A 115,343-nucleotide genomic window follows, 5' to 3' on the forward strand; every position below is an offset into this window, starting at 1 on the left:
TTTGATTGGTCTCGGTATTGTCAATTATCAGGTACTCACAAATATCTTCGGAAAAACCGCTTTTGATAAAAGTATCAAGCATTTCCATATATTCCTGTTTACGTGTTATCAGTGTGCAAACGGAATACCTGTATTGATAAAAAGGTTTTTCAACTTGCTTTATAAACCCTGGGAGCATGATTATTTCGTTTGTGCGTTTAAAATTTGATCGAGTGCGGTCTTTATTTGTTTTTTAATTATTGTATACGGGATATAACGTTGCCTTTGGACAGCATGTTGTTTAAAAGCGAGCTTATAAACTTTCATGGCATTTAACCTTTGCAAATAAAGGCGGTATGCCTGTAAATAATAAGCTTTGCCAGCAAGCCATTTCAGCGGTAATGATAATATGGTTATTATTTGCCAAATATAAAGGCGCATATCATCCAAATGAAAATAATGAAGCAGCAGTTTATTGCGGGTACTGATAGTTTTGATGTTTTTTTTTGAATTATGTGATTTTATAGTTGCCGAAACGGCATGGAAACAAACAGCTTTGGGCTCATAATAACATTTCCAGCCATTTTCCCAGGCTCTTAATGACAGGTCGATATCTTCATGATAAAATGGTGAAAAAATCTCGTTAAAACCGTTAAGCTCGTTAAGCTTATCGCGGCTTACCAGTGCATTGGCCCCGCTTAGATAGTATGAGTAAGCCTCAGCGGCGAAATCAATGGATATATTTTTAAAATGGTTGACCTTAAAAAAGGAGAATAAAGGATATTTACATGATTCGGCAACATTGCCTGAGCCTTCATCAATGATCTTACCCATTACGCCAAAAGTATCGGGATGGTCAAAGTATTTTATTTGTTGTTCAAAATAATTTTCGCCAGGTTTTATATCGCTATTAAGCAACAATACCAATTCGAGCTTTGCCGCGGCTATACCTCTGTTAATGTTAACAGAAAAACCGGCGTTTGTATGGTTGCAGATCAGGACAATATCGGGATAGTTTGCCCTGATGAATTCAACACTGTTGTCTGTTGATGCATCGTCGCTAACAATAATCTCATGATTAAGCCCGCTGCTTTTCAGTGCTGCATATACCGAAGGCAGATTTTCTGCTAATAATCTGGCCCCGTTATAATTGGGTATTACTACGGATATACCTTTCTTAATATGGGTATTATACATTGCTGAATTTATTATCATACCATGTAGCAATTTTTTCGGCAACGATATCTGGTGTTATGACATCCAGGTTATCGGTATGGCTTTCCAAATAACCGGCTTTTTTTCCGAGCGGTCCCCATCTGCCCGGATGGATAGGCCGTAAAGAAGGGAACAGCCCCAGCGTATTAATACCTGCCGCCGCGGCCAGATGCAGCGGTCCTGTACCCGAAGCAAGTAATCCGTCTGCATTAAATATGAAACCAATGAGCTCACTCAGCGACATTTTGCCGGTCATATCCAATACATGGACGGGCAGGGTTTTTATCCAGTTTTTAAGGACATCCATTTCTTTGTCTGAGCCTGTTATAATAATGTTAAATTGCCCGCCGGATAAACGGTTTATCAGTTCCGCAAAATTATCCAGCCCCCACTCCATACCGCTGCCATGTGATTTTGGATGAATGATCAGGTTAAATTTATCGTTTGCAAGTACAGCTTCCAAAGCTGGCGTAAGCTCAACATTATTTTGGAAATTATTATGTGCTATAATTTCAGGTAAAGAAGGTACATGCTCAAGGCCTAATGGTTTTAAGAGGACCAGGTTGAGCTGCGCCTCATGCAGATCTGATTTTTTACGGCTTAATTTTACCAGCTTGTTACAGGTGTGCCAATGAAATATCCTGTTGGTTGTTCCGATCCGGAGTTTAATACCTGCCTGTTTTGCTATTCTGGCAATATGTTTATTGGGCAATACATGAATAATTGCATCTATATTTTTGCTTTTTAAAAAAGCCATCTGCTCATCGGCCGATAGTTTTTTAAGCTCATCGTAATTGATAAATTCATCAACAGCCTGGCATGTTTTAATCACCGGCTGGGTATAGGTACGACCTAAAAAGGATATTGTTGCGCCTGGTAGCAATATTTTTAGATAAGCGGCCATGGGGAGTGTAAGCACAACATCTCCAATGGCATCAACTCTGCTAATTAATATATGAGGTGTTTTGATATGATTGATATCAGCCATTGTTTTAATTAATTACGTGCGGATTGATAAAATCTTACACATTAATTTGCAATGATAAGATTAAATCTGTTACAGGGTTAATGTAATTTTATATCATGGCATACTTAATGTGCATCTTATTATTTATGATGTTTTATAGATATCTTATTTATTTGATCAATAATTTATATTTTTCAATTATTAATCTTCTGCCTAAGTATTAGTTTCTTACATTAATATAATAAGAATATGATGTCTGTGAGTTCAGGCAAACGAATCAAATTTCATCCGGTGTAGTTTAAATATTGCTTATAGTTGTTTGTGATATAATAGGTAGATTTGAGCGTTATCCTCATTTGCTTTGAACTTGCATCAAAATATCGTTGGTCAATTAAATTTTCGTGTAATTGCGCGCGCGTTAACTATCGTTGAGAATGATCTTAATGGCAGCGGTGCATTGCTTAAAAGCCTTAAGCTTGATAAAAACTGCCCGGTTATTGGCATCACGGGTCCACCGGGTGCAGGTAAAAGCACCCTGGTAAACGGTATTATTGATATACTTTTAAGAGCTGAAAAAAAAGTAGCTGTACTGGCCATTGACCCCACATCGCCGTTTAATTTTGGCTCATTGCTTGGTGACAGGATCAGGATGGCATCCCATTTTAATCATCCCGATGTTTTTATCCGATCATTAGCCACACGGGGCTCTTTAGGCGGCTTGTCAGCAAAAACTATTGAGATGGCCGATGTGCTAAGGGCCTCCGGGTTCGATTATGTGCTGATTGAAACAGTAGGCGTAGGTCAGTCTGAAATTGAAATTACCGGCCTTGCCGATATTACGCTGGTTGTATTGGTGCCTGAGGCAGGCGACGAGATCCAGCATATTAAATCGGGCTTGATGGAAATTGCTGATGCTTTTATTATCAATAAAGCTGATCGGGAAGGGGCCGATGTTTTTTCCAATAACTTAAAAAAGATCATTGGACACAGCGTTGATGGGCCGCCGCCCATTTTTAAAACTATAGCGTCTCAAAACCAGGGGCTCGGGGATATAGCCGCCTTTATACAACACACCAATTTAAAGCAAAACAACAGGCGTAAATTGCTGCTGACCGAAAAAGTATACAAACTTATTCAACAAAAAATGATGACTGGAATCGATAAAAAAAAGCTTCAGCTTGATATAGCTAAAGCTTTGGAGGCCGGAAATTTTAACCTGTATAGTTTTGTGGATACTTATGTATAGTTATTTGATAGCTTAATGTAAAAAAAAATACAGATGGAGCTTTTTTGTTTATATAAATTTAAGGTGAGTTTTAACTGTTCATAATTTCTTCAATGTGTTCTGCTTCAACCGGGATGCTGCCCATTAAATCTATATTACCGGTGCTGGTAATGAGGATATTGTTTTCGAGGCGGATACCCAACCCCTCTGCTGCAATGTAAATTCCTGGCTCGCAGGTTAGTATATTCCCTGCCTCAAAAGGTTTATATCGGCTTGCATAGTCATGAACATCCAGGCCCAGGTGATGCGAGGTGCCATGCATGAAGTATTTTTTATACAGTGGTGCGTTCTTATCCTGTTTTTCAACATCATGCCTGTCAAGCAAGCCCAGGCTGATAAGTTCTCCCGTCATGATTTTACCAACTTCCTCCTGGTAGTCATTCCATATGGTGCCTGCCACAATGAGTTTTGTAGCTTCCCGCATCACCTTTAAAACGGCATTATAAACCTGGCGCTGACGCTCAGTGAAACGGCCGCTAACTGGTATTGACCGGGTCATATCAGCATTATAGTTGCCATATTCGGCACCAAAATCAAGCAGTATTACATCACCCTTGTTACATACCTGGTTATTATCATTATAATGTAGCACAATAGCGTTGGCGCCCGAAGCAATAATGGGATTGTAAGCATGGCCCGTAGCACGCTGCCTGATGAATTCATGAATAATCTCAGCTTCAATTTCATACTCGGTTACACCGGGTTTGATATATTTTAAAATACGTACAAAAGCATCACGTGTAATATCACAGGCTTTTTGTGTGAGCTCTATTTCGATATCTGACTTTATTACCCTGAGATCGCGTAAAATTGGCGCCGAACGGGTGTAATTATGAAGCGGGTACTTTAATTTAAGAGCTTCATACATGCGGTAATCGCGATATGGAACAGTATGGGCGTACCTGTCATTTTCATTAGTGTTGATGTAAATATTTTCGCTATAGTTAATAATGCTATGGAGTATGGTATCATATTCATTCAGCCAAAAAATACTTTCAATGCCCGATGCTTCGCGTGCTTCCTCTTTAGTGTATTTGTGGCCCTCCCAAATGGCTATATGTTCGTTGGTTTGTCTTAAAAAAAGTACTTCTCTGTATGCTTTATTAGGACAATCGGGGTACAAAACCAGGATGCTTTGTTCCTGATCAATGCCCGTTAGGTAAAAAAAATCCGGGTTTTGTTTAAACATAAATGCCTGATCACCACTGCGCGGGAACTCGTCATTGGCATGAAAAATAGCGATTGAATTGGGTTTTGTTCTTGAAACGAAATTTTTTCTATTATTTGTAAATAAGCTATTTTTTATCGGCAGATATTTCATATTTATCGGTTGAATATTTTATTAAATCATTTTTTTTTAGTTATTTGTGTAACTATTACAATTTTTGGAACAATGTTTGGTCATGGATTCAAACATAATTACTAAATTTGAAAAAAATCACAATTAAAATCGTTTAATCTTAAAAACTATGAATTATTCTACATTAAAGAAAACAGTCGCATTGTCATTTGCTTCTTTGATGGTTGCAGGTTTGGCGAACGCGCAAACCGATTCAACCAAAACAACGGCAACTACAACGTCATCTGAAACCTCAACCGCTAAGGTATTTGGTGGTTTAGGCCAGTACAGGAAATTTAGCATTGGTGTAAATGGTGGTGTTACCTCACAATCATTAGCAACCGGTGGTTCAAGCGATTTCCAAAAGAAAAAACTTAGCCTTGGTTATGGTATTTCATTGAAAGAGCAATTAGCACATTCTTTTGCTTTACAATTAGACCTGAACGGCGGTAAAATTAAAGGCGAAAATGATGGTACCGGCGGTACTTATCGTGATAGTTATGTTAGCTATGATACCAAATTTTGGCAGGGAAGCTTAAGTGCGGTTGTTAACGTTGCTACTATCGATTTCATTCGTCGTAAAAATGCTGTTAACTTCTACTTTAAAGGTGGTTTTGGTTTAGCGATGTACGATCCAACTATTACAAGGATTAACAATGGAACCCAAGTAACCGGTCATTTCAAAAACAACGGTACTGATGGTACCCATTACGTAAAGGAATTGGTTATCCCTGTAGGTGCAGGTGTGAAATTCCGTTTAAGCGATGCCGTTGCTTTAGATTTAGGTTATACTCAAAATTATGTTGACGGTGATAACCTTGATGGTTTCAATAGGAAGTATCCTACTAAAGACCACTACTCATACGGTTACGCTGGTTTAGAATTCACTTTAGGTTCAAAATCAAAGCCAGTATTGGAGTGGGTTAACCCGGTTGCTATGATGTATGACGAACTGTATGATGCAGCTTTGCGTCAGGAAGTTGAAGCTTTAAAAGGCCGTGTTGCTAACGTTGAAACTGCTGTTAACGACCTGAAAAAAGACTCTGACGGTGACGGTGTTGCTGATCAGTTTGACAAATGCCCAGGTACTGCTGCAGGTAGCGTAGTTGATGGTTCTGGTTGCGTTATCGTATTCCCTAAAGCTGATTCAACTGCTGCTCCGGCTGCTACTGCTTACTCAAACATCCAGTTTGAATTTGACAGCTCAGTATTACGTACTTCATCTTACCCAGTGTTAGATGCAACTTCAGCTGATTTGCGTTCATCTGGTTCAGCTGTTGAAGTTGACGGTTTCGCTTCATCTGAAGGTACTGCTGCTCACAACTTATCTTTATCAAAAGACCGTGCTAACTCAGTAAAAACTTACTTAGTTAACTCTGGTGTTGATGCTAAGAAAGTGAAAGTAAAAGGTTACGGTGAAACTAACCCAATTGCTGACAACTCAACTGAAGAAGGCCGCGTACTTAACCGTCGTGTTCAATTCAAAAAGAAATAATATTTGATTAAATATTGTTTGCGAAGGCTCCGGATAACCCGGAGCCTTCTTTATTTTATAAGGTTTTGTATTTGATAGCCATACCTTATATAATAGCTATAGGTTTACAGAGGCAAAATTTTATGTAAGTTTGTGTAATGTATTTCTTCAGAAAAAAAGACCCTAACAGACCTGATAATTTTAATTTGAGGGTAATGCATTTTATCAATGCATTGGCTATAATTATGTTCCTGGCCGGGATTATCTGGAAACTGGTACAGGTATTTATACTTAAAAAATGAAAACAATCATCAATACCAACAATGCACCTGCCCCTATAGGGCCATATAGCCAGGCTACTTTAGCCGGCGGTTTTTTATTTGTTTCGGGCCAGATTCCTATCGATCCGCTAAGCGGCGAACTTATCGGCAGTGACATCAAAGCTGAGGCTGCGCAGGTAATGGAAAATATCAAAGCTATTTTAACCGAAGCCGGTTTAGGTTTCGATAACATAGTAAAAACCAGTATCTTCTTAACCGATCTGCAAAATTTCGTACAGGTTAACGAAGTTTACGGAACCTATTTTACTGCCGATTTTCCGGCCCGAGAAACTATCCAGGTTTCAGCTTTGCCTAAGGGAGTAAATGTTGAGATCTCGGTTATCGCGGTTAAATAATATTTTGATTTCGGAATTCGGATTTTCGATTTCAGGATTTATTGGATTCTTTTAGCATCCTGTAAATTCCTAAATTCTGATTCGGACTAAACGCGTTAGGGATAGAAGCGGGTACAAGCCTGCGGCCTAAGGCCTGCAAGCGTATGAGCGGATAGCCCGGCCGCAGGCAACGCCCCGGTGTTGATTTCGGAATTGGTACTTTCGATTTCGGATTTTGAATAATCGGGGTCTGGATCAAATTGATTGAAGGGTTCATTGGTTTCTCTTTGCATTCTGTAAATTCTTCAATTTAGCTTTGTCAAGTATTATCATTTTTAAAAACAGCACAATCTATAATTCTCCAACTACCACAGACAGAGACTTAAATTGCTATAATCAATGAACCCTTTTCAAACCCCACTTGTATATTTAAAAGGTGTAGGCCAGTCGAGGGCCGAGGTTTTGAAAAAGGAACTTGAACTGCACACCTTTGAAGATCTGTTGCGCCATTTCCCGTTCAGGTATATTGACCGTACCCGCTTTTACAAGGTACGGGAGATTCGCGAAGAACTGCCTTATGTACAGGTGCTTGCCCGGATTATCAACAAAGAAATTGTTGGCGAAAAGCAAAGCCGCCGCCTGGTGGTAAAAGCCAAAGATGATACTGGTATTATTGAGCTGGTATGGTTTAAGGGCATTAACTGGATAGAGAAAACCATTATCCCCGGTAAAGTTTATACCCTGTTTGGTAAGCCAGGCTTTTTTAACATGATGCCACAGATGGCGCATCCCGAAATGGAGTTATATATGCCGGGTGCCCAAAAACAGGGCAACCTATCCTTACAACCTGTTTACAACTCAACAGAAAAGCTCAAACAGTTTTCGCTGGATAGCAAAGGGATTCAAAAACTTACCGCTGTATTGCTTGATCTGCATGCTAAGGACATCCGCGAAAACCTGCCTTTATACATTATAAACCAGTTTAAACTCCTGAACCGGGCCGATGCTTACCGCAACATTCATTTCCCGGCTGATGCTACACTTCTTAATGAAGCATTACACCGTTTGAAGTTTGAAGAGTTGTTTCTGCTTCAGCTTAAATTACTTAAAAATAAACTGCTTCATACGCAAAAGTTTAAAGGGAATGTATTTGATAAAGTTGGTGATTATTTTAATGAGTTTTATCATCACAAGCTGCCTTTTACCTTAACCGATCCGCAGAAGCGGGTGCTGAAGGAGATAAGACAGGATACCCAACGGGGCATACAAATGAATCGTCTGCTTCAAGGTGATGTGGGCAGCGGTAAAACCGTAGTAGCGCTGATGAGCATGTTAATAGCTATTGATAATGGTTTCCAAACCTGTATTATGGCTCCTACCGAGATCCTGGCCAACCAGCATTATCAAACCATTAAAAGCCTCGTGGGCGATGATTTCATTGAAGTAGCCTTATTAACCGGTTCAACCAGGCAAAAGGACCGTAAGGTATTGCATCAGAAGCTTGAAGAAGGTATACTTAAAATACTGGTTGGCACACACGCCCTTATTGAAGACAAAGTACAGTTTAAAAATCTTGGCTTTGTGGTAATTGATGAACAACACCGCTTTGGTGTGGAGCAGCGGGCCAAACTTTGGCGAAAAAACGCTGTTCCGCCGCATATATTGGTGATGACGGCTACACCTATCCCCCGTACACTGGCCATGACACTATATGGCGACCTTGATGTGTCAGTTATTGACCAGTTGCCGGCCGGGCGTAAGCCTATCCAAACGGTTCATTTTTATGAAAATCAGCGCTTGCGGATGTTTGGTTTTATGAAACGGGAGATAGCATTGGACAGGCAGATCTATGTAGTATATCCGCTGATCCAGGAAAGTGAAAAGCTCGACCTTAAAAACCTGCAGGACGGTATCGAGGCCATGTCGCGCGAGTTTCCGCTGCCTGACTACCGGCTTAGTATTGTACACGGCAAAATGAAGCCTGCCGAGAAAGATTTTGAAATGCAGCGTTTTATTAAAGGCGAAACGCAGATCATGGTGGCCACTACCGTAATAGAAGTAGGGGTAAACGTACCAAATGCTTCGGTGATGATCATTGAAAATGCCGAGCGTTTTGGGCTATCGCAATTGCACCAGCTAAGAGGCCGGGTTGGGCGCGGGGCGGAACAATCCTATTGTATTTTGATGAGCAGTCACAAATTGAGCAACGACGGCAAGATCAGGCTGGACACCATGGTAAAAACCAACAATGGTTTTGAAATTTCGGAGATAGATCTGCAGTTGCGGGGGCCCGGCAATATTGAAGGCACCCAGCAAAGTGGCGTAGTTGATCTGAAACTGGCCAACCTGGCTACCGATCAGGAGTTACTTTTCAAGGTACGCAAATGTGTTGAAACCATTTTTGAAAAAGACCCGCAACTGGCGCATCCTGAAAACCAGATTTTGCATCATGCCTTTGAAGTAAAGAACGCAGGGTTGAGTTGGGATAAGATATCTTAAGGGATTAATCGTCATCATTTTGCTTTTTTGTTTGTATGACGAGTAAAAACAGATGTCATGGGTTGGCTCTCGAAGCATGGTGGGGGCCTCTGCGCGCGACCCTTCGGCAGGCTCAGGAGGGCCAGGCCAGCCCACCCCGTAGTTATTGGTTTTTTAGCGTTTTGTGGTTTGAATGCCTTCTTTTAATTATAGTTCCCGCCGCTCTTCGCTCTTTACTGCTCAAATAGTACATTTGTTAAAACTGATCTTACTATTTATATATGAAGAAATTTACTTTATTATTTTCTGTTGCTGCATTGCTGTGCACACAAGTTAAGGCACAGGACTCATTAGCTATCCGCAAAATGTATGACGAAGCATTGGTTAACGGCCGGTGTTATGAAAATCTCCATTATTTGTGCAAAAACATAGGTCAGCGCCTCAGCGGCTCTGCCAATGCTCAAAAGGCTGTCGACTGGAGTAAAGAGCTGATGGATGGTTATGGTTTCGATAAAGTTTACCTGCAGGAAGTAATGGTGCCGCATTGGGTACGCGGAGCGAAAGAGGAGGCCGCTATTATTGATGGCAAAACCCGCATCCCGGTACCAATTGTTGCCCTGGGTATGTCAATAGCAACGCCTAAAGCAGGTATTACAGCTAATGTTATCGAGGTTAACAGCATAAAAGAACTTGAGGGTCTTGGCGAGAGTGTGGTGAAAGGAAAGATCGTTTTCTTTAACCGCGCGTTCGATCCGCGTTTTATTGAAACAGGTATGGCCTACGGCACAGCAGGCGATCAGCGTTTTATGGGACCGGCCGTAGCCGCCAAACTTGGTGCAGCCGGTGTAATAGTACGTTCGCTTACTGAAATCATCGATGATTATCCGCATACCGGCGCTACCCTTGCTGCACCGGGCAGCAAAATGATTCCGGCCGCGGCCATCTCTACAAAAGCAGCCAATAAGTTGAGCGCTATGCTTAAGTTGAGGAAATTCCCGGCGGCAAAATTATACTTTAAGCAAAATTGCGAGTTACTGCCTGATGTGAAATCATATAACGTTATTGGCGAAATAACCGGCTCTGAAAATCCTAACAAATTTATTACCGTTGGCGGCCACCTTGATTCATGGGATTTGGCCGAAGGTGCACATGACGACGGTACCGGAGTCATGCAGTCGGTTGAAGTATTGCGCATTTTTAAGGCAGTAGGTTATAAACCTAAAAACTCGGTACGCGCCGTGCTTTTCATGAACGAGGAGAATGGTCATAAAGGCGGCACTAAATACGCCGAACTGGCTGCCCAAAACAAGGAGCAACACATTGCGGCAATCGAAACAGACGAAGGCGGCTTTACGCCTCGTGGATTCAGCTTTGCCAATGTATCAAAAGATTTTATCAAAAAGGTAAACGATAACTTCAAATCAATACTGGAACCTTACGATGTTGACAAGTTGACCATAGGTGGTGCAGGAACTGATATCGAGCCGATGAAAGAAACTTTACCAGGCGTAGTACTGATCGGCTTTCGCCCGGATTCACAACGATATTTCGACTTGCACCATACCGCTAAAGACGTTTTTGAAAACGTGAACAAACGTGAGCTTGAACTGGGTGCGGCTGGCATGGCAGCGTTAATTTATTTGATAGATCAGCACGGATTGTAAGGAACCCTGATTTTTAGGATTAGAAGATGGGCGTGAACCCTGGCCATTTGTATAAAATTCATGATAATCCTCTAATCCTAAAAATCAAGGTTCAAAAATAGCTACCTTTGCGGCACATCTAAAAAATAATAAATAGTGACCGAAGAAGGCGATAGTAAACCCCGGAAAGTAGACTCCTTTGCAGCATTGCGTTATAAAGATTTCAGATCTTACATAGGCATGCGTTTTTGTTTCACCTTTGCATATTCCATGCAAGCCGTAGTCCTCGGCTTTTATATTTACAGTATCACCCATAGTAAAATAGCCCTCGGCCTTATTGGCTTGTGCGAGGCTATTCCGGCTATTGGTATTGCTTTGTACGGCGGCTATATCGCCGATAAATCTGAAAAGCGAAAAATGCTTTTGCTGATCTTTAGTGGAGTGTTACTGACATCCCTGGTGATGTTTACCGTAACACTCAAAAGCATGAGCGGTATTATTCATACTGGTTGGATTGTACCTATTATGTACGCTATGATATTTTGTAATGGTGTGGCGCGTGCCTTTTATGGCCCGGCAACATTCACCATTTACGCTAACAGTATCCCAAAAGAATTGTATCCAAATGGCAGTACCTGGAGCAGTAGCAGCTGGCAGGTGGCATCTATTTTGGGCCCGGCAGCAGGTGGTTTAATATACGGTTATGCGGATAAAGTAATACCGGGCTTAAGTGGTATTACCGCTACGTTTAGCTGTATCCTATTTTTATTATTAGTATCACTGGTATTGGTATACATGCTGCGTCAATATCCGGCGCAATATGTTCCTAAAGAAAGTATCTGGAAAAGCCTTTCGGAAGGGATTCATTTTGTGTTTGGAAACAAAATGATGATCGGCGCTATGAGCCTCGATCTGTTTTCGGTATTTTTTGGTGGTGCGGTGGCTTTGCTGCCTGTTTTTGCCAATGAAATATTAAAAGTAGGTGCTGAGGGACTGGGTATCATGAGGGCGATGTCATCATTAGGGGCGGTGTTAACTATGTTGGTGATGACACGTTTTTCGCCGATGGGCAAGCCGTGGCGTAACCTGCTTATTGCGGTGACCGGTTTTGGTTTGTCAATCATATGTTTTGGTTTATCAACTAATTTTTACCTCTCGCTATTATTTATATTTACTGAAGGAGCTTTTGATAGCATCAGTGTGATCATTCGTGGTACACTGATGCAACTTTTAACGCCTGATCATATGCGCGGCAGGGTATCGGCCGTGAACCAAATGTTTATCGGTTCCTCAAACGAGATTGGTGCTTTTGAATCGGGTACTGCTGCGCAACTGCTGGGTACAGTTCCCTCGGTGTTATTTGGTGGGAGCATGACGATGATTATAGTTGGCATTACTTATCTGAAAACTAAGAAATTGATCCCGTTATCATTACAGCAGATCCATGCGCCGGGTGAAGAGGGGATAAAGGAGGCGTAAAGTCGTTCCTCAACACGGCAAAAGCAGATGTCATGCTGAGCTTGTCGAAGCATGGTGGGCAGGCCTCTGCGCGCGAGTCTTCGACAGGCTCAGACTGACAGGTCAACTTTAAGCCAATTATCATGAATTTTTCATGTAGCCAGCATTATTTTTAAGCTATCCCCTTGTTTTGCTGCATTATAAATTCACATCTTTACGTTGCCAAAAAACGGCATCATCAAATCAATAAACAATAAAACAACTCACCCTTACAAACAATGAAAAAGGTAATATTAGTAACAGGAGCATCTTCTGGTATTGGCTTAGCTTGTGCCAGTGCATTGCAGGCGGCAGGCCATACGGTTTACGGCTCATCACGTAACCTCGACCGCATGAAATCTGTATCGTTTAAACCTGTTCAACTTGATGTTACCGACGATGCTTCGGTAAAGGCAGCAATCGACACCATTATTAAGGCCGAAGGAAAAATTGACGTATTGGTGAACAATGCCGGCAACGGTGTAACTGGTCCGGCTTATGCTATGCCGGTTGAGAGCGCCAAGCAGCAATTTGAGGTTAATTTTTTTGGTGTGATCCGTGTTAGTTCGGCAGTATTGCCGGGTATGATCGAAAAAGGCCAGGGCCTTATTGTAAACATCAGCTCATTGGCCGGTTTATTCGGTTTGCCATACCAGGGTATGTATAGCGCTTCTAAATACGCTATCGAAGGTTATTCGCAAAGCTTGAGGATGGAACTGCGTAATACTGGAGTTAAAGTAACGCTGCTTAACCCAGGGGATTTTAAATCTGACTTTAGCCAAAACCGCGCTAAAATTAAATTCCCTATCAAAAACGATAAACTGGAAACTGAATACAACGCAGCTGTTGCCGCTATGGAGAAAGACGAAAGCATCGCCCCAAGTCCGGAATCGTTAGCTAAAAAACTGGTTTCGATAGTAGCTTCATCAAGCCCTAAACACCGTTACCTTGTTGGGCAGGTTGGCCAAACTATTGTGCCTACGTTAAAAGCGATTTTACCGGGCGGTTTGTTTGAGAAATTGATGAATGATCATTACGGGATAAAATAGTGACCTGATTATACGCTTGTATAATATATAAAGGGACATTCTACAATGCAGAATGTCCCTTTGCTTTTTTCACTGCTACGCTAAACCCGCGGCAGATTGTTGTTTATGGTTTACTCAAACCAATTTCTGCCATTATCCAATCGAATAAGCATATCTAAAAAAGATGTGCCGATTTCAATAAAGTATTTTTCTTCTTCATTAAGAAAATCTGAAAGAATGATACGATGAGTTCCATCTTTTCTAAATTGGATGCCAATGAATTCGCCTCCGCCGTTGGTGCCAATACCTAATATACCAGGCCTGTATTCAGGAAATTCATAACCATCATTTGCTTCTGCAAGTTCTTCGCCTGGCCATAGGCGCACAAAGTTTTCGCCAATAAACTCTCCAAACGGTCCGTAATTTTCGAGGTAATATTTATAGTCTTCAGGTAGTTGAAAAGGAAGGGCGTTTAAAATATTCTGTTCCAAAGGTTTTGACCTCCGTTCAAACCCGTATTTATTTAATAGGTATTGAAGTTTTTCTATTATATATAGCATCTTATACAACCGCAATTAAGAAATAAAAGCAAAGGCCGCATCAATTGTGTTAGATGCGACCTTTAGATGAAGTTTTTACGCTGTCAACTTCTTATACTTGATCCTTTTCGGAGCAACATCGCCCAAACGTTTCTTCCTGTTTTCTTCATAATCAGAATAGTTGCCTTCAAAGAAGTAAACCTGTGAGTTACCTTCAAAGGCCAGGATATGCGTACAGATACGGTCAAGGAACCAGCGGTCGTGGCTGATCACTACGGCACAGCCGCCAAAGTTTTCCAGTGCCTCTTCCAATGCACGTAGGGTGTTTACGTCGATATCGTTGGTTGGCTCATCCAGCAGCAATACGTTTGATCCTTTTTTGAGTGTGATGGAAAGATGTACACGGTTACGCTCTCCGCCTGATAGTACACCTACCTTTTTCTGCTGATCGGCACCGTTAAAGTTAAACTTGGATACATATGCCCTTGAGTTAAGCGGGCGGTTACCCACCATAATAGTTTCCAAACCACCGGTTACGTTTTCCCAAACAGATTTGTTAGGGTCAAGATCATCATGCATCTGGTCAACATAGCCTAAAGCAACCGTTTCACCTACACGGAAAGTACCGGCATCGGGCTGATCCTGCCCGGTGATTAAACGGAACAGGGTGGTTTTACCGGCGCCGTTAGGGCCTATGATACCAACTATACCTGCTGGTGGCAAAGAGAAGCTCAGGTTATCGAACAATAATTTATCGCCATAAGATTTACTTACGTTATTGGCCTCGATCACTACGTTACCCAAACGCGGACCTGGCGGAATGAACAGCTCCAGTTTTTCTTCACGTTCTTTAGTCTCCTCGGATGCCAGTTTTTCGTAATTACCTAAACGTGCTTTTGATTTAGCGTGGCGGCCTTTAGGGCCCATGCGTACCCACTCCAGCTCGCGTTCCAGGGTTTTCTGACGTTTGCTTTCGCTCTTTTCTTCCTGGGCCAAACGTTTGGCTTTTTGATCAAGCCATGAGGAATAATTTCCTTTCCATGGGATACCTTCTCCACGGTCAAGCTCCAGGATCCAGCCGGCTACGTTGTCGAGGAAATACCTGTCGTGCGTTACCGCGATAACTGTTCCCTTATATTGTTGTAAATGTTGTTCCAGCCAATCAATAGATTCAGCATCAAGGTGGTTGGTAGGTTCATCCAGCAACAAAACATCCGGTTCTTTTAATAACAGGCGACATAATGCCACACGACGGCGCTCGCCTCCTGATAGTACTGAAATTTTGGTATCAGGCTCCGGGCAGCGGAGGGCATCCATTGCGCGTTCCAGTTTGCTGTCCAATTCCCAGGCGTTTACAGCATCAATTTTATCCTGCAATTCACCCTGGCGGTTCATGAGTTTCTCCATGGCATCGGCATCTTCGTAATATTCAGGAAGACCGAATTTTTCGTTGATCTCCTCGTACTCCTTTAATAAGGCAGTAGTTTCAGAAACACCTTCCTCAACTATTTCGCGCACGGTTTTTTCAGGGTCAAGTTCCGGTTCCTGGCTCAGGTAGCCAACGGTATAACCCGGTGAAAACACCACTTCGCCTATATTAGTTTTATCAATACCTGCAATAATTTTGAGCAATGACGATTTACCGGAACCATTTAAACCGATAACGCCAATTTTTGCGCCGTAAAAAAACGACAGGTATATGTTTTTTAATACTGTTTTTTGCGGGGGATAAACTTTGCTAACCCCGGCCATTGAAAAAATTATCTTTTCGTCTGCCATTATAATTGGATCAATAAATAGAAATTCAAATATGGCTAAAATAGATGAAACGGAAGCTGTAGATTAATGATTTGGGGGATAGTAATTTTAAGTTGTTTTTTGAGTTATAATGTTAATTTAAATTTAATTGAATCTTAAGCGAAGGGCACAACCATCACTACGGGTTTCCCGTATATAAGTTATATGACGATACCTGATGGCTAATGCCTAATTGTCATGTTTATGACGAAATGCCTTAAAAGGTGGAAATGTTATTAAATATTTGAAATTTGTTTAAACTTTTTTAGGATATTTATATCAAACAGGTAAGTTTCGTTCGTATATTGTAAAAAAAATGCTTGTTAGCGGGCTTTTCAGATAAAAACTGTTGATTGATGCCAAACTTTGATACATTGCGTATCATTACAATGTCTGTTTCTGCAAAGCATTAAATGTTGGCAATATTGTTGATGAAAGTAAACAGGCGTCGTAATTTGTAAAAACATAATTTATACATTAGGGCGTTCAATAATTAGAAAGGTATATATGGAAGCTAAATTTTCGCCGAGGGTAAAGGATGTTATTCAATATAGCAGGGAAGAGGCATTACGCCTTGGGCATGACTATATTGGTACTGAACATCTTTTGCTTGGGCTTATCCGCGATGGGGATGGTGTAGCAATTAAATTGCTGAAGGGATTGAACGTTGATACCGCAAAACTTCGCCGCGCCGTTGAGGATGCAGTAAAGGGAACTATTGGAACAAACGTACATATCGGTAGCATCCCGTTAACAAAACAGGCCGAGAAGGTATTGAAGATAACTTATCTGGAAGCCAAAATATTTAAAAGCGATGTGATTGGTACAGAGCACCTGCTGCTGTCTATCCTTCGCGATGAAGACAACATTGCCTCACAGATCCTGGTACAGTTTAACGTAAACTACGAGGTATTTAAAGGGGAAGTTGAATCACATAAAAATGATGTTACTGACGAAATGCCGGGATCACCTACAGGCGGCGACGATGATTTTAAAGAAGAAGAGTCATTTAGCCAGCCTAAAAAAGTATCTGACATTAAATCAAAAACACCGGTGCTTGATAACTTTGGCCGCGATTTAACCCGCGCCGCCGAAGATGGCAAGCTTGACCCTATTGTTGGTCGTGAAAAAGAGATCGAAAGGGTATCACAGATTCTATCGCGCCGTAAAAAGAACAATCCTATACTAATAGGTGAACCGGGCGTAGGTAAATCGGCCATTGCCGAAGGCCTTGCATTACGCATTGTTCAGCGCAAAGTATCACGTGTATTGTTCAATAAGCGTGTAGTTACACTTGATTTAGCCTCATTGGTTGCCGGTACCAAATACCGCGGCCAGTTTGAAGAGCGTATGAAAGCGGTAATGAACGAATTGGAAAAATCACCTGATGTAATTTTATTTATTGACGAGATCCATACTATTGTAGGTGCTGGTGGTGCTTCAGGTTCGCTTGATGCATCAAATATGTTTAAACCAGCTTTGGCGAGGGGAGAGATACAATGCATTGGCGCAACCACTTTAGATGAATACCGCCAGTACATTGAAAAAGATGGTGCTTTGGACCGTCGTTTCCAGAAAGTAATGGTTGAGCCGGCTACACCGACTGAAACTATCGAGATACTGAACCGCATTAAGGATAAATATGAAGAACACCACGGTGTTACTTATACTCCTGAAGCTATCAATGCTTGCGTTAACTTAACCACCCGTTACATCACCGACAGGTTTTTACCGGACAAGGCTATCGACGCGCTTGATGAAGCCGGTTCACGTGTTCATTTAACCAATATCCACGTGCCTCAAAACATTTTAGATATTGAGCAAAAGATAGAGCAGATCAAGATTGAGAAAAACAAAGTTGTTCGCAGCCAGAAATATGAGGAAGCTGCTCAGCTACGTGATACCGAAAAGAATTTGTTAGTTGAACTTGACCAGGCAAAAGCTGTTTGGGAAGCCGAAACAAAATCAAAACGTTACACTGTAACCGAAGATAATGTTGCCGAAGTAGTATCCATGATGACTGGCATCCCTGTACAACGTGTAGGCCAGGCCGACAGTCAGAAACTGTTGCACATGAGCGATACTGTTGCCAGCAAGATCATTGGTCAGGATGAAGCTATCAAAAAGCTTACCCGTGCTATACAACGTACCCGTGCAGGTTTGAAAGATCCTAAAAAACCTATTGGTTCATTCATATTCTTAGGTCCTACCGGTGTTGGTAAAACCGAGCTTGCCAAAGAGCTTGCCCGCTTTATGTTTGACACTGAGGATGCTTTGATCCAGATTGATATGAGCGAGTACATGGAGAAATTCGCGGTATCCCGTTTAGTGGGCGCGCCTCCGGGCTACGTTGGTTACGAAGAAGGTGGTCAGTTAACTGAAAAAGTTCGTCGTAAACCTTATGCTGTAGTATTGTTGGATGAGATTGAAAAAGCTCACCCTGACGTATTCAATATCCTGTTGCAGGTGTTGGATGAAGGTCAGTTGACTGATTCATTAGGCCGCAAGGTTGATTTCAGGAATACCATCATCATCATGACATCAAACATCGGTGCCCGTCAGTTGAAAGACTTTGGTCAGGGTGTAGGTTTCAGCACCAATGCTAAAACTTTACAGGCCGAAAGCCACTCACGCGGTGTTATCGAAAACGCTTTGAAACGTGCTTTTGCACCTGAGTTCCTGAACCGTATTGATGATGTTATCGTATTTAACTCATTAGGTAAAGAAGAGATCTTCAAGATCATCGATATCGAGCTTGCTTACCTGTTTAGCCGTGTAAATGGCTTAGGTTTCAAAATTGAGCTTACCGAAGCTGCCAAAGAGTTTATTGCCGATAAAGGTTACGATTCGCAATTTGGGGCAAGACCGCTTAAACGCGCCATCCAGAAATACCTGGAAGACCCTATTGCCGAAGAGATCCTTAAAGGTGAATTAGCCGAAGGCGACGTAATGGTAGTTGATTTTGATACCGAAACCAAAGAGATCAAAATTACCGACAGGAAAGGCGAAAGCAAAAAACCCGAACAGGAAGAGCAAAAGTAATTTTGCAGTATTGTAAGTAATATTAAAACCCCGTTTCTTTTGGAACGGGGTTTTTTGTTTGTCTGAACTGGGATTTTATTGGATTTTTCGGATTAATCGGGATTTTTGTCTGAACTCGAAATTTTTGAATTTATTTAATTGCCTTTTCATTCTGATAATTCACTTAATTTGTTTAATTCGAGTTCAGACAATATTCTGTAAATCTTTTAATTCTGAAAATTCTGATTCAGACTCATTTCTTATCCACCACCGGCTCATAATCAACCGGCAACATTTCGGCAACGCGGCTGATGCCCCAATCTCCTTCATATACGATAGCATGTGGAGTGGCAATAATTCCGTTATTGTCAAAAAAAGCATGCGGCTCATCGAAGGAGACAATGGTTGTAGCATTATTAGGCATATTGAATGCCTGGAATGAATTGTTGGACGGATCTTGCGCCTTTTTCGTATACATAACATACAGGCAATCCGTATAGCCTATGGCAAATAAACCTTCCTGATCGGTAAGTTTAAAAAAGTCGGTCCTTTCTAAAGGTTTATTGACAAGGCTTTGCAGGTATTTATTATTTGGTCCGCCGTGATAATTGGGATTAGGTTTACGGATTAGGCGCATCACAACAAAGTTTTCTTCTGTAAGACTATCTTTGATTGCTGCCCGGTAAAAATGCATGCTCGAACCAAGATAGGCCAACTGCCGTTGCTTACGCCATTTGTTTTTTTGGTTTTCAGTTCCCTTCAGATCTTCGAAAGTAGAGATTCCTTCATAATATAATATAGCAATTGAGGGATTGTAATTAAAGTTGGTTAGCTTGTAACGGATACGGTAACCCAAAGCTTTGTTTTCAATTTCTAAAAAATCGTGTGAAGATGCTTTTAAGACATGGGTAACATTATCGTAATCAAAATCAAGTACATCTGAATTCAGGATTTTACATTTGGCGGCATTTTCCGAATTGCCTAAGAACTGCTGTCTGAAAATAGCATAATATTTTTCACGGTTAGGATCCGGCCTTATCTTTACTTCATTTAGCTGAAAAGTTTTTGGGATAATGCTGATGGTACCCAGGTTGATATTGGTACTGCCCGCCTGCAAACTATAGGTGTAGGTTTCATAACCTACTATAGATATAATGAAATCATACTTGCCGGGCTTTACATTGTTGAGAGTGAAAGTGCCGTCATCGGCTGTTTTATTGCCTACCTGGGCGTTATTTAAAAATACGCTGGCATTAGGCACAGGTTTGGTATCGGTCATGTTAATCACTTTGCCGGTAATTTTTACCTGGGCCATACAGTACGCAGGTATCAGTAACAATAAAAGCAACAAGGACTTACGCATGGTTAAAATTAAACTAAAATTTTAGTTTATTAATGCGACAGCGTGAAAAATTATCAGAAATTAAGATCGAAATAAAATAATTTAAAAAACGTTTAAACCTTCGAACAAATTTTTGTTCATACAGTTATAATAACTAACGCAATACTTTATGAAAAAAATCTTGACTTTAATTTGCTGCACTATTGTACTTGCTGCAACATCGTGTAAAAAAGAGTATGTAACTACCAGCCCAAGCGCCACTACTATTTTTGATACCACTCCAAATTTTGTGCTCGACAATAGTATTAACGGCTATACCACAACTTTAAATGTACCCGAAATTACTGACTACTATAACAATCACGGTGCTGTTTTGGTGTATTTGGAGGATAATGGTACCTATGAACAACTACCGGATGTATATGGGGGGATAAGTTACAGGTTTGTATATGAAACAGGCAAGCTATACATTGATGCTCAAAACTCCGATGGAAGCGTACCTACAGGGGCAGGTATCCCCGGGCCATTAAAACTAAAAATAGTTTTGGTACCGTAATTTAATTCAACTTAAAAAAGGGAGGTTTGTATTATGCAAAGCTCCCTTTTTATTTATCAGTAATATTGTAATTATTTGGCCATCTGGTCAATAACCGCCTGGGTTACACCTGTGAATGAGAACCCCCCATCGTGATAGAGGTTTTGCATGGTAACCATTTTAGTCAGATCGCTGAACAGGGTTACGCAGTAATCAGCGCACTGATCAGCATCAGCATTACCCAGCGGGCTCATCTTTTCAGCAAATTCAATGAAACCGTCAAAGCCTTTTACGCCCGAACCTGCAGTAGTGCGGGTTGGCGACTGAGAAATAGTGTTAACACGCACTTTTTTAGCCATGCCGTACTCGTAACCAAAGTTACGTGCAATACTTTCCAATACCGCTTTATTATCGGCCATATCATTATAACCAGGGAAGTAACGCTGAGCTGCGATGTAGCTTAATGCCACTACAGAACCCCATTCGTTAATGGCATCATGTTTCATCGCAGCTCGTAAAATGCGATGAAGGCTTAATGCAGATATATCGAAACCTTTGTGGGTAAATTCATAGTTGTTTTCGTAATACGGGATGTTTTTGCGTACGTTAACGCTCATACCTATTGAGTGCAGGACGAAGTCAACCTTACCGCCAAAATGCTCAAGTGTTTTGGTGAACAAATTGTTTAGATCGTCGCCAACAGTAACATCGGCACCAATAACCGGCGCATTGCATTCTTCGGCCAGTTTATTGAGTTCGCCCATGCGTAAAGCAATAGGGGCATTTGATAATACAATTTCAGCACCTTCCTGTACAGCGCGTTGCGCTACTTTCCAGGCTATTGATTGCTCATTTAGTGCACCGAATATGATGCCTTTTTTGCCTTTTAATAAATTATAAGCCATTTGTTAAGTTTTTATAATTGAAGCAAAGTTATAATTATTTATCAGTTAGTTTAAATTCAACCGAAACAGTTTGAGGCACCGCCACCGGTCTCCCATTTTCAATCGCCGGTCGCCAGTGGGGGAGGGATTTGATAATGTTGATCAGCACTTCCTCGCAGCCGTAACCTATACCTTTCAATACTTTAAAATTAACAGGGAAGCCGTCTCTTTCAACCTGGAAAGCTACGGTTACAGTACCCTCAATATTATTGTCGATAGCTTTGGGTGGGTAATGTAGCTGCTGTTTTATCAGTTCAGTAAAGTGCCCGTTTCCGCCTTCAAATTTTGGGGGTGCTTGAAAGCTAAATTTATCAATATTAGCAGTACTGTAAGTTACGTTAAATATCGGTGTCACTTTTTTGTGTTTACGAACAGCGGTAATAGCTATAGGGTTTTGAGCAGTTATATCTATCGGAGGTAACGAAGCCAGGTAAATGATCATATACCTGCTACCTTTATTATAAACCGGGACGGCATTATATAACACACTTTCTTCAAAAGTTAGCGTATCATTAAACTTTGCCCCTTTTAATTCAAAATAACCGGTAGTATCGGTCATAGCGCCCACGTGCCATGAAGGTGCTTCCATCCAGGTGTTTGTTGATTGTATACCGATGTGCCTGATGGGTTTACGCATGTTGTCGTAAATATACCCACGCAGGTTAATAGTGTCACGCTTAATAACCGTATCGGGTTTGCTTTTTTGAGCCGATAAATTGATCGAAACCAGCAGTAGTATCGCGCATAAAAATGTTCTCATCACGGTTTAGGTTATATGTAATCACTTGACTAAACGCTCAACAGTTCCCTTGCATTTTGCAAAGCACTCTCACCCGGCTTATCCCCGCTTAGCATTTTGGCAATTTCCAATATCCGTTCGTCATTACTTAATTGTTTAATACGCGTAAATGTAGCAGCCTCGCTATCATCTTTGTAAACAAAATAATGGCTTTGGCCTTTGCTGGCAATTTGCGGCAAATGGGTAATGGTAATTACCTGCAGGTTTTGCGATAATCGTTCCATGATCTGCCCAACCTTATTGGCAACCTCGCCTGATACACCGGTGTCGATCTCATCAAAAATAATGGTAGGCAAGGCCGAGTATTGTGCCACGATAGATTTAATACTCAGCATCAACCTCGAAAGTTCGCCGCCAGAGGCCACCTTGCTCATCTCGGCCAAAGCATGCCCCTTATTAGCCGAAAATAAAAATTTAATGTTGTCGATCCCGGTAGCCGTAAGCATGGCTTTAGGACTATCAGCACCCCCTTTAGGGGGCGGGGGGGGCGAGAGTTGCTCAATCTTCAAACTCGAGTTACCCATACCCATCTCCGCCAGTGTAGCCAGCACCTGTTTCTCAATATCAGGAATTGCCTTTTGTCTGTTTGCCGATAATTGTGCCGCCAGTTTTTCCAGTTCGACTTTATCGGCAGCTATTTGTTTTTGAAGTTTTTCGATGGCATCGTCGCTGAATAAAGCTTGCTGAATTTTTTCAGACAGATCTTCCTGGATTTCCAATAACTCGGCATTGGTATTTACCCTATGTTTTTTTTGTAAGTTGTAGATCATGCTCAGGCGGGTGCTCACCTCTTCGGCACGGGCTTCATCGATAAAAGTATGCTGTTCGAGCGCGTCAATTTCAGCAGCGATATCTTTCAGTTCAATAACGACGCTGTTGATTCGCTGGTGCAGTTCAGCCACAGCGGGGTTGTATTTTTCTATCGAAACCAAGGCCTGCCCTGCTTCTTTTAGCTGGGCTAATGCTGCGGCTTCACCATCCTGTAACAGATAGTTAGCGCCTAAAAGGTTACGTTTAATTTCTTCGGCATTGTTAAGCGTGTTTAGTTCCAGTTCCAAATGTTCCTGTTCATCAGCAACCAATGCACCTTTTTCCAACTCGTCAAACTGAAACTGGAAATAATCCAGGTCGGCTTTTGCTTTATCGCTTTCGGCAATTAACTGGTTAAGCTTGCTTAATGATTTTTTGTAGGCACGAAATTTAGTTTGATAATCAAACAGCAGATCCGAATGACGGGCGACCGAGTCAATCACTAACAGTTGAAAATCCGGATCATTGATCTCCAGTGTAGCATGTTGGGAATGGATATCGATCAGCTTTTCGCCAAGTTGTTTCAGCGCTGTTAGGTTAACCGGGGTATCGTTCACAAAAGCACGAGATTTACCATCGGCCGAGATCTCCCTGCGCAGCACGGTCTCCGTTTCGTAATCGAGATCGTTCTCTTCAAAGAAATCGGCCAAATGAAAGCCGCTGATTTTGAAAGTGCCCTCAATAACGCATTTTTTCTGCTGGTTGAAAAAGTATTTACTTTCGGCCCGCTGTCCTAAAATAAGTGAAAGGGCACCCAATATGATCGATTTACCTGCACCGGTTTCGCCGGTTAATATGTTCAGGCCGCTATCAAAACCTATCTCCAGGTTATCGATAAGCGCGTAATTATTAATGGTTAGCTTTTGAAGCATAAAAAAAGTGTCCTCATTTTATTGAGGACACTAAATTACAAATTAAGGTTCTTTAAAAAAGATTTTTAATGCTAATTGCTAATTTATTTAGTCTCCAGTTGGGGTGAGTCAAATGTCTCAAGTCCGAAGTTCAAAATCGAAGCTGGACTTGAGACTCTCGGCTTAAGACTTCTGACTTAGTATCAATTTGTAGCGCTATCGGCTTTGATTTCCTCTTTATCGTCGGTGTCAAACTTGTAATCAAAGTCTTTATCCATTTTATCGCGGTACAGTTTCATTTTTTGTTTAAACGCCGGGCTTTTCATATAGTCCCGCAGTTTTTTGCTGGCTTCTTTAAGCCGTTGTTGTGCCGCTCTAATTTCAGGGCTATCCTGGAAGCCGCGCATTTGCCGGCCAATGTCCCTCATATCCTCCTGTAGTTTTTTCATGTCGGGATTGTTGTAGGCCATCCTGATGCTATCGCCCATAGCCTGCATGCGGTTTCTTTTAGCGATGAATTCTGGCGAATCATAGCGGCTGCGGATTTTTTGGCCCAGGTTTTTCAACTGCTCTGTTTGCGCCTTCACATCAGCTGGGATCTTGCTTTGCAGCTCGTCCTGGTACTTTTTGTAATTAGGATCTCTGTCGTCATTATAGCTATTATAGCCGCGGTTATGCGGAATGCCATACTTTTTCTCCAGCTCTTCGTTCATTTTTTTAAACTCAGGACTGCTGTAATAAGCACCGATCTTGCGGCCTATCTCACCCATCTGTTCGCTGGTTTTTTTAGATTCGGAAGTTTCGCCATACTCCTTTTGAAAATCTTCGCCCATTTTTTGCATTTCCAGCTTCATTTTTTCCATGCCTTCAGTATTATAATAGGCCTGCAGGGCTTTGCTTTTAGCTTCAAGCATTTCCTGTTGCTTTTTGAAATCATTGCTGTTGTAGTATTTACCAATCAGCTCGCCTTGTTTGTTTACTTCGGCGCTTAGTTTTTCAAGATCAGGGTCGTTAAAGCCGCTATAGTCAAAATTATCATGGCGTTGTTTAGCTCTAACTATTTCGGCCTGGGTTTTCTTTTTATAGGTTACGGGCTTTTTAGTTTTAGGAGCCGCCTTACGTATGGTATCTTCCACAAATATGGCGTGTAAGGCGGCAGGGGCAGTAACCTTTTTAACGGTTAGCTTGCCATCTTTTATAGTGGGGTTTAGCCAGGCAATGCTGCTAACGCAGGCAGTCATTATAGCAATGGCCACAAGCAGGTGGCGGATATTGCCTATAGGTTTCTTTGTTTTCATGATGCGTTCAATTCTGTTTAATAAATGATATTTTTTGCCGTTAGCAGCCAGGGCCAGCTGTAAATGCTGCTGCCTGGTTTGCTCCAGTTTAAGAAGCGCATGTGCATAGATCAAAGGTTGTTGTGTTGTTGCCACAACCAGATCATCGCAGCTGTTTTCGCGCTCCTGGTTAATGATTCGATTAATTAATTGGGCAAAGGGATTGAAGAATAACAGTATGGAAACAAATTGCTGCACCAGGTTCAGCAGGTAATCGTTACGTTTAATATGGGATAGCTCATGTAGTAAAATGGCTTCAACTTCGGTAGCCGATAAGTACGTAGTAAGGGTTATCGGCAACAAAATAATAGGGCTTAAAAAGCCTATCATACAAGGGGCATCAACCATACGGCTAAAGTTCACCCACACATTTTTAGCAATACCCAGCTTTTGGCAAAGCTCATCAGCAAAGTCCTGCAGCCTGTCGGCAGGTACCATGGTACGTTTTATCAGGCTGATCCTTTGCCAGCTTAAGCTCACTTTAAGCAGGTTAAATACCAAACCAGCAAAGTAAAGGGCCGATATATAAGGCAGATAGCCTTTTATAACGTATTCGTAATAACTATTTTGCGGTCTGGCTGCTACTTCATGCAGCGGCAGGTAGAAACGTGGTAATAAAGATGGTGCATTGGCGGATGTATAATTGATCCACTCATGCAGCCTGAACTGATGGATAAACGTGTATATAAACCAGGCGCTTATGGCAAGCATGGCGCCCATGGCCCAATTGTGCTTTTTAATGGCCGATAACTGCGGCCTGCAAATAAACACTAACCTTAAGGCAAACCATACTAACAAACCCTGCCATAACGATTGCAGAATGGTTACGCCCAACACCTGGCTTATATTATAGAATAAATTTTCCATCACGTTTATTTTTTGTCCTGATCAAATTGATTCAAAAAATTTTTAATAGCGTCAATCTCGTCTTTTGATGCACGGTGCTGGCCAAGCGCCTGGATCACCAGATCGGAAGTGGAGCCTTTAAATACAGTAGACAAGATTTTGTCCAGAGCGTTGCTTTGGGCCTGCTCCATTGTGAATAAAGCCTTGTAAACATGGGTTTTTGAAGTGGTGTCGCGCTCAACCATTCCTTTATCATGCATGATCTGCATCAATTTTAAAGTAGTGGTGTAGCCGGCATCCTTGTTTTTAGCAAGCTCTTCATGAACTTCACGTACGGTGCACCGGCCCTTTTTCCAGATCACCTGTAAAATTTCAAGTTCGCTTTCTGTTGGTTTAATTTCCATCTGTCTCTCTTATTACGAATTCCTTCGTACAAATATCTACGATAGATTTCGTATTTGCAAGTGGTTTTGAAAATATTTAACAAATTTTAACGGTTGAGGGGAAGAGGTGAGTGGTTGATTGGGTTGATTAGGTGGGTGGTTGGTTATTTTTTTCTGAACTCGAATTAAACAAATTTTGAGAATTTCTCGAATTTGCCGGGCATTCTGTTTATTCTTTAATTCTACAAATTCGAGTTCCAGACAAATTCCCCCAAATCCCGGTTCAGACAAAATCACTATCTTTTGGTTACTTTTGCACTCAATAGATTCGGAAAATAAAAAACTCCGAAATCGAACATCCGAAATCCGACATCAAAACAACCATGCTCCAAATACAGGAAAACGTATCCCTCAAAAATTTTAACACGTTTGGTATTGATACCCGTGCCCGCTACTTTGTAGAAATTACTCATGAAGATGAACTTGCCGAATTGTTTGCCGACCCACAATGGCTGCAAACTGAGCGGTTGGTACTTGGCGGCGGCAGCAATATGCTTATGGTTGATGATTTTGAGGGACTGGTTGTGCGCATAAATATCCGCGGTATTGAGCACCGCATCAGTCACGATGATGTTTATGTAGAAGCAGGTGGTGGTGAGGTATGGAATGACCTGGTTAATTATTGCGTTGCCCATGAATATGCAGGTATCGAAAACCTGAGCCTGATCCCGGGTTCGGTAGGGGCATCGCCTATACAAAATATAGGCGCCTATGGCGTTGAGCTTAAAGATGTATTTTACAGTTGCCGCGCTTTTGAAATAGCGACAGGGACATTCAGAACTTTCAGCAAAGAGGATTGTAAATTTGGTTACCGCGAAAGCATTTTTAAAGCCGAGCTGAAGGGACAGTATATTATAGTGTCTGTAAAGTTCCACTTATCGCTGGTGGCAAGCATTAACACCAGGTATGGGGCTATTGAGCAAGAATTACAAAACAGGGGTATCTCAAATCCTACTATTAAAGATGTATCGCAGGTGGTGGCGCATATCCGGGTATCCAAATTACCCGATCCGTCAACTATAGGAAACGCGGGCAGCTTCTTTAAAAATCCGGTGATCAGTGCCGAAGAATTTGCTGTGGTGCAAGCTAAATTTCCTGATGTGGTAAACTATCCTGCTGCTGATGGCGGCGTAAAACTGGCTGCCGGATGGCTCATTGAACAATGTGGATGGAAAGGAAAAACCGTGGGGCACACAGGAACATGGAAAAACCAGGCCCTGGTTTTAGTGAACCACGGAGGCGCTACGGGACAGGAAGTGTATAACTTTTCGTCGCAAATCATAGACAGTGTGTACACTAAATTTGGCGTTACACTACAACGTGAGGTTAATATTATTAGTTAAATAAGTTTATTTAAAGTGAATTTTCATTTTTAATAAAATTTCTTCTAAATAACATTCCTGTTACAAATGTTCCCTGAGTAAGTTTGATTCTCGAATGTTAAAATTCATAACGTCCTGTTTTTCAGTATGGTATTTGTTATCAATGTGTGAATGTTACACAATGGGTAAGTTTCAATACCGATGTTTAAATGTGGACTTTTTACTACACACTTTGGCTTAATGGCATCATGCTTGTCTAATTGTTAACACAAAACTTTAACAAAATGACAAAGATTGAGTTTAACACCCTTGTACTACGTCAGGCGACTTCTTTAAGATCATACGCTTTACATTTCACGCACGACGCAGACGATGCTAACGACCTTGTCCAGGATACAATGTTGAAGGCCATAACTTACTACAACAAGTTTAAGGAAGGCACCAATTTAAAAGGATGGTTATATACCATCATGAAAAACACATTCATCAACAACTATCGCCGTTTTGTTAAAATGAGCACTTTTGTTACCAAGAGTGATGAAATTTCATCACCAAACCTGGTATTCAGTTCAACCAAAAACCAGGGCGAAGCCAAATTTGTTATGGATGATATTAAAAAAGCTTTAGACAGGCTGCCTGAAGATTATTATGTACCCTTCACTATGTACTTTGAAGGTCATAAATACCATGAAATTGCCGATCACCTGGATATCCCGATCGGTACGGTAAAAACCCGCATACACGTAGCACGCAAACTGCTCAAGAAAAACCTTAAGGCATATGATAACGGCATCGCCAAACCCGTTTACGCAGAGAATTAATGTTCAATTAAACTCCATCATATATATAGGAAACCCGCCCATGAGGCGGGTTTCTTGTTTTAGCTCAGGCTATTAATGGGGTTATGTTATCTTAAAAAAGGTACAGCTGGCTGATAAAATATTTGCCGGGTGTTATATATCAATACGCTGTTGAAAACAATATAAATAAAGTTTATAGCATAAAACAACGGCATACTCAATAATATAAGTTCGCCCGCGCCAAGGTTCAATATAGATGAGGGAATATGAAAAAATTCGTGGTTAAAAAGAACAATAGCTGTTAAAACGATAGCTAAACACCATGATATTTGAAAATTGATAAGCCGTTTACAAGGTTTATCTATATCCTTTATTTTTTTCCTGTTGGATAACCACAAGGCCAGTGGCAATGCTATTCCTAACATCGGGAATATAATGAAGCTTAGGGCTGATAAATTGAATTGTAATAAGAAGTTTCTGCTATCATAATTCAAAATTCCTGCCGGCTCGAAAGGTAATTCTGTTAAATCTTCAGGGGTAATATTTAGCGCGGTTGCCAGTCTTTTAAGTGTATCGCCCCTTGCATCTGTTTCATCGTTTTCTATTCGTTGTACGGTTCTTAAACTTAGTTGGGCTTGTTCAGCCAATTCTTCCTGGCTTAATCCTTTACGGTTGCGCAATTCCTTAATCTTTTTTCCGGGGTTATAGGTTTTCATATTGATATATTTTGCTGAACAAAAGTATAACAGACTAAAGATATTAATTGCCGACTTGTTTACGTCATGTTTACGACATCGCTGTTATTGCTACTACACCAGCTTCTTCATAGCTTCCTTCGCTACTACCTGTCCCGAAATAATAGCAGGCGGCACACCCGGCCCAGGTACGGTAAGCTGCCCGGTATACAGCAGATTTTTGACATGTTTTGCCCGCATGGCGGGTTTAAAAAAAGCAGTTTGGGCAAGTGTATTTGCCAACCCGTAAGCATTGCCTTTAAATGAATGATAATCTACCTTGAAATCATTAAGCGCATAGCTTCGTTTCACCACAATCGAATCCCTTATGTCATGTCCGGTAATCTGAGCAAACCTGTCCATCATCAGGGTGAAATATTTTTCGCGGATGGTTTCGTCATCATTTAATCCCGGGGCTATGGGCATCAGGAAGAACAGGTTCTCCCCGTTTTCGGACGCAACCGTGCTGTCCGTTTTTGAACTACAGCAAACATAAAACAGCGGGCTGGTAGGCCATTGTGGTGCAGTATAGATCTCTTTGGCATGCAACTCAAAATCTTCGTCAAAAAATAGATTATGATGCTGTATGCCTGGCACTTTTTTGTTAGTGCCGATGTAGAACAATAAACTCGATGGCGACATCGTCCGGTTATCCCAGTATTTAGCAGTATAATTACGATGCGGTTTCTCGATTAAATGCTGGTCAATATGTTCATAATCTGCCCCTGCAATTACCATATCGGCAGTGAATACGCCGTTATTGGTTTGGATTTTATCAACCTGTTTATCCTCTATGTTGATTTTTGTAACCTCTGTATTGAGCCTGATCTCAACTCCCAGTTCGGTAGCCAGGCTTACCATAGCTTTTACTATTTCGTTCATACCACCCATGGGATACCAGGTGCCCAGGGCAAGGTCGGCATAGTTCATCATGCTATACATGGCCGGGGTATTTTGCGGGGTGGCTCCTAAAAATAACACTGGGAACTCCAGTAATTTAATTAGTTTGGGGTTTTTAAAATATTTGCTTACATGGCTGCTCATACTGGTAAGCAGCTGCATGCTGAAGCTTTTTTTGATCAGGTTAAAGTCGATAAATTCGGTGATGGAATGGGAGGGGCGGAAAACGTACTCACCCATGCCTACTTTATATTTATATGCCGCCTGGTTTAAGAAATCCTGTAATGCTTTACTACTGCCAGGTTCGTCTTGTTCAAACAGGGCTTCAAGCTCAATCATGTCCGCGGGGACATCAAATATTTCATTTTTACTGTAATAAATACGGTAGCCGGGATCCAATCTTTTTAACTGGTAATAATCGGAAGTTTTTTTGCCGAACAGTGCAAAAAAGTTTTCAAATACGTCGGGCATCCAGTACCAGCTTGGCCCCATGTCAAACCTGAAACCATCCTGCTCCCAGGCCCTGGCACGGCCACCAGGCTGGTCATTTTTTTCCAGTATGGTAACTTTATATCCTTCTTTAGCCAAAACACAGGCTGCCGATAAACCAGCAAAGCCCGAACCAATAACAATAATATCCTTGCTGCTCATGTTTAATGTGAAGCCCAAGATAAACAAATTGTTTTAGGCCTATAAAAAACAATACCGCTTTGAATTTGTACTTTTGAAAAAATGACCACGCGAGTGCCAATGATGAACCTGTACGATGAAACTTGTTTTGAATGCAGTAAACTGATAACTAAAAAATATAGCACCTCCTTTAGCCTCGGCATTAAAACTTTCGATAAAAGTTTTCGTTATCCCATTTATGCCATCTATGGCTTTGTACGCTACGCCGATGAGATTGTGGACACCTTTCATGGGTACGACCAGCAGGAATTGATCAGCAGGTTTGAGGAAGAGACTTTCAAGGCTATCAGAGAAAGGATCAGCACTAATCCTGTGATTCATTCTTTTCAACAGGTAGTTAACAGGTTTGAGATTGACCATGAATTGATCAGGGCCTTTCTGCGATCAATGGAAATGGACCTGGATAATAAAGCCTATGATAGGGATAGCTACCAAGCTTATATCTATGGTTCGGCAGAGGTTATTGGCATGATGTGCCTGCGTGTTTTTACCAATGATGCCACCCAATACCAGGCTCTTGTACCCAAGGCGCGAAGCCTGGGGGCCGCTTTCCAAAAGATTAATTTTTTGCGGGATGTTAAGGCAGATTATACAGAACGCGGGCGCTCATACTTTCCGGGGGTCGATTTCAATAATTTTACCGAGCGGGATAAGCTTGCCATTGAGGCGGAAATTAAACACGATTTTGATGAAGCCTTCGAGGGGATAAAATGCCTGCCTGCCGGTACCAGGCTTGGGGTTTATATTGCCTATATTTACTACCTGCAGTTGTTTAAAAAAATAAGTTATACACCTGCTAACGTAATACTACAAAAACGCATCAGGGTTTCTGATGCGCGTAAAATGAGTTTGTACATCAAAGCTGTTCTGCAGCAAAAGTTAAATGTTATTTAATGTTCAGGAAGATCTTTTTAATAGCCAGTATATTGGCATTGGTATTCGGGTTGCAAATGGCTAAAGCCGAAGAACCCAATCTGAAAGTACTGCGTAAGCAAATGCTTATTGCTATTGACAAAAGCAAAACCACCGATTCGTTGTATAATAATCTTAATGGTATCAAAGAAAAGAGTGGTATAGTGAATGGTTTCATAGGCGGCCTGCTTGCTTTAAAAGCCAAACATGCCTGGAACCCATATTTAAAATTGAAATATCTTAACAGATCGGAAAAGGTATTTAAGCAGGCATTAATTGACGATCCGCATAATATCGAGATCAGGTTCATGCGCTTTTCTGTAGAACATAACGTGCCTTCCATTTTGGGTTTTAATAAAGACCTCGCCGCGGATACTGACGATATCATAGCCCAGCTGGGTAAAAAGAATTATGGCTCGGCCGATAAGGAATTGACCATCCAGATTATCAAATTCCTCCTTCATTCCAAAAGATGTACTCCTGCTCAAAGCCTGGCGCTCAATAAACACTTAACCGAACTTGCGTGAGATACACCTATTTATTAATCAACCTGCTAACGGTATTTTTTCCCGTTGTGCTTTCGTTTGATAAAAGGGTGCAGTTTTACAAAAGCTGGAAATTTATATGGCCCGGCATGGTGGTTACCAGTTTGTTTTTTTTGTTTTGGGACGTGCTTTTTACAATCAGAGGTGTTTGGTCGTTCAATCCGGCCTACATCATAGGTGTTAAGTTTTTTGGTTTGCCCTTAGAGGAGATACTATTCTTTTTAACGGTACCGTTTGCCTGTATATTTATTTACGCCTGCCTTAATCACTATGTTAAATGGCTGATGCCTTTCAGGCTTACCAGTATTATAAGCAGTATGGTAATATTGCTGAGCGTCCTGATGCTGATATTTTATCATGACCGGCTTTACACCGCGGTTACATTTGGTTTATTGCCATTGCTTGTGGTGCTGATTCAATACGTTTTTAATTCCGATTGGGTTAATCGTTATTACCTTGCTTATATTGTGTCGCTTTTGCCTTTTTATATAATAAACGGCATTTTAACCTCAATACCAATTGTGCTCTATAATGATGCCGAAAACATCGGGAGGCGGATTGGAACTATTCCGTTTGAAGATCATTTTTACCTGATGGCTCTACTATTCATGAATATTGGCCTCTTTGAATATTTTAAACAACGAAAATTAAGTTGATGAGTGAGTTGCCGATATACACTAAATCGCAACTGGCCTTACGCAACGGTCAGGATAAGCCCCAGATTTGGGTGGCTTATAGAGGTGATATTTATGATGTAACCGAAAGCCGCTTATGGCGAAACGGGAAACATTATGAGCATTGGGCCGGGCAGGATTTGACAGATGAACTTGCCGACGCACCACATACCGAAACCGTATTTGAGAAATTTGTAAAGATAGGTCGCCTCACCCCGGCTCTCTCCATTGGGGAGGAAGAGAAAGATTTGAACAGTTTCTGATATGTGACGCCGTTTTTCTGTCACTCCTGTGTCATTTAATACTATGTTTAATAGGCTATATTCTGTGATAAATCATGTAAATATATTGTTACGTGGTTGTTTCTCGCTGAAAAGTATGGAAAAATTAAGGTTTTTCCTTCCTGCCATACCTTTTTCAACAGACTATGCATGGTACAATTTATTGTTATAAAAAGGGGTTTTAAGGAACAGTAAGTTGTGGTTTTTTTCTTGAATTTCTCGCGACAGTTAATTTTATTGTGTTTTGATTTACAAGAGCTTATAAAACAAGTTAGGAAAATGCCTCGCGCATTTTCCTAACTTATAATTAACAATATTAACTGACTTATTACCGGCCGGATCTAACGGCCATATGGTATTAACGACAGCAAAGGTAATTTCTTGTTGCTTATTTCCTAAAACCTTCATTGTGGTTAAAAAAATTCATGTAAAAGAAATATTACATTCATTATTTGTTTTATTTTGTCATTGGCTATTAAGTTTGCTTCCTTAACTATTAGCTAAATTTTTTCTATGAAAAAACGACTACTACTAATTTTGTGCAGTTTCGTATTTGCTGTAACACAGCTTTTTGCGCAAAATCACACTGTTACCGGTACGGTAACAGCCAGGGAGGACGGCCTTCCTCTGCCGGGTGTATCGGTGAAGATAAAAGGGACAACTACCGGTACCCAAACCACCGTCGACGGAAAATTCTCACTTAACGTTCCTAACAACGCGATTTTATCATTCAGCTTTATTGGATATGCTACACAGGATGTACCAGTTGGTGCATCAGCGAACCTTAAAGTAGTTTTAGAAGCATCAGCCCGTGGACTTAACGAAGTGATTGTAACCGCCTTAGGCATTTCAAGGCAGCAAAAATCATTGGGCTACGCTGCTCAGCAGGTAAAAGGCGATGACCTTACCGTCACCAAGCAAGCTGACCTTAACACCGCCCTTGCAGGTAAAATTGCGGGTGTACAGGTTTTAGGCGGTTCGGGTGCAAAATTTGGTACATCAACTATCCGAATCCGGGGTATCAACTCATTATCGGGTGGTAACCCAATTTATGTGGTAAATGGTGTTGTTACTGATCCTAATGCGGTAAATAATGATGATATCGAATCTCTTTCGGTATTGAAAGGTCCTGCTGCTACTGCACTTTACGGTCAGCGCGCGTCTGAAGGCGCGGTGGTTATCACGCTTAAAAAAGGTGCAAACAAAGGTGTTGGTGTATCCATTAACCAGTCAACCACCTTTGAAAAAGTTTATCAACTGCCAGACTATCAAAATGAATATGGCGGTGGTACCAGCACAACCTGGAAAACCTATACCTATGATCCTGCTAATGGTTCACCCGCATCATTTGCCAAATTTAATGGTGTAAAAATTTACGATTACGGAGTTGACGAAAGTTGGGGGCCTAAGTTGGATGGTACAATGTACGCTCCATGGTATTTCTGGGATCCGTCAAATCTCGATTTTGGCAAGTTAAAGCCATTTGTTGCACAGCCAAATAACGTGCGCGATTTTTATCGCACCGGGGTTACCTATAACACCAATGCGGCATTTTCAAAAGCTGCAGATGATTACAACTTCAGGGTATCGTACACGAACATTGACCGTACTGGTATTACCCCTAACAGTGATCAAAAGCGTAATAATGTTGGTTTAAATGGAGAACTTAAGTTAACCAAGAAATTTACAGTAAGCGCCAATGTTAACTTTTCGCAAATAAACTCAAATAATGTACCTGCCGAAGGTTACGGAACTCAAACAGCAGGTTCATTCAGCCAGTGGTTTCACAGGGATATCGAGATCGATAAACTTAAGAACTACCGGAGAGCCGATGGTACTTATACTTCATGGAATATCATAAGCCCTGACAACCTGGCGCCACACTATTGGGACAATCCATATACCGAGGCTTATGTTAATACTTCAAAGTCAAACAGCAACCGTATTTATGGCAACATCACTGCATCATACCAGTTTACCAAAGATCTGTCATTGTCATTAATTGCACGCGAAGATCTTTTAAACCGTGATGATAACGCGCAGGTAGGTTCAGGTACAATTAACGTTGACTCATATTCACAGAGTCAATACACCTATAAGGAAAATAATTATGTGGCAAATTTGTCATATAGCCATAACTTCAGGGATTTGTCTGTAAAAGCGGGTTTATATGCCGAAACAAGACAAGACAGGTATCGTTACACCAGTGGGAATACCAATGGTGGTTTGGCTGTGCCTGATCTGTACACGCTGAGCAACTCTATTGATGCTCCTTCATCATTCAGCTACAATGCATTATCACGCGTGAACAGTTACTACGGTTATACTTCATTGGGTTATAAGGATTTCTTATATCTTGATTTTAACGCACGCAACGATATTTCATCAACGCTGCCGGTTAATAACAACTCATACTGGTACGGTGGTTTATCGGGCTCCTTTGTATTTACTGAGCTGTTGGCAAAAAACGATTGGTTAACTTTTGGTAAGTTAAGGTTATCAGCAGCCAAAATAGGCTCAGATACCCAGCCATATCAGGTTTATCAAACTTACAACCTGAGCACCACACCTTACGGTGGCTTTCCGGTACAAACAGTACCTAATACATTGCCAAACCAGGCGTTGAAACCTACACTGTCAACAGCATATGAGATAGGTACAGAACTGCATTTTATTAAAGATAGGGTTAAATTTGACTTTAACTACTATACCCGCAATGCTAAAGATCAAATACTACCTTTACCTGTAAATGGTACTTCGGGTTATTCAACGGCAGTAGTTAACGCCGGTGAGATCAAAAACCACGGTATTGAAGTAAGCCTTGGCGGTACGCCGATAAAATCAAAAGATTTTACCTGGAACGCTGATTTCAACATTTCATTTAACCGTAATAAAGTTGTATCCATATACCCTGGCATCAACAGCTTACAGGTATCTCCTGACGGCTTAGGCGGATACGGCTTATCTGGCGGTAACCAGGCGGCAGGTTCAAGGGGATTCGGTTTCGTGGGTTCCCCAAGCTTTGGTATCAACGGTGTTGTAGGTAGTTCATACGGCCAGATCATTGGTTCAGGCTTTACCCGCGATGCAAAAGGGAATATCGTTGTTGATGAAAACGGCTATCCTATAGTAAACAATACTGTTAATCTGGGCAGCATGTTGCCAAGCTACACAGGTGGTTTTACCAACGCATTTAACTATAAAGGATTTGTGCTCGCCTTCTCGCTCGATTTTCAAAAAGGCGGTAAATTTGTTTCAGTTACCCAGCAAAATCTCAACGGATCAGGTTTAGGTATTCAAACCGTTGGCCTGAATGCTAAAGGCAATCCAAAACGTGATGCAGTATCAGCAGGTGGTGGTACGCTGTTTGCCGGTGTTCATGAAGATGGTAGCCCAAATACTACGTATGTTAATACCCGTCAGTTATATGAATCTGTTTTAAGTCAGATCTGGGAAAACTACACTTTTGATGCATCGTATGTTAAACTACGTGAGGTTAGTTTAGGTTATTCTTTCCCTAAAAAAATGCTGGGAAGATTACCATTCCAAACAGCATATTTTGGTATCACCACACAAAACCCATGGATGATCTACTCTAAACTAAAAGGTGTTGATCCATCACAATTACAAACTTCGTTTTACGAAGGTGGCCAGTTGCCAAACACCCGCAATATCGGATTTAACCTTAAGGTAACGTTCTAAAAAAAGCTCTCATAAATTATGAAAAAGTCATATATTAAATATATAGCAGGGGCATTTATCCTCATCGCGGCGTCATGTAAAACTGGTGGCGATATAAATGTTAGTCCCAATCAGTCACCTAACGTACAAACAGGTTATATGTTAACCAGTGCGTTGCAGTTTTTAGGCGGCATAAATGGTGCCGGTGCAACAACTAATATTAACTCTTTTGCCGGCGAACTGTATTCGCAATACATTTCGGAAACATATTACACCAACGAATCGCAGTTTGCCTTAAAGCAATATGATTATCAAACCTATTATACGGGCCCGTTGCTTGATTTGAAAACAATAATCAATGTCAATAGTGATCCGGCTAAAAAAAACCTGGCGTCAACCACCAAATTTGGAACCAATAACGATCAGATAGCTTCTGCAAGGATCTTGTCGGCGTTTATTTATCTAACCATGACCGATAGGTGGGGGGATATTCCTTATACCCAGGCTTTGAGTGGAGCAAGCAACTTTTCGCCGGCTTTTGATGCACAAAAAGATGTGTATACCGCATTAATGAAAGAACTGGATGAGGCGCAAGCCCAACTGGGCACTACCAACTCGTTAACAGGTGATATTTTATTTAATGGTAATAATATCCGCTGGAAACATTGGGCCAATGCGTTACACGCTATAATGGCGCTGAGGCTTTCGAAAGTTGACCCCGCTACAGGGAAGACAGAGTTTGCCAAAGCTGTTGCAGGTGGCCTGATGACGTCAAATGATGACAATGCTACCTATAAATATAGCAGCGCACAAACTAACGAGAATCCATACTTTACTAATTACCGTAACCGTTATGATTATGCTGTTAGCTCATTGCTGGTAACTACCCTGAAAGGGCTTAATGATCCACGACTTGCTGTTTATGCTGCTCCAACTGCATCTAACACCATTGTTGGATTGCCTTACGGCACTTATGGCGATGCCTTAGGTAATTATAGCGCAGGTACAAGAGATGCTCCGGGTAATATTTCTTTAATAGGTACAGCGTTGTCTGACGCCAGTTCACCATCTGTGTGGACTTCATACGCCCAGGTGCTGTTTATGCAAGCCGAAGCCGCCCATCTTAACTGGATACCAGGTGGCGATGGCGCCGCCGCCGATTTCTATAATAAAGGCGTAACCGCATCTTTAGAGCAAAATGGCATCAGTTCAGCTGATGTGGCAACTTACCTTGGACAGGCATCGGTGAAATTTAACGCCAGTACTGCTTTAGACCAGATCCTCACCCAAAAATGGATAGCTAACTTCCTTGGTGACGGTTGGGAGTCATGGGCCGAATATCGTCGCACTGGCTTACCTAAATTGCTTGACCCGGTTCCGGGGTCATTAAGCCCGGGCCAGAGAATTCCGCGCAGGCAGCAATATCCTCAAACCGAGCACGATCTTAACTTAACCAATTATAATGCAGTAATAGCCCGTCAAGGCCCTGATGCGTTAAATACAAGGGTTTATTGGGATAAACAATAATTTCGTGATAAGATCCTTAGTATTTAATAACAAAGGCTGCATTGGCGGCCTTTGTTGGTTATGTGTGTTTTATAGAATGGAGCTTTTATACGTTATTAACATAGTGGATTTAAAGTAATTTAACAGATGGCGTTTTGAATAAACTGTCTTAGTTTGCCCTAAAGGGTAATTATTGACGAGAACTTTAAAGTGGTGATGCTTTACGGCCTGGTATCGTCAATCTCCATTGTGAGATTACTTGGATGGATCTCTGAAAAATAAATCAGTCTGCCTTCACTGTGTTGTTCAGTTTATATTTAAGGTAAGTATTTAAAGGTTTGTATAAGGAGATAGTGTTTGTAAATATTAAATTTGTATTCCTGCAAAAACTTGAGTTTATAAAGTACATTATGACAAGAGAAAAATCAGGGAAAATTATTTTCATTATCGCGGGCGTTATTGTTTTACTGGGTGTTATAGGGGATATTAACTATAAAAGGGACAAAAAAGCAGCATTAAAAGATGGGATAATGGTTAAAGGGATTATAGTAGAAAAGCGGAAAGCCAGGGGTACTACTATTATTTATGTAGAATATAATTATGAAGGTGTGCGATTACAGTCGGATTTTTCGGCACCAAATGACACTTTCAAAATTAATGAAGAAGTTATCCTGAAAATTTCAAAGCAAAAGCCAGGTGAATACGTAGAATTTATTGATAAGGCGAGATAAGTACATGATGTAATGTTTTTGTGAGCCTCTTTACAGTTTAAACATTAAACAGGAGGACAACAACATAACTGCTAAAAAAATAATTCCGGCTCTCTCTTTGATATTCAAAACATTGTGGTTATCTTTGCCCTCCCTTGAAAGGAGGTATTTTAGGAATTATGATCATTATTAACGTAAAAGACGGCGAATCATTAGACAAAGCATTGAAACGCTTCAAAAAGAAATTCGAAAAAACAGGTGTTTTAAGAGAACTACGCAGTCGTCAGGCTTTCGAAAAAAAATCTGTAACCCGTCGTCATGTTGTTAAACATGCTATCTATAAACAGACTTTAAACCAGGAAACTGTTTAATTCTTTTTTGTTGAAAAGAATTAATTAATTTCTTGACACTATATTAAAACTATTTGTACATTCATCATCCCGGATGTATAAATAGTTTTTTATGTTTTTAGAGCGTTTTATCCAGTACATCAAGTACGAAAAGCGGTATTCAGTGCATACTGTTTCCGCATATCAGTCTGATCTGGATCAATTTATGCGCTTTTTAAACAATCCCGGCGGTGCCGATCCCGCACCCGAGCCGGTTATTACCCATCCATCGCAGGTAAGCTACCATGACATCCGTAACTGGATGGTTGAGCTTATTGATCAAAAACTTGCCGGCCGTTCGGTTAACCGTAAAATGGCCACATTACGCAAATACTTTAAATTTTTATTGCAGGAAGGTGTTGTTGAAACTAACCCGGTATCCAGGGTACGGTCGCAAAAAGTTGCTAAAACGTTGCCCGTAGTGGTTGAAGATACGCGCCTCACAAAAATGTTAGATAGTGATGACATTTTTACAAATGATTTTCCCGGCCTGCGCGATAAGCTTGTTATTGAAATGTTATTCGGCACCGGCATCCGGCTTGCCGAATTGTTAGGCATTAAAGAACAGGACATTAGCTTTGAGGGGGGAGTGGTAAAGGTATTGGGTAAGCGTAACAAAGAGCGCATTATTCCTATTAATAATGAACTGAAGATTCTGCTGCCCGAATATCTGGAGGTAAAGAAAAATCAAAATTTTGATAACAATTCCTTCACATTAATCGTTACAAATAAAGGAGCCGATGCTTATCCGAAATTGATTTATTTAATAGTGCAGAAATACCTATCTAACATATCAACTCAAAATAAACGGAGCCCACATGTGCTCAGGCACACCTTTGCAACCACTATGCTAAATAACGGGGCCGATTTAAATTCAATTAAAGAGCTTTTGGGGCACGCTAACCTGAGCGCAACCCAAATTTACACACACAATTCAGTTGAAAGACTAAAATCTATTTATAAACTCGCCCATCCAAAGGCTTAAAAAGGAGGAAACATGAAAATTACAGTGCAGTCAATTCATTTCACCGCAGACAGGAAACTTTTAGATTTTATTCAGAAAAAAGCTGATAAGCTTGATACGTTTTATGACCATATTATTAGCGGTGAAGTTTACTTAAAGCTTGAGAATGTGGAAGATGAATGTAATAAGATAACGGAGATCAAATTATTGCTACCCGGAAATCAAATATTTGCAAAAGAGAAATGTAAGAGTTTTGAGGAAGCTACCGATCTGGCGGTGGAAAGCCTGAGGAAGCAAATTGAAAAGCATAAACAAAAGAAAGCCCTTGCTGATGCTACAGCAAAAAAAGCTGTTTTGACGGCAGTTGAGGAGGGTTTTTAATATTATAAAAAGGCTTGTTTTAAGCCCAAATCGGCAGGTTTTTAGCCTGCCGATTTTTTTTGATAAAAAATTTTGACGTGGTGTTATTTTTTGTAGATTTGCAGTCCCTTTCGGGGAGGTATTTAACGCCTCGAAAAAAAGTTGAAATAGTTCTTTAAAATATCAAAAAGCTTATTACTTTTGCGCTCCATTATCGAAAGCCCATTAAGGTTTGGGTAATGTAAAGGCAAGATAAATATAAGCCTCCTTAGCTCAGCTGGTAGAGCAACTGACTTGTAATCAGTAGGTCATTGGTTCGATCCCGATAGGAGGCTCAGTTTTTTTCGGATTGAGGTATTTAGCTTCAATTTTGGATATCGCAAATCCGGAAACAACTACCGGGGGGATACCAGAGCGGTCAAATGGGACGGACTGTAAATCCGTTGCTTCGGCTACGAAGGTTCGAATCCTTCTCCCCCCACTTATTTGAATGAGTGATTTGATGAGTTAGTGATTTAGTGAATGCTAAAATCACCAATTCACTAAATCACTCATTCATTAATTAATAAGCGGAAGTAGCTCAGTTGGTAGAGCGATAGCCTTCCAAGCTATAGGTCGCGAGTTCGAACCTCGTCTTCCGCTCGGTTGGTTCATTAGTTGGTTGGTTTATTTGTTCATTAGTAATAACCGCAAAAACCAATGAACTAATTAACGAGTGAACCAATGAACAAAAAAATAAGCCGACGTAGCTCAGTGGTAGAGCACTTCCTTGGTAAGGAAGAGGTCACGGGTTCAAATCCCGTTGTTGGCTCGGTGTTATAAAACATACATTAAAGTTAAAATTAACCTACAAAAATAATTTATAGATCATGGCAAAAGAAAAGTTTGACCGCAGTAAGCCGCACTTAAACATCGGTACAATCGGTCACGTTGACCACGGTAAAACAACCCTTACCGCAGCTATTACTAAAGTTTTGGCTGATGCAGGTTTATCAGAAGCTCGTTCATTTGATTCAATTGACTCGGCTCCTGAAGAAAAAGAACGTGGTATTACCATCAACACTGCCCACGTTGAATATTCAACAGCTAACCGTCACTATGCACACGTTGACTGTCCAGGTCACGCGGATTATGTGAAAAACATGGTTACTGGTGCTGCGCAAATGGACGGTGCAATCATCGTAGTTGCTGCAACTGATGGTCCGATGCCACAAACTCGTGAGCACATCCTGTTAGCTCGTCAGGTAGGTGTACCTGCACTTGTTGTTTTCATGAACAAAGTTGACATGGTTGATGATCCGGAATTATTAGAGTTAGTAGAAATGGAAGTTCGTGAATTATTATCATTCTACGAATTCCCAGGCGATGATATCCCAGTTATCCAGGGTTCTGCATTAGGTGGCCTTAACGGCGATCCTACCTGGGTTGGTAAAATCATGGAGTTGATGGATGCTGTAGATAGCTACATCCCAATCCCTCCACGTTTGACAGATCTTCCTTTCTTAATGCCTGTTGAAGACGTGTTCTCAATCACTGGTCGTGGTACTGTTGCTACCGGTCGTATTGAGCGTGGTGTAATCAACTCTGGTGAGCCTGTTGATATCCTGGGTATGGGTGCTGAGAACTTGAAATCAACCGTAACTGGTGTTGAGATGTTCCGCAAAATCCTTGACCGTGGTGAAGCTGGTGACAACGTAGGTTTATTGTTACGTGGTATTGAGAAAACTGATATCCGTCGTGGTATGGTTATCTGCAAACCAGGTTCAGTAACTCCTCACACCGATTTCAAAGCAGAAGTTTACGTATTATCAAAAGCAGAAGGTGGCCGTCACACTCCATTCTTCAACAAATACCGCCCGCAATTCTATTTCCGTACCACTGACGTTACTGGTGAGATTTCATTGGAACCAGGTGTAGAAATGGTTATGCCAGGTGATAACGTTACCATCACTGTAAAACTGATCAACGCTATCGCAATGGAAAAAGGCTTACGTTTCGCTATCCGTGAAGGTGGTCGTACCGTAGGTGCTGGTCAGGTAACTGAAATCTTGAAATAATAATATTTCAATAAAAAGGTTAATTTGAAAACATAAGTTTAGCCTTTAACGGCAAACTTATGTTTTCTTATTATAAATAACACACGGGAATAGTTCAACGGTAGAATAGAGGTCTCCAAAACCTTTGATCAGGGTTCGAATCCTTGTTCCCGTGCTTAAGCACAATATAAAAATGGCAGGCGTAGCTGAATATATTAAAGAGTCATACATCGAGTTAACCGAAAAGGTTACCTGGCCTACGTGGCGCGAGCTTCAAAGCAGCGCTGTTTTGGTATTGGTTGCCGCTATAATTATTGCGCTGGTTATCTTAGGTATGGACCAGATCATTAATTATTTGCTTAAACTGTTTTACACATCACTAACATAATATCAGGGGAGACGGAGATGAGTGATCAATTGAAATGGTATGTAGTTAGGGCTATTAGTGGTAAGGAAAAGAAAGTTAAACAATACATAGATGCCGAAATTAGCCGTTTGGGCATTAGTCATTTGGTACCACAGGTATTAATACCTACCGAGAAGTATTACCAGATGCGTGATGGAAAGAAGATCGCGAAAGAGCGTAACTACTTTCCGGGCTATGTGCTTATGGAAGCCGTTTTAGATGGCGAAACCGAACACATTATTAAAAATATAAACAGTGTTATAGGTTTTCTGGGTGATAAAGCCGGAAATGCTATACCGCTTCGCCAGTCAGAAGTTAACCGTATTTTAGGTAAGGTTGACGAGATGAGCACACAGGGCGAAACCATGAATGTTCCTTATTATGTTGGTGAGGCCGTTAAAGTTATGGACGGGCCTTTCAACGGTTTCAGCGGGGTTATTGAAGAGGTTAACGAAGAGAAAAAGAAACTGAAGGTAATGGTAAAGATATTCGGGCGCCGTACGCCGCTTGAATTAAATTACATGCAGGTAGAGAAAGAATAGTTTTCAAATAATTTCGGATGTCGGATTTTCGATTTCGAAATTATTGAATTTAAAATATAAGATGAAAGAAGCGGGAGTTAAATCCGAAATGGAAATTCCCAAATCCGAAATCGACACAATCTTAAATGTTACTTAGCTTCCACTTACTAACATTGAGTTTATAATTAAAGTAAATTAAAATGGCAAAAGAGATCGGTGCAATGGTTAAGCTGCAAGTTAAAGGCGGCGCCGCAAACCCATCACCACCAATTGGCCCTGCATTGGGTGCAAAAGGTGTGAACATCATGGAGTTTTGCAAACAATTTAATGCACGCACCCAGGACAAAGCTGGAAAAGTATTGCCTGTTTTGATTACTGTTTATGTTGACAAATCATTCGAATTTATCATCAAAACCCCTCCCGTTGCTATCCAGTTATTGGAAGCTACCGGTTTAAAGAGTGGTTCTGCTGAGCCTAACCGTAAAAAAGTTGCCAGTGTTAACTGGGAGCAGGTTGAGACTATAGCAAAAGATAAAATGGTTGACTTGAATGCATTCACAGTTGAATCGGCCATGAAAATGGTGGCAGGTACTGCCCGCAGCATGGGAATTACCGTATCAGGTACAGCTCCCTGGAATTAATTAATTTATACAAATCAGTTTAAAGACAGTGGCAAGATTAACAAAAAATCAAAAAGTGGCACTCTCCAAAATTGAGGCAAACAAATCGTACACATTACAGGATGCATCTGCATTGGTAAAGGAACTAACCCTTACTAAATTTGATTCATCAGTTGATATAGACGTTCGTTTAGGTGTTGACCCACGTAAAGCCAATCAAATGGTACGTGGTATTGCAACATTACCTCATGGAACCGGTAAAACTGTACGTGTATTAGTTCTTTGTACTCCTGATAAGGAACAAGAAGCTAAAGACGCTGGTGCAGATTACGTAGGTTTGGATGATTATATTGCCAAGATTGAAGGCGGATGGACTGATGTTGATATTATCATTACTATGCCAAGTGTTATGGCGAAAGTAGGTCGTTTGGGTCGTATTTTAGGCCCGCGTAACCTTATGCCAAACCCTAAATCAGGTACAGTTACCCCAGAAGTTGGTAAAGCTGTAACTGAGGTAAAAGGTGGTAAAATCGATTTCAAGGTTGACAAAACCGGTATCATCCACACTTCAATAGGAAAAGCATCTTTCTCTGCAGATAAAATTTATGAGAATGCATTAGAAGTATTGCAAACAATCTCTAAATTAAAACCTTCTGCAGCAAAAGGAACATATTTCAAGAGTATTCATATCTCTTCAACTATGTCGCCAGGAATTACAGTTGAAACTAAATCAGTAGCGGGGATCTAATCATGAATAAAGAAGAAAAATACGACCTTGTTGTAGCCCTTACTGAGCAAATCAAAGAGTATGGTAATTTTTATATCACTGATACCTCTGATTTAACTGTAGCTAAGATCAATAATATCCGCCGTAAATGTTTCGAAAACGACATTACAATGCAGGTAACCAAAAATAGCTTGATTAAAAAAGCTATGGAAGCTGCAGGCGGTGATTTCAGCCCGATATATGATGTATTAAAAGGTTCATCATCAATCCTTTTCTCAAAATCAGCAACTGCTCCGGCAAAGTTGATCAAACAATTAAGGAAAACCGGTGAAAAACCAATCTTAAAAGCAGCTTATATTGATTCGGCAGTATTTATCGGTGATAACCAGTTAGATACTTTAACCAAACTGAAATCAAAAGAACAACTGATCGGCGAGATAGTTGGCTTACTACAATCACCTGCCAAAAACGTACTTTCTGCACTACAATCAGGCGGAACTACAATTGCAGGCCTTGTAAAAACATTACAAGAAAGAGGTTAACGAACGCCTCACAAAAGTTCGATAATAACAAACAAAAAGCATTAAAAGTAAAAATTTAAATAAAATGGCGGATTTAAAAGCGTTTGCTGAACAGTTGGTAAACTTAACAGTAAAAGAAGTAAACGAATTAGCTCAAATATTAAAAGATGAGTATGGTATTGAGCCTGCTGCTGCTGCTGTAGCAGTTGCTGCTCCTGCTGCTGACGGTGGCGATGCTGCTCCAGCTGCTGCTGAGCAAACTGCATTTGACGTTATCCTGAAAGAAGCTGGTGGCGCTAAATTAGCAGTTGTTAAATTAGTAAAAGACTTAACTGGCCTTGGTTTGAAAGAAGCTAAAGATCTTGTTGACGGTGCACCAAAAGAACTTAAAACTGGTGTAACTAAAGAAGAAGCTGAATCTTTGAAAAAACAATTAGAAGAAGCCGGAGCAGTAGTTGAGGTTAAGTAATTTAACCTACTGAAATATAGCATCAAGACTCCGACCATAAACGGTCGGGGTCTATTGCTGTTTATAAAGGTTTTGAATTAGATGTGAGATATTAGATATGAGATTTGAGATTTTTCAAATCGCTATTTCATATCTCAGATCTCATGTCTCAAGTCTCACATCTACAAAAATTAATAACTAAAATTTAAATACCTTGGCAAACAATAATAATCAAAGAGTAAACTTTGCAACCAGTAGAAAGGTACTTGATTACCCTGATTTTCTGGATGTTCAGTTACAATCTTTCCAGGAATTTTTTCAATTGGAAACCACTTCCGACAACCGTTACAAAGAAGGGCTGTTTAAAGTGTTTGCCGAAAACTTTCCTATTTCAGATTCAAGAAACATCTTTGTCCTGGAGTTTCTTGACTACTTTATTGATCCGCCCCGTTATGATATACAAGAGTGTATCGAACGCGGATTAACTTACAGCGTACCATTAAAAGCCAAGCTTCGCCTGTCATGTAATGATGAGGAGCACGAAGATTTTGAAACAATTGTACAGGACGTGTACCTGGGTACTATCCCTTACATGACTCCAAAAGGTACATTTGTTATTAATGGTGCCGAGCGTGTGATTGTATCTCAGTTACACCGTTCGCCAGGTGTGTTCTTTGGTCAGAGCCGCCACACCAACGGTACAAAATTATACTCGGCTCGTGTTATTCCTTTCAAAGGTTCATGGATTGAGTTTGCTACAGACGTTAACAACGTGATGTATGCTTATATTGACCGTAAAAAGAAATTCCCGGTTACGACGTTACTTCGTGCCATTGGTTATGACTCTGATAAAGATATATTAGAGCTGTTTGAATTGGCCGACGAGGTTAAAGTAAGCAAATCAGGCCTTAAGAAATATATTGGCCGCAAGCTTGCTGCAAGGGTACTTAAAACCTGGATCGAAGACTTTGTGGATGAAGATACCGGTGAGGTAGTTTCTATCCCTCGTAATGAGATTATCCTTGAGCGTGAAACCTTACTGGAAGACGACCATATTGATATGATCATCGACTCAGGCGTTAAAACCATCATCCTTAACAAGGAAGATGCTTCAACCAGCGGTGATTATACTATTATATACAATACCTTACAGAAAGATACTTCCAACTCTGAGAAAGAAGCGGTTGAACATATCTACCGCCAGTTACGTAACGCTGAACCGCCTGATGAAGAAACAGCTCGTGGTATCATCGATCGTTTATTTTTCTCAGATAAAAGATATGACCTGGGCGATGTGGGCCGCTACCGCATCAACCGTAAATTAAAATTGAGCACTTCGGAAGAAACTAAAGTTTTAACCAAGCAGGATATCATCGCGATAGTTAAATACCTGATCAAATTAATCAACTCAAAAGCTGAGGTGGATGATATCGATCACTTATCAAACCGGCGTGTGCGTACTGTTGGTGAGCAGCTTTATGCTCAGTTTGGTGTAGGTTTAGCACGTATGGCCCGTACCATCCGTGAGCGTATGAACATCCGTGACAATGAGGTGTTCACACCAACCGACCTGATCAACGCGCGTACATTATCATCTGTGATCAACTCGTTCTTCGGAACAAACCAGTTATCACAGTTTATGGACCAAACCAATCCACTGGCAGAGATCACGCACAAGCGTCGTCTGTCAGCCTTAGGCCCCGGCGGTCTGTCGCGTGAGCGTGCAGGTTTCGAGGTTCGTGACGTTCACTACACCCACTACGGTAGGTTGTGTACTATCGAAACTCCCGAAGGACCGAACATTGGTTTGATTTCATCACTATGCGTACACGCCAAGATCAACAACTTAGGCTTTATCGAAACTCCGTACAAACGCGTAGTTGAAGGTAAAGTTATGGTTGATGAGCCGGTTATCTATTTATCTGCTGAAGATGAAGACGGTAAAACCATTGGCCAGGCAAACGCGGTATACGATGATAAAGGTGAGTTTGAATTGCCACGTGTAAAAGCACGTTTCGAAGGTGACTTCCCGGTTATCGAGCCAGAGCGTCTGGATTTGATGGACATCGCTCCAAACCAGATTACTTCAATTGCGGCTTCGCTGATTCCGTTCTTAGAGCATGATGACGCCAACCGTGCATTGATGGGTTCGAACATGCAACGCCAGGCCGTACCATTGTTGCGCCCTGAAGCGCCAATTGTTGGTACAGGTTTGGAAGGCCGTGTTGCAAAAGACTCCCGTACCCTGATCAACGCCGAAGGCGATGGTGTGGTTGAGTACGTTGATGCTAACGAAATCCGTATTAAATATGACCGTAACGAACTTGATCGTTTGATCTCGTTTGAAGGAGATAGCAAAAGCTACCGCTTAACCAAGTTTAAGAAAACCAACCAAAGCACCACCATGAACCTTAAGCCTATTGTTAAAAAAGGCCAGAGGGTTGAAAAAGGTGAAGTACTTTGCGAAGGTTACGCTACCCAAAATGGCGAGCTTGCATTAGGCCGTAACCTTAAAGTAGCGTTCATGCCTTGGCAGGGATATAACTTTGAGGATGCGATCGTAATCTCTGAACGTGTTGTTTCACAAGATATCTTTACTTCAATCCACGTTGAAGAGTTCGAGCTTGAAGTTCGTGATACTAAACGTGGTGAGGAAGAGTTAACACCAGATATCCCTAACGTATCAGAAGAAGCTACTAAAGACCTTGACGAAGACGGTATCATCCGTGTAGGTGCCGAGGTTAAAGAAGGCGACATCCTGATTGGTAAGATCACCCCTAAAGGTGAATCAGACCCATCACCGGAAGAAAAACTGTTACGTGCTATCTTCGGTGATAAAGCCGGCGACGTTAAAGATGCTTCATTAAAAACCCCGCCGTCAATTGCCGGTGTTGTTATCGATACCAAATTGTTCTCTCGTGCTAAGAAAACTTCAAAAGCTGAAGAAAAAGCACAGTTAGAGAAATTGGATAACAAGCATGATAAAGCTGTGAAAGATCTGAAAAATACTTTGATCGAAAAGTTATTTGAGATCGTTAACGGTAAAACTTCGCAAGGCGTTTATAACGTTTACAAAGAGTTACAGGTTCCTAAAGGTGTTAAATTCACCCAAAAGATATTAGTTGAGCTTAATTATGATAACATTAACCCAACTAAATGGACTACTGATGACGATAAAAACGATCAGATCAAGATCCTTCTTCATAACTTCAACATTAAGTACAATGAAGAGTTGGGTGCTTACCGTCGTGATAAATTCGCTATCAGCGTGGGTGATGAGCTTCCATCAGGTATCGTGCAAATGGCTAAAGTTTATATCGCTAAAAAGCGTAAGCTTAAAGTAGGTGATAAAATGGCGGGCCGTCACGGTAACAAAGGTATTGTTGCACGTATTGTACGTGACGAAGACATGCCTTTCCTTGAAGACGGAACACCGGTTGATATTGTGTTGAACCCACTGGGTGTACCTTCACGTATGAACCTGGGGCAGATTTACGAAACCGTATTAGGCTGGGCCGGTAAAGAGCTTGGTGTTAAATTCGCTACTCCAATCTTCGACGGTGCAAGCCATGAAGAAGTGGAAGAGTGGATTAAGAAAGCCAACTTACCTGAATCAGGCCGTACTTACTTATACAATGGTTTAACAGGTGATCGTTTTGATCAGCAAACTACTGTAGGTATTATCTACATGCTGAAATTAGGTCACATGGTTGATGATAAGATGCACGCCCGTTCAATCGGTCCGTACTCATTGATCACTCAGCAACCATTAGGCGGTAAAGCACAATTCGGTGGTCAGCGTTTTGGTGAGATGGAGGTTTGGGCACTGGAAGCATTTGGTGCATCAAACATTCTGCAGGAGATATTAACCGTTAAATCGGATGATGTTATCGGCCGCGCCAAAACATATGAGGCTATTGTTAAAGGTGAAAACCTGCCAACGCCATCAGTTCCTGAATCATTTAACGTATTGGTTCACGAGTTACGCGGCTTAGGTTTGGATATAACCTTAGAATAATTAGTGATTTAGTGAGTGAGTGAATTAGTGATTGATTGAATGATTGGTCATGTAATTTACTAACTCACTAATTCTGATAAGTACAATATGTGATTTGAGGGACTTTATTCAAATCACTAATTCACTAAATCGCTAATTCAACAATTAAAAATAAAGGAGACTATGTCTTACAAAAAGGATAATAAAATCAAAAGTAACTTTACCACCATTACCATCAGTTTAGCCTCTCCTGAGTCTATTCTTGAGCGTTCAAGCGGTGAAGTTTTAAAGCCGGAAACCATTAACTACCGTACTTACAAACCTGAGCGTGATGGTTTGTTCTGCGAGCGTATTTTTGGCCCGGTTAAGGATTATGAGTGCCATTGCGGTAAATACAAACGTATCCGTTACAAAGGTATCGTGTGCGACCGTTGCGGTGTTGAAGTAACCGAAAAGAAAGTACGTCGTGAGCGTATGGGCCACATCAACCTGGTGGTGCCTGTTGCACACATCTGGTACTTCCGCTCATTGCCAAACAAAATTGGTTATTTATTAGGCTTGCCTACAAAAAGGCTCGACCTTATTATATACTACGAGCGTTACGTAGTTATCCAACCGGGTATTAAAGAAGCAGACGGAATCAACAAAATGGATTTCCTTACTGAAGAAGAATACCTTGACGTATTAGATACCCTTCCAAAAGAAAACCAGTACCTTGACGACAAAGATCCTCAGAAATTTGTGGCCAAAATGGGTGCAGAGGCTCTGGAAGAATTATTAAAACGCCTTGACCTTGATGAGTTATCATTCAGCCTGCGTCACCAGGCAGCAAACGAAACTTCTCAGCAACGTAAAAACGAAGCCTTAAAACGCTTACAGGTTGTTGAGGCTTTCCGTGATGCAAAAACCAGGATCGAGAATAACCCTGAGTGGATGATCGTTAAGATTGTTCCGGTGATCCCGCCTGAGCTGCGTCCGTTGGTACCACTGGAAGGTGGCCGTTTCGCTACTTCAGATTTGAACGACCTTTACCGTCGTGTTATTATCCGTAACAATCGTTTAAAACGTTTGATTGAGATTAAAGCACCAGAGGTGATTTTACGTAACGAAAAACGTATGTTACAGGAAGCTGTGGATTCGTTATTCGATAACTCACGTAAAGTTAACGCGGTAAAAACTGAAGGTAACCGTGCCTTGAAATCACTTTCAGATATACTGAAAGGTAAGCAAGGCCGTTTCCGTCAAAACTTATTAGGTAAACGTGTGGATTACTCTGCCCGTTCGGTAATTGTTGTAGGTCCTAACCTTAAATTACACGAGTGCGGTTTACCAAAAGATATGGCTGCCGAGCTGTTTAAACCATTTATCATCCGTAAAATGATTGAGCGTGGTGTGGTTAAAACAGTAAAATCTGCCAAAAAAATTGTTGACCGTAAAGACCCATTAGTTTGGGACATTTTGGAAAACGTATTGAAGGGACACCCTGTATTACTAAACCGTGCGCCTACGCTGCACAGATTGGGTATCCAGTCGTTCCAGCCAAAACTGGTTGAAGGTAAAGCTATTCAATTGCACCCATTAACCTGTACAGCATTCAACGCGGATTTTGACGGTGACCAGATGGCCGTTCACGTACCACTTGGTAACGCGGCAATTTTGGAAGCCCAAATCCTGATGCTTGCTTCGCATAACATCCTTAACCCTGCTAACGGTACGCCTATTACTGTACCTTCTCAGGACATGGTACTTGGTTTGTACTACATAACCAAAGGCCGTAAAACTGATGAAACACGTGTGGTTAAAGGACAAGGTTTAACTTTCTACTCTGCAGAAGAAGTAATTATCGCTTATAACGAGAAAAAACTTGACCTGCATGCGTTTATCAAGGTTAAAGCTTTAGTTAAGGAGCGCGATGGCAAAATCGTAAACAAAATTATTGATACTACTGTAGGCCGCGTATTGTTTAACCAGCATGTACCTATAGAAGTAGGTTATATCAATGAGTTGCTTACCAAAAAATCACTTCGTGATATCATTGGTGAAGTAGTAAAAATCACCGGTATGGCGCGTGCTGCCCAGTTCCTTGATGATATTAAGGAATTAGGATTTAAGATGGCGTTTCAGGGTGGTTTATCATTTAACCTGAAGGATATCAATATCCCTGCAGAAAAAGTAACCCTGATTGATACAGCTTCTAAGCAGGTTGATGAGGTGATGAACAACTATAACATGGGTTTCATTACCAACAACGAGCGCTACAACCAGATTATCGATATCTGGACACGTATCAACAACCGCTTAACTGCTAACGTGATGGACATCCTGAGCAACGATAACCAGGGCTTCAACTCTGTTTACATGATGCTTGACTCAGGTGCCCGTGGTTCTAAAGAGCAGATCCGTCAGCTTGCAGGTATGCGTGGTTTGATGGCGAAACCTCAAAAATCAGGTTCAGGTGGTGAGATTATCGAAAACCCGATCCTTTCAAACTTTAAAGAAGGTTTGTCGGTATTGGAGTACTTCATCTCTACCCACGGTGCCCGTAAAGGTTTGGCAGATACGGCGTTGAAAACAGCGGATGCTGGTTACTTAACCCGTAGGTTGCATGACGTTGCCCAGGATATGATTGTTGGTGAGGTTGATTGCGGTACTTTAAGAGGTATCTACACAACTGCACTGAAAGATAACGAGGACATTGTTGAGCCATTATATGACCGTATTTTAGGTCGTACCACTTTGCATGATGTTCATGACCCTATCACTAACGAACTGTTAGCAGTAGCCGGCCAGGACATCACTGAAGAGGTAGCTAAAAAGATCGAAAACTCTCCGCTGGAAGGTATCGAGATCCGTTCGGTATTAACCTGCGAAAGTAAACGTGGCGTATGTGCATTGTGCTACGGCCGTAACCTTGCAAGCGGTAAACGCGTGCAAAAAGGTGAGGCTGTTGGTGTAATTGCAGCGCAGTCAATCGGTGAGCCGGGTACTCAGTTAACACTTCGTACATTCCACGTGGGTGGTACCGCATCAAACATAGCGGCTGAGTCACAGATCAACGCTAAGTTTGATGGTATCATTGAATTTGAGAACGTACGTACCGTTACTTACGAAACTGCCGAAGACGGCGCTGTTGATGTGGTATTAGGCCGTTCGGGCGAGTTCCGTATTATCGAAGCCGGAAGCAATAAAGTAATTGTTACCAATAATATTCCATACGGTTCATACCTGTATGTGAAAGATGGCAGCAAGATCACCAAAGGCGACCGTATCTGTTCATGGGATCCGTACAACGCGGTAATTATATCTGAGTTTGCAGGTATTGCCCAGTTTGATGCAGTATTGGAAGGTATCACTTTCCGTGAAGAATCTGACGAGCAAACCGGTCACCGCGAAAAAGTGATCATCGATACCAGGGATAAATCTAAAAACCCTGCTATCCAGATCACCGATAATAAAGGTAACATCATTAAAGGATACAACATTCCGGTAGGTGCTCACATCGCTGTTGATGAGGGCGACAGGTTACAAACTGGTCAGGTTATTGCTAAAATCCCTCGTTCAACCGGTAAAACGCGAGATATTACAGGTGGTTTACCGCGTGTAACCGAGTTATTTGAAGCACGTAACCCTTCAAACCCTGCGGTAGTAACGGAAATTGACGGTGTGGTAACTTTAGGTGGTGTTAAACGTGGTAACCGCGAAATCACCATCGAATCAAAAGATGGCCAGGTTAAAAAATACCTTGTACCACTTTCAAAACACATCCTTGTACAGGATAATGACTTTATTAAAGCCGGTATGCCATTATCAGATGGTTCAATATCTCCGGCAGATATTTTGGCTATCAAAGGCCCTGCTGCCGTACAGGAATATCTTGTTAACGGTATCCAGGAAGTTTACCGCTTACAGGGTGTGAAGATCAACGATAAGCACTTCGAGGTTATTGTTCACCAGATGATGCAGAAAGTATCTATCGAGGATGCAGGTGATACCCGTTTCTTAGAGCGCGAAGCTGTTGACGGATGGGATTTCATGAACGAGAATGATGAGATTTATGATAAGAAGGTTGTTGTTGATCCGGGTGATTCAACTACATTAAAATCTGGTCAGATAGTTTCATTACGCCGCTTACGCGATGAAAACTCGGTATTGAAACGCCGCGACCTTAAACTGGTTGAAGTGCGTGACGCTATCCCTGCAACATCAAGCCCGATATTGCAAGGTATTACCAGGGCATCGTTGGGTACTAAGTCGTTTATCTCGGCAGCATCGTTCCAGGAAACTACCAAAGTACTGAATGAAGCGGCTATCGCAGGTAAGAAAGACAGCATGCTTGGCCTGAAAGAAAACGTTATCGTAGGTCACTTAATACCTTCAGGTACCGGTTTACGCGAGTATGAAAATATCCGTGTAGGCTCACAGGAAGAATTTGACCGCCTGATGGCTTCGAAAGCAGAAGAGTTGGAAGCTTAATTTTCAGCTGTTTAAATATTTTATTGAGCCTCCCGGTTTCCGGGAGGCTTTTTTTTATCACTTTTTTTAAATTATTAAAACAAAAGTAAAACATCTCTGTTCTACGTTCGACCTTGTAAGAGGTCAATATGGGGCTGATCCGTGTTATCAAAGCAAACAAGGCTCAATACGTACCTCAAAAAAGACTGTTTATGGAGAACGTCTTTTTGTTATTTTAGTAGCATGGAAGAACAAAATGAAAATCAGCTCAACATTGAGCTTTCAGAAGAAATTGCAGAAGGTATCTACTCAAACCTGGCTATCATTACTCATTCAAACTCCGAGTTTGTATTGGATTTTATCAGGGTTATGCCAGGAGTACCCAAAGCCAGGGTAAAGTCGCGGATCATATTAACCCCGGAACATGCCAGGCGCCTGCTTTCAGCCCTGGAAGATAATATTGAGAAATATGAAGCCATTAATGGTCGTATCAAAGTACAGCCAGATCATCCGGGTTTTCCTATGAATTTTGGTGGAACAATGGGGCAGGCATGATATTATATTTATAATTTTTAAGCCTAAAAATTTTATTTTTACATTAATTTGCCATTTTGATTAATAAATAATTATCTTTAGAGCGTATTAATTGTAATAGCTTTAATTTAAATAGATTATTCAACTAATAAACGATACATGTTCAAGAGCTTAATTCTACCTTTGCTTTTCATTTGCGCCATTTTAATTTCCTCTTTGTTTTTCTCATCGTGTACGTCTACAAAGCACATTAAGTATTTTGAAGATATCCCCGACTCGGGTCAGGTGAAAATCCTTAAAGAAGCAGATTACATTGAACCTAAAATTCAGGTGGATGATATAATGACGATTATTGTTCAAACAGTTGATCCGTTGGCTACTGTGGCTATTAATGCTGGTAACGTTTCCGGGCCTTCAACCGGTATTAATACCAGTTCGACAGCTATGCCTGCCGCGGCACCTGTTTCAGGTTACCTTGTAGGCAAAGATGGCAGTATTGAATTACCTGTTATCGGAAAACTGCACCTCGCTGGTTTAACAACCAATGAAGCCAGGGAACTGATACGCTCAAAGGCTGTACAATTTTTTAAAGAGCCTTCAGTTATAGTACGGTACGCCAATTTTAAGATTATCGTGGCAGGTGAAGTTACGAAGCCTTCAACTTATGTGGTCCCTAATGAAAAAGTAACTATACTTGACGCTTTGGCAATGGCCGGGGATTTAACCATTTACGGTAAAAGGGATAATATTTTATTACTGCGTGATAATCTTGATGGTACAAGAACAGCTTACCGGATCAATCTTAATAAAACCGATCTGCTGTCAAATCCTTATTACTACCTCCATCAAAATGATTATATCTATGTCGAACCTTCTAAGGGCAAAGTAGCTGCTAACGATCTTTCACAAACAAAAACGATCGCTATTGCCGGCTCGATACTATCATTGCTTATCATCATTGCTTCAAGGGTAAAGTAAAATTTTTTAACTACAACTACATATAATGGAAATTCAGAATTTACAGGGTGGAGAACCGCTGGATAATGATGAAAAGAGTTTTGATTTTAAAGCTTTTTTTTCAAGGGCAATTGCTGACTGGTGGCTGTTTTTGATAAGTTTTATAGTTTGTGTATCATTGGGCGTATTCTTTTTGAAATTCAAAAGACCACTTTACCAGATACATGCAAGTATTCTTGTTGAGGATGATAAAAAGGGCGGAGATTTAAGTACATCTGATGTGTTAGGCGATCTTAGCGGTTTGCTGAATACAAAAAGCAGCGTGGATAACGAATCGCAGATACTGCAAACCAGATTTTTAATGGAAAAGGTGGTGCGTGATATGCGTTTGAATGTTACTTATTATTCGCAGGGGTTTCTTAAAAATTATGAGCTTTATAAATCACCTATCCTGGTTGATCCTGTTAGATTAAAGGATACTATTATGGGAACATCTGTCGATTTAACCATAGTAAATAAAAACTTTATGGATATCAGCTTTGATAATGACTCGACAACCGGGACGATTGAAAAGCGTGTTAAATTTGACCAGCCTTTCCGTATTCCGGGCGTAGGGTCCATCAGGATCAGGAGAAGTGATCTTGCTCCGGTAGATTCAGGCGATTTTACTTTTAAGATCGTTTCAATTGATAACGCTGTGGCGAAATTCATGAAAGATCTTACTGTTGCCGTTCCTAATAAGGATGTAAGTACGATAAACCTGGAAATTGACCATTCTATACCAAGAAAAGGAGAAGATATACTTAACAAGTATATCAACGTTTATCAGGAAGAAAACCAGAACGATAAAAATCAGATTGCTGATAGCACTATTTCGTTTATTAATGAACGTTTAATTATTGTAAGTCGCGAGTTGAGCAGTGTTGAAGGAGATATCCAGTTGTTCAAACAAAAAAATAGCATTGCTGATATCACAGAGCAGTCAAAAGCCCTGGTTGCCAATTCAACCGATTATGTGAACCGCTTGGCCCAGATAGAAACTCAGCTTAGCATGATTAACGCGTTGGAGGATTACCTGAAAGATGTAAAAAACGAAAGGGTATTACCAAGTGCTATCGTGCCTGATGATAAAATATTTGCAGGCCTTGTTGACAGGTATAACACGCTGGTGCTTGAACGCGAACGTCAGTTATTATCGTATACAAGCGATAACCCACAGGTAATAAATATTGATCAGCGTATATCTTCATTAAGGAATGATATGCTTACGAACCTGGCAAGCACAAGGCGGTCCGCTATCATTTCAAGACAGGATCTTCAGAAAAGCACCGGTAAAATAGAAGGTCAGATCCATGCCGTTCCTTCGCAGGAAAGACAGTTTATGGATTTGTCAAGAACTCAGCAAATCAAACAAACGCTTTATACCTTTCTGTTGCAAAAACGTGAAGAGACTGCTATATCAAAAACATCAAACATTTCAAACTCACGTGTAATAGATCCCCCTAAATCAGACGTGCTGCCATATTCGCCAAAACCTGCACTTATTTTAGGTTTAAGTGTATTTTTTGCTCTTTTGATACCAATAGGCCGCATATATGTTATTGATATGATGAATAACAAGGTGATGCTTAAGGATGATATAATTAAGCGTACACAGGTGCCCGTACTTGGTGAAATAAGCCATAATGAAGCGGATGTTAACATTATTGTTACTAAGGATTCGCGCTCGGTAATTGCAGAGCAGTTCAGGGCGCTCAGAACGAATCTCAGTTTCTTTCTTACGCCGGAAATTTCAAATGTTATATTGTTAACGTCAAGTATGTCGGGCGAGGGAAAATCATTTACCTCGCTAAACCTGGCGCTCGTACTTGCTTTATCAGGCAAAAGAGTGGTAATGATGGAGCTTGACTTACGTAAGCCATCGTTATCAACCAAAGCAGGTATGGTGAACCCGGTTGGGTTCACAAATTATATTGTTTCGCAAAACATGACGGTTACTGATATCGTTCACGAATCATTTATGAACGAAAATCTGTTCCTGATAAGTGCCGGTCCAATACCTCCTAACCCTACCGAGACGATACTTAGCAAACGTACGGGTATGCTGATCAACGAACTGAGAAACAGCTTTGACTATGTGATCATGGATGCGCCGCCGATTGGCCTGGTAACGGACGCCCAATTACTTGGCGAGTATGCTGATTTAACGATATATATAGTTAGGCAAAAATACACCTTTAAAGATCAGCTGAGCATACCGGAAGACCTGTACCGTAATAAAAAAATGAAACGCATGGGTATTGTTGTTAATGATATCAAGAAGGAGGGTGGTTATGGTTACGGTTATGGCTACGGTTACGGCTATGGTTATGGTTATGGTTATGGCGGGTATGAATCGTACGGATTAAATGAAGGCAAAAAAAGCAACTTATTAAAACGAATATTCAGAAGATCGTAATTGTAAGTTAAGATAGAACGCTAATCCTTGAAAATACAATTAATGAACTTAGACGACAAAATTTATATAGCCGGTCATCGTGGAATGGTTGGTTCGGCCATATGCCGCAAACTGGAAAACTTGGGCTATACCAATATAATAACCCGTACTTCATCTTCCCTTGATCTGCGTGATCAGCAGGCTGTTGCTGCCTTCTTTGAAGAAGAAACCCCTAACTACGTATTCCTTGCGGCTGCGAAGGTTGGTGGTATTGTAGCTAATAATACTTATCGCGCTGAGTTTTTGTATGATAATCTGCAAATACAAAACAACATTATTAATTCTGCATATGTTACCGGGGTAAAAAAACTGATGTTTTTGGGGTCGAGCTGCATATATCCTAAAATGGCACCACAGCCTTTGAAAGAGGATTATTTGCTTACCGGTTTGCTGGAGCCAACCAATGAACCTTATGCTATAGCAAAAATAGCAGGCATTAAAATGTGTGACGCTTATCGTGACCAATACGGCTGTAACTTTATATCAGTTATGCCTACAAACCTGTATGGTTATAATGATAATTATCATCCGCAAAACTCACACGTGGTGCCTGCATTGATTAGGCGTTTTCATGAAGCAAAGCAAGCTTTGGCTCCTGCGGTAACCATTTGGGGCACCGGTACGCCGAAAAGAGAATTTTTGTTTGCTGATGATCTTGCCGAGGCTTGCTATTACCTGATGCAAAATTATAACGAACCGGGTTTAGTTAACATCGGCACCGGCGAGGATATCTCAATTAAAGATTTAGCAGCACTGGTGAAAAAAACCGTAGGGTACGAGGGCGAGATAAATTTTGATATCACTAAGCCCGATGGTACGCCCCGTAAATTAATGGACGTTTCAAAACTGCACAACCAGGGATGGCGACATAAAATTGAACTGGAAGAAGGCGTTGGCCTGGCTTACCAGGATTTTTTGAAGCATGAGCAATCTGCCTGATAGCGTTTATAGTTTAACCCCCTCAACTTGAATAAAATTACATATATGAAAACAGCACTAATTACAGGAGTAAACGGGCAGGATGGAGCATATTTGGCCGAACTGCTATTAAATAAAGGTTACATGGTTCATGGCGTAAAAAGGCGCTCATCATTGATAAATACTCATCGTATCGATCATCTTTACCAGGATCCTCACGACAAAGATGTAAGGTTTAAATTACATTACGGCGATTTAACCGATTCAACCAACCTGATCAGAATAATACAGGAAACCCAGCCCGACGAAATTTATAACCTGGCTGCCATGAGCCATGTAAAAGTAAGTTTTGATACTCCCGAATATACTGCTAATGCTGATGGCATTGGTACCTTAAGGATACTGGAGGCCGTACGTTTATTAGGTTTAACACAAAAAACGCGTATTTACCAGGCTTCAACTTCTGAGTTGTATGGTTTGGTGCAAGAAGTGCCACAAAAAGAAACTACCCCTTTTTATCCCCGTAGCCCTTATGGTGTTGCCAAGCTTTATGCTTACTGGATAACAGTTAACTATCGTGAGGCTTATGATATGTATGCATGTAACGGTATCCTGTTCAACCATGAAAGCCCGCTGCGTGGCGAAACGTTTGTTACCCACAAAATAACACGCGCTGCTGCTGCTATAGCTTTAGGGCAGCAGGATACTTTATATCTGGGTAACCTGGATGCACGCCGCGACTGGGGCCATGCTAAAGATTATGTTGAAGCCATGTGGCTGATATTGCAACAGGAAAAGCCTGAGGATTTTGTTATTGCTACAGGTATTACTACTCCTGTAAGGGACTTTGTTGTAATGGCATTTAACGAAGTGGGCATAACTATTGAATTTAAAGGCACAGGCATTGATGAAAAAGGTTATGTTGTATCATGCAACAATCCTGATTATCAGCTTGAAGCCGGCAAACTTATTGTCTGTGTTGATTCAAATTATTTCAGGCCAACTGAGGTTGAATTGCTGATTGGTGATCCTACCAAAGCCAATACGCAATTAGGCTGGAAACCAACTTATGATTTGGCCGGATTAGTTAAAGAGATGGTTGAATATGATTTGAAAGAGTTTAAATCAACAGGTAAACTGAATTTACCACATCATGCTGGGTAATGATGCTTTTATAAAGCAAAGCTGTAAGTAATATATTTATTATATGAGCACAACAATGGAGCGGTCGGTTGTGGCGGGAGATATTAACCGGAGAAAGGCTATAAGATCAAATGCCGTTGGTCTCCTGGTACTACGTGGTATCAGTATGGCTTCCTCTTACTTTATAGTGCCCATATTAATAAGCTATCTTGATGTTTACAAATATGGTATCTGGATCACTATTTACTCTATCGTAAATTTTATTCAGTTTTTTGATATCGGGCTCGGTAACGGTTTAAGAAACAAGTACGCACACAGCATAGCTATAGGCGATAATGGTTTGGCCAGGGTATATGTAAGCACAACATATTATCTTATTACCATTATTAGCGGTGGTTTGCTGCTTTTATTCGGCGCAGTTTATTTTTTTGTTGATTGGCATAAGGCCTTTAACGTAAATCAATCGGTTGGCTTTGAACTTAACTGGCTGGTTATACTTCTATTTGGTACCTTTATTCTGAGTTTTCCGCTAAAACTCATTAATTCATTGCTATATGGTGCGCAAAAATCGGCACTTGCAAATTCAATGACTGCTGTTGGTAATATCGTATCATTATTAATGGTGGTTTTGTTACTGAAAAAGAACGGCGTAGATAACCTTTTGTACGTAGGGATCATTTATACTGTAGCGCCGCTAGTATTGTTCCTTTTTTTGAACATATACTACTTTTCTACCGAATTTAAACATGTAATACCAACTAGGAAGTTCGTAGATACCAAGTATATAAAGGACCTCACCGGTCTGGGTGTTAAATTTTTTATACTACAGATCAACTCGCTTATAATTTTTTCATCAAACTCGTTTATTATAGCACAAACGCTTGGGCAGATTAAGGTGACAGAATACAACGTTATGTTTAAGTTGTATAGCGTACCATCGTTGATCTTCCAAATCCTGTTAACACCGTATTGGAGCGCTTTTACAAATGCTTACGCTAAAAATGATATAACCTGGATAAAAAGGAATCTTAAGCATTTACTGAAAATTTTTAGCGGTATAATAATTGTATCAGTGCTCCTGGTTGTTTTCAATAAGTTTTTGTTCCTCCTGTGGGTGGGTAACAGGGTTAGTACCAATACCATGTCGGGCATTTGGATGGTCGCTTATCTTATCGTTCAATCGTCAATGCTGCCGTTTGTTAATTTTATCAATGGCACCGGCAAAATTAAATTGCAACTATATCTGGCTTCTGTTGTAAGCCTGATTAATATACCCCTGAGTATTTATTTTATTAAAAGCCTGGGTTGGGGAATTGACGGGTGTATTATTGCTAACATTATATGTACAATTCCGTTTTTGATTTTGATGGGTATACAAACGCTTAAGATCATAAACAATAAAGCTATTGGAATCTGGAATGATTAATCTGAAACAAAATTCAAGGTTTTATAAGATCAAAAAAAAACTGATCAGGCGCAGGTATGAAAGCCAACTGTTAAAGTTAGGTACTACTGTAAACCTTAGAAATGTGGAGGTAGCTTACAATAATTATATCTCTAACCAATGTAATTTAAATAATGTTGGATTAGATGATTTTTCATACGTAGGGGCGGCTTCTCAATTGTTCAATGTAAAGGTCGGTAAATTTTGTTCAATAGCCGATAATGTTAAAATAGGTTTAGGTTTTCATCCTACCGACAGGGTTTCCACACACCCTTCGTTTTATTCAAATAACAAAGCATTTAAGTGCTTTGCAAATGAAAATTTGTTTAACGAGTATAAGGAAACGGTTATTGAGAATGATGTTTGGATTGGATCAAATGCTATTATTTTTGGGGGTATAACTATAGGTAATGGGTCGGTAGTAGCAGGAGGTTCAATTGTCACAAAGGATGTTGAGCCGTATGCAATCGTTGGAGGGAATCCTGCCAAACTTATAAAGTATCGTTTTGAGGAAGATATCATTAAAAAATTGCTCAGCTTTAAATGGTGGAGCCACGATTTAAGCTGGATAGAAGCTAATTATAAGAGTTTTAATGATATGGAGCTTTTTTTTAAATTGACTGGTATTACTAAATAAGCTTAAAAAATTTCCGTGGAATAATATACCAAAGCAAGTATCGATGTTAAATAAAATTAGAATTGCCTGTTTTGATTATCTGAGTAAAAGGTTGTTAAGAAAGAATGGTGTGAAATTTGCAGCCAATATTGTTTCGCGGGGCGTACCTTATGTAAAGGTTTATAAAGGTGGCAGCATAACTATAGGCGATAATTTTAAGATGAATAATAATTTTGCTGCCAATATTATAGGGCGCCAACAAAAATGCATCTACATATCGAAAGGTAGCTTAATTATTAAAGATAATGTGGGTATCAGTTCGACAGCGATTATTTGTCATAATGCGATAACTATTGGTAACAACGTTTTAATAGGGGGGAACACAGTTATTTATGATACCGATTTTCATTCGCTTGATTTCAAAGACCGAAACGCTGTTCCTGAAATAGTTGCTAATATTAAAACGGCACCGGTGGTGATTAATGATAACGTTTTTATAGGTGCGCATTCAATAATTTTAAAAGGAGTAACAGTAGGAAAAAATTCAATTATTGGGGCCGGCAGCGTAGTTGCCCGAAATATTCCTGAAAATGAAATATGGGCAGGCAATCCAGCAAAAAAAATTAAAGATATTGCTTAAACCTGGTTTAAACAGTATGGCTTATAATCATTATACAAATTATATCAGTGTTATATAATTTGAAATAGGTAAGTATGGGAAGGAAACAAAAACAGAATAAATTCTTAAATGCCGTACTGGTATATATACTCATAGCATCAAGTGGTATTCCCTTTTTTTATATTGGGTCTGCATCTAACCTTTATTTTCCGCTGATTTTTAGCGCCGCAGCCTTTTTCTTTAAAATCTCGCAAAACGGTTTTTTTATTGATTTTAAGTTTAGTAAGTTTTGGCGTTACTGTATAATTGTACTTATCGTAATCACCTTCCAGATCACTTTTACCGGTATCGTACCCCTGATATTGATGACAGGTTTTTTTAAACGGTTTTTGATAGCCTTTTTTGTACTATACGTGGTTAGGGAAAACTTCTTTGAGCGATATGTTAGAGTGATATATGTAATAGGAATCATTAGCTTTTTGGTACACGCAAGTACTTTTTTATCACCAAATGTTTTAAACTTTTACGTTAACAGCATTGTTCCGCATATTCCCAATCAGCCCGATAATCCATTTCACTTTAATTATCAAATAATTATCCACTGTTTCTGGCAGCGTGACTTCTTAAGAAACTCAGGACCGTTTTGGGAACCAGGCGCTAATGCCGGTTTTACGATAATAGCCCTTGTTTTTAACCTTTTTCTGTTTAAGCAGAGTTTATTTTCGAAAAAAAACATTGTATTTTTCATAATTATCCTCTCGACCATATCAACCGCAGGTTATTTTACTGTGTTGCTGTTGGTTATATTTAACGCCACAAAAAATTCAAGCGTTATTTTCAGGATGATTTTTATAACGGTACTTACTTTCATATTTGTGCTGGCAGTCCAAAATCTTGATGTGTTAGGTTTGAAAATTGTTGATCAGTATGAAAATATAGCCTCCGGTAACGCTCATACCAGCCGTTTTGCGAGCGCTGAGCTTGACTTTGAAACCTTTTCAAAGTATCCTTTGAGCGGTTACAGTACCATAGATCTTAGGAATGGGGACCTGGGTGACGATGATTTTAGGACAAATGGTATCTTTATTCTTTTAGCAACCTACGGAGGAATATTCTTCATGTTTTATTTCCTTTCAATATACGGGGGATTCAGGGATTTTTATCGGCATTTAAATAACAGTGATCAAAAAGGCGGCGCTTTAATAAGTGTATTTTTCGTATTAATACTATTGAGTATAGGCTTTTCGGAAAATTATTTTATCAGGCCCTTGTTTATCGGATTTTCAATGTTGCCCATGTTTATACCCAGGGTAAAAAAGGCTTTAGCCAGGCAAAACAGGCCTCCGGTAGCTATGCGCCAGCCTGTTAATGCAATATAGTTTAAAATAATTGCGGATAAAATTTTAGTAAAAGATGACAAACATTGCTATTCTCATTCCGGTTCATAATCGAATCAATATCACTAAACGTGGATTTAAGCATCTATATGATGCTATTGAGTATTACAAGAATAGCGTTACCGGATTTGATATAAATGTTAAAGTCGTTCTAATTGATGATGGGTCGACTGACGGTACATCAGAATGGGTAAGCGAAAACTATGGTGATACGCTGATAGTAAAAGGCGATGGTAACCTTTGGTGGAGCGGAGCAATAAATGCCGGTATTATGGCATCAAAAGAAAAACTGCCCACTTTAACGGGGGTGTTGCTATGGAATGATGATGTTATACCTGCGCAGGATTACATTTACCAGTTGGTGAAAATAGTAAACGAACATAAGGAAGACCTGTTTATAGGTAGTATGGTAATGGAAAAGGATCAGGAACACATCGTTTCAAATTATGGCGGCTCGTTTAACCATATTACCGGTAAACGCAGATACAAAAACAAAGGTGAATTATTGACAAATATAACTACTGAACGCAGCAAGGTTGATTGGCTTCCGGGAATGGGCACTTACATATCAGCAAATTTGCTTGATAAAATTGGCATGTTTGATGATAAGGTATTCCCACAATATTTTGGCGATACCGATTATTGCTTACGGGCTGGTAAAATTAAGCAGGATATTTATGTTTACCGAAGCCTTAAAATTTTTAACGATATTGCAACTACCGGTATTTACAGGCCTAAAAACCGTGAGGAGCTTTTCAAGGCATTTACGTCTATCCGTTCGAAATACCACCTCAAGAAGAATTTTTTGTTTGCTTACAAGCATGGTTTTTTCCCTTTTACACTGGTAGCGTTTTTCCGTAACTACTTTTTCCTGATGAGGGCTTACCTTAAAAAATAAATATTACTTAAAAGCACGTACACTATGAATAAATATATATCAAGATTTAAACAGGAAATTGACAAGGAGGGATTTGGTTCGGCTGTAAAAAAAACAGTCAAAAATACTTCTATCCGCGTTAAACGTAAACTTACCGAAAATAAGAGGAGCCAGGAAAACTGGAAACAGCTTAAGGGCAAGTTTGTCGGTAAACGTGTTTTTTTAATAGGAAACGGTCCATCGCTTAATAAAACTCCACTGTATTTATTGGATAATGAGTACACCATGTGCTTTAACCGGTTTAATGTGATGTTTGAGCGATTGGGTTGGGTACCTAAATTTTATATGTGTGCCGATCCGCTGGTAGCCAATGATATGGCAGCCGAGATTAACCAGATAGTACCACAGGTTGAAATAGCCTTCTTCCCCGATATACACACCCATGGCCTTGATTTTCGCACCTTTATTAATGATAGGGAAAATGTGCAATGGATGTCGCCCGATTTTAAAGGGTTTTATTTTGATTTGCCTAAGGTAGCATTGGGCGGTACCGTTGCCTATCCGGCACTGCAGGTGCTTACCTATCTTGGGTTTTCTGAGCTTTACCTTATAGGCGTTGATATGAATTACCAGATCCATAAAACGGTAAAAGAAATACACGGCACTGATGTGGCATCAACAAAAGACGATGATCCTAACCACTTCGATCCACGTTATTTTGGTACAAACCGTAAATATCATCAGCCAGTACAGGCTATTATGGATAATATGCTTGGATCTCTTGATTATGCAGCGCAACAGATAAAAACACATAGCAATACTAATGTTGTAAATGCAGGTATCGGAAGTATGGTTGAAAGCTTTCCTAAAACCGATTTTAACAGCCTGTTTAACTATACCGACCAGGAAGCCTTTGAGCTTTTGTCGAAACCTTTTATTGAATATTTACCTGTTAGAAGTTATGAAGAGCTGCTTGAAAAAGTTCCGCAGCTAAAATCGAAAGAGGAGATACCTGCCGACGCCGATTATTTTATTTTGGAGCATGATCTTGGTATTAGCATTATTAAAGAACTTATATTTGACTATATACCATTTGGGCCGTACAAAGGTATGTATCTGTTTATATCAAGGAAGTTTTTAAACAAAGCTTTTAATTAATTAATGATTCAAAGTTCTTTTTAATTTAATATTATTTATATGCTAAATAAAAAGACATTTTTTTTCAAAAAAAACATCAAACTTATTAAAAATTTATTATTTTCGCAATAGTTAAACATCGAAGTGTGTGCTTTATTGTTTAATTACTAAGAAAAACAGTGTAAAATCTAAATCATCAATGAAAGTCTTAACATCTCCCTCTTCATTTGGCCAGGTAGGCAACAAACCTTTTAGTTTACTTGAAGAAAATGGTTTTGAAATAATTAATAATCCTTATGGCCGTAAACTTACCGAAGATGAAGTAATTGAGTTGGCCAAGGATTGTGTTGGTATTGTTGCCGGTGTTGAACCGCTAACTGCACTCGTTATGGATGCGCTGCCTGATTTAAAGGTAATTAGCCGCGTAGGCATTGGTATGGATAGCATTGATCTTGATTATGCCAAAGAAAAAGGTATCATAGTAAGAAATACACCCGATGGGCCGACACGTGCCGTAGCCGAACTTACATTGGCTATGACCCTTTCTCTTTTACGCAGGATACCTCAGGCTGATGCCTCACTTAAAAATAAAGTCTGGAAAAAGCAAACAGGTAATTTAATACTTAATAAAGTAATAGGTGTTGTTGGCCTCGGTCGTATCGGGCGCCTGGTATCAGAACTTTTTAGGGGTATAGGTAACCCGGTTATCGGTTTTGATCCGTATGCTGACGCAGCATGGGCAGCAAAAAACGGTGTTGAACTGGCTGATTTTGAAAACGTACTGAAAAAAGCGGATATTGTTACCCTGCATGTGCCCGGTAATGCGGATAAATCGCCGGTTATTGGTGCGACTGAGTTAGCACTTATTAAGCAAACCGCTTTGCTTATAAATATTTCACGCGGTGGTATTGTTGATGAAGACGCGCTATTTGAGGCGTTATCTACAGGTAAGCTGGCTGCAGCGGCAATTGATGTTTTTGTTGAAGAACCTTATTCGGGTCCGTTTACTGAGCTTGATAATGTAGTACTTACACCTCACATCGGTTCATATGCCGAAGAAGGTAAACTGCTGATGGAAATTGAAGCGGTTAATAACCTGATCTCGGAAATTAAAAAGTAGCCTAATACAAATCTATATTAAGAACTTATTCCTAAAATCAAAAATCCTATGAGTTATAAAATTGGTATAATCGGTTACGGAGTAATGGGTAAAACCCGTCGCACGGCTATCGAAGAAATTAAAAAAGGGACAGTAATAGCAGTATCTGAGCCAAGCATTGGCCCTGATGCGGATGGCATCCCCAATGTAAGCCATGATGATATCATCAACAACCCCGAAATTGATGTTCTGATCGTTTGTACGCCTAACTTTTTAAACAAAGAATTAACCCTTCGTGGTCTTAACGCGGGTAAACACGTTTTTTGCGAAAAACCCCCGGCATTTACAGCTGCCGATATATTAGAAATCAAAGAAGCCGAAGCCCGGAGCGGCAAAACCCTGATGTATGGCTTCAACCACCGGCATCACGACAGCGTTTTGCAAATGAAAAGGCTTATTGATAGCGGCGAGTATGGTAAAGTGCTTTGGTTACGCGGCCGCTACGGTAAAAGTGTTACAAAAGACTATTTTAACCAATGGCGAGCTAAAAAAGAATTGGCAGGCGGTGGCATCCTGATGGATCAGGGTATCCACATGCTTGATCTGTTCCTGTTCCTTTCGGGCGATTTTGACGTAGTAAAAGCCGAGGTGTCAAATCTGTACTGGCATATGGATGTCGAAGATAATGCCTTCGTGATACTTAAAGAATCGGCAACGGGTAAAGTTGCATCGCTGCACTCAACGATGTCACAATGGCGCCATTTGTTTTCGTTAGAGATTTTCCTTGAAAAAGGCTACATGGTATTAAATGGCTTAATCACCTCAACCATGTCATACGGCGAAGAAACTTTATCAGTGGCCAAAAACCGGTCTACCGCCCCTGCAGCTACATGGAAAGATGAAGTTATTACCAAATATGTTAATAATAACAGCTGGCGTTATGAAATGGATCATTTCTTTGATTGCGTTACTGAGCAAAAACCGGTTATTTACGGTAGCTCGGATGATGCGTTAAAGCTAATGACCATTATTGATAAGGTTTATGAGCAGAAAGATTTTTAATAGAAAATAATTATTTATCCCCCAAAAAACACTCCCATGGAAAGAACTGAGTTAGCAAAAAATTATCTAAGTGATTATGTTGGACGTTTAACCGACATTTTAAACAAAATTGACCCTGAAAAATTAGGTCAGGTTATTACCACTTTTATTGACGCTTTTAAAAGCGGAAATACTATTTATGTAGTAGGTAACGGCGGCAGTGCTGCAACGGCCTCACATATGCAAGCGGATTTCAGGTTTTTTGTACGTTATTTCTCAAAATTCCGTCCTAAGATCATCGCCCTTACAGATAATGTTCCAATGATCACTGCTATCGGTAATGACAATAATTTTGATGACGTATTTGTTGAGCAAATGCGTGGCCAGTTTGTTGCCGGCGACGTATTGATTGCTATATCAGCAAGCGGCAATTCCCCAAACCTGGTAAAGGCTGCCGAATTTGCTAATGAGCTCGGCGGTAAAACTATAGCATTTGTAGGTTTCCTTGGTGGCAAGCTAAACGAAATTTCAACCGTACCTTTATATACACCAAACCCTAAAGGTGATTACGGACCGATTGAAGATGTTCACATGATATTGAACCACATTATTGTTAACTATTTAGCTACTGACGAAGAATTTTTAGCACTTACATAGTAATTGCTTTATAGAGGAAAACCGACAAAATAGAACCAACGGTTGGCTATTGACGTAGTGTATATAATGAAAAAATCATTAAGACGTTTATTAGTTTGAAACTTCATATTAGTTAAACCGTTCTGTTAATAAAGTAATTTTTATGAAAAAGTTAAATTTTTATTTACTTATCGCTGTGTTTTCCTCTATTATAATTGGTTGGGTGTTATTTAGCGATAAAAGCGAGGCGCGTAATGAACCGTCTTTAAAAGCCGATGCTAATTATAGAGAAGCGAAGCAGGTTGCCGATAGCCCTGCTGCCTTGCCCGAAACGGCGGACAATGAGCCGGTGGCTGTGGTAAAAAAAGCCTCTGCTTTAAAAAAGGCCGCTTCAGTAAGCATCAGGAGCCATGAAGTTGCCGATAGCGATACTGATGAGGTATCATTGAAAGATAAGCTTTTGCAAAAAGGTGTTTACTTTGGCACAGCTCTTAATCCGGCCGATATCCAACTCAGGGCTCCCCGCCCTAAAAATTATCTTGATGAGATCTCAAGATATTTTAACTTCTATACTATATCGGTAACATTTAAAACTACCGAAAATCAACGTGGGGTTTTTACGTTTCAAGCGGCCGATAAAATGGTTGAATTTGCCTTAGCTCATCACTCAAAAATTAAAGGACATGTGTTGGCCTGGGGGGATGCTCTGCCAGACTGGGTGACGCAGGGAAATTACAGCCCCGGCGAGCTAAAATCGATACTGCAAAATCATGTGCAAACTATAGTAAAGCACTTTAAGGATAAATATCCAGGCGCCGTTACCGAGTGGAACGTGGTTAACGAGCCTGTTTGTAACGATGCCGCTTTCAACAATCAAACAGATTGTTATCCCGAAGGAGTAAAGAAATTTGTTTGGAGCGCTATTCATAAACCCGGTTCAACAGATCCTACCGATTATATTCAATATGCTTTTGAATGGGCACACGCCATTGATCCGTCAGCGAAGTTGTTTTTAAATGAAAACAATATTGAAACGTCGGGCAATCCGCCAAAGTTAGGACGTTTGTATAACCTTGTAAAATCATTAAAACAAAAAGGGGTACCAATTAATGGCATAGGCTTTGAATCACATATCAGGTTGTTTGACCTTAATAAATTTAATGCCCAAACATTAACTAAAACCATGAATATGTTTGCTGATTTAGGTTTGGAAACGCAGATTTCGGAGTTTGACGCCGTTATGGCATCAGGTTTAACAAATACCAGACCGGCAGGCTTAATCCCTATTACTAACCCAACAGCTAATGATTTTAAAAACCAGGCAAAACTTTATCGTATATTTTTAACTGCTTGCCTGCACGCGAAAAACTGCACCGGTTTTACAACCTGGGGAGTTTGGGACAACACGTCATGGACGTCAACTTATTGGAAAGGCTCCTTTTACCCACATTTGCTCGACGCTAATTTTAAGCCTAAGCTTTCATTCAAGTCATTGATGGATGAGGCCAAATCCTATAAAACCGAAAAGGCTTTTTAACAAAACCGCGTTGCTGCGCGGCGCTTAAAGTAAAATTAATAAATGAACAGTATTTCTAACGTAAACATTGATTTGTCTGGAAAGGTGGCGCTTATCACCGGCGGAACGCGCGGAATTGGAAAAGCCATTGCCGATCGTTTTTTGGACGCGGGCGCGTCCATTATTTTAACCGGTACCAAAGCTACCGAAGTTGAAAAGTTGAATGCCGAAAATACCAATCCTCAAGGGATATCATACCTTCAGGTTGATTTTACAAATGAAGGGTCGGTAACGGCTTTCGTGGCTAAAATACACGAAATGGGTAAAATTGACGTGTTGGTAAACAACGCAGGTATTAACAAGATAGCTCCCAACACAGAAACTTCTAACGCCGATTTTGATTTGCTGAACGATGTGAATGTTAAGGGCCCATATATATTGTGCCGCGAAGTGAGCAAATTAATGAAAGCAAATGGCTATGGCCGTATAGTAAATGTAACCTCTATATGGAGTGCCATCACAAGGCCGGGCCGCTCAATTTATACAACTAATAAGCACGCGATAGCCGGATTAACCAAAACATTGGCCATCGAACTTGCCGAACATAATATTTTGGTTAATGCGGTAGGCCCCGGCTTTACACTTACTGAACTTACAGCAACAACCAATACCCCCGAGGAATTAAAAAAAATAACCGATATCATCCCTATTAAACGGATGGCCCAGCCGGTAGAAATTGCTAACCTTGTTTTATATTTGGGAAGCGAGCTTAACAGTTATTTAACAGGACAGAACTTAATTATTGATGGAGGATATACCAATGTTTAATTTTACAGTAAAATCTATAATTCATGATTATAGTGTAACATTTATTGAAGATACTCAGAAAACCTTGCTTGCTGAGTTAAAAGACGGTGATGTTATTATTATTGATAATAAAATAAAGGAACTATATAAAGAGGTACTTGCGCCTGTACTGGGGCAGTTCAAGCACATTGGTATCGATGCCCACGAATCGGTTAAAAGCTACCAGGGTGTTGAGCCAATTATTGAAGATCTTATTGAGAACGGGTTCCGCAAAAATCATCGCCTTGTTGCTATCGGCGGCGGTATTACACAGGATGCAACAGCGTTTATAGCTTCTATCATGTACCGCGGCGTAAAATGGTTGTTTTTCCCAACATCATTGCTTGCACAGGGCGATAGCTGCATAGGTAGTAAAACGTCAATCAACTTTAAAAAATTTAAAAATCAAATAGGAGGTTTTTACCCTCCTAACCAAATCTTTATTAACCTTCATTTCCTTGATACACTTTCCATTTGGGAGCTGAAATCAGGCCTTGGCGAAATGTGTCACTATTATGTTGTATCAAGCCCTGAAGATTTTGACCGTTTAAAAAGAGAATATGCTGATGCCTTGACCGATAAAAAAGTGTTGGCAGGTATCATTAACCGTAGCCTTGAAATCAAAAAAGGCTATATTGAGCGAGACGAATTTGATCAGAACGAGCGCCTGGTATTTAACTATGGGCACTCATTTGGTCATGCAATTGAGTCATTGACTAACTACCGTATCCCACATGGAATAGCGGTTAGCTATGGTATGGATATGGCCAATTTTGTATCTGTTAAATTAGGTTATATTACTGAAGAAACCCGTTTGTATATCCGCGAACTTTTAAGCCAGATATGGGAAGGTACGGATATCAGCGATATTGAACTTGAGAAATTTACCGTTGCTTTAAGTAAAGACAAGAAAAACGTGGGTAAAACCCTCGGTTTAATCCTGAATAAAGGCATCGGAAAAATTTTCAGGGATATGCGCCCTATGGATGACGAATTTGTGGGATGGCTTAAAGAATATTTTGATACCCAGTTAACCCCGCAAACTGTATGATACTTGACCAGTTAAAAAATATTGATATATATAAAACACTGTCACCTGACATTTATGCCGGCCTGCAGTTTTTGAAAAATGCCACTCCTGATATCGCAGTCGGTACTTATCCTATCAATGAAAATACAAAGGCCATTGTAAGCGAATACGAAACCGTTGCCGATTTTTCGAGAGGATATGAAGCTCATAAGCATGTGATTGATATCCAATACCCTGTACGTGGCCTGGAGCGTGTAAAGTGGTCGCCCATTGAAGCAATGAATGTTAACATCCCTTATGATGAAGCAAAGGACCGCACATTTTTTAAAGATCCATCACCACAGGGAACGCATGTTGATATTGGTGAGGGCATATTTGCTATTATGTTTCCTGGAGACGGTCACGGCCCACAGCATTACATTGACAAACCTGAATTCATTAAAAAAATCACTATAAAAGTAGCCATCTGATAAAATGGAAATACCTAAAATCACAGCCTTGGTGCCTATGAAAGGCCACTCTGAAAGGGTACCACACAAAAATATCCGCCCGTTGGTGGGCAAACCTGCCTTTCACTGGATAATGGAAACGCTTTCTCAGAGCCCCTATATTAATGAAATTTTAGTGAACACAGATTCAGACGAGATAGCCGGAAGTGCTGCCAAGTTTGATAAGGTAAGGGTATACCAAAGGCCGGATTTTTTATTAGGTGATATGGTAAGTATCCAGCCACTTATTGAGTATGATATTGAACAAACGGATGCCCAGTATTTTTTGCAAACACATAGTACTAACCCATTGTTAACTGTTGAATCAATAAACGGAGCTATTGAAGCCTTTTTTGCTCAAACCGAGCATGATGCTTTATTTTCGGTTACGGAAACCAAAACACGGTTTTACTGGCCTGATGGCCGTGGAGTAAATCACGACCCTAAAGTGCTGATACGTACCCAGGACCTGGAGCCTATATTTCATGAAAACTCATGCTTTTATATTTTTTCAAAAGAAACAAATTATAAAACAAAAAACAGGCTTGGCTCAAATCCAATGATGTATCCTATTGAGCGGCTTGAAGCTGCTGATATTGATGATATGGAAGACTTCTACTGGGCTGAATTTCTGTTGAAGAGGAAGCTTGAAAATGAGAAATAATATTAACCTGTCACATTTAATTTCGCAATCTACACCTGCCTACGGTAACCGCGACCGTATTTTTATACGTGATAATTCGTCAATATTAAAAGGTGAAACAGCCAACTCATCATGCTGGGTGTTTTCTAATAACCATATAGGTACCCATATCGATTCGCCCCGCCATTTTTCGGCAACAGGAAAAAAAACACATGAATTTCCTGTTAATGATTTTTTTTACGACAAAGTAAAACTGGTTGACATCACTTGTGCAACAGGTATCCTGATTTCGATAGAGGATTTCAAAAAGGTAGAAACAGCGGTTCCTCGTGATGTGGAACTATTGTTTATCCGTACAGGATATGAACAATATCGTACGGTTGATAAATACTGGAATGATAGTCCTGGCTTGGCGGCAGAGCTGGCTGATTATTTCAGAGCCAGGTTTCCGCACCTCCGTTGCGTCGGTTTTGATTTTATATCGTTAACCTCGTGGAATTTCAGGCCCGAAGGGCGCATAAGCCACAAGGCGTTTTTATGTCCGGACGAAGAAGAAAAGAAACCAATACTTGTTATAGAAGATATGGCATTGGCATCGGTACAAACGGTAATAAAATCGGTTGTTGTAGCTCCGATGTTTGTGGAAGATGGTAACGGCGGCGCTGTTACCGTATTTGCCGATGTAGCATAATAATTTTATTCCCTATGAAAAATACGACGCTGAAGCAACAGCTAAAAGACAAGAAAAACACTGTAGGATCCTGGATCACTATCCCGCATCAATCGGTAATTGATATTTTGGCTGAAGCCGGGTTCGACTGGCTTACTATTGATCTTGAACATACATCAATTGATTACAACGAATTACAAATATTGATAGGCTTTATACAAGCGCGGGGAATGGCCGCTTTGGTGCGTGTATCAAAGAATGAAGAAGTAGTGATAAAACGGGCGCTTGATGCCGGTGCCGATGGTATTATAGTACCCATGGTTTGCTCAATGATTGAAGCTAAACAGGCCGTTGAATTTGCAAAATATCCGCCGGTAGGAAAAAGAGGCGTAGGCCTTAACCGTGCACAGCGTTATGGTTATGCTTTTGAAGACTATAAAGAGTGGGTGAGTAAACACCTTGTTGTAATTGCGCAAATTGAGCATATCGATGGGGTTAAAAACATTGAAGATATTATTTCAACCGATGGTATCGACGGCATAATCATCGGGCCCTATGACCTTTCAGGTTCATTAGGTATTCCCGGACAGTACAACGAACCAATAGTGCAGGAAGCGCTTAAAAAGGTTGAGGAAACATGCAACGAAAAAGCTTTTTCAATGGGGTATCATGTTATTGATCCTAAAATCGAATTAGTAAAGGATAAACAAGATGCGGGTTACAATTTTATAGCTTTCAGTACAGATTTTCTTTTCATGGGCCGCAACGCCAGCGATGAAATGAAAAAGTTAAAACAATATCTATGAGCAGGTTAAAATATCTGAAAGATATGTCGTTAAGCGAGTTGTCCCTTGAAAGGATAGCTAACGCCATTAAGGTAAGGGCTAAAGATATACCGCATTACGTTTCCTGGCACTTTAACAGTAAACAGGCGCGCGAAAACAAAGCTAAGCTTAAACAGTATCATAATATACATAAAGGTAAAAGGTGCTTTATTGTTGCTAATGGGCCAAGTTTAAAAAATACCGATGTTTCATTGTTGAAAGATGAAATAACTATCGCAATGAACCGCATGTATCTTAACGCGGGCCAAATGGGTTTTATGCCAACTTACATTGTAGTGCATGATATCCCTATCCAATTATTGCAATTCAGGGATGATTTGGATGAGCTTAAATTGCCCAAATTTTTTAACTGGAATGCCCGGAAACATTTCACCGATAAAGAAAATTTGACGTTTATCAGGTCTGATTACAAGCCAAGGTTCTCTACCGATCTTACTGAAACCTCTTGGGGCGGGCATAGTGTTACTAATATTTGTATACAGCTTGCTTATTATATGGGGTTTGATGAAGTATACCTGGTAGGTAAAGATCACAGCTATGAGGAAACTGGCACCCCGGGTAAACTTGTTATTGCAACCGGCGAAGAAAAAAACCATTTCACAAAAAACTATTATACCAAAGGAATGGGGTGGCGTATTCCGGATTATAAAGGCGAAGAGCTGGCTTATAATATGGCAAAAGTTGCTTTTGAAAAAAGTGGACGCAAAATAATTGATGCAACCATTAATGGTAAGCTTGATATTTTTCCGAAGATTGATTTTTATTCCCTGTTTAAAAAATAATAACGATTTATGAAGTCTTTGATAGACAAGGGTATAAGCACTATACGGAATGATGGGGTTAAAGTCTTTGCCATGCGGACCTGGAAATATGGCCTTGTAAAGCTTAAGCGCCTTACGCGACCTAATGACGTGAAAAATATTGAGAAATGGAAACAACTAAAAAATAAATATAAAGGCAAGCGGATATTTATTATTGGCAATGGTCCCAGTCTTAATAAAATGCCCTTGTATTTGCTTGAAGGAGAATATACAATCAGCTTTAACCGTTTTAATCTTATGTTTGAACGGCTTAACTGGTTGCCGAACTTTTACATGGTGACTGACGACCTTGTAATTAAGGACATGTACAGCCAGATAAATCAGGAAATATTACCTCTTGTTGAACATGCTTTCTTCCCTGATATACATCCCTCCAATGTTGAATTTTCAAAATACATCAGCCATAGAGATAACGTACATTGGTTAAATATGGATCAACCACAATTCAGGGCCGATTTGCCATATTGTGGTATTAATAAAACTGTTGTAAATGGTGCGATACAGGTTGTTGCGTATATGGGTTTTACCGAAATATACCTTATAGGTGTTGATATGACATTTGCCGATCAAAAGGTTAAAAAGTTAAATTCACGTAACTGGGAAGCTGCCGAAAAAGATCCAAATCATTTTGACCCGCGTTATTTTGGTAAAGGGCTTAAATATCATAACCCAACCGTGCATGAAATGCTTGAAAAGTTTGAAGAAGGACGGGAGTTTTTTGCCAATCGTGGAGTGAAAATATTTAATGCAGGTTACGGCGGCAAGCTCGAGGTATTTCCAAGAGTTGATTTCGATAGCCTTTTTGACCTTAATGATATACAAATCCAGGCATTATTAAACACCTCAAGAGTATTAAAAGAGCGAAATATTACATTTCATGAAGCTTTAAACTCGCCGCTGATAACAGAACCGACCGAAACTTACCCTAACCTGTTCAAAGCAAGCGGAGAATTTGGGATTACGCTTATCCCGCTTTTAATTTTTGATTATTTGCCTGTAGGTCCTTACAAAGGGGAGTATTTTTTTGTTAAAAGATAATTAAAAAGAATATTAATGAAATTATTTAAATTACAGATAACATGATTATTGATACACTTGACAATATTGAATTTTATAAAACAATTAATAACGACATTTACGAAGGACTAAAATTTATTAAAAATGCCGACCCCGAAATTGAACTGGGTGTATATCCTTTAACAGACACAGCGAAAGCTGTTGTAATGGAATACGAAACCAAGGTTGAAAATGATTTTGGTTATGAGGCGCACAAATATGTTATAGATGTTCAATATTGTATTAAAGGCACCGAACTTATTCCGTGGGCTAATCTTAACCTTTTAACCCCGAATACCGAGTATAATGTAGAGAAGGATTTTACCTTTTATAATAAGATAGAGCGTCAGGGGGAAGTGGTGATTGGTAATAACGTGTTTGCTGTGTTTTTTCCGCAGGATGGCCATGCACCTGTTTACGCTAATGGTGAACCTGGTTATATAAAAAAAATTGTTATTAAAGTTAAAGTTCAATAATATAGCTATTACTGCATTTAGTATACGCTGCTTTTTAAACAAAGGCGCGCTGGTTGCGCAATAATAAAAGTATATTTTATTTTGGTCAAAAGCCGGTATAAGCCGGCTTTTGACATTTGGCTGCTAATAATTATTTTGCAGGTCCGTTCATGGTACTCTCTCTCTAACTGCTCGATGTTTTAAATTCTATGCGCTTAATACTCAGCTGTTTGTAATTGCTGCTTGTTAGTAGTGTAAAAAAAGAATATTTTTAAAATACACCATCGGTACGTGTAACGTATTTTGCCTTATCTTCGATAATGGAAATCGGGATGCAATCCGCTTTTATTTATTTTAAATATATCCTATGATCGTAATACCAACCCCGCTTGAGGGATGTTTATTAATAAAACCACATATTTTTAATGATGATCGTGGTTACTTCTTTGAATCGTTTAACCAACTACGGTTTGCTGATGCCACAGGCTTCAACGTCAATTTTGTACAGGATAATCAATCATATTCAACCAAAGGTGTATTACGCGGTCTGCATCTTCAAAAAGGTGAATTTTCACAAGCTAAGCTGGTTAGGGTAACCAAAGGCGAAGTATTTGATGTAGCTGTTGATCTTCGCAAAGGCTCGCCAACTTATGGGCAGTATCATAGTGTGCTGTTAACCGAAGAGAATAACGAGCAATTTTTTATTGCCCGCGGATTTGCCCATGGCTTTATTGTATTGAGCGATGAAGCTGTATTTCAGTATAAATGCGATAATTATTATAATAAAGAGTCTGAAAGTGGTTTACATTATGCCGATCCCGAATTAAATATTGATTGGAGATTAAGCGGCAGTGATGTACTGGTGTCGGATAAAGATCTTGAACTGCCGTTTTTAAAGGATGCTCCTGATTTTGGTTTTTAATCTTTTTCTTCTTTTTAATTTAAAATATACAATCACAAACAATGCATAACGTAATCGTATTTGGAGCATCAGGGCAATTGGGTAACTGCTTAAAAAAAGTTGCCGAAGAAAGAGGAATTGATTATGTTCATTTTTTGCCGGAAGATGAAGCCAATATCCTCCGTGAAGATTTGCTTGATATTGTTTTTGAGAAGTATAAACCAACCTTTGCTATCAATTGTGCAGCTTATACTGCTGTTGATAAAGCAGAAGATGAAGTTGACCTGGCCCGGGCGATCAATAAAACCGGTGCCGCAAATCTTGCTAAGCACTGCAAAGTATACGGTGCCGCCCTTGTGCAAATCTCAACTGATTTTATTTTTAAGGGAGATGTGGCATTGCCGCTCACAGAAGAGGCCTTTGCTGAGCCTATTAGCGTATATGGCGTCACCAAACTGGAAGGTGAACAGGCAATCGCAGAAATTATTGACGAATATTATACCATCCGCACAAGCTGGCTTTACTCTGAGTATGGCAATAATTTCGTAAAAACTATGTTAAAGCTTGGTTCTGAGCGTGATGAGCTTAAGATAATAGCAGATCAGGTAGGAACTCCTACTTATGCTATTGACCTGGCGGGCGTAATTCTTGATATTATTGTATCCGAAAAGAAGGCATACGGTATTTACCATTACAGTAATGAAGGTGTAACCTCATGGTATGATTTTGCCAAAGGCATTTTTGATATTTCAGGCACTGATATTAAAGTATATCCAATACGTACTTCTGAATTTCCAACAAAGGCGCGGCGCCCGGCATTTTCAGTAATGGATAAAGCTAAAATCAAAAAAACATTTAACATTAAGATTCCTTACTGGCGGGATAGTTTGAATGTCTGCATCGAAAGATTGGCCGCTACAGAGTAGCCAATTAAGATTTATAAAAATAATGCCCAGCTTTTTTAGGAGCCGGGCATTTATTTTTATACTTTTTGCTGGTAGCTTACAGGAATGTTCCCGCTGCTACAGTTTCATTGGTTGATTCATCAACCAGGATGAGTGAACCTGTGATCCGGTTTTTGCGGTACTCATCAAACACTACCGGCTGGGTAGTACGTAAACGGATCTTCACCATTTCGTTCATCTTAATATCAGTATTTTCTTCCCGTTTCTCAAGTGTGTTGATATCCAGTTTATAATAAACCTCCTTAATGATCGACATTACCTCGCGAGTAGTGGTTTTGAGGTAATATTTTGCGCCCGGGCGCGGACTGCGGGTTGCCATCCAGCAAATCATAGCGTCGAGATCCTGGCTCACTTGTGGTTCACTGTCGTCTTTTACAAGCATATCACCACGGCTTACGTCAATATCATCCTCCAAAGTAATTGAAACCGACATTGGTGCAAAAGCTTCGTCAACAGGGCCAGAATAGGTATCGATAGATTTAACGGTCGATGTTAGCCCCGATGGCAGCACCGTGATCCTATCACCCGGCCTGAAAATACCACCTGCAATCCTGCCAGCATAACCACGATAATCATGGTGTTCATCGGCATGTGGACGGATCACTGTTTGCACCGGGAAGCGGGCATCGGAGTGGTTTTCATCGCTGGCAATATGAATGGTTTCCAGTGTATGCAGCAAGCTTTCGCCCTTGTACCACGGCATATTTTCCGAATCGTTAACCACATTATCGCCAGCCAGGGCACTGATCGGCACAAAGCGGATATCGGTGACATCAATTTTGGCGGCAAATGCTTCGTATTGTTCAACTACTTTATTAAATGCTTCTTCACTGTAATCAACCAAATCCATTTTATTTACACAAACAATAATATGCGGGATTTTTAACAGCGACGCAATGAATGAATGGCGGCAGGTTTGTTCAACTACGCCTTTGCGGGCATCAATAAGTACCAGGGCAAGGTTGGCGGTTGAAGCGCCGGTAACCATGTTGCGGGTATATTGGATATGGCCGGGGGTATCGGCAATAATAAATTTTCGTTTGGGAGTGGCAAAATAGCGATAGGCAACATCAATAGTGATGCCCTGCTCTCGCTCCGAACGTAAACCGTCGGTTAGTAATGAAAGATCAACATGCTGAAGCCCTTTTCGTTCGCTCGATTGTTTTACAGCTTCCATCTGGTCTTCAAAGATGGATTTTGAATCGTACAGTAAGCGCCCTATGAGTGTGCTTTTCCCATCATCAACACTACCTGCTGTAGTAAAACGTAATAATTCCATTGTGGTGGTATGTTTTGCTTCGGGCTTGACAGCCTGAAGGCTCATGAATCAAATTTTAAAAATAACCCTGCTTTTTTCTGTCTTCCATTGAGGTATCTGAGCGTTTATCATCGCTTCGGTTGCCTCGTTCGGTGCTACGGGTAGCGGATACTTCAGCAACTATCTTTTCCAGTGTATCGGCGTCTGATTCGATACCGCCGGTAATAGTGATATCGCCTAGGGTACGGAAACGCATAAGTTTATTTTCGATAGTTTCGCCCTCCCGAAGCTGTAAAAATTCAGAAGCTGGCAGCCAGGTATTATCGCGGTTAACAGCGTTACGCCGGTGTGCAAAATATAGAGAAGGTATGGCTATATTTTCCTGCAAAATATAGTTCCAGATATCCATTTCGGTCCAGTTGCTGATCGGGAACACGCGAAAATGCTCGCCCATACGCTTACGGCCGTTAAAAATGTTCCAAAGCTCAGGGCGTTGGTTTTTAGGGTCCCACTGGCCAAATTCATCGCGATGGCTAAAGAAACGTTCTTTAGCACGGGCCTTTTCCTCATCACGACGTGCACCGCCGATAGCAGCATCTATCTTATTACTTTCAATGGTATCAAGCAGGGTTACTATCTGCAGTTCGTTGCGGCTTGCATTGATGCCACTTTCCTCAACTGCACGCCCTTTGTTGATTGATTCTTGAACGGAGCCAACAATGAGTTGCACGCCAAGGTTTTCCACCAGCTTATCCCTGAACTCCATAGTTTCGGGAAAGTTGTGCCCTGTATCAATATGTATGAGAGGCATAGGGATTTTAGCAGGCCAAAACGCCTTTTTTGCCAGATGTGTTACAACAATAGAGTCTTTCCCGCCCGAAAACAGGATGGCAGGGCGATCAAATTGTGCAACCACTTCCCTGATAACGTAAATGGCTTCTGATTCTAATTCCTGCAGATGAGTAAGATAATATTTATGCATGTTACCGATAAAACACTGCTAACCCCACCTAAATAGTAGAGTTTTGCATTTAAACTGCAATTATACGCAATAAATAGCTACAATAGCTATATAGATGTCAAATTACTGGGGTAATTAAGTAAAAGTTACTAAAAACAAATATTGTGGAGTGTTGTTTAATCGTTGCGTTATAAAGTTTTATGTAGATTAAAGATTAATTTCTTTAAAGAAATATCTGAAGTAACTCATTATTATTTACTTATAAAAAATTGCCGATGCTATTTAACAGTTACGCTTTCCTGATCTTCATGATCGTTACTTTTATTGTATATTATCTTCCATGGTCTTTTTTCAAAAAGAACCAGATATACACATTAATTATTGCAAGTTTTTTCTTTTATGCCTACGAAAGGCCCTTATTGCTGTTGCTACTGGTATTTTCAGTACTGATAAATTCTATTTTTAGCTTTAGTGTTTATAAGGTAAAGAAGCAACATGTAAAAAAGATACTGCTTTTTGGGGTGATGTTTAATATCAGTCTGCTGGCTTTTTTTAAATACAGCCCACTTATAGCATCGTCACTTGCCGGAGACTTGTCACTTAATAATGGCGTTGCTCATTTCCTGATGACTATCCCATTGCCTATCGGTATCTCTTTTTATACTTTTGAAGGGGTGAGCCTTTTAATGGATCTTTATAAAGGAAAAACAATTTTAAATCTGCAAACCAGCTCATTTACCGAGCACTTCAAAAAAACGGCTTTTTTTATCTCGTTTTTTCCGCATCTTATTGCTGGGCCTATATTAAAAGCGCGGGAGTTTTATCCCCAAATGGAAACAAAATATTTTCAGGATATAAAATGGAGTAACGCCTTTAAGAAAATTATCCTCGGTTTCTTTTTGAAAATGGTATTGGCAGATAACCTTAACGAGATTACGGCAACTATGCAATATCCGTTTTTCCTCGGCTTTTCAACTGGCAATCTGGTGCTTTTATTATTGGGTTACTCTATGCAAATATTTGCCGACTTCGCGGGTTACTCTCTTATTGCCATTGGTTTGGGCGCTTTATTGGGTTATAACCTCCCCGATAACTTTAATTTTCCATACATCTCATCTTCATTTTCTGAGTTTTGGCGCAGGTGGCATATCTCACTTTCAACCTGGTTGCGCGATTACCTATATATCCCGTTGGGGGGGAGCCGAAAAGGAGAGTTCCGTACCTATATTAATTTATTTATAGTTATGTTTTTAGGCGGACTATGGCATGGTGCTGCTTGGAGCTATGCTATTTGGGGTAGTATGCACGGTTTGGCTTTAATGATAGAACGCTTTATTTTGAAAGATAAGTTGGATCATAATAAACGTAGTGCGTTTGGCATTGCCTACGTATTTATAACAATTACTATTTTATGGCTAATGTTTAAACTAACAAATTTTAGTCACGTACTTGCTTATCTTAAAGCAATCTATACAAACATACATCTTCCTTTTAAACTCGGTATGGATCAAATTAGTATCATCGCTTATGGGTTGGGTGTAGTTGTATATCATGCTTTTTATTTGTTAAAAGATACCAATCTGTATCCTAAAGTTTATCCGAAGCTTGATGTTATAACTTATGGCTGTATGCTGTTTTTTATTATGGTTAACAGTGGGTCGGCTGGTGCATTTATTTATTTTCAATTTTAATTAAGATGAAAAAAGTTTGGTCTATACTTTTAATTGGCAGTGCCCTGGCTTTGGTTTATAATATAGTTATGTTTTGGTTTCCTATAAAAAGGAATGCTTATTACAGTAATGAAGAAAGGGCCGAAGGATATGTTTTTGACAAACATCAATATGAGGTTGTTACAGTTGGGTCATCGTTGAGCGGTGCATTTGAAGGGCGAAGTCTTTTTGATAAAAATTATTTTAACCTATACATGCCGCATTACGGTTCATGTGCAGGTATTGAGATTATCAGACGTAGTAATAAAATACCTAAACAGCTTTTTGTGGAAATAAACCATATTGATCGCGGGGTAGATTCATCTGTTATTAAAGATATTTTTGAAAATGAGCTTTATAAAGTGAAATATTACCTTCCTCTGCTGCAAACCAGAAATAAGTTCCTCACTAATTTTGTTGATAAGTTTAAAAAGCCTACGAGCAGCGTCAACAAACAAAAGCCGCCCGCAGTCTTATTTCACAAATTATTAATAAATGCGCGTGAAGAATGGGCCAACGAGCCTGATAAAAAATCATTTAATGAATTGTATAATCGCATGGCACAATCATTAGATATTTTTGCTTCGAAAGGTTGTAAAATATGTTTTTTTGAAATGCCTATTGATTCAAGTATCCGCAATTCAAAATTGATATCCTATCAACGTAAACGTATGATGGAGTTGGCGAAACAAAAGGGATTTGACTTTGTACCTTCTGATACATCAAGGGCATACCAAACAGGGGATGGTATACACCTGCTGCAAGGCGATAGGGATATTTACGTTAAATATCTTAAACAAAAAATATCTATGCTAAATAATGTACACAGTATAGCTAAAATTTAAACCTGATATCGCTATATTTCCACAGTAATAAAAAACCTTATGAAAGGAATTATTTTAGCAGGAGGGTCAGGCACACGTTTATATCCCATAACAAGGGCGATAAGCAAGCAATTGATGCCAATTTATGATAAACCGATGATTTATTATCCACTATCTGTTTTAATGCAAGCAGATATCAGGGAAATATTGATCATTACTACTCCGGAAGATAATCCCGGTTTTAAGCGATTACTGGGCGATGGCTCCGAACTTGGCTGTAAATTTGAATATGCCATACAAGAAAAGCCTAATGGACTTGCCCAGGCTTTTGTAATAGGTGAGCAATTTATCGGAGATGACAAAGTGGCCCTTATATTGGGCGATAATATATTTTATGGTACCGGTTTTGCCGAATTGATACGCAGCTTCAATGACGTTGATGGCGCTGCTATTTTTGCTTATCATGTAGCCGACCCTGAGCGCTATGGCGTGGTTGAATTTGATGCTGAATTCAGGGCCTTATCAATTGAGGAAAAGCCTCTACAGCCAAAGTCCAAATTTGCAGTGCCCGGCCTTTATTTTTATGATAATTCGGTAATTCAGATAGCAAAGGATCTTGAACCATCACCTCGTGGGGAATATGAAATTACCGATGTTAACAAGTTTTATCTTGAGCAGGGAAACTTGCATGTTGGTGTTATGGATAAAGGCACAGCCTGGTTAGATACCGGGACATTTGATTCATTGAGCGATGCTACCGAATATGTACGCGTGATTGAAAAACGCCAGTCAACAAAAATAGGGTGTATTGAGGAGGTTGCTTACCGTCGTGGTTTTATCAATGACGATCAGTTACGGTTGTTAGTTAACAAGTATATCAAAAGTGGTTATGGCAAATACTTACAAAGCCTGCTGCCGCAATAAAATAATTATGCGGGAGTTTCAATGGCTCTGACCATCTGGTCAATAACATCGGGAGCACCGGCATCAAACCAAACAAAATCTTTATCTTTTCTGAACCAGGTAAGCTGCCTTTTGGCGAAGCGCCTGGTATTTTGTTTTATAAGCAGGAGGGCTTCGTCGAGGCTGGTTTTGCCATCAAAATAATTAAATAGCTCTGAATAGCCAACGGTATTTAAAGCATTAAGCTCACGGTAGAGAAGGAGGCTTTTTACTTCTTCAACCAGGCCTTGTTTAACCATCAGGTCGACGCGCAGGTTTATACGTTCATACAATTTTTCGCGAGGCATATCAAGCGCCAGTTTGATAATATTAAAAGGTCTTTTATTTACAGTAGCGTTGCGGTAAGATGAAAATGGTTTACCTGAGGTTTCAAATACTTCCAACGCCCTGATGATACGCTGAGGATTATTAAGATCGACCTGGGTATAATAATCCGGGTCGACCTGTTGTAGTTTTTTTTGTAATGGTGTAATTCCTTCCTTTTCCAGTTGCTGGTTTAGTTTTTCACGTACTGAAATATCGGCCACGGGCAAATCATCAAAGCCTTCACAAATGGCTTTAATGTACAAACCTGATCCCCCCGCCAGGATCACCTTATCATATACCTTAAAAAGTTCATCTAAAAGTGCAAGCCCCTGCTTTTCAAAATCGCCAACAGAAAAACTTTCGGATATGGAATGCGAGTTAATGAAATAGTGTTTGGCCGCAGCCAACTCGCTTTCATCGGGCTTGGCGGTACCGATATTCATCTCCCTGAAAAATTGCCTCGAATCGGCGGAAACCACTACAGTATTGAAGTGCTGTGCCAACTTAATAGCCGCAGCCGTTTTACCCACCGCGGTAGGCCCAGCAACTACGATAAGGGTTGGGGAGTAGTAGTTCATAGTGAATGGTTCATAATTCATGGCTTAAAATGCAATAGGCAAGTGCTTGGAGCAAAGGCTATGAACCATCAACTATGAATCATATGCTAAAATTTAATAATCGTCGCTGCCGCCTCTGCCAGGTCTTTCATCATCCTCAAAGCCCTCATCATCGCTAAATTCATTGCCGAATTCATCTTCCTCCTCTTCTTCTTCGCCGCCGGAGTGTTTTTCTTCCGGCAGATCATCGGTATCTGTAACTTCCGAAAAATCTTCGGCATCCTCCGGGTTAAAGGCCATTTCGTTCAAAAAGTCGAAGTCTTCGGTAACAGGCGGTAAAACGGTAGCATTAAATGAGTTGCCAAATTGTTTTGGGGCCTCGCCAACTGATTTTACAACGGCGGGGTAGGTAGTACCCGGTGTTTCATCTAAAATGATCTTCATTAGTTCCACATGAAAATCAAACGGACGATCGAAATTGAATGTATAGTAAAATTTTTGGTGCGGGTCATCAATAAAACTCAACAGCTTTACTTTATTCATTAATGATACACCTCGGTCAATACGCCTTTGGTTAGGCAGGTAAGTTATTTCTTCACCTTTGGTCCACTGATCATTACTGATATAAAATGATGAAGAAAATTCCGGATTGTACCCGGTTGACTGATGAATTGCGCGGTGAAGATCTTCGAAAGTTTGATTTGATTTTACATCAATTTCTCTCGTAACGTCATCGTAGTCTTCAAAAGTAACCCTGAACCTGTATACTGCCATTGCTTATTGTAGATTTTGGACAAAAATAATAATGTTTTAATTTAATTTGGATTAGTCACAACTTTTAAGCCAATTTCAATGCCTTTGCTGATTGTAAAGCTTAACGCGGCCTCCCTATTGTTGGGAATTTCGCCTTCCAATATGGCTTCGCGGATCTGATTTTTGATTATTCCTACTTCCCGGCCTTCTTTTATACCGAACATGGTCATGATATCGTTACCGGTAACCGGCGGCTGCCAGTTACGGATGCTGTCGCGTTCCTCAACGTCTTTTAATTTTTGTTGAACAAGCTCAAAATTGTTACGATATTTTTTAACCTTATATTCATTTTTGGTGGTGATGTCTGCTTTACACAACAACATCAATGCTTCGATATCATCTCCTGCCTCAAAAAGCAAACGCCTCACTGCCGAATCGGTAACTATGGATTGTGAAAGTACGATGGGCCTTAAATGAAGCTGCACAAGTTTTTGAACCTGCTTCATTTTTTCATTAAGCGGCAGTTTAAGCTGGGCGAAAATCTTGGGCACCATGCGTGCGCCCCGGTCTTCATGACCATGAAAAGTCCAGCCGTGGCCGGGCTCAAAACGTTTGGTGGCGGGTTTGGCTATGTCATGCAGTATGGCAGCCCAACGTAACCAAAGGTCGTCGGTAGTTTCGCAGATGTTGTCAAGTACCTGAAGGGTATGGTAAAAGTTATCCTTATGGCCTTTGCCATCTACATAGTCAACCCCGTAAAGGGCTACCATTTGCGGGAAGATTTTATGCAACAGTCCGGTATCAAATAGGTAATTAAAACCTATGGAAGGCACCGGCGACAGGATGATCTTGTTCAGTTCATCGGTAATGCGCTCCTGCGATATGATGCTGATCCTGGCAGCAGTGGTTTTAATGGCTTCAACGGCGATATCATCGATCCTGAAATTGAGCTGGGTAGCAAACCTGATGGCCCGCATCATACGCAGCGGATCGTCTGAAAATGTTTCGTTAGGATTAAGCGGTGTGCGGATCAGTTTGTTTTCCAGGTCGGCAATGCCGTTAAATGGATCAAGCAACTCGCCAAATGTATCGGGGTGGAGGGAAATGGCCAGCGCGTTGATGGTAAAATCGCGGCGTTTCTGGTCGTCTTCTAAAGTGCCGTTCTCCACAATTGGCTTGCGCGAGTCGCGGCGGTATGATTCTTTACGGGCACCAACAAACTCTATCTCCAGATCGCGGTATTTGAGCGAGGCCGTACCGAAGTTTTTATAAACCGCCAGTTTAACTTTAAGCGTATTGGCAACAACTTCGGCAAAAGCAATGCCGTTGCCAATAATTACGATATCAATATCCTTCGACGGGCGGTTCAGGAAAATATCGCGCACAAAACCACCTATAGCATAGGCCTGTACGTTTTGTTCGCCCGCTAAACGGGATATAACAGAAAATACGGGATGCCTGAGGTGTTGCTGCATGATTTGATGCTTAAAAACGCTAATAAGGGTACAAAGGTAAGATTAATTGGTAAAATGCCCCGGTAAAGTCAAAAGTCTTAAGTCGAAAGTCTTAAGTGGAAAGTCCTAAGTATCTTTCCACTTAATAAACAAAATTTTCAGACTTCAGACTTTGGACCTCACACTTCCGGCTTTCTGCACGACAGGGGGTTAACAGGGTTAACACAATTTTAATTATTTTGATTTAAATAATTGATAGTCAGTATATTAAATATATAGAGGGGTTACACAAAAGATTTTATAAAAATGTTTCTGTTAAAACATATCTTCAAAAATACCTTTATAACTAATCGCTAATCTCCAGCCTCTAATCCCTCGTTAACGACGCAAAAACTCAAACCTGCCATCAGGGGCCAACCTCATGATGGTTGATGGTGTTTTGATCTCTTTGCTATGCTGCTCCAAATCAACAACATAATCAACGCCGTCAATAATTTCCTGGTCTATTTGCGAAAAATATTGCGGCGAGGGTTTGCCGCTAATATTGGCCGAAGTTGACACCAATGGCTTGCGCAGGCGCTGGATCAGTTGCTGGCAAAAGGGCATATCTTTTGGCACCCTTACGCCCACACTGCCGTCGGCAGCAATTAAAGCCGGGGAAATGTTTTTGGCGCCCGGCATTACCAGTGTTAACGGGTTTTCTGCGTATTCAATCAGTTCAAAGGCCAGCGGGTTTACTTCACTGATATAGCTTTCCAGCTTGTTTTCAGTATCCAGCAAAATGATCATGCTTTTGGCCTCATCGCGCTGTTTCAGGCGGTAGATCTTTTGAATGGCTTCGGTGTTGGTGGCGTCACAGCCTATGCCCCAAATGGTATCGGTAGGGTAAAGGATGATGCCACCCTCTTGTACAATTTTAAAAGCCTTGGCTACTTCGTCTCTAAGCATGGTTCAAAATATTTTGGTAAAGCTGCATTAATTGCTGACTTAGTTTATCATCGGTAAAATTAGCTGCGTGAGCGCGGCCTTTGGTTATCATGGTTTGCCTTAAGCCATCATCACTAAGCACCTGGTTTAGTTTTTCGGCAAGACCTGCATCATCATCAGGGTTCACATAAAGGCTGCCTGGCCCGCCTGCTTCTTCAAGGCAGGAGCCTGTTGCTGCTATAACCGGCGTGCCGGAGTTTAAAGCTTCTAACACGGGTATACCAAATCCTTCGTACCGTGACGGGTAAACAAATACCGATGCCAGCTGATAAACAGCAGGTAACTCTGCAAAGGTAACGTCTTTTAAAAATATTACCCGGTGGTTTAAGTTATTAGCTGTTATATATGTTTTAACCAATTCTGTGTATCGGGTTTCTTTGCCAATTACTACCAGTGTTATGTCATCAACATTTTTTAACGCCTTAACGGTTAGCAGCAGGTTTTTGCGTTCTTCAATAGTGCCAACACTCAAAATAAAGCGGTTGGGCAGCTTATATTTTTCTTTTACAGCCGATTTTTGCGCGGCGGTTTGTTCAATTGCAAATGAAGGGTCACATCCCTGGTAAATAACTTCTATTTTTTGGGGGGCGATGCTGAGCAGGTCGATAAGGTCATCCTTTGTTTTTTGGCTTATGGCGATAATTTGATCCGCGACGCGGCAGGCATGTTTAACCTTAGCGAGGTAAATACGGTAATTAACCGTACCAAAATGTTTCGGATAACGCATGAAGATGAGGTCATGCACGGTAACAACCGACTTAATGCCGGTATGTTCGATTCCCGAAGGCAACTCGTGACTTAAACCATGGTACAATTCAATGCCGTCGCGTTTTAGATCTTTGATAATTCCTTTACTACGCCACCATGAAGTGAACCATTTGCTTTTTGGGGTAACTGTGCGAATGCTGGGATAATCGCCAATAAAATTAAGCCGCGGATTGGCTTTGGCTTTTGGCGTATATAAATATAAAAGGTTGGATAGATTGAGCGACGCTATGCCTTTAATTAACCAGCGGCTGTAATTACCTAAGCCGGTATTATTGTAAAAAGCCCGTTTAGCATCGTATCCTATCTTCATTTGGGTGTTAGATTTGAGATGTGAGATATGAGACGTGAGATAAAATAAGCTGCATTCGACAGTCTTAATCTCACATCCCAAGGCTCACATCTTTATTTTAAATAAGGGATAAAAGAAAGCGATATGTGCGCAGTCTCAAATCTCATATCTAACATCTCATATCTAAAATTACACCGCTACGTTGTTTTCACGCAGGGCGTCATTTAACGACGTTTTTTTGTCGGTTGATTCCTTACGGGTGCCGATGATGAGGGCGCATGGTACCTGGTATTCGCCGGCAGCAAACTTTTTGGTATATGAACCCGGAATTACTACCGAGCGGGCAGGTACGCGGCCTTTATATTCAACCGGGGTGCTGTGGGTAACATCAATGATTTTGGTTGATGCTGTTAACACTACGTTTGCGCCTAATACAGCTTCATGTTCAACATGTACGCCCTCAACAACAATGGCGCGTGAACCGATAAAGCAATTATCTTCAATAATAACCGGGGCAGCCTGTAGTGGTTCCAACACACCACCGATACCTACGCCACCGCTTAAGTGTACATGTTTACCAATCTGCGCGCATGAGCCAACAGTAGCCCAGGTATCAACCATGGTGCCTTCATCAACATAAGCACCAATGTTTACGTACGAGGGCATCATGATAACACCTTTGGCCAGGTGGGCACCATAACGGGCAATACCATGAGGTACCACGCGAACGCCGGTTTGTTTGTAATCGGTTTTGAGTTTCATTTTGTCATGAAAAACAAAAGGGCCGGTTTTAATTTCTTCCATCTGCCTGGTCGGGAAATACAAAACAACCGCCTTTTTAATCCACTCATTTACATGCCAGCGTGTGCCAATGGGTTCGGCCACACGGATCTCGCCTTTGTCCAAACGGTCAATAACGGTTTCAATGGCGTTGGTGTATTCATTATAGTTCAGCAGGTTCCTGTCTTCCCAGGCCTCTTCAATCAGTTTTTTAAGATCTTGCATTGGTGAAATTAAACTTTTGGCAAATTAAAGGATTTTTAAGGAAATATGTTTTAAAAGATTGTATATCATGAAGGGAACGGGGGATTCAATCCAGATTTGAAACAAAGCAGGTAGTCAAATAGAATTATGCCACCGGTTGTCTTTAATTTAACACTGTATGAAGGAAATAGCGGGAAATATGTAGTATAATTGACGTGTTGCGTATAATATTTTGACTTACAGTGCCTTGTTTTACACACATTTATACAATATCCGGACAATCGATGGGTAGCTATATAAAAAACATTAAGTAAGCCTTAATTTTATGTAAACGGAAACCAACGTTTAAACTAATTAGGTGTCAAAAGCCTTCCGGACAGCGAGTGTCTGGGAGGCTTACTTTTTTTATTTCAACTTGCGCGTATATGTATAATTCCTGGGTTGGCATAGAAGGTTTTTTGGGAAAACAATTTGATTTTAAAAGAGCGTTTATTTACTGTTATTTGTTAGTGCTCCTGGTAAATAAGTTTATAAAACAGTAAACATTAGCACTTTACTTATCGTATAAGCACTTATTATATCAATCTGTTAGCTTAGAATGAATATTGATATAATTGTTTTAACCTTTTAATTTATATTAACCAAATTATTCCCAGGTATGACCCCTTTAGTACTATTTGCAGTTATTTTGCTTTCGGTGGCACTGCTGCTTATCCTCAGCGTTTTGTTTTTTAGCTTACTCAAATACATCCAAAGGCGCTATTATCCACACTGGAAATTCCCTGATTATGTTAGCGTTGGTTACGCCGAATATCTTTATCATAAGTTCATTAAAAAAGACCTGCCTAAGTAAATTGTAAAAACGAAGCTTTGCGGTTGTTGATTTGCCAGCATATTAAAAAAATGTTGTGTTAATTAGCGTTTGTGACTGTGAATCGTAATTTTTATAAAGACGTATTATTTGGTGTAGCCGTTGGCGACGCACTGGGTGTTCCTGTTGAATTTAAATTGCGGGAAGACATCGCTAAAAAGCCGGTAACTGATATGACCGGTTTCGGTACTTATGGACAGCCGCCGGGTACATGGTCGGACGATAGTTCGTTGACTTTTTGTCTCGCCGATGTTTTAGCAGATGGTTATAGTTTGCAAAAAATTGCCGATAGTTTTGTTAACTGGTTATATAACGAACAATGGACTGCGCGCGGAGAGGTGTTTGACGTAGGCATGGCAACCCGAGTTGCTATTGAACGGGTTTTACACAAAGTACGGCCCGATCTGGCCGGCGAGTTCGATGAATCATCAAATGGCAATGGTTCGTTAATGCGGATTCTGCCTCTACTATTTTACATAAAAGATAAGCCTGTAAAAGAGCGTTTTGCCATCGCAAAAGAGGTATCATCTATAACACATGGACATGTGCGTTCAGTAATAGCTTGTTTTTATTACCTGGAGTTTGCCCGTAGCTTGCTGGCAAATAATGATCCTGAATCTGTTTATCAGAAAGTAAAGACTGAAGTGTCTTCGTTTTTAGAGGGAACAACTATTAACCCTGATGAGATAGCCTTGTTTGACAGGTTATTGAAAGGCGATATTTACATGCTGCCTGTAACTGAGATACAAAGTAGCGGGTACGTACTGCATACTCTTGAAGCGGCAATTTGGTGTTTGTTAACCACAACGAACTATAGCGAAGCCGTATTAAAATCTGTAAATTTGGGCCTTGATACCGATACCACCGCAGCGGTAACAGGTGGATTGGCTGGTTTAATTTATGGTTTTGAAAGTATTCCCGAACATTGGGTACTTATGCTTGCCCGGAAAAATGATATTGATGCATTGGCCGAACGCCTGGCCAGTAAATATAAAAGAAATTGAATATTATGGCCGAAAGAGAGAAACTGAGAATAGATAAATACCTGTGGGCCATCCGCGTGTTTAAAACCCGTACACTGGCTTCTGATGCCTGTAAGGCCGGCCGCATCAAGCTGGACGGTAAAAACATCAAGCCGTCATACGAGGTGAAAATTGGCGATGTTTACCAGGTAGCAAAAGGCATTGAACGCAAGGTTGTAAAAGTAACCGGCTTGTTGGAAAACCGGGTAGACGCCAAAACGGCTGTCAATTTTTACGAGGATATAACTCCTGTTGAACAAACCCAGGCCTTTAAATCAATGTTCCATGCCCCGATACTGAAGCGTGATCGTGGCACGGGCCGTCCCACTAAGGCCGACAGGCGCGAGATTGATGACCTGAAAGATAATTTTTTTGAAGAAAAAGAAGAGGACCCGGATTAAGCAGATTTTAGGGATTGATGGAATTTGATTTGCAAATGTGAATCAAATTCCTGCCCATCTGATAAATCCTACAAATCCGGGTTCAGACAAATGTCCTCCCCCAAATCCCGGTCAATAATGATCTTTATGCTCGGTTGTTTCCCAAAGCTTAAAAGTAGTTAACGCTTCATCACGAAGGATTTGGACAAAGGGGAGCTTGCGTTTTTCCATGGTACAGCCCAGTTCATCATAAATAAAATGATCGTCGAAACCTATCGCGGCGGCATCGGCTTTGGTATTGGCGTAATAAATTTTATCGATACGGGCCCAGTAAATGGCACCCAGGCACATAGGGCAGGGCTCACAACTGGTATAAATTTCGCAGCCCGCTAAATTATAGGTTTCCAGCTCCTGGCAGGCCAGGCGGATCACCGAGACTTCGGCGTGTGCGGTAGGATCATTAGTGGGTACAACACGGTTGGCGCTGCGGGCTATGATCATGCCGTCCTTAACAATCACGGCCCCAAAAGGCCCGCCCATTCCACGCTTTACATTGTCTTCGGCCAGTTCAATGGCTATGCGCATAAATTTTTCGTGTGCCGTATTTTCCATATTGCCCTAAATTAAAAAACCTCAACCGAAGTTGAGGTTTTAATTTGAAAATGTGTCAATTTGAATATTTGAAAATGACTTGTAATTTTCAAATTACTACATCATAAAATTTTCAAATCGTATATTATTTTTTGTCTTTAGCGTAAGCTTCGTTAAGGCGTTTGGCAACGTCAACGGTAACATCTAACGATGGATCACCATATAATACGGTTGGATTGGCTTTTGAATAAGTTAACACCAGTTTGTAGCCTTTTTCTTTTGCATAACCTTTTACAAAGTCGGCAATTTTATCATACAGCTTAGCATTTTCAGAGGCTTGCTCGTTTTGGAATTCGGCACCTGCATTTTGAGAGTAGCCTTGTAATTCCTGTTGTTTACGCTGTAACTGTTGCTCGGTAGCCTGGCGCTGATCGGCCGGCATGGTAGCCTGATTTTTCTGGTACTCGGCAACCTGGCGCTGAAAAGCCTGACCGCGGTTTTGCAGATCGGTTTGTGATGCTTTGCCTTTATCTTCAAGGCGTTTTGACATGTCTTTAAAGTAATCGTACTTGCTTAATAAAGAATCGGAGTTTACATAAACAATGGTTTCTTTATCAGGAGTTGCTGTGGTTGCAGCAGCCGGTTTATCGGCGGTTTTATTTTGGCTGCAAGCGGCCATGCTGCCTGCAATTGCTAATCCTAAAGTAAGTTTGGTTAAAACTGAAGCACTGGTTTTCATTTCTGTCAATCTGAAAAATATTATAAAATTTTGACAAAGATAATCTTTCATTGCAAGTATCCTAATCGGATGTGCAGATAATCAGATGTGCAGATTTAAAATGTGCAAATGAGCAGATGATACTGATTGCGGCTGTGCTGGAGCGCGGTGTTTTAGGCTAACGCGCTAAAACCGTGAAGTTTTGCTTTACCTAAAAAATTTTATGGTGTACAATTTGCGTTAGGGATGGAAGTGGGTACCGGCCAATGAGCGTAATGCCTGCAGGCGTATGAACGTACAGCCCGGGCCGCAGGCAAGGCCCATATTCTGAACCGTGATTTATAGGATTTAAGGATTCCTTGATTTGAAAATAAAGAAAGGCGTAAATGAACCAGGGGGCACAAGTCAGCCACCCACGGTCCTGCACTCAAGCGCCATCACAAGAACTTAATTCGTTAAAATTATTAATGCATTGCCAGAATTGGAAATACAACAGATTCTTTAAATCCTTTAAATTCTATAAAATTTCGAGTTCAGGCAAGTATTCTGCCAATTCTAAAATCCTGTAAATTCTGATTTATACAACTCTCCACAACTGTACTTTTATCCACAAATAATCGTTAATCCGGGGTATTTTTTGTAATTTTGAAGATTGTTTCATTTAATAAATATGAGCGAAGAAATTCAGGATAAATCCAATTATTCAGCAGATAACATACAGGTTTTAGAAGGTTTAGAGGCGGTGCGCAAGCGTCCGTCGATGTACATTGGCGATACAGGTGTTAAAGGTTTGCACCACCTTGTATATGAAGTAGTTGATAACTCTATCGACGAAGCCCTTGCCGGTTATTGCGATGATATAAAAGTTACTATACATGTTGGCAATTCCATAACCGTATCAGATAACGGTCGTGGTATCCCTACTGGTATCAATACAAAAGAAGGTAAATCGGCGCTTGAAATTGTAATGACTGTTTTACACGCCGGTGGTAAATTTGACAAGGATACCTACAAGGTATCGGGTGGTTTGCACGGCGTAGGTGTAAGTTGCGTTAACGCACTGTCAACCCATGTTGCTACTGTTGTTCACCGTGAAGGCAAGATCTTTACCCAGGAGTATGAGCGTGGTAAACCCATGTTTGATGTAAAGGAGATAGGTGTATCTGATAAAACCGGTACAATCCAAACCTTTCAGCCCGATCCGGAGATTTTTACTACTACTACCGAGTATAAATACGATACCCTGGCTGGTCGTTTGCGTGAGTTGTCATTCCTTAATAAAGGCATTCGCCTGAGCTTAACCGATGAGCGCGAAACTTTAGAAGATGGCACTTTCCGTTCGGAAGAATTTTTCTCGCAGGGTGGTTTGCGTGAGTTTGTTAAATTTTTGGACGGCACCCGTACGCCTATTATTCCGGAACCTATTTATGTTGATGGTAATAAAGGCGGCATTCCGGTTGAGCTTGCGCTGCAATACAATGACACCTACAGTGAGAACGTTTTCTCGTACGTAAATAACATTAACACCATTGAAGGCGGTACCCACGTAGCAGGTTTTCGTCGCGGTTTAACCCGTACTTTAAAAGCTTATGCTGATAAGGAAGGTTTACTGAAAAACGTAAAAGTTGAGATTAGCGGCGACGACTTCCGCGAAGGTTTAACTGCAGTAGTATCGGTAAAAGTGGCCGAGCCGCAGTTTGAAGGCCAAACCAAAACCAAACTGGGTAACAATGAGGTAATGGGTGCTGTTGACGTTGCGGTAGGTGAGATTTTAGGTAATTACCTTGAAGAAAATCCTAAAGAAGCCCGCCTTATTGTAAATAAAGTGATCCTTGCCGCTACCGCCCGTGCCGCCGCCCGTAAAGCGCGCGAAATGGTACAGCGCAAGAGTGTGATGACAGGCTCGGGATTACCGGGTAAACTGTCTGATTGTGCCAATAGCGACCCAACCCTTTGTGAGTTATTCCTTGTGGAAGGTGACTCGGCGGGTGGTACTGCTAAACAGGGCCGTAACCGCGAGTACCAGGCTATTTTACCATTGCGTGGTAAGATCCTGAACGTGGAGAAAGCCATGGAGCACAAGATTTACGAAAACGAAGAGATCAAGAACATGTTTACCGGTTTGGGCGTAAGCCGCGGTACACCTGAAGATGATAAAGCCCTTAACTTAACCAAGCTCCGTTACCACAAGATCATCATCATGACGGATGCCGACGTAGACGGTTCGCACATTACCACGTTGATCCTTACTTTCTTCTTCCGTTACATGAAGGAGTTGGTTGAGGCCGGTTATGTATATATTGCTTCGCCGCCGCTTTACCAGGTTAAAAAAGGTAAAGAGTATGAATATTGCTGGAACGATGTACAGCGTGATGCCGCTATTCAGCGCCTTAAAGGTGCCGGCAAAGAAGACAGCGTGCACGTGCAGCGCTACAAAGGTTTGGGTGAGATGAACGATATTCAGCTTTGGGAAACAACCATGAACCCCGAAACCCGTACCCTTAAACGTGCTACCATTGAAAACGCCGCCGAGTGCGACCATACCTTCAGCATGCTGATGGGTGATGAAGTTGCTCCACGCCGCGAGTTCATTGAGCGCAACGCTAAATATGCTAAGATAGATTCGTAACCCCCGGCTCCCCAAAAGGGGGAGGGACTGTTATAAACTTAAAAGAGGCTGTCTCAAAAGGATGGCCCTTTTTTTGTTTAAGTAATTTAATGTCGCTTGATCTTATCAATAAAAACGAGGCTGTCTCAAAAGGACAGCTCGTTTTTATTAAGTTTGTACTTAAGTCAATTTAATTGGTTGAAGAACTTACCCGATAGATCTGTAGAAAAGAGTTTTAATTATGATAAGTACGGAAATATCAAAAAATGTCAAGGCAAGAAAAACTAATAGCTCGTATGCTATCTATTCCCAAAGATTTTACATGGGATGAACTATTTAAAATACTAAGCTCATTTGGCTTTGAGGAGTTAAAAGGTGGGGAAACAGGAGGATCAAGAAGAAAGTTTGTTGATGCAAATAAAAATATTATCAACCTTCACAAACTCCATCCTGCCAATATACTAAGGAATACGCAATAAAAGACGTTATTGAAATCTGAGATTAAAAGGATACTTAAAAGATGAATGATATCTCGTAATATAAAAACTATTATGGATCGGTGCATTTCAGCGTTTCCGATGAAGTTTTCCATGGTAAAGCTTTAGGCATCAATGACCTGGTTAATTTTGAAGGGACATTGGTGAAAGAACTTAAAGCTGCATTTGAGGAAGCCGTTGAAGATTACATTGATACACCTGTAACGAAATTGGTAAATCGCCGGATAAAACATACAAGGGTACATTTAATGTTCGTGTCCCTTCGGCCCTGCATAAAGAGGCTTCAACATTTGCGGCGATTAACAACATCACATTAAATGAGTTTGTTAAAATGGCGATGAATTTTGCACTCCATCGAAAAGAGCAGATCATCAAAATATCAACTAAAGGTAGTGACGAATTAATTGGGATTGCATAAAAAAGCCGATTATTCGGCTTTTTTATGCGGTTCGCTCCCTTACTCAATATCAGTATAAGCATCGCCCCCAATAAATATCATGGTATTTGTTGGGTGTGCAGGTGAACCCGAGGCACCCAAAGCAAAGGATTTTTTGACCATTTTACTTCCGTAGTTGAGTTCGATGGTATTGCCATAAATTTTGTAGGTGCCGCCTTTTCCCGCGGTCTTTTTCCAGGCACTGGCAGCGGGCGTCATGATGCCTCCGTTTGCTCCTTCAGCAAAATGGGTATCATCAATAAAATTGATCTTTTTGATCACCAGGGCATTTGTGCCGTTGCCATAATCGCCGCCACTTACTTTTTCATATCCCTTTTTTAGCTTGATACTACCTGTGTAGGGATAGGCCGGGAACCAATTGCCTTCACCCAGCTTATAGTCATACGTTTTTCCTTCGTTATTGGTAAGATAAAAGGTCACCCCCGTTTTTTTCCAGGTTCCCCAGGCTTTAGGGCGGCTGCTTTTGGCGGTTGCCACGTCCAGCGTTTCAATTGGCTCATCGCCAACATCAAAGTACTCTCCGTTTTTGAATAATACTACGGGTTCAAAGGCAATGGCAGCGGGATAGCCACTTACAGCCCTGAAATACCATCCCTCAACGGCAGGAGCGGTGGTTATTGATTTGTGATGAGCGCCTTCGCTTTTTGCATTAGCGGCGGCGCTTAAATGTAATGTGAAGCTTGAAATAGCAAGGCAAATGGCCAGGTGTTTAACTTTCATATCATTTAGTGTTTTGGTTAACTTTTATTAATTTAACTCAAACACTAATGATTGGTTTGCAGGAGTTTGATTAAGCTTTTGTTAAAAGCTAAGCATCCACCGCATCATAAACAATTACCTTTTCCCACAGATGGCTGCAGTTTTTAATAAACTCCAGGTGGATAGGGTGGGTTTGATAGGTTGCCTGTCCGGCCAGGTCACTGAAAAACATCAGCTCAGATACGGCCCAGGAATTATCAACTACATCGCGTTTTTCGGTACTGGCCACAATACCTACGCGGAGTTTGCGTACGGTTTCGATTTTGGCGAGGGTTTTAACGCCGGCTACCAGTTTATTGCGATCTTCTGTTGATCCCGGGTTTTTAAGCCAGAAAAATACATGGTGAACTATTGGCCATTCTTCCTTCTGCTCTTTCAGGGATATTGCCGATGCAGTAACTGTACCTGCGGCCAGTGCCGCTGTTGTGGTTATGAATTTTCTTCGGGTTGATTTCATGACAGGTTAAATAATCGCTTTCAAGGTAGTAAGAATTATTTAAAAACGTTTATTAGTTGTTTCAATCAAAACACATCCAAAATATAAAGCAGCACAATAACAGGCAGCACATTTAAGAATATCACAAGCCCGATATTCTGATCCTGCACATCTCTTTGCGCATAGCGGGACAGGAATATGATAAAAACCACATAGTAAATAAGCGGAAAAACGAATATTACGGAAAGCAGCAGTCCCGCCGAGCTCATAAGCTGGCCCCAGCCCAATATAATTGGCCATACTACCATTCCGACGATTTCAAGAAAGGTGATAACGGATAGTACTTTTAAGGTTTGGGCTTTGCTCATGTTAAGGTAATTGTTTACCTTAAAAATAAGAAAACTGAGGGGTTTTATGAAATATGAAGAAGCAGCCTACAAACACTCGGGCTGCTTACACCCTTCTTCCGAAAATTCGGGTTCAAAAGTGCTGTGGCTGATATCCAGATGTTCCAAACGGTGACGAAGGTCATGCTTGATATTATCAAAATCGGCCATGGCTTCAGGCTTGATCACCAGGTGGGCAGTAAGTGCGTTTTCGGTGGTGCTGAGCGCCCAAACGTGCATGTGGTGAACATCAACCACGCCTTTGGCTTTTTTAAGTTCGGCTTTGATCTTGTCAAGGTCCATTTCGGCAGGTACGCCGTCCATTTCCAAACGCAGGCTGGCCGTAAGCAGGCTCCAGGTGCCGCGTAATATCACAAAACCTATTATCAGGCTCACTGCGCTGTCAATCCAGTACAGTTTGGTAAAGTATATGATAATACCAGATATCACCACGCCAAAGGATACTATGGCATCAACAGCCATGTGCAGGTAAGCGCCTTTAATGTTCAGGTCGGTATCTTTATCTTTAACAAACAGCCAGGCTGTAAAAGCGTTAATGCCAATGCCTATAAAAGCAACCCAGGCCATGGTGCCGCCCGATACTGTTTCGGGGTTCATGAAGCGCGTAATAGCTTCATAAATAATAAAACCAACGGCTGCAAATAATATTACCGCGTTAAAAAAAGATACGATGATGGTCGACCGCTTATAGCCGTAGGTATACTTACTATTAGCGCTTACTTTGGTGAGTTTAAAAGCAAGTAAGGCTAATGCGAGCGAGGCCACATCGCTCAGGTTATGACCTGCGTCGGTTAACAGGGACAAAGAGTGTGTAATAAAACCTGTAATAGCCTCAACCACCACAAACACCGAGTTAAGTACGATGCCCCAAATAAAAGCCGAATTTAAATGATCAAGCTTAGGGGCATGGTCGTGATGATGGTGCCCGTGCGAATGTGAGTGTGAATGATCGTGACCTGCTGACATTTAACAAAGGTAGGTAAAATGTGCAGATGTGCAGATGTGCAAATGTGCAGATTCATGTGTTGTTCATTTTCTGAACCGGGATTAAACGGATTTTAGGATTTACAGGATTCTCGCCGAATATGCTTCAGATAAAATCAGCGAAATCAACGTAATCAGAAAAAATCAACGGTCACTCGTGATGATAAGGCTCTCCCTTCATAATGGTATATGCCCTGTACAGTTGCTCCACAAAAAACAGGCGTACCATCTGGTGCGAAAATGTCATGCGCGAAAGAGAGATCTTGTCGTTAGCCCGCTGGTAAACGGAGGTATCAAAGCCATAAGGCCCGCCTATGATGAATATTAAGTTGGCAGATGTGGTAACTTCTTTTTTATTGATATAAGCCGCAAACTGGCTTGATGTAAATTCCATTCCTTTTTCATCCATCAGGATCACAAAATCAAGCGGGGTGATTTTCTTGAGGATCAACTCGGCTTCTTTGGCCTTTTGCTGCTCGGGGCTCAGCGCTTTGGTGTTCTTCAACTCGGGGATTTCGGCAAGCTCCAGTTTGGTGTAATGTTTTAGCCGTTTTACATATTTATCAATGCCTTCCTTTAAATAGGCATCCTCTGTTTTTCCAACGGTAAGGAACGTGATCTTCATATCTGAAACAAATAAACGTTTATTTAAAATATATGTGTTTATTTTGGTTGAATTTATCTGCAAATGGAACAAAAAATTATAAACGATTATACGCAAAGAGCAAGCCTCGCCGCTACAGAAGCGGCCAAATATAAAAAGCTTGCCAATACCTATTCGCTGCTGAGGCTCGGCATATTTGCTATGGTGGCTGTAACTATAGCCTTTGCCATTCACTTCGACAATTTTAGTATCATCGCCATAGCCTTTGTATTGTTGGTTTTTGCCTTTGCCTGGCTGGTAGCGCGCCAAAGCGCTTTTGAAAAGCAGAAACAGTATTATGACGACCTGCAACAGGTAAATGAAAACGAGATAGGCAATATTCAAGCGCACAGCAATATTTATGGCGATGGTGCGCGTTATAGCAACGATAAACACTTTTACACTTCCGATTTGGATATTTACGGCAATGCCTCCTTATACCAACTCATCAACCGCACCGCCACCACGCCGGGTAATAATAAACTGGCGGGTTGGCTCAATGCCCCGGCAAGCAAGCAAACCGTATCACAACGACAGGAAGCTGTTAAAGAAATAGCCGCTAAGAACAGCTGGAAGCTCGATCTTCAAACACGGCTCATTTTCGCCATAAAGCAGGATGTAAACCAGCTTAAAAACCTTTTCAAATACCTGCACATTCCGCTCGATATGCCAGGCGAAAAATGGCTTGCCGCTTATACCAAAATAGCGCCTTACCTGTTTACGGCGTTGCTGGTAGTCGCTTATTTTTATTCGCCGGCGAAGCTTGCGGCCATCGTGGTTGGCTTGTTTAATATGGGGGTGGTGTTTTCAAAAGCAGCCTACATCAGCAAAGCCGATCTTATTGCCGGTAAAATAGGTGATACCTTATCCAACTATGCCGGTGTATTTAAATGCATTGAAGATCAGCAATGGCAGGCCACCTATAACAATATATTGGCGCAACAGCTAAAAACAGATAAAACATCAGCCAAAATAAAAGAGCTGGGGGAGCTGATCAATAAGCTTAATTATCACCTTAACCTATTAATCGGCTTTGTGCTTAACCTGTTTTTTTTGTGGGATATCCGCCAGATCATCGCCATTGAAAACTGGAAACGTCAAAACCAGGACAGCCTTGAAGCCGCTTTTGATGTCATTGCCGAATTTGAATCGCTCCTGAGCCTGGCCGGTTTAGCAATAAACTACCCTGATTGGAGTTTTCCTTTTATTGACGACAGACCAGGTTATACGCTTACTGCCAAAGCCATCGCCCATCCGCTTATTGATGCTGCCAAACGTATTGAAAATGATTATGAGTTGGATGACACTTTTAAAGTTGATATCATCACCGGATCAAACATGGCCGGTAAGAGTACCTTTTTGCGTACGGTGGGTATTAATACCGTGCTGGCCTTAAGCGGTGCACCTGTTTGCGCCAAAAGCATGCAGGTATCGGTGATCACCATCATCAGTTACATGCGCATCAAGGATTCGCTCAATGAAAGTACTTCGACTTTTAAGGCCGAGCTCGACCGTCTGCAAATGTTGCTGGCCGCGGTTGAAAATGAGCCGAAAGTATTTTTCCTGATAGATGAAATGCTGCGGGGTACCAATTCGGTTGATAAATACCTCGGCTCAAAGGCGGTTATCGAGCAGCTCATCCGCAAAAATGCGGTGGGTATGGTAGCAACTCACGATTTACAGATAGCCCATCTCGAAACCAAATATCCTGATTACGTACGTAATTTTTATTTTGATATCCAGGTGGTAAATGGCGAAATGCTGTTTGATTACAAGATCAAGCACGGTGAATGCAAAACTTTTAATGCCTCGCTATTGCTTAAACAGATAGGGATTGAGGTGGGGGAAGAGTAACCATGACCGGAATTTTGTCTGAACTCGAATTAAACGAATTGTAAGAATTTATCGAATTTTAAAATTCTGTCAATTCATTGAGTTCAACAAATTCGAGTTCAGACAATCCCGGTTCAGAAAAAGAGCCGGAAGCATTTACGCTCCCGGCTCTTTAGTTTTTTCTTATATCCTGACTCTAACAGTCTTGATTCTTAAATATTATCGGCCGCCTGTAGGTGAACCGCCGGCACCCTGGTCGCCTTGTTTCATGTCATCATTGTTGATGCCTTTTTTCTGCTGCTGCGGGTTACTGAAGTTTAATTTACCGAAGCTGTAGCTAAACGTTACACCAAACGAACGGAATGGGAACGCGAATTTGCTGCTTTGTGTAAATGTTGGTGTTTTTATGTCGGTATTAAAGTTTTTGTAAGTATTGAATGGTTCAATGGCATTAATACCCAATGCAAGTTTCTTTTGCATAAACTGTTTTTTAAAGCCAAAGCCCATAATGCTGAACGATGGATTTGAACCTTGTATAGTACGGCGTGCCGAGTTCTCAACAGCAAATGCCTCTGCAATAAAGTTGCTTGGCAAGGTAAGTTGAGCACTCAAAAACGCATTGTATTGCACGTATGTATTGGTTTGCGTTTGCTGATTTGTTAACTGGTTAATAGCCGTTGGCTTATAAGTATAAGCGTTGATACTACCTCGGATAGTGAGGATCTTAAACGGGGTTACCGAACCAAAAAAGCTTGCGCCGAATGAGTTGTTTACACCAATATTTTGATAGGTAGTTATGGTACCTTCCTGGTCTCCGGGCAGGTTAGTTACTAAACCTTCAATTAAACCTGTTGTATGCTTATAATATGCCGATAGGTTAATTACCGACGATTTAATGAACGTGTTATAACCTAATTCAACAGTTTGTGAAACCTCGGGCGCAAGTAAGGGGTTACCTACTGTTTGTGCAGTAATATTGCTCTTGTTCACAAAGGGGTTCAAAAACTGCAGGCTTGGCCTTGTTATACGTTTACTGTATGCCAGTTTAATAGTTTGGGTTGGGGTAAGCGCTTTCTGCAAGGTTAAGCTTGGTATAAAAGTATTGTAGTTTTGATCAAACGGTTGCAAGCTCTGTAATTCGTTTATTGGTTCGCCATGGATATCAGTGTTTTCGAGCCTTGCACCGGCAAGTATTGAATAACCTTTAGGCAGGGTAACCGTTAATACAGAATAGCCTGCCCAAACTGTTTGATTGTAGTTATATTTATTTGAGTTTACAGGGTCGTAAACAAAACCATCACCGCCAGGGTTGAAATAATCCGAAACGCTTTTTATCCTCCTGATGATGTTTTTACCGCCGGCTTCCAGCTTTAGTACTTTGTTAATTGGCAAAACATAATCGGCCTGTATGGTATACTCATTATTTTTTCCGTCGATATTGTTCTTCAGGTTTTGAAATTCATCGGTATTGAAAAAATAGGTGGTGTAATCTGTCACAATTTTGCTGTGGCTCCATTGGGTAGATAAGCTCAACTCATGGCCTTCTTTTTTAAATTTGTGCGTGTAGTCAACATTCCAGTCAAAACCGCCAAATGAGTTATGCCCTATATTGTTGCTTTGATAAGCATTATTCAGCGTTGGATCATAGTAATAAGTACGGGTATAGTCGGTTTTGCTGTTAGGGTCAAAACCACCCTGGTTTATACGGATTGATGTACGCAAGTTGTTAAACGCGTTAAAATCATACCCGGCCGATGCTGAACCAATGATACCATGGCGTTTAACACGGCTGGTACCTGTTGAAGTTTGCGAACGGTGCTGTGTTGGGTCGTTAAAGAAAAAATCCTGATCGCTTGAAGTAAGCGATGTTTGCGGCCAGGTAGCGTTGCCGCCCACGTTTGCCGATAAGCTTAACCTGTTGTGGTTGTAGTTGATGTTGGCATTACCATTGTTTTGACGTGTACCCACACCACCGCTGATTGAACCGCTGATACCCGAAACGTTTTTTTGCTTGGTAATAATGTTCAAAATACCGGCCGAGCCTTCGGCGTCATATTTTGCTGATGGTGAAGTTACCACCTCGATGCTTTTGATCTGATCGGCAGGGATGGTTTTCAATACATCTGATAAGCTGGCTGATGTAGCGCCGGATGGCTTGCCATTGATCAATACGCGTACATTCTGGTCACCACGAATAGATACGTTACCGTTAAGGTCGACGGCAACCAAAGGTACTTTCTGCAGCACATCGGTAGCGTTGCCACCCGCGGCAGTAAGATCCTTTTCGGCATTGTAAACAATCTTGTCTATCTTATTTTCAATCAAGGCCGCCTGTCCCACAACCTGTACTTCTTTAAGCGCATGTGAACTTGGGGCCAAAAGCACCTGGCCAAGTTTGGCATCAGGTTTTGATGGTGTAGTGGTTACTTTATCAATATATTTAGTTGGATAACCAATAAATGAGATAGCCAGCTTATATACGCCCGGTTTTATATTGTCCAATTTAAAGTTACCCTTATCATCAGTTACAACACCGGTAATTGGCGATTTGCCTCCGCTGCGATATAAACCAACCGAAGCATAGTCCATTGGTTTTTTTGTAAGTGAATCAATGATAGTGCCTGATATTCTGCCGGTTGTGGTAGCGCCCCCGCCCCCTACACCGAACTGGGCCTGGGCCGATAACGCGAAGCAGAACAATGCAATAAGTATGTAAAAACGTTTCATTTAGTGTTATTTTGGTAATTGGAGGCGAAAATACCCTAAATGTTACATGCTCAAATTTTATTTTTTTACAAAAAGTGCAATTGTCATGTATTAGTTACACTAACGTGATATAAACCGTAGATTTTACAATAAACGTTTAAACGGGTGTTTACAATGCGGTGACAAAGAGGAAGTAAGTGAGGGGAATTATAGATTAAAGGTTAGCCTCTGAAGGTAAAATGACAGCTCCTCTACTCGTCATGCTGAACTTGTTTCAGCACCCCACTTGCTAAGTATACTTCATGCGGCTTGCCCTGTGGGGGTCCCGAAACAAGTTCGGGATGACGTCATTTTTAAAGTTGTAATAGATAGCAATCAAACAATCGCACGGAGCAAAGTCGGTCTTATAACATGCAATTGCCGCTTTGCCCCATGCGTTATTTTTGTTTACTCTGTCGTTACCCTCAAATTCAAGGTATCGGCCTGCATAGCGGTAAAAATGCCAAGCCCGTTAACAATATTGGTTGGGGTATTTATCAGGTTTTGTGAGCTGCCCCGGGTATTGCTGGTCAATATATTAATGTATTCGTCGTTTACCCTTAGCAATATTACTTTATAAGCCCCGTAGTATTTGAAAGTGGTTTGCGTTATGCTGTAAGTAGAGGCTCTTTCGGAATTGATTTCGAAGCTTGGGTTCCTGTTGTTCCTTACCGCTATGATCTCAAAAGGATTACTATCGGTGTTTTTGAAAAGCAGCATATGCTGTAACGAATCGGGGTTGGTCCAGGTAATGGTAGCGCGCACCTTATCGTTATAAGCCTGATCAAGCGTATTAGGTTCATGGAATACACTGTCGGTTAGTTTAAATCCAACTGGTTTGCCGGGCATCACTGTTGACGCGCTCACAACCGCATTGTTATAGTTAAACTGCATGGAATAAGTTTTACTGGCAGTTACGAACGAGGCATCGCTGTAAGTGTAAGTTCCGTTTGTTCCTTCGGTAAGTTTTACCGTTTGTATACCGTTGCTTACATTGATTGTCAGCCCGGTAATAGCTGATCCATAAGTAGCAGTATCCGTCAGATCTTTTTGCTGATAAACTTTCAGCGATAGCGGTTGCCCCGCAACGAGGTAAGCCTCAACAACCGGTTTGTTCACCGCGTTTGTATCAGAAGAGTTTTTTTTGCAGGCGGATGCCATCATCAGGCAGCCGGTTATCAGTGCAGGCAATGAATATTGTAGGTATTTTTTCATTTCCATCTTAAGCTTAATGTAACGTTAGGGGTAAAACCGAGGTAATTAACATCGGTGGTAATAACCTGGTTATTTTGCATCTGGTATTCGCGGTACCAGGTATTGGTATGGTTGTAAACGTTAAACAGTGATAAGCCTATTGAGCCTATTTTATGTCCGTCTATCTTCAACAGATCATATGATACCGACATGTCCAGCCGGTGATAAGCCGGCAAACGTTCGGCATTTTTATCGCTGATGTTGAGGTAAGTGATGCTGTTGCCGTCAACCGTTTTAATGGTGTAGCTGGATAGGGGGGCAGTATAAGGATGCCCGGTACTGAACAGGAAAGTGGCAGCAAAATTCCAGCGTTCGTAATGGTACATGTTAATGGATTTAAACTCATGGCGCACATCCTGGTCCGCAGCGTAATAATCATTGCCAAAAGCCGAGAATTTATTCTGGGCCTGGGCAAGGGTATAGCTGATCCATCCGGTATAACGTCCCATTTTTTTCTGAATCAAAAACTCAATACCTTTGGCACGACCAGTTCCCTCATAAAAGTTTTCGGTAACGGTTTGTGTTTGATTTTGGTTTGGATCCATCCTGAAGCCACCGGTTGGTTGCGTTTGCCTTACGGTGTACTGTGTGAGGCCGCTCAGTGTTTTGTAATATCCTTCAACGCTGAATAAAAGTTCATCCGTTTCATAGCTGGTACCTAATATAAAATGCCTTGCCATGCCAACGGGGATATTGCTGTTGTTGGAGAGTACCCAGAAATTACGGTTACCGGATAAAATATCCTCGCGGATCACCTGGTTTTCAAACTGGTAAAATTGCCCGGTTGCACCTTTTATGGTAAACTTATCGGTAAGGTTATAACTTGCCGACAGCCGGGGCTCAAAATAAGGTTTGGATGTAGGGCCGAAATAACTGGTGCGCAAGCCCGGCTGAATATGGAATTTATTGTTTGGGTCGATAGCCAGCTCGGTGTAGAAACCCGCTAACATGGCATTGTTATGCTGGTTGATGAGTTTGCTTGTATCGTTTTGGGTATACTCGTAATCTATTTTTTTATAGGATGCAAAACCGCCGAAGAGCAACTTATACTTGTTACTGACCGTCCATTCCCACTCGGATTTATAGCCTATATCTTTCAGGTTGTTGGTTTCGAGCGTGCCGTTGCTCAGCGTATGTGAAATACCGTTGGTATCGATCTGTGAAAAGCCCGAAGTACTCCTGTTCCTGTCGTTGAAATAGGATGAGTAGGTGATGTAGTTGTTTGAATACAACTTTTTATTCCATTGTCTGAACCATTTGATACTGCTGCCCAGGTTTCCGTATTTGGTATAATCGGTTATGTTGATACCGCTGCTGCCCGACGACAGGAACGATGGCAGGCCCAGTTCCCTGCTGTTATCTGTTTTATCGGTACCTGTGTACAAAGTCCATGATACCTTATCTTTTTGACTGATGCTGTACGTGTACTTGGCATCAAAATCATAAAAGTAGGAGCTTGGGGTAATCTGGTTAGCAAAACCGCCGCCGCCAAAGCCCCCCCGGCCGCCACCACCCGGACCGCCGCCCTGCGTGGTTGATGTTTGATTAAACTGGTTAAAGATCTTGTTGTAAAACGGCCCCTGGTATGAACGCCTTACAGCTAACAGTAAGGTTGATTTATCAGACAGCGGTGTTTCCAGGTAACCGCTGGCACTCAGCAAACTTAAATCGGTACCGATGTTGGTTTCGTTCTTGTTGCCCTCTTTGCCGTTAAGTTCGGTAACGCTCGAAAGCCTGCCGCCATATTTGGCCGTGAAGCCACCTTTATACAGTTGCACATCTTTAATAGCGCTGGCATTAAAGGCACTGAAAAAGCCATACAGGTGATCAACCTGGTAAATGGTGAAACCATCCAGCACAACCAAATTCTGGTCGGGTGTACCGCCGCGTACGTACGCGCCCGATGATGACTCGTTGGTACCGCTTACGCCGGGCATCAACTGGAAAGCCCGCAGTACGTCTTTATCGCCCATGGTTGGCAGCTTATCTAAATTGGCCGGCGAAAGCTGTAACACGCCGACCTGCCTGCTATCGGTATTCATAACGCCGCTTTTTTTACCCGTAATAGTAACCTCGTTTAAGCTGTTGAGCGATGAATATAACCCACAGATCAGCGGCGAGTTCAGCTTTTCGCTGCTCAGCCTGAAATAGTCGGTTTGATAACCTGTATAGGAGACCTCCACTACCGATGTATCTGAAGGTACCCTGAACATCGTAAAATAACCATCGGCATTGGTCATTACGTTGAGGTCGGTTCCCCTGATCTTCACCGTAGCCGATGGCAGAGACTCGCCCGTTTGCTGATCGATCACCCGGCCGTTTATACTCACCAGGAAATGCTTGGGTTTTGCCTTTGGGGCCTCAATTTCTTTAGCCTTTACCGCATTGGCTGCCTGCAGTGAGAGTTTGTTGAGTTTTTGCAGCCGCGCCAGATCGTCGGTGTTTTGGAGGATGTAGATAGTGCCGGTTGATTCTATCCAGTAATGCAGGTTGTTTTCATTACAAACCTTGGCAATTACATTTTTAAGCGGTTCTTCAAAAAAGTGCTCCACAACGTCCATCTCATGTAAAGGCTCTCGTTCAAATACTATACGGACTTTATAGTTCATGGCCAGTGTATCAAAGAGCTCATCAAGCGGGCACGAAAAAAAATGGTTAACTACAATCTTTTTTAGCTTTTGTTGGGTTTGCTGACTATGGGCCACCGTACCGCACAAAATCAGGGAGCTTATTAACATTAGGGAAAATTTCTTCATGTAGGGGTATATTTTCTTCGATGCCGAAAATGCAGCATGTTTTGAAGCACCTCAAATAAAATCGACCATGGGAGGTTTTCTGTAGACCAGATGCCCGGATGTGTGGCAGGGGGATTTTGCTTAGTAGCAGTTGTTAGTGGCAGTTGCAGGTTGGAAAAGGGATATTAGTTAGAGGCAATGGCGGGCGGTTGCATATGTTAATTGGAAATTGCCTGAAAAAAATGTCATTGCGAGCGTAGCGTGGCAATCGCACGGAAGCAAATCCGCCCGCCCTGTATAGTATGCGATTGCCACGCTTCGCGCAATGACATATTTTTAACCTTGTCTGAAGGCAAAGACCTCAAAAACAGAACCAAGATGATTAGGAAATACCTTACACCTTCCCGATCATCCTGTTGATTACATCGCGATATCCGTCGCTTAAAGGTATCTCGGTATTGATGAGTTTGATACGGGCACGGCGCATTTGGGATACATGGTCGAGGTTAACGAGGTATGATTTATGTACCCGGAAAAACTGGTCGGGCGGTAATTGCAGCTCAATAGCTTTGAGGCTGATACGGGACAATACCGGTTTTTGCTGATTGATGAGGTGTACTTTAATATAATCTTTAAGCCCCTCAATGTATTCAACCTGGTCAAAGCTGATCTTAACGAGGTTATAATCAGCATGCAAAAAGAAATAGTTTTTAGTGGTTGGCTGCGGCACATAACTGCGGCGAAGCTCATACAAATCGAGTGCTTTGTGACAGGCCTTCAAAAAGCGGTCTAAGGGTACGGGCTTAACCAGGTAGTCAACTACATCAAGCTCAAAGCCTTCCACCGCAAATTTTTCATAAGCGGTTACAAATATCACCATGGGCTTCTGTGTCAAACTCCTGATGAGTTGTAAACCATTGATGCCGGGCATGTATATATCGCTGAAGATAAGGTCTATCTGTTCTTTTTGCATGGCAATGATCGCCTCGCCCGCGTTGCGGCAACGCGCCACTACCTGTATGGTGTTTACATGCTTCAGGTTATCTTCCAGCAAGTCGAGCGCAAGTGGCTCATCGTCAATTATTAAACATCGCATCATTTAAGTTCCAGTTGCAGCATAACTATATAAGCCTGCTCGTTTTTGTTGATATATAGGTTGTGTTTGCCAGGGTATAATAATTCGAGCCGGCGTTTAACATTGGCAAGACCGATACCCGAGGCATTATCTTTACTGTTTTCGGTTGGGTTGTATACATTTTGTACGCTGAAACGCAGGTTCTTTTCGTCGGTAAAAAGAGTGATGGCTATAGCCGGCGCCTCAATATCGCCCGTGCCATGCTTAAAGGCATTTTCAACAAAGGGGATCAGCAGCATGGGTTCGATGCTTTTTTCAGGGGCTTTAATATCTGAGCTGAAACTGATCTTCACCTGGTCGCGGAAGCGGAGCTGCTGCAGTTCTATATAGCTGCGGAGGTAGTCTTCCTTTTGGCACAGCGTAACTTTTTCGGCATCGGTTACATAAAGCATATACCGAAGCAATTTGGAAAGCTGAATCAATGTAGGCTCAACTGCTGAAGGGTTTAACCTTGAAAGCGCCACCGCGCTGTTAATCACATTAAAAATAAAATGCGGACTGATCTGCGAACGTAAAAATGCCAGTTCAGAGATCAGCGAAGCATTATCAATATCCTTTTTTTTATTGATGACTTTAAACTGATCGGCCAGGTAGTGATATGCAAAGCTGCCGGCGGTAACAGATAATAAGGGGAAAATAACCAGGAAAGGCCCCGGAGGGCGACGGTGCTGCCCCATCCAGGGAAAATGAGGCACAGGGAAATAATGCCGTACCTCCATTAGTATTACATTGAACACCACAAAGGAGGCAAGCAATGCAAAAAAATAAAGCCAGATATTATTTTTTAAGATCCTGGGAATAAGGAAAAACGCATTCAGGTAGAATTCGGCCGCGAGCACCAGGTTAAAACTGATAATGTGCCCCAGCGAAAAAGCAGGCTGCGGAAAGCCGCGCATATCCGGCCTGGAAATGATGGGCGTAAAAATGATCAATGCCCAAAATAACAGGTGGATACAAATTTCGATAATCAGCGCCGGCTTTATCCGTTTAAACATATCATGCTAAGGTAGCCTCATTTTAAAACCGCATTCAATGTAATAGACGAGGGGGCAAAATGTGCCGACGAAAGTAAGTTATCTGCTGTATGGAAACCTAATTTACAAAGCCGTTTTAGCCATATTTAACATCTATTAACATTTACCGGCAGTTAATTGAAAATAAGCATGTTCGCTGTACAAAATTGGCGGCACTTTCCGTTAAATTTGTTTAACAATCAAATACCCATGTCAATAACAAAACCTATCCTCCGAATTTTTGATTATGATAAAGCCATAGAGTTTTATATTACCTGGCTCGGCTTTAAAACCGATTGGGAACACAAGCCCGAAGGTGCGCCGGTATACATCCAAATTTCCCTGCACGATGTAGTGCTTTACCTCTCCGAGCATCATGGCGATGCCAGTCCCGGCAGCCACATAGCAATCGATGACTTTAGCGAGTTAAGGGATTACCACGCCCACCTCATCGCCAAAAAATATAAATATAACCGTCCCGGTTTGGAGGTGCCCGAATGGAATGATAAAGCCATCACTATGACCGTTCATGACCCTTTTGGTAACAGGTTAACCTTTAGTGAGGAGTTGAAGAGGTAAGCCTGTTGATCCTTCACATCTTAAAAAAAAATGTCATTTCGATAGAGCAGGGGCGGGCTGAGTGGTGGAGCGAAAGAGAAATCTTCTGCATGAGACTCTACAACTATGGCTGTAAATGCAGGGTGTAGAAGATTTCTCCTCACCCCTTGTGCGCAACCCCACCTGGTTCGTCGAAATGACATTTTTTGAACTACTTTAGCAGGTAGAAAATAAAAGCCCGAAACTAACACTTAATTGGTTTCGGGCTTTTTAGTATCCGATGATCTTATTAATTATAAAACGTCCACGAAACACCGAATTTCAGGATGGCATCCTGTTGTGGGTAACGATTAACAGTGTAATAGCCTTTACTCCAGGCACGCTGGTTGATGTAATCATAAGCAACAAACAGGTTGGTACGCTGCAGGGTTGCTTTGAAAAATACGCCAAATATCGGATAGGATGAAAACGTTACGTTTGCGCCGTTATAAAACTGGCCCAATCCCGGGGCATATGAAGGGGCAACATATTCTGTATTATACCTTCCATTTATACCCATACTGGCATGCAGTACATTAAGCAAAACCCTGTTAACATATAAGCTGCTGTAAGCATATACTTCCGGGGTACGAAGCGTGTTTTGATAATCGGTTTTTTGGTATACCACGTAATTATCAAAATGCAGGCTCCGGTAAGTGAAGTTTTTACCCAAACTTACTTTTAACAGGTTGATAGAGTTGTTAAGCTGAGCCGGGCGCGCGTCGGTACCGCCATCTTGGGCTGTAAAATACAGGTAATTGCTGATCAAAAAGTATTCGGCTTTTAAATCAATTTGCAGGGCATTGTTAATGTAGTTGAACGAAGCGCTGGTTGTTTTTTGATTACTGAAATCATTATGAAAAATATAATGATTGGAAATCCAGTTATTATAAACCAGCGGAGGCGAGCTGTTTTGTGAATAGGCTTCTAAAACGATCTTGCCGGTTTTTTTGCCGCCTGCCAGGGTAAGTTTGGCATCATACAAATAATTGCCGAAATCGCGGCCCTGGGCAATCTGCCTGAAATCGGCATCGAGCGCGATGCGGTCACTAAAGCGATAACCCAGTTTGGCTTTCAGGGTAATATCCTGGAAAGTGTTGTGCTGTACCTTGTCCTGATGAACGTATTTTACACCATACTCGTTTAGGGTGGTATCGCTAACATACTGGTTATACGAATAAAAATCGTGTACAAGCCCTAAGTCAAGCTTAAGCTCATTTTTCACAAACTTCACCGATTTACTGCGAAGGTAAAAGCTATATGAAAACTCGTTTTGGATATGTGTCACCACTGTTGAATCACGCGACCGGTTATTGCTGTAATAATAATCGGGGAACACATTATAGGTGTCAACACCGCTTTGCTTATACAGGTACCTGCTGTTTGATACATGAAGGGTATGCGATACACGTTGGGTAGGGAGGATCTTTGAATTGTCTTTCCCCTTATTCAAACTATCTATCCGGCCTAAATAATAAAATTGCTTAATATAAAGGCCCTTGTCGTTCCAGTTTTCATAACTATACGGTAAACGCACCGCTGCCCTGTCTTTTGAAAAGGCGTTATTTACATTGGTACTCGTAAACACCGAATCGTTGAGAATGCTGCCCGTTTCGGGGGCTTTAAGGTTGTTAAACAAAAGGTTGGCCAGCAGGTTATATCGTTTGCTTTTTG

General features: G+C 41.0%; 104 protein-coding genes and 5 tRNA genes (2 of these 109 only partly in view). 73 read left to right on the plus strand and 36 right to left on the minus strand.

The annotated features are described in order from the left end of the window. The 3 genes in view from MusilaSJ_RS20605 to MusilaSJ_RS20615 are tightly spaced (at most 2 nt apart) and all read right to left on the minus strand, a layout consistent with a single transcriptional unit that may run on beyond the window. Nucleotides 1-178, minus strand: partial view of a hypothetical protein gene (locus MusilaSJ_RS20605; protein WP_274986707.1) — the 5' end (the start) only. Its footprint begins 641 nt before the window's first position; 178 of the gene's 819 nt are visible here — the first part of the coding sequence; the start codon lies at nucleotides 176-178; its stop codon lies off the left edge, out of view. 2 nt (nucleotides 179-180) lie between these two features. Further along, the gene (locus tag MusilaSJ_RS20610; RefSeq protein ID WP_274986708.1) at nucleotides 181-1,176 is read right to left on the minus strand and encodes a glycosyltransferase family 2 protein; all 996 of its coding nucleotides are present in this window, start codon (nucleotides 1,174-1,176) and stop codon (nucleotides 181-183) included. Beyond that, the gene (locus MusilaSJ_RS20615) at nucleotides 1,169-2,182 is read right to left on the minus strand and encodes a glycosyltransferase family 9 protein (RefSeq protein WP_274986709.1); all 1,014 of its coding nucleotides are present in this window, start codon (nucleotides 2,180-2,182) and stop codon (nucleotides 1,169-1,171) included. Before MusilaSJ_RS20615 ends, MusilaSJ_RS20610 begins: the two co-directional genes overlap by 8 nt. 340 nt (nucleotides 2,183-2,522) lie before the next feature. Here MusilaSJ_RS20615 and meaB point away from each other — a divergent pair, with 340 nt between their 5' ends. Then, nucleotides 2,523-3,407, plus strand: coding sequence for a methylmalonyl Co-A mutase-associated GTPase MeaB (gene meaB / locus MusilaSJ_RS20620; RefSeq protein ID WP_274986710.1), 885 nt, complete (start codon nucleotides 2,523-2,525; stop codon nucleotides 3,405-3,407). A 70-nt stretch (nucleotides 3,408-3,477) separates the two neighbouring features. On the opposite strand, the gene MusilaSJ_RS20625 is transcribed toward meaB, so the two are convergent. Next, nucleotides 3,478-4,767 carry an aminopeptidase P N-terminal domain-containing protein gene (locus MusilaSJ_RS20625; RefSeq protein WP_274986711.1) on the minus strand — a complete coding sequence of 430 codons (1,290 nt, stop codon included), beginning with the start codon at nucleotides 4,765-4,767 and terminating at the stop codon, nucleotides 3,478-3,480. A 148-nt stretch (nucleotides 4,768-4,915) separates the two neighbouring features. On the opposite strand from MusilaSJ_RS20625, the gene MusilaSJ_RS20630 reads away from it, so the two are divergent. From MusilaSJ_RS20630 to MusilaSJ_RS20635, 3 genes are all read left to right on the plus strand, one after another. Further along, nucleotides 4,916-6,280, plus strand: a complete 1,365-nt coding sequence (locus MusilaSJ_RS20630) for an OmpA family protein (protein ID WP_274986712.1) — start codon at nucleotides 4,916-4,918, stop codon at nucleotides 6,278-6,280. Nucleotides 6,281-6,417: 137 nt separating this feature from the next. Continuing rightward, nucleotides 6,418-6,561: a DUF6728 family protein gene (locus MusilaSJ_RS28020; RefSeq protein ID WP_162997005.1), complete on the plus strand. Its 144-nt coding sequence runs from the start codon at nucleotides 6,418-6,420 to the stop codon at nucleotides 6,559-6,561. Beyond that, a complete protein-coding gene (locus MusilaSJ_RS20635; protein ID WP_274986713.1) occupies nucleotides 6,558-6,935 on the plus strand; it encodes a RidA family protein in 378 nt (125 codons plus the stop codon). The genes MusilaSJ_RS28020 and MusilaSJ_RS20635 overlap by 4 nt, the downstream gene beginning before the upstream one ends. Nucleotides 6,936-7,030: 95 nt before the next feature. Here the strand turns inward: MusilaSJ_RS20635 and MusilaSJ_RS20640 are convergent, their stop codons facing one another. Further along, entirely contained in the window at nucleotides 7,031-7,207 is a 177-nt protein-coding gene (locus MusilaSJ_RS20640) for a hypothetical protein (protein WP_274986714.1), read from the minus strand. A 106-nt stretch (nucleotides 7,208-7,313) separates the two neighbouring features. Between MusilaSJ_RS20640 and recG the strand changes: the two genes are divergently transcribed. From recG to MusilaSJ_RS20660, 4 genes are all read left to right on the plus strand, one after another. Further along, nucleotides 7,314-9,413, plus strand: coding sequence for an ATP-dependent DNA helicase RecG (gene recG, locus MusilaSJ_RS20645; protein ID WP_274986715.1), 2,100 nt, complete (start codon nucleotides 7,314-7,316; stop codon nucleotides 9,411-9,413). 260 nt (nucleotides 9,414-9,673) lie between these two features. Then, nucleotides 9,674-11,056, plus strand: a complete 1,383-nt coding sequence (locus MusilaSJ_RS20650; RefSeq protein WP_274986716.1) for a M20/M25/M40 family metallo-hydrolase — start codon at nucleotides 9,674-9,676, stop codon at nucleotides 11,054-11,056. A gap of 135 nt (nucleotides 11,057-11,191) precedes the next feature. Continuing rightward, a complete protein-coding gene (locus MusilaSJ_RS20655; protein ID WP_274986717.1) occupies nucleotides 11,192-12,514 on the plus strand; it encodes an MFS transporter in 1,323 nt (440 codons plus the stop codon). A gap of 257 nt (nucleotides 12,515-12,771) precedes the next feature. Continuing rightward, on the plus strand, nucleotides 12,772-13,581 hold the full coding sequence (locus tag MusilaSJ_RS20660; RefSeq protein ID WP_274986718.1) for an SDR family oxidoreductase: 810 nt from the start codon (nucleotides 12,772-12,774) through the stop codon (nucleotides 13,579-13,581). 110 nt (nucleotides 13,582-13,691) lie between these two features. Here the strand turns inward: MusilaSJ_RS20660 and MusilaSJ_RS20665 are convergent, their stop codons facing one another. Next, on the minus strand, nucleotides 13,692-14,051 hold the full coding sequence (locus MusilaSJ_RS20665; protein WP_274986719.1) for an SMI1/KNR4 family protein: 360 nt from the start codon (nucleotides 14,049-14,051) through the stop codon (nucleotides 13,692-13,694). Nucleotides 14,052-14,195: 144 nt separating this feature from the next. Then, on the minus strand, nucleotides 14,196-15,878 hold the full coding sequence (gene ettA, locus MusilaSJ_RS20670; RefSeq protein ID WP_176628032.1) for an energy-dependent translational throttle protein EttA: 1,683 nt from the start codon (nucleotides 15,876-15,878) through the stop codon (nucleotides 14,196-14,198). A gap of 525 nt (nucleotides 15,879-16,403) precedes the next feature. Between ettA and MusilaSJ_RS20675 the strand changes: the two genes are divergently transcribed. Next, nucleotides 16,404-18,938 (plus strand): ATP-dependent Clp protease ATP-binding subunit, encoded by a 2,535-nt coding sequence (locus MusilaSJ_RS20675; RefSeq protein ID WP_274986720.1) that lies wholly within the window; start codon nucleotides 16,404-16,406, stop codon nucleotides 18,936-18,938. Between the two features lie 232 nt (nucleotides 18,939-19,170). On the opposite strand, the gene MusilaSJ_RS20680 is transcribed toward MusilaSJ_RS20675, so the two are convergent. After that, nucleotides 19,171-20,280: a carboxypeptidase-like regulatory domain-containing protein gene (locus tag MusilaSJ_RS20680; RefSeq protein ID WP_274986721.1), complete on the minus strand. Its 1,110-nt coding sequence runs from the start codon at nucleotides 20,278-20,280 to the stop codon at nucleotides 19,171-19,173. Nucleotides 20,281-20,428: 148 nt separating this feature from the next. On the opposite strand from MusilaSJ_RS20680, the gene MusilaSJ_RS20685 reads away from it, so the two are divergent. Further along, nucleotides 20,429-20,815 (plus strand): hypothetical protein, encoded by a 387-nt coding sequence (locus MusilaSJ_RS20685; RefSeq protein ID WP_274986722.1) that lies wholly within the window; start codon nucleotides 20,429-20,431, stop codon nucleotides 20,813-20,815. Nucleotides 20,816-20,886: 71 nt separating this feature from the next. Here the strand turns inward: MusilaSJ_RS20685 and MusilaSJ_RS20690 are convergent, their stop codons facing one another. The 5 genes from MusilaSJ_RS20690 to MusilaSJ_RS20710 all read right to left on the minus strand — a co-directional run bounded on the left by MusilaSJ_RS20690 (nucleotide 20,887) and on the right by MusilaSJ_RS20710 (nucleotide 26,785). Next, nucleotides 20,887-21,699 (minus strand): enoyl-ACP reductase FabI, encoded by an 813-nt coding sequence (locus MusilaSJ_RS20690; protein WP_274986723.1) that lies wholly within the window; start codon nucleotides 21,697-21,699, stop codon nucleotides 20,887-20,889. Between the two features lie 34 nt (nucleotides 21,700-21,733). Further along, a complete protein-coding gene (locus MusilaSJ_RS20695; RefSeq protein WP_274986724.1) occupies nucleotides 21,734-22,498 on the minus strand; it encodes an energy transducer TonB in 765 nt (254 codons plus the stop codon). Between the two features lie 29 nt (nucleotides 22,499-22,527). Continuing rightward, nucleotides 22,528-24,219, minus strand: a complete 1,692-nt coding sequence (gene recN / locus MusilaSJ_RS20700; protein WP_274986725.1) for a DNA repair protein RecN — start codon at nucleotides 24,217-24,219, stop codon at nucleotides 22,528-22,530. Between the two features lie 182 nt (nucleotides 24,220-24,401). Then, a complete protein-coding gene (locus tag MusilaSJ_RS20705) occupies nucleotides 24,402-26,402 on the minus strand; it encodes a M56 family metallopeptidase (RefSeq protein WP_274986726.1) in 2,001 nt (666 codons plus the stop codon). Nucleotides 26,403-26,407: 5 nt separating this feature from the next. Beyond that, nucleotides 26,408-26,785 carry a BlaI/MecI/CopY family transcriptional regulator gene (locus MusilaSJ_RS20710; protein WP_090528727.1) on the minus strand — a complete coding sequence of 126 codons (378 nt, stop codon included), beginning with the start codon at nucleotides 26,783-26,785 and terminating at the stop codon, nucleotides 26,408-26,410. Between the two features lie 362 nt (nucleotides 26,786-27,147). Here MusilaSJ_RS20710 and murB point away from each other — a divergent pair, with 362 nt between their 5' ends. Further along, nucleotides 27,148-28,167, plus strand: a complete 1,020-nt coding sequence (murB, locus tag MusilaSJ_RS20715; protein ID WP_274986727.1) for a UDP-N-acetylmuramate dehydrogenase — start codon at nucleotides 27,148-27,150, stop codon at nucleotides 28,165-28,167. 263 nt (nucleotides 28,168-28,430) lie between these two features. Continuing rightward, nucleotides 28,431-28,967: an RNA polymerase sigma factor gene (locus MusilaSJ_RS20720; protein WP_090528721.1), complete on the plus strand. Its 537-nt coding sequence runs from the start codon at nucleotides 28,431-28,433 to the stop codon at nucleotides 28,965-28,967. 86 nt (nucleotides 28,968-29,053) lie between these two features. Here the strand turns inward: MusilaSJ_RS20720 and MusilaSJ_RS20725 are convergent, their stop codons facing one another. Both MusilaSJ_RS20725 and MusilaSJ_RS20730 read right to left on the minus strand, forming a co-directional pair. Then, complete coding sequence (locus MusilaSJ_RS20725; protein WP_274986728.1) at nucleotides 29,054-29,662, minus strand: type II toxin-antitoxin system RelB family anti-toxin; 609 nt, start codon at nucleotides 29,660-29,662, stop codon at nucleotides 29,054-29,056. Nucleotides 29,663-29,755: 93 nt separating this feature from the next. Further along, the gene (locus MusilaSJ_RS20730; protein ID WP_274986729.1) at nucleotides 29,756-31,231 is read right to left on the minus strand and encodes a bifunctional phytoene desaturase/3,4-desaturase; all 1,476 of its coding nucleotides are present in this window, start codon (nucleotides 31,229-31,231) and stop codon (nucleotides 29,756-29,758) included. A gap of 81 nt (nucleotides 31,232-31,312) precedes the next feature. Here MusilaSJ_RS20730 and MusilaSJ_RS20735 point away from each other — a divergent pair, with 81 nt between their 5' ends. From MusilaSJ_RS20735 to rfbD, 50 genes are all read left to right on the plus strand, one after another. Next, complete coding sequence (locus tag MusilaSJ_RS20735; RefSeq protein ID WP_274986730.1) at nucleotides 31,313-32,164, plus strand: phytoene/squalene synthase family protein; 852 nt, start codon at nucleotides 31,313-31,315, stop codon at nucleotides 32,162-32,164. Next, nucleotides 32,164-32,709 (plus strand): hypothetical protein, encoded by a 546-nt coding sequence (locus tag MusilaSJ_RS20740; RefSeq protein ID WP_274986731.1) that lies wholly within the window; start codon nucleotides 32,164-32,166, stop codon nucleotides 32,707-32,709. Before MusilaSJ_RS20735 ends, MusilaSJ_RS20740 begins: the two co-directional genes overlap by 1 nt. Continuing rightward, nucleotides 32,706-33,383: a lycopene cyclase domain-containing protein gene (locus tag MusilaSJ_RS20745; protein WP_274986732.1), complete on the plus strand. Its 678-nt coding sequence runs from the start codon at nucleotides 32,706-32,708 to the stop codon at nucleotides 33,381-33,383. Before MusilaSJ_RS20740 ends, MusilaSJ_RS20745 begins: the two co-directional genes overlap by 4 nt. Beyond that, entirely contained in the window at nucleotides 33,383-33,664 is a 282-nt protein-coding gene (locus MusilaSJ_RS20750; RefSeq protein ID WP_274986733.1) for a cytochrome b5 domain-containing protein, read from the plus strand. Before MusilaSJ_RS20745 ends, MusilaSJ_RS20750 begins: the two co-directional genes overlap by 1 nt. Nucleotides 33,665-34,195: 531 nt before the next feature. After that, nucleotides 34,196-37,384, plus strand: a complete 3,189-nt coding sequence (locus MusilaSJ_RS20755) for a SusC/RagA family TonB-linked outer membrane protein (RefSeq protein ID WP_274986734.1) — start codon at nucleotides 34,196-34,198, stop codon at nucleotides 37,382-37,384. Between the two features lie 18 nt (nucleotides 37,385-37,402). Further along, the gene (locus tag MusilaSJ_RS20760) at nucleotides 37,403-38,890 is read left to right on the plus strand and encodes a SusD/RagB family nutrient-binding outer membrane lipoprotein (protein ID WP_274986735.1); all 1,488 of its coding nucleotides are present in this window, start codon (nucleotides 37,403-37,405) and stop codon (nucleotides 38,888-38,890) included. A 389-nt stretch (nucleotides 38,891-39,279) separates the two neighbouring features. Then, nucleotides 39,280-39,600 carry a hypothetical protein gene (locus MusilaSJ_RS20765; RefSeq protein ID WP_274986736.1) on the plus strand — a complete coding sequence of 107 codons (321 nt, stop codon included), beginning with the start codon at nucleotides 39,280-39,282 and terminating at the stop codon, nucleotides 39,598-39,600. A 158-nt stretch (nucleotides 39,601-39,758) separates the two neighbouring features. Continuing rightward, complete coding sequence (gene rpsU, locus MusilaSJ_RS20770; protein WP_090528691.1) at nucleotides 39,759-39,950, plus strand: 30S ribosomal protein S21; 192 nt, start codon at nucleotides 39,759-39,761, stop codon at nucleotides 39,948-39,950. Nucleotides 39,951-40,041: 91 nt separating this feature from the next. Further along, nucleotides 40,042-40,953: a tyrosine-type recombinase/integrase gene (locus MusilaSJ_RS20775; RefSeq protein WP_274986737.1), complete on the plus strand. Its 912-nt coding sequence runs from the start codon at nucleotides 40,042-40,044 to the stop codon at nucleotides 40,951-40,953. 12 nt (nucleotides 40,954-40,965) lie between these two features. Continuing rightward, on the plus strand, nucleotides 40,966-41,313 hold the full coding sequence (gene hpf, locus MusilaSJ_RS20780; RefSeq protein ID WP_090528685.1) for a ribosome hibernation-promoting factor, HPF/YfiA family: 348 nt from the start codon (nucleotides 40,966-40,968) through the stop codon (nucleotides 41,311-41,313). 241 nt (nucleotides 41,314-41,554) lie between these two features. Further along, nucleotides 41,555-41,627 (plus strand) — tRNA-Thr (locus tag MusilaSJ_RS20785). A 65-nt stretch (nucleotides 41,628-41,692) separates the two neighbouring features. After that, nucleotides 41,693-41,773: transfer RNA gene (locus MusilaSJ_RS20790), tRNA-Tyr, on the plus strand. 88 nt (nucleotides 41,774-41,861) lie between these two features. Beyond that, nucleotides 41,862-41,934: transfer RNA gene (locus MusilaSJ_RS20795), tRNA-Gly, on the plus strand. A 97-nt stretch (nucleotides 41,935-42,031) separates the two neighbouring features. Beyond that, nucleotides 42,032-42,103 (plus strand) — tRNA-Thr (locus tag MusilaSJ_RS20800). Between the two features lie 58 nt (nucleotides 42,104-42,161). After that, a complete protein-coding gene (gene tuf, locus MusilaSJ_RS20805; RefSeq protein ID WP_090528682.1) occupies nucleotides 42,162-43,349 on the plus strand; it encodes an elongation factor Tu in 1,188 nt (395 codons plus the stop codon). A gap of 83 nt (nucleotides 43,350-43,432) precedes the next feature. Then, a tRNA-Trp gene (locus tag MusilaSJ_RS20810) sits at nucleotides 43,433-43,503 on the plus strand. Nucleotides 43,504-43,521: 18 nt separating this feature from the next. Further along, nucleotides 43,522-43,716 (plus strand): preprotein translocase subunit SecE, encoded by a 195-nt coding sequence (secE, locus tag MusilaSJ_RS20815; protein WP_090529653.1) that lies wholly within the window; start codon nucleotides 43,522-43,524, stop codon nucleotides 43,714-43,716. Between the two features lie 17 nt (nucleotides 43,717-43,733). Beyond that, nucleotides 43,734-44,276 (plus strand): transcription termination/antitermination protein NusG, encoded by a 543-nt coding sequence (gene nusG / locus MusilaSJ_RS20820; RefSeq protein ID WP_090528679.1) that lies wholly within the window; start codon nucleotides 43,734-43,736, stop codon nucleotides 44,274-44,276. A 179-nt stretch (nucleotides 44,277-44,455) separates the two neighbouring features. Beyond that, a complete protein-coding gene (rplK, locus tag MusilaSJ_RS20825) occupies nucleotides 44,456-44,896 on the plus strand; it encodes a 50S ribosomal protein L11 (protein WP_090528676.1) in 441 nt (146 codons plus the stop codon). Nucleotides 44,897-44,924: 28 nt separating this feature from the next. Then, on the plus strand, nucleotides 44,925-45,623 hold the full coding sequence (gene rplA, locus MusilaSJ_RS20830; RefSeq protein ID WP_090528673.1) for a 50S ribosomal protein L1: 699 nt from the start codon (nucleotides 44,925-44,927) through the stop codon (nucleotides 45,621-45,623). Nucleotides 45,624-45,625: 2 nt separating this feature from the next. Next, nucleotides 45,626-46,144 carry a 50S ribosomal protein L10 gene (gene rplJ / locus MusilaSJ_RS20835; RefSeq protein WP_090528670.1) on the plus strand — a complete coding sequence of 173 codons (519 nt, stop codon included), beginning with the start codon at nucleotides 45,626-45,628 and terminating at the stop codon, nucleotides 46,142-46,144. A 64-nt stretch (nucleotides 46,145-46,208) separates the two neighbouring features. Beyond that, nucleotides 46,209-46,592, plus strand: coding sequence for a 50S ribosomal protein L7/L12 (rplL, locus tag MusilaSJ_RS20840; RefSeq protein WP_022833154.1), 384 nt, complete (start codon nucleotides 46,209-46,211; stop codon nucleotides 46,590-46,592). A 193-nt stretch (nucleotides 46,593-46,785) separates the two neighbouring features. Next, the gene (rpoB, locus tag MusilaSJ_RS20845) at nucleotides 46,786-50,589 is read left to right on the plus strand and encodes a DNA-directed RNA polymerase subunit beta (protein ID WP_091166600.1); all 3,804 of its coding nucleotides are present in this window, start codon (nucleotides 46,786-46,788) and stop codon (nucleotides 50,587-50,589) included. Nucleotides 50,590-50,751: 162 nt separating this feature from the next. Continuing rightward, a complete protein-coding gene (gene rpoC, locus MusilaSJ_RS20850) occupies nucleotides 50,752-55,041 on the plus strand; it encodes a DNA-directed RNA polymerase subunit beta' (RefSeq protein ID WP_274986738.1) in 4,290 nt (1,429 codons plus the stop codon). A 222-nt stretch (nucleotides 55,042-55,263) separates the two neighbouring features. Next, on the plus strand, nucleotides 55,264-55,575 hold the full coding sequence (locus tag MusilaSJ_RS20855) for a DUF3467 domain-containing protein (protein WP_274986739.1): 312 nt from the start codon (nucleotides 55,264-55,266) through the stop codon (nucleotides 55,573-55,575). Between the two features lie 264 nt (nucleotides 55,576-55,839). Continuing rightward, the gene (locus MusilaSJ_RS20860) at nucleotides 55,840-56,532 is read left to right on the plus strand and encodes a polysaccharide biosynthesis/export family protein (RefSeq protein WP_274986740.1); all 693 of its coding nucleotides are present in this window, start codon (nucleotides 55,840-55,842) and stop codon (nucleotides 56,530-56,532) included. Nucleotides 56,533-56,557: 25 nt separating this feature from the next. After that, nucleotides 56,558-58,969, plus strand: coding sequence for a GumC family protein (locus MusilaSJ_RS20865; protein WP_274986741.1), 2,412 nt, complete (start codon nucleotides 56,558-56,560; stop codon nucleotides 58,967-58,969). A gap of 42 nt (nucleotides 58,970-59,011) precedes the next feature. After that, nucleotides 59,012-59,947 (plus strand): GDP-L-fucose synthase, encoded by a 936-nt coding sequence (fcl, locus tag MusilaSJ_RS20870; protein WP_274986742.1) that lies wholly within the window; start codon nucleotides 59,012-59,014, stop codon nucleotides 59,945-59,947. Between the two features lie 45 nt (nucleotides 59,948-59,992). Further along, complete coding sequence (gene gmd / locus MusilaSJ_RS20875; RefSeq protein WP_274986743.1) at nucleotides 59,993-61,090, plus strand: GDP-mannose 4,6-dehydratase; 1,098 nt, start codon at nucleotides 59,993-59,995, stop codon at nucleotides 61,088-61,090. Between the two features lie 43 nt (nucleotides 61,091-61,133). Then, nucleotides 61,134-62,495: an oligosaccharide flippase family protein gene (locus MusilaSJ_RS20880; RefSeq protein WP_274986744.1), complete on the plus strand. Its 1,362-nt coding sequence runs from the start codon at nucleotides 61,134-61,136 to the stop codon at nucleotides 62,493-62,495. 103 nt (nucleotides 62,496-62,598) lie between these two features. Further along, the gene (locus MusilaSJ_RS28120; protein WP_446725118.1) at nucleotides 62,599-63,150 is read left to right on the plus strand and encodes a CatB-related O-acetyltransferase; all 552 of its coding nucleotides are present in this window, start codon (nucleotides 62,599-62,601) and stop codon (nucleotides 63,148-63,150) included. 43 nt (nucleotides 63,151-63,193) lie between these two features. After that, complete coding sequence (locus MusilaSJ_RS20890; RefSeq protein ID WP_274986745.1) at nucleotides 63,194-63,769, plus strand: acyltransferase; 576 nt, start codon at nucleotides 63,194-63,196, stop codon at nucleotides 63,767-63,769. A gap of 74 nt (nucleotides 63,770-63,843) precedes the next feature. Continuing rightward, complete coding sequence (locus MusilaSJ_RS20895; protein ID WP_274986746.1) at nucleotides 63,844-65,127, plus strand: hypothetical protein; 1,284 nt, start codon at nucleotides 63,844-63,846, stop codon at nucleotides 65,125-65,127. A gap of 34 nt (nucleotides 65,128-65,161) precedes the next feature. Beyond that, nucleotides 65,162-66,043, plus strand: a complete 882-nt coding sequence (locus MusilaSJ_RS20900; protein ID WP_274986747.1) for a glycosyltransferase family 2 protein — start codon at nucleotides 65,162-65,164, stop codon at nucleotides 66,041-66,043. Between the two features lie 24 nt (nucleotides 66,044-66,067). Then, nucleotides 66,068-67,180 carry a 6-hydroxymethylpterin diphosphokinase MptE-like protein gene (locus MusilaSJ_RS20905; RefSeq protein ID WP_274986748.1) on the plus strand — a complete coding sequence of 371 codons (1,113 nt, stop codon included), beginning with the start codon at nucleotides 66,068-66,070 and terminating at the stop codon, nucleotides 67,178-67,180. Between the two features lie 178 nt (nucleotides 67,181-67,358). Then, nucleotides 67,359-68,279, plus strand: a complete 921-nt coding sequence (locus MusilaSJ_RS20910) for a phosphoglycerate dehydrogenase (protein WP_274986749.1) — start codon at nucleotides 67,359-67,361, stop codon at nucleotides 68,277-68,279. A gap of 48 nt (nucleotides 68,280-68,327) precedes the next feature. Continuing rightward, nucleotides 68,328-69,320: a Gfo/Idh/MocA family protein gene (locus tag MusilaSJ_RS20915; protein ID WP_274986750.1), complete on the plus strand. Its 993-nt coding sequence runs from the start codon at nucleotides 68,328-68,330 to the stop codon at nucleotides 69,318-69,320. A gap of 36 nt (nucleotides 69,321-69,356) precedes the next feature. Continuing rightward, nucleotides 69,357-69,956 carry a D-sedoheptulose-7-phosphate isomerase gene (locus MusilaSJ_RS20920; RefSeq protein ID WP_274986751.1) on the plus strand — a complete coding sequence of 200 codons (600 nt, stop codon included), beginning with the start codon at nucleotides 69,357-69,359 and terminating at the stop codon, nucleotides 69,954-69,956. A gap of 142 nt (nucleotides 69,957-70,098) precedes the next feature. After that, on the plus strand, nucleotides 70,099-71,472 hold the full coding sequence (locus tag MusilaSJ_RS20925) for an endo-1,4-beta-xylanase (protein ID WP_274986752.1): 1,374 nt from the start codon (nucleotides 70,099-70,101) through the stop codon (nucleotides 71,470-71,472). A gap of 42 nt (nucleotides 71,473-71,514) precedes the next feature. Next, entirely contained in the window at nucleotides 71,515-72,279 is a 765-nt protein-coding gene (locus tag MusilaSJ_RS20930; protein WP_274986753.1) for an SDR family NAD(P)-dependent oxidoreductase, read from the plus strand. Next, the gene (locus tag MusilaSJ_RS20935) at nucleotides 72,272-73,348 is read left to right on the plus strand and encodes an AroB-related putative sugar phosphate phospholyase (cyclizing) (RefSeq protein ID WP_274986754.1); all 1,077 of its coding nucleotides are present in this window, start codon (nucleotides 72,272-72,274) and stop codon (nucleotides 73,346-73,348) included. Before MusilaSJ_RS20930 ends, MusilaSJ_RS20935 begins: the two co-directional genes overlap by 8 nt. Beyond that, entirely contained in the window at nucleotides 73,345-73,797 is a 453-nt protein-coding gene (locus MusilaSJ_RS20940; RefSeq protein WP_274986755.1) for a NanQ anomerase/TabA/YiaL family protein, read from the plus strand. The genes MusilaSJ_RS20935 and MusilaSJ_RS20940 overlap by 4 nt, the downstream gene beginning before the upstream one ends. A 4-nt stretch (nucleotides 73,798-73,801) precedes the next feature. After that, nucleotides 73,802-74,479: an acylneuraminate cytidylyltransferase family protein gene (locus MusilaSJ_RS20945; RefSeq protein WP_274986756.1), complete on the plus strand. Its 678-nt coding sequence runs from the start codon at nucleotides 73,802-73,804 to the stop codon at nucleotides 74,477-74,479. After that, nucleotides 74,469-75,149: a cyclase family protein gene (locus MusilaSJ_RS20950; protein ID WP_274986757.1), complete on the plus strand. Its 681-nt coding sequence runs from the start codon at nucleotides 74,469-74,471 to the stop codon at nucleotides 75,147-75,149. The genes MusilaSJ_RS20945 and MusilaSJ_RS20950 overlap by 11 nt, the downstream gene beginning before the upstream one ends. 14 nt (nucleotides 75,150-75,163) lie before the next feature. After that, on the plus strand, nucleotides 75,164-75,934 hold the full coding sequence (locus MusilaSJ_RS20955) for an HpcH/HpaI aldolase family protein (RefSeq protein WP_274986758.1): 771 nt from the start codon (nucleotides 75,164-75,166) through the stop codon (nucleotides 75,932-75,934). After that, the gene (locus MusilaSJ_RS20960) at nucleotides 75,931-76,755 is read left to right on the plus strand and encodes a 6-hydroxymethylpterin diphosphokinase MptE-like protein (RefSeq protein WP_274986759.1); all 825 of its coding nucleotides are present in this window, start codon (nucleotides 75,931-75,933) and stop codon (nucleotides 76,753-76,755) included. Before MusilaSJ_RS20955 ends, MusilaSJ_RS20960 begins: the two co-directional genes overlap by 4 nt. A gap of 9 nt (nucleotides 76,756-76,764) precedes the next feature. Further along, nucleotides 76,765-77,832, plus strand: a complete 1,068-nt coding sequence (locus tag MusilaSJ_RS20965) for a 6-hydroxymethylpterin diphosphokinase MptE-like protein (protein WP_274986760.1) — start codon at nucleotides 76,765-76,767, stop codon at nucleotides 77,830-77,832. A gap of 41 nt (nucleotides 77,833-77,873) precedes the next feature. Further along, nucleotides 77,874-78,326 (plus strand): NanQ anomerase/TabA/YiaL family protein, encoded by a 453-nt coding sequence (locus tag MusilaSJ_RS20970; protein WP_274986761.1) that lies wholly within the window; start codon nucleotides 77,874-77,876, stop codon nucleotides 78,324-78,326. 346 nt (nucleotides 78,327-78,672) lie between these two features. Next, nucleotides 78,673-79,227, plus strand: a complete 555-nt coding sequence (rfbC, locus tag MusilaSJ_RS20975) for a dTDP-4-dehydrorhamnose 3,5-epimerase (RefSeq protein ID WP_274986762.1) — start codon at nucleotides 78,673-78,675, stop codon at nucleotides 79,225-79,227. A 41-nt stretch (nucleotides 79,228-79,268) separates the two neighbouring features. Then, on the plus strand, nucleotides 79,269-80,132 hold the full coding sequence (gene rfbD / locus MusilaSJ_RS20980; protein ID WP_274986763.1) for a dTDP-4-dehydrorhamnose reductase: 864 nt from the start codon (nucleotides 79,269-79,271) through the stop codon (nucleotides 80,130-80,132). 76 nt (nucleotides 80,133-80,208) lie between these two features. Here rfbD and cysN read toward each other — a convergent pair whose 3' ends face one another. Continuing rightward, nucleotides 80,209-81,495 carry a sulfate adenylyltransferase subunit CysN gene (gene cysN, locus MusilaSJ_RS20985; RefSeq protein WP_274986764.1) on the minus strand — a complete coding sequence of 429 codons (1,287 nt, stop codon included), beginning with the start codon at nucleotides 81,493-81,495 and terminating at the stop codon, nucleotides 80,209-80,211. Nucleotides 81,496-81,505: 10 nt separating this feature from the next. Continuing rightward, complete coding sequence (gene cysD, locus MusilaSJ_RS20990; protein ID WP_274986765.1) at nucleotides 81,506-82,411, minus strand: sulfate adenylyltransferase subunit CysD; 906 nt, start codon at nucleotides 82,409-82,411, stop codon at nucleotides 81,506-81,508. A 254-nt stretch (nucleotides 82,412-82,665) separates the two neighbouring features. Between cysD and MusilaSJ_RS20995 the strand changes: the two genes are divergently transcribed. The 3 genes from MusilaSJ_RS20995 to rfbA are packed head-to-tail and all read left to right on the plus strand — an operon-like array spanning nucleotide 82,666 to nucleotide 85,847. Then, the gene (locus MusilaSJ_RS20995; RefSeq protein WP_274986766.1) at nucleotides 82,666-84,081 is read left to right on the plus strand and encodes an MBOAT family O-acyltransferase; all 1,416 of its coding nucleotides are present in this window, start codon (nucleotides 82,666-82,668) and stop codon (nucleotides 84,079-84,081) included. Nucleotides 84,082-84,086: 5 nt separating this feature from the next. Continuing rightward, nucleotides 84,087-84,944: a hypothetical protein gene (locus tag MusilaSJ_RS21000; protein ID WP_274986767.1), complete on the plus strand. Its 858-nt coding sequence runs from the start codon at nucleotides 84,087-84,089 to the stop codon at nucleotides 84,942-84,944. 39 nt (nucleotides 84,945-84,983) lie between these two features. Beyond that, nucleotides 84,984-85,847 carry a glucose-1-phosphate thymidylyltransferase RfbA gene (gene rfbA, locus MusilaSJ_RS21005; RefSeq protein ID WP_274986768.1) on the plus strand — a complete coding sequence of 288 codons (864 nt, stop codon included), beginning with the start codon at nucleotides 84,984-84,986 and terminating at the stop codon, nucleotides 85,845-85,847. 5 nt (nucleotides 85,848-85,852) lie between these two features. Here rfbA and miaA read toward each other — a convergent pair whose 3' ends face one another. The 6 genes from miaA to MusilaSJ_RS21035 all read right to left on the minus strand — a co-directional run bounded on the left by miaA (nucleotide 85,853) and on the right by MusilaSJ_RS21035 (nucleotide 92,005). Continuing rightward, nucleotides 85,853-86,791, minus strand: coding sequence for a tRNA (adenosine(37)-N6)-dimethylallyltransferase MiaA (miaA, locus tag MusilaSJ_RS21010; protein WP_274986769.1), 939 nt, complete (start codon nucleotides 86,789-86,791; stop codon nucleotides 85,853-85,855). Nucleotides 86,792-86,863: 72 nt separating this feature from the next. Then, complete coding sequence (locus MusilaSJ_RS21015) at nucleotides 86,864-87,523, minus strand: IS1096 element passenger TnpR family protein (protein WP_274986770.1); 660 nt, start codon at nucleotides 87,521-87,523, stop codon at nucleotides 86,864-86,866. Nucleotides 87,524-87,564: 41 nt separating this feature from the next. Next, nucleotides 87,565-88,977 (minus strand): CCA tRNA nucleotidyltransferase, encoded by a 1,413-nt coding sequence (locus tag MusilaSJ_RS21020; RefSeq protein ID WP_274986771.1) that lies wholly within the window; start codon nucleotides 88,975-88,977, stop codon nucleotides 87,565-87,567. Nucleotides 88,978-89,334: 357 nt separating this feature from the next. Continuing rightward, nucleotides 89,335-89,904 carry an L-threonylcarbamoyladenylate synthase gene (locus MusilaSJ_RS21025; RefSeq protein WP_274986772.1) on the minus strand — a complete coding sequence of 190 codons (570 nt, stop codon included), beginning with the start codon at nucleotides 89,902-89,904 and terminating at the stop codon, nucleotides 89,335-89,337. Further along, nucleotides 89,897-91,021, minus strand: coding sequence for a glycosyltransferase family 4 protein (locus MusilaSJ_RS21030; protein ID WP_274986773.1), 1,125 nt, complete (start codon nucleotides 91,019-91,021; stop codon nucleotides 89,897-89,899). The genes MusilaSJ_RS21025 and MusilaSJ_RS21030 overlap by 8 nt, the downstream gene beginning before the upstream one ends. A 168-nt stretch (nucleotides 91,022-91,189) precedes the next feature. After that, nucleotides 91,190-92,005: a 2,3,4,5-tetrahydropyridine-2,6-dicarboxylate N-succinyltransferase gene (locus MusilaSJ_RS21035; protein WP_090528546.1), complete on the minus strand. Its 816-nt coding sequence runs from the start codon at nucleotides 92,003-92,005 to the stop codon at nucleotides 91,190-91,192. Nucleotides 92,006-92,642: 637 nt separating this feature from the next. On the opposite strand from MusilaSJ_RS21035, the gene MusilaSJ_RS21040 reads away from it, so the two are divergent. The 3 genes from MusilaSJ_RS21040 (at nucleotide 92,643) to MusilaSJ_RS21050 (ending at nucleotide 94,278) form a co-directional block, all read left to right on the plus strand. Further along, nucleotides 92,643-92,837 carry a hypothetical protein gene (locus MusilaSJ_RS21040; RefSeq protein ID WP_090528540.1) on the plus strand — a complete coding sequence of 65 codons (195 nt, stop codon included), beginning with the start codon at nucleotides 92,643-92,645 and terminating at the stop codon, nucleotides 92,835-92,837. A gap of 77 nt (nucleotides 92,838-92,914) precedes the next feature. Beyond that, nucleotides 92,915-93,859, plus strand: coding sequence for an ADP-ribosylglycohydrolase family protein (locus MusilaSJ_RS21045; protein WP_274986774.1), 945 nt, complete (start codon nucleotides 92,915-92,917; stop codon nucleotides 93,857-93,859). A 5-nt stretch (nucleotides 93,860-93,864) separates the two neighbouring features. After that, nucleotides 93,865-94,278, plus strand: a complete 414-nt coding sequence (locus MusilaSJ_RS21050; RefSeq protein WP_274986775.1) for an Hsp15 family ribosome-associated heat shock protein — start codon at nucleotides 93,865-93,867, stop codon at nucleotides 94,276-94,278. Nucleotides 94,279-94,389: 111 nt separating this feature from the next. Here MusilaSJ_RS21050 and MusilaSJ_RS21055 read toward each other — a convergent pair whose 3' ends face one another. Then, nucleotides 94,390-94,869: a nucleoside deaminase gene (locus tag MusilaSJ_RS21055; protein WP_274986776.1), complete on the minus strand. Its 480-nt coding sequence runs from the start codon at nucleotides 94,867-94,869 to the stop codon at nucleotides 94,390-94,392. A gap of 124 nt (nucleotides 94,870-94,993) precedes the next feature. Continuing rightward, nucleotides 94,994-95,587, minus strand: a complete 594-nt coding sequence (locus MusilaSJ_RS21060) for an OmpH/Skp family outer membrane protein (protein ID WP_274986777.1) — start codon at nucleotides 95,585-95,587, stop codon at nucleotides 94,994-94,996. A gap of 649 nt (nucleotides 95,588-96,236) precedes the next feature. On the opposite strand from MusilaSJ_RS21060, the gene gyrB reads away from it, so the two are divergent. The 3 genes from gyrB (at nucleotide 96,237) to MusilaSJ_RS28125 (ending at nucleotide 99,089) form a co-directional block, all read left to right on the plus strand. Continuing rightward, a complete protein-coding gene (gene gyrB, locus MusilaSJ_RS21065) occupies nucleotides 96,237-98,195 on the plus strand; it encodes a DNA topoisomerase (ATP-hydrolyzing) subunit B (RefSeq protein WP_274986778.1) in 1,959 nt (652 codons plus the stop codon). A gap of 245 nt (nucleotides 98,196-98,440) precedes the next feature. Beyond that, nucleotides 98,441-98,653, plus strand: coding sequence for a type II toxin-antitoxin system HicA family toxin (locus MusilaSJ_RS21070; RefSeq protein ID WP_274986779.1), 213 nt, complete (start codon nucleotides 98,441-98,443; stop codon nucleotides 98,651-98,653). 226 nt (nucleotides 98,654-98,879) lie between these two features. Further along, the gene (locus MusilaSJ_RS28125) at nucleotides 98,880-99,089 is read left to right on the plus strand and encodes a toxin-antitoxin system HicB family antitoxin (RefSeq protein ID WP_446725149.1); all 210 of its coding nucleotides are present in this window, start codon (nucleotides 98,880-98,882) and stop codon (nucleotides 99,087-99,089) included. Between the two features lie 39 nt (nucleotides 99,090-99,128). On the opposite strand, the gene MusilaSJ_RS21075 is transcribed toward MusilaSJ_RS28125, so the two are convergent. The 5 genes from MusilaSJ_RS21075 to rlmH all read right to left on the minus strand — a co-directional run bounded on the left by MusilaSJ_RS21075 (nucleotide 99,129) and on the right by rlmH (nucleotide 102,339). Next, on the minus strand, nucleotides 99,129-99,848 hold the full coding sequence (locus tag MusilaSJ_RS21075; RefSeq protein WP_274986780.1) for a hypothetical protein: 720 nt from the start codon (nucleotides 99,846-99,848) through the stop codon (nucleotides 99,129-99,131). An 88-nt stretch (nucleotides 99,849-99,936) separates the two neighbouring features. Further along, on the minus strand, nucleotides 99,937-100,344 hold the full coding sequence (locus tag MusilaSJ_RS21080; protein WP_274986781.1) for a Dabb family protein: 408 nt from the start codon (nucleotides 100,342-100,344) through the stop codon (nucleotides 99,937-99,939). A gap of 65 nt (nucleotides 100,345-100,409) precedes the next feature. Next, nucleotides 100,410-100,691, minus strand: a complete 282-nt coding sequence (locus tag MusilaSJ_RS21085; protein ID WP_274986782.1) for a hypothetical protein — start codon at nucleotides 100,689-100,691, stop codon at nucleotides 100,410-100,412. 66 nt (nucleotides 100,692-100,757) lie between these two features. Then, entirely contained in the window at nucleotides 100,758-101,696 is a 939-nt protein-coding gene (locus MusilaSJ_RS21090; RefSeq protein ID WP_274986783.1) for a cation diffusion facilitator family transporter, read from the minus strand. A 169-nt stretch (nucleotides 101,697-101,865) separates the two neighbouring features. Next, complete coding sequence (rlmH, locus tag MusilaSJ_RS21095; RefSeq protein ID WP_176622255.1) at nucleotides 101,866-102,339, minus strand: 23S rRNA (pseudouridine(1915)-N(3))-methyltransferase RlmH; 474 nt, start codon at nucleotides 102,337-102,339, stop codon at nucleotides 101,866-101,868. A gap of 63 nt (nucleotides 102,340-102,402) precedes the next feature. On the opposite strand from rlmH, the gene MusilaSJ_RS21100 reads away from it, so the two are divergent. Next, nucleotides 102,403-104,211 (plus strand): MutS-related protein, encoded by a 1,809-nt coding sequence (locus tag MusilaSJ_RS21100; protein WP_274986784.1) that lies wholly within the window; start codon nucleotides 102,403-102,405, stop codon nucleotides 104,209-104,211. A gap of 198 nt (nucleotides 104,212-104,409) precedes the next feature. Here MusilaSJ_RS21100 and MusilaSJ_RS21105 read toward each other — a convergent pair whose 3' ends face one another. The 5 genes from MusilaSJ_RS21105 to MusilaSJ_RS21125 form a co-directional block, all read right to left on the minus strand. Further along, nucleotides 104,410-106,917, minus strand: coding sequence for a TonB-dependent receptor (locus MusilaSJ_RS21105; protein WP_274986785.1), 2,508 nt, complete (start codon nucleotides 106,915-106,917; stop codon nucleotides 104,410-104,412). Between the two features lie 426 nt (nucleotides 106,918-107,343). Beyond that, complete coding sequence (locus tag MusilaSJ_RS21110) at nucleotides 107,344-108,150, minus strand: DUF4249 domain-containing protein (protein ID WP_274986786.1); 807 nt, start codon at nucleotides 108,148-108,150, stop codon at nucleotides 107,344-107,346. Beyond that, nucleotides 108,147-110,945: a TonB-dependent receptor gene (locus MusilaSJ_RS21115; RefSeq protein ID WP_274986787.1), complete on the minus strand. Its 2,799-nt coding sequence runs from the start codon at nucleotides 110,943-110,945 to the stop codon at nucleotides 108,147-108,149. The genes MusilaSJ_RS21110 and MusilaSJ_RS21115 overlap by 4 nt, the downstream gene beginning before the upstream one ends. A 373-nt stretch (nucleotides 110,946-111,318) precedes the next feature. Then, complete coding sequence (locus MusilaSJ_RS21120; protein ID WP_090534205.1) at nucleotides 111,319-112,020, minus strand: LytR/AlgR family response regulator transcription factor; 702 nt, start codon at nucleotides 112,018-112,020, stop codon at nucleotides 111,319-111,321. After that, complete coding sequence (locus MusilaSJ_RS21125; protein ID WP_274986788.1) at nucleotides 112,020-113,054, minus strand: sensor histidine kinase; 1,035 nt, start codon at nucleotides 113,052-113,054, stop codon at nucleotides 112,020-112,022. The genes MusilaSJ_RS21120 and MusilaSJ_RS21125 overlap by 1 nt, the downstream gene beginning before the upstream one ends. A gap of 228 nt (nucleotides 113,055-113,282) precedes the next feature. Between MusilaSJ_RS21125 and MusilaSJ_RS21130 the strand changes: the two genes are divergently transcribed. Further along, the gene (locus MusilaSJ_RS21130; RefSeq protein WP_274986789.1) at nucleotides 113,283-113,651 is read left to right on the plus strand and encodes a glyoxalase superfamily protein; all 369 of its coding nucleotides are present in this window, start codon (nucleotides 113,283-113,285) and stop codon (nucleotides 113,649-113,651) included. 268 nt (nucleotides 113,652-113,919) lie between these two features. Here the strand turns inward: MusilaSJ_RS21130 and MusilaSJ_RS21135 are convergent, their stop codons facing one another. Beyond that, nucleotides 113,920-115,343, minus strand: the 3' portion of a protein-coding gene (locus MusilaSJ_RS21135; protein ID WP_274986790.1) for a putative porin. It continues 676 nt past the right edge of the window; the window shows 1,424 of its 2,100 coding nt (coding positions 677-2,100); the start codon falls outside the window, past its right edge; its stop codon occupies nucleotides 113,920-113,922.

The organism is Mucilaginibacter sp. SJ, from assembly GCF_028993635.1.
In the GTDB taxonomy this organism is placed as follows: Bacteria; Bacteroidota; Bacteroidia; order Sphingobacteriales; family Sphingobacteriaceae; genus Mucilaginibacter.

Excerpts from the sequence above, each read along its gene's own strand:
- cysN (WP_274986764.1), bottom strand. The coding sequence starts at position 81,495 with ATGAGCCTTCAGGCTGTCAAGCCCGAAGCAAAACATACCACCACAATG.
- MusilaSJ_RS20710 (WP_090528727.1), bottom strand. The coding sequence starts at position 26,785 with ATGGAAATTAAACCAACAGAAAGCGAACTTGAAATTTTACAGGTGATC.
- MusilaSJ_RS21040 (WP_090528540.1), top strand. The coding sequence starts at position 92,643 with ATGACCCCTTTAGTACTATTTGCAGTTATTTTGCTTTCGGTGGCACTG.
- MusilaSJ_RS21110 (WP_274986786.1), bottom strand. The coding sequence starts at position 108,150 with ATGAAAAAATACCTACAATATTCATTGCCTGCACTGATAACCGGCTGC.
- rplJ (WP_090528670.1), top strand. The coding sequence starts at position 45,626 with ATGAATAAAGAAGAAAAATACGACCTTGTTGTAGCCCTTACTGAGCAA.
- cysD (WP_274986765.1), bottom strand. The coding sequence starts at position 82,411 with ATGCATAAATATTATCTTACTCATCTGCAGGAATTAGAATCAGAAGCC.
- MusilaSJ_RS20905 (WP_274986748.1), top strand. The coding sequence starts at position 66,068 with ATGAATAAATATATATCAAGATTTAAACAGGAAATTGACAAGGAGGGA.
- MusilaSJ_RS20760 (WP_274986735.1), top strand. The coding sequence starts at position 37,403 with ATGAAAAAGTCATATATTAAATATATAGCAGGGGCATTTATCCTCATC.
- MusilaSJ_RS20750 (WP_274986733.1), top strand. The coding sequence starts at position 33,383 with ATGAGTGAGTTGCCGATATACACTAAATCGCAACTGGCCTTACGCAAC.
- gmd (WP_274986743.1), top strand. The coding sequence starts at position 59,993 with ATGAAAACAGCACTAATTACAGGAGTAAACGGGCAGGATGGAGCATAT.
- MusilaSJ_RS20955 (WP_274986758.1), top strand. The coding sequence starts at position 75,164 with ATGAAAAATACGACGCTGAAGCAACAGCTAAAAGACAAGAAAAACACT.
- ettA (WP_176628032.1), bottom strand. The coding sequence starts at position 15,878 with ATGGCAGACGAAAAGATAATTTTTTCAATGGCCGGGGTTAGCAAAGTT.
- MusilaSJ_RS20690 (WP_274986723.1), bottom strand. The coding sequence starts at position 21,699 with ATGGCTTATAATTTATTAAAAGGCAAAAAAGGCATCATATTCGGTGCA.
- recG (WP_274986715.1), top strand. The coding sequence starts at position 7,314 with ATGAACCCTTTTCAAACCCCACTTGTATATTTAAAAGGTGTAGGCCAG.
- MusilaSJ_RS21030 (WP_274986773.1), bottom strand. The coding sequence starts at position 91,021 with ATGAAGATAGGATACGATGCTAAACGGGCTTTTTACAATAATACCGGC.
- MusilaSJ_RS20625 (WP_274986711.1), bottom strand. The coding sequence starts at position 4,767 with ATGAAATATCTGCCGATAAAAAATAGCTTATTTACAAATAATAGAAAA.
- MusilaSJ_RS21020 (WP_274986771.1), bottom strand. The coding sequence starts at position 88,977 with ATGCAGCAACACCTCAGGCATCCCGTATTTTCTGTTATATCCCGTTTA.
- MusilaSJ_RS20720 (WP_090528721.1), top strand. The coding sequence starts at position 28,431 with ATGACAAAGATTGAGTTTAACACCCTTGTACTACGTCAGGCGACTTCT.
- MusilaSJ_RS20910 (WP_274986749.1), top strand. The coding sequence starts at position 67,359 with ATGAAAGTCTTAACATCTCCCTCTTCATTTGGCCAGGTAGGCAACAAA.
- MusilaSJ_RS20930 (WP_274986753.1), top strand. The coding sequence starts at position 71,515 with ATGAACAGTATTTCTAACGTAAACATTGATTTGTCTGGAAAGGTGGCG.
- MusilaSJ_RS21070 (WP_274986779.1), top strand. The coding sequence starts at position 98,441 with ATGTCAAGGCAAGAAAAACTAATAGCTCGTATGCTATCTATTCCCAAA.
- rplL (WP_022833154.1), top strand. The coding sequence starts at position 46,209 with ATGGCGGATTTAAAAGCGTTTGCTGAACAGTTGGTAAACTTAACAGTA.
- MusilaSJ_RS20735 (WP_274986730.1), top strand. The coding sequence starts at position 31,313 with ATGACCACGCGAGTGCCAATGATGAACCTGTACGATGAAACTTGTTTT.
- MusilaSJ_RS20995 (WP_274986766.1), top strand. The coding sequence starts at position 82,666 with ATGCTATTTAACAGTTACGCTTTCCTGATCTTCATGATCGTTACTTTT.
- MusilaSJ_RS20660 (WP_274986718.1), top strand. The coding sequence starts at position 12,772 with ATGAAAAAGGTAATATTAGTAACAGGAGCATCTTCTGGTATTGGCTTA.
- MusilaSJ_RS20915 (WP_274986750.1), top strand. The coding sequence starts at position 68,328 with ATGAGTTATAAAATTGGTATAATCGGTTACGGAGTAATGGGTAAAACC.
- rpsU (WP_090528691.1), top strand. The coding sequence starts at position 39,759 with ATGATCATTATTAACGTAAAAGACGGCGAATCATTAGACAAAGCATTG.
- MusilaSJ_RS20865 (WP_274986741.1), top strand. The coding sequence starts at position 56,558 with ATGGAAATTCAGAATTTACAGGGTGGAGAACCGCTGGATAATGATGAA.
- MusilaSJ_RS21060 (WP_274986777.1), bottom strand. The coding sequence starts at position 95,587 with ATGAAAACCAGTGCTTCAGTTTTAACCAAACTTACTTTAGGATTAGCA.
- MusilaSJ_RS20940 (WP_274986755.1), top strand. The coding sequence starts at position 73,345 with ATGATACTTGACCAGTTAAAAAATATTGATATATATAAAACACTGTCA.
- MusilaSJ_RS20895 (WP_274986746.1), top strand. The coding sequence starts at position 63,844 with ATGGGAAGGAAACAAAAACAGAATAAATTCTTAAATGCCGTACTGGTA.
- MusilaSJ_RS20680 (WP_274986721.1), bottom strand. The coding sequence starts at position 20,280 with ATGCGTAAGTCCTTGTTGCTTTTATTGTTACTGATACCTGCGTACTGT.
- MusilaSJ_RS21125 (WP_274986788.1), bottom strand. The coding sequence starts at position 113,054 with ATGTTTAAACGGATAAAGCCGGCGCTGATTATCGAAATTTGTATCCAC.
- MusilaSJ_RS20950 (WP_274986757.1), top strand. The coding sequence starts at position 74,469 with ATGAGAAATAATATTAACCTGTCACATTTAATTTCGCAATCTACACCT.
- MusilaSJ_RS20615 (WP_274986709.1), bottom strand. The coding sequence starts at position 2,182 with ATGGCTGATATCAATCATATCAAAACACCTCATATATTAATTAGCAGA.
- MusilaSJ_RS20725 (WP_274986728.1), bottom strand. The coding sequence starts at position 29,662 with ATGAAAACCTATAACCCCGGAAAAAAGATTAAGGAATTGCGCAACCGT.
- MusilaSJ_RS21015 (WP_274986770.1), bottom strand. The coding sequence starts at position 87,523 with ATGGCAGTATACAGGTTCAGGGTTACTTTTGAAGACTACGATGACGTT.
- MusilaSJ_RS20960 (WP_274986759.1), top strand. The coding sequence starts at position 75,931 with ATGAGCAGGTTAAAATATCTGAAAGATATGTCGTTAAGCGAGTTGTCC.
- MusilaSJ_RS21055 (WP_274986776.1), bottom strand. The coding sequence starts at position 94,869 with ATGGAAAATACGGCACACGAAAAATTTATGCGCATAGCCATTGAACTG.
- MusilaSJ_RS20675 (WP_274986720.1), top strand. The coding sequence starts at position 16,404 with ATGGAAGCTAAATTTTCGCCGAGGGTAAAGGATGTTATTCAATATAGC.
- MusilaSJ_RS21120 (WP_090534205.1), bottom strand. The coding sequence starts at position 112,020 with ATGCGATGTTTAATAATTGACGATGAGCCACTTGCGCTCGACTTGCTG.
- MusilaSJ_RS21000 (WP_274986767.1), top strand. The coding sequence starts at position 84,087 with ATGAAAAAAGTTTGGTCTATACTTTTAATTGGCAGTGCCCTGGCTTTG.
- secE (WP_090529653.1), top strand. The coding sequence starts at position 43,522 with ATGGCAGGCGTAGCTGAATATATTAAAGAGTCATACATCGAGTTAACC.
- fcl (WP_274986742.1), top strand. The coding sequence starts at position 59,012 with ATGAACTTAGACGACAAAATTTATATAGCCGGTCATCGTGGAATGGTT.
- MusilaSJ_RS20630 (WP_274986712.1), top strand. The coding sequence starts at position 4,916 with ATGAATTATTCTACATTAAAGAAAACAGTCGCATTGTCATTTGCTTCT.
- MusilaSJ_RS20855 (WP_274986739.1), top strand. The coding sequence starts at position 55,264 with ATGGAAGAACAAAATGAAAATCAGCTCAACATTGAGCTTTCAGAAGAA.
- rfbA (WP_274986768.1), top strand. The coding sequence starts at position 84,984 with ATGAAAGGAATTATTTTAGCAGGAGGGTCAGGCACACGTTTATATCCC.
- MusilaSJ_RS20640 (WP_274986714.1), bottom strand. The coding sequence starts at position 7,207 with ATGCAAAGAGAAACCAATGAACCCTTCAATCAATTTGATCCAGACCCC.
- rpoC (WP_274986738.1), top strand. The coding sequence starts at position 50,752 with ATGTCTTACAAAAAGGATAATAAAATCAAAAGTAACTTTACCACCATT.
- MusilaSJ_RS20890 (WP_274986745.1), top strand. The coding sequence starts at position 63,194 with ATGTTAAATAAAATTAGAATTGCCTGTTTTGATTATCTGAGTAAAAGG.
- MusilaSJ_RS21035 (WP_090528546.1), bottom strand. The coding sequence starts at position 92,005 with ATGCAAGATCTTAAAAAACTGATTGAAGAGGCCTGGGAAGACAGGAAC.
- rfbC (WP_274986762.1), top strand. The coding sequence starts at position 78,673 with ATGATCGTAATACCAACCCCGCTTGAGGGATGTTTATTAATAAAACCA.
- MusilaSJ_RS28020 (WP_162997005.1), top strand. The coding sequence starts at position 6,418 with ATGTATTTCTTCAGAAAAAAAGACCCTAACAGACCTGATAATTTTAAT.
- MusilaSJ_RS20705 (WP_274986726.1), bottom strand. The coding sequence starts at position 26,402 with ATGGAAAATTTATTCTATAATATAAGCCAGGTGTTGGGCGTAACCATT.
- MusilaSJ_RS20945 (WP_274986756.1), top strand. The coding sequence starts at position 73,802 with ATGGAAATACCTAAAATCACAGCCTTGGTGCCTATGAAAGGCCACTCT.
- MusilaSJ_RS20755 (WP_274986734.1), top strand. The coding sequence starts at position 34,196 with ATGAAAAAACGACTACTACTAATTTTGTGCAGTTTCGTATTTGCTGTA.
- MusilaSJ_RS21050 (WP_274986775.1), top strand. The coding sequence starts at position 93,865 with ATGGCCGAAAGAGAGAAACTGAGAATAGATAAATACCTGTGGGCCATC.
- hpf (WP_090528685.1), top strand. The coding sequence starts at position 40,966 with ATGAAAATTACAGTGCAGTCAATTCATTTCACCGCAGACAGGAAACTT.
- recN (WP_274986725.1), bottom strand. The coding sequence starts at position 24,219 with ATGCTTCAAAAGCTAACCATTAATAATTACGCGCTTATCGATAACCTG.
- MusilaSJ_RS21085 (WP_274986782.1), bottom strand. The coding sequence starts at position 100,691 with ATGAGCAAAGCCCAAACCTTAAAAGTACTATCCGTTATCACCTTTCTT.
- nusG (WP_090528679.1), top strand. The coding sequence starts at position 43,734 with ATGAGTGATCAATTGAAATGGTATGTAGTTAGGGCTATTAGTGGTAAG.
- MusilaSJ_RS20880 (WP_274986744.1), top strand. The coding sequence starts at position 61,134 with ATGAGCACAACAATGGAGCGGTCGGTTGTGGCGGGAGATATTAACCGG.
- MusilaSJ_RS20635 (WP_274986713.1), top strand. The coding sequence starts at position 6,558 with ATGAAAACAATCATCAATACCAACAATGCACCTGCCCCTATAGGGCCA.
- MusilaSJ_RS21105 (WP_274986785.1), bottom strand. The coding sequence starts at position 106,917 with ATGAAACGTTTTTACATACTTATTGCATTGTTCTGCTTCGCGTTATCG.
- MusilaSJ_RS20775 (WP_274986737.1), top strand. The coding sequence starts at position 40,042 with ATGTTTTTAGAGCGTTTTATCCAGTACATCAAGTACGAAAAGCGGTAT.
- MusilaSJ_RS20765 (WP_274986736.1), top strand. The coding sequence starts at position 39,280 with ATGACAAGAGAAAAATCAGGGAAAATTATTTTCATTATCGCGGGCGTT.
- rplK (WP_090528676.1), top strand. The coding sequence starts at position 44,456 with ATGGCAAAAGAGATCGGTGCAATGGTTAAGCTGCAAGTTAAAGGCGGC.
- MusilaSJ_RS20935 (WP_274986754.1), top strand. The coding sequence starts at position 72,272 with ATGTTTAATTTTACAGTAAAATCTATAATTCATGATTATAGTGTAACA.
- rlmH (WP_176622255.1), bottom strand. The coding sequence starts at position 102,339 with ATGAAGATCACGTTCCTTACCGTTGGAAAAACAGAGGATGCCTATTTA.
- tuf (WP_090528682.1), top strand. The coding sequence starts at position 42,162 with ATGGCAAAAGAAAAGTTTGACCGCAGTAAGCCGCACTTAAACATCGGT.
- MusilaSJ_RS20965 (WP_274986760.1), top strand. The coding sequence starts at position 76,765 with ATGAAGTCTTTGATAGACAAGGGTATAAGCACTATACGGAATGATGGG.
- MusilaSJ_RS21090 (WP_274986783.1), bottom strand. The coding sequence starts at position 101,696 with ATGTCAGCAGGTCACGATCATTCACACTCACATTCGCACGGGCACCAT.
- MusilaSJ_RS21100 (WP_274986784.1), top strand. The coding sequence starts at position 102,403 with ATGGAACAAAAAATTATAAACGATTATACGCAAAGAGCAAGCCTCGCC.
- MusilaSJ_RS20650 (WP_274986716.1), top strand. The coding sequence starts at position 9,674 with ATGAAGAAATTTACTTTATTATTTTCTGTTGCTGCATTGCTGTGCACA.
- MusilaSJ_RS21115 (WP_274986787.1), bottom strand. The coding sequence starts at position 110,945 with ATGAAGAAATTTTCCCTAATGTTAATAAGCTCCCTGATTTTGTGCGGT.
- gyrB (WP_274986778.1), top strand. The coding sequence starts at position 96,237 with ATGAGCGAAGAAATTCAGGATAAATCCAATTATTCAGCAGATAACATA.
- MusilaSJ_RS20730 (WP_274986729.1), bottom strand. The coding sequence starts at position 31,231 with ATGAGCAGCAAGGATATTATTGTTATTGGTTCGGGCTTTGCTGGTTTA.
- MusilaSJ_RS21075 (WP_274986780.1), bottom strand. The coding sequence starts at position 99,848 with ATGAAAGTTAAACACCTGGCCATTTGCCTTGCTATTTCAAGCTTCACA.
- MusilaSJ_RS20740 (WP_274986731.1), top strand. The coding sequence starts at position 32,164 with ATGTTCAGGAAGATCTTTTTAATAGCCAGTATATTGGCATTGGTATTC.
- MusilaSJ_RS20925 (WP_274986752.1), top strand. The coding sequence starts at position 70,099 with ATGAAAAAGTTAAATTTTTATTTACTTATCGCTGTGTTTTCCTCTATT.
- MusilaSJ_RS20610 (WP_274986708.1), bottom strand. The coding sequence starts at position 1,176 with ATGTATAATACCCATATTAAGAAAGGTATATCCGTAGTAATACCCAAT.
- rfbD (WP_274986763.1), top strand. The coding sequence starts at position 79,269 with ATGCATAACGTAATCGTATTTGGAGCATCAGGGCAATTGGGTAACTGC.
- miaA (WP_274986769.1), bottom strand. The coding sequence starts at position 86,791 with ATGAATTATGAACCATTCACTATGAACTACTACTCCCCAACCCTTATC.
- MusilaSJ_RS20685 (WP_274986722.1), top strand. The coding sequence starts at position 20,429 with ATGAAAAAAATCTTGACTTTAATTTGCTGCACTATTGTACTTGCTGCA.
- MusilaSJ_RS21025 (WP_274986772.1), bottom strand. The coding sequence starts at position 89,904 with ATGCTTAGAGACGAAGTAGCCAAGGCTTTTAAAATTGTACAAGAGGGT.
- MusilaSJ_RS20900 (WP_274986747.1), top strand. The coding sequence starts at position 65,162 with ATGACAAACATTGCTATTCTCATTCCGGTTCATAATCGAATCAATATC.
- MusilaSJ_RS21130 (WP_274986789.1), top strand. The coding sequence starts at position 113,283 with ATGTCAATAACAAAACCTATCCTCCGAATTTTTGATTATGATAAAGCC.
- MusilaSJ_RS20920 (WP_274986751.1), top strand. The coding sequence starts at position 69,357 with ATGGAAAGAACTGAGTTAGCAAAAAATTATCTAAGTGATTATGTTGGA.
- MusilaSJ_RS20970 (WP_274986761.1), top strand. The coding sequence starts at position 77,874 with ATGATTATTGATACACTTGACAATATTGAATTTTATAAAACAATTAAT.
- MusilaSJ_RS20695 (WP_274986724.1), bottom strand. The coding sequence starts at position 22,498 with ATGAGAACATTTTTATGCGCGATACTACTGCTGGTTTCGATCAATTTA.
- MusilaSJ_RS21080 (WP_274986781.1), bottom strand. The coding sequence starts at position 100,344 with ATGAAATCAACCCGAAGAAAATTCATAACCACAACAGCGGCACTGGCC.
- murB (WP_274986727.1), top strand. The coding sequence starts at position 27,148 with ATGCTCCAAATACAGGAAAACGTATCCCTCAAAAATTTTAACACGTTT.